This window comes from Sphingomonas sp. SAFR-052 (genome assembly GCF_051965015.1).
Lineage (GTDB): Bacteria > Pseudomonadota > Alphaproteobacteria > Sphingomonadales > Sphingomonadaceae > Sphingomonas.
In genome coordinates this window covers 115344-230686 of sequence record NZ_JBQCMO010000006.1, presented here as the reverse complement: position 1 = coordinate 230686, position 115343 = coordinate 115344, and the positions used below count along the sequence as shown (strand labels likewise).

Here is a 115343-nt window from a genome sequence, read left to right as displayed (position 1 = left end):
GGTGCTGCGCGACCAGACGCTGATCGCGATCCAGCGGCGCTCGGTCGATTCGTATCAGCGGCAGGTCGATCAGGCACAGGCGCGCGAACGCGCCGGCGACCTGACCCAGACCGACATCAATCAGGCACAGGCACAGCTTGGCCTTGTCCAAGCGCAGCTTGCGCAGGGCGAAGCGAATCTGCAGCGCAGCCGGGCGCGCTTCGCCGCCGCGGTCGGGCGCAATCCGGGCAACCTGACCCCGCCGCCGGTGCTGCCGGGCATCCCGACCTCGATCGACCTCGCTTATCGCGGGGCGGAACAGGAAAGCCCGGCGCTGTGGCAGGCGATCCTGAACGAGCGCGGCGCACGCGCCCGCGTTGCCGCCGAGCGCGCCGAGCGCAATCCGGTGCTGAGCGCCGATGCGTCGATCGGGCTGAACGATCCCAACGGCATCGGCTTCGACAATCTGCGGCGCGGGGCGAGTGCGTCAGCGACGCTGACCGTGCCGCTGCTGACCGGCGGCGTGGTCGATTCGCGCGTGCGCCAGGCACTGGCCAACCAGCAGGCGCAAGCATTTACCGTCGAGGCGACCCGCCGCGGCGTATCGTCGCAGGTGCAGCAGGCATGGAACCAGACGATCTCGTCGGGCGAGCAGCAGACCATCGGTCTGCGCAGCGTCGAGGCGGCGGCCCGCGCACTCGAAGGCGTGCGGCGCGGATTCCAGGAAGGGTTCCGCTCGAACTTCGAAGTGCTCGATTCGGAACAGCGGCTGCTCAACGCGCAGCAGCTGGTCGCGAATGCCGAATATCAGCGCTACAGCTCGCAGGCGACGCTGCTGACCTATATCGGCCGGCTGGAAACCGCGCTGCTCAATCCGACGGCCGCGACCTATGACATGGAGCGCAACCTGAAGAAGCAGAAGGCGATGCAGATCGATCCCTTCCAGCCCTTCGTCAGCGTACTAGACAAGCTGGCACGCGCGCCCGACGATCCCAAGCCCGCGCCGGAAGTGCCGGTCGCCGGCCCGCCCAACCTGCTGCCGCCGACCGCGCCGCTGCCCGGCCGTCCGCTCGGCACCGGGCTACCGATGCTCGGCGATCCGGGCGCGGTCGCACTGCCGCCCGAGGATGCGGCACCGCCCTCGACCCGGCGCAATCCGGCGGCGGCGCGCAAGGACGATTGATCTTTCGGCGACGTCCGAAACGCTGTCATCGGGCTCGCGTCGAACGCAACCACGCTTGATCGCCCTTACCCTTCCGAGGCTGCGCTGCTCCTCCTTCTCCTGCGGGAAAGGAAGGACGGCGAAGACAACGATAGGGTGAGGGCGGCCAGCGTCGTGATCTGATGTGACGAAAACACTTTCCTACAGACCGCCGTTCATGGAACGAACCATGAACGATCCAGCCGGATCGCCAGCGGGAGAAAGTGCATGTCCGATCCGTTCCAGTCCTTCACCGATTCGCCGGTCGGCCCGGCCCGCAGCGCCGTGGCGGTGACCCCCAGCGACAGCGTGCCGCTGCTCCGCCTGCCCAAGGCACTCTATATCGGTGGTGGCGGCGATGTGGCGCTGCGTTGTATCGACAGCAGCACCGACGTCGTGCTGAGCGCGGTGCCGGGGGGCAGCGTGTTGCCGGTGCGGGCGCAGTTCGTGCGGGCGACGGGGACCACCGCCACCGCGATCGTGGCGCTCGGCTGATGCTGGGCTTCGCAATCAACATTGCTGGGGTGCGCGGACGGCGGCGGGCAGCGCCGAGCTGGCGCCCACCGACCCGCGACCTGATCGCGCGGATGGACCCGCCGCCCTCGCCCGAACGCACGGCGCAGATCGACCGGCTGATCGGGACGCTGATCGATGCCGATATCTGGGGGCGGCTCGACACGCTGCTGCTGCTCGCCGCGCATGGACCAAAGGCGGCGCTGCTCAACTGGACCGGGCGGCGCGACGGGGCGATCGGTGGCGGGGCGCCGGTCTTCGTCGCCGATCGCGGCTATTGGTGCGACGGGCTCGACGACTGGATCGATACCGCGCTGGTGCCGCTGTCGGCCACGCAGTTCCAGCGCAACGCCGCGATGATCGGGGCGTGGGTGCGCAAGGACGCGCGCAACCCGCTGGCGCCGATCGGTACGATTACCGGCAGCACGCTGCTCATCAACCCGCGTAACGTCAGCCACGCCAGCACCGGCCGGCTGAACGGATCGACGCTGGTCAGTGGCGGGACGGTCGATAGCGGCTATGGCTTCACCGCCGTCGACCGCAGCAGTTCGACGCGGCTGCGCCAGATCATCAATGGCCGGGTGGCGGGTACCACCAATTCGGCGACGTCGACCACGCCGTCCTCGGTGACGGTCGGCATGGGATTGACCAACGACAGCTATGCCGAGGGTCAGTTCTGCGCCTTCGCCGCGGGCGGCACCTTGTCCGATGCCCAGCATCAGACGCTGGCGGCGGCGCTCGCCACCTATATGCGCGACGTCGGTGTCGCCCCCCTGCCCGCGGTTGCCAGCCGGACGCTGTCGCTGGCGCAGGCGACTGCCCTGCCCGACGGATCGGCGGCGGTCGCCGTCGGCAGCGGCATGGCGGTGACCGGGGTTACCCGCGACCTTGCCGGGCGCTGGTATCTGGGCAATGGGCGCGCGGCGCGAGGCACCATGCTGTTCACGCGGATGAAGCCCGACCTGTCGGCGATCGACGAGGAGTTCGACCTGACCCGACTCGGCCTGTCGACCGATTTCGCCGGGTCGGTACAGGGCATGACCTGCGACCGGACGACGGGGCGGATCTGGTTCCTGTTGAAACAGGCGGGCAGCAGCGGCGACCGGACCTATCTGGCGAGTTTCGATCCGGCGGGCGGCGCGCTGGCCGGGACGCCGATCCAGGTCCTGCCGGGCGACAACGGCATCGCCTATGACGCAAGGCGCGACGGTTTCTGGATCGTGCGCGATTCGAACGAGCTGGTGCTGTACGACCGGCAGGGCCGGCCGCGCACCGGCGCGATCGAATTGCCGGCGAACAGCGACCATGGCTTCGTCGTCGAATCGGCGCAGGGCGACTATGCCGCGGGCGACCTGCTGGTAAGTTTTGGCGCAAACGGCGCGAATGGATCGCTGCTGCGGCTGCGCACCGGTGATTATGGAGGGCCGAATCAGGTCGCCATCGACGTGCTGGGCGGGGCCGACTCGGTCGAAGGCGTTCATATCCATGGCAATTCGCTGTGGATCGGCAATGACGGCGCAACGAATTCGGCCAATCCGGCGCGAAATCGGTTGCTGTCCTACCCGCTGTAACGGGCCGGCCGGCGCGACCCTTCGCCGCTCGCGCCGGCCGGTCCCATGCCGGGACGCCCGTCCCGCGATCGGACAGTTTTCGTTACGCTAGCGGTCAGTCGTGTACTGGCATCGTCGAACGACATAACCGACTATAGTTTCCCGCCAAGGTAAACGCCCGGTCCACCATTTCCCGTTCCGACACGGGACGGCGGATAGACTTCGGATACCGATGATTTCGCGACCCGACGCCGAGGTTTCCGACAGTCATGCGTCGCTCTGCCGCCGGACGATCTTCGGTAAACATCCTTATAACCTAGTGTCTTAGAACATCGGAAAAGGGATTTGGTGTTTATGGTCCCTGGGTTTGCGAAGCAGACGAGCACTGCTCACCGCGAGTTCCGACGAGATTTTGCAGTTCTTTTCGGCGGGGAAAAACGATGACCATCAACAGCGCGATCGCCAACGGCGAACTTCATCTGCAGGGTACCTATCTGAGCATCGGCATCAATGCCGACGGCAATCTGGGCACGACCAAGAACGCGCCCAAGGGCTTTGCCACCGACGCCGACAGCGGCTTCCTGCGCGTCGGCATGTTCGCCGACCTCGACGGTTTCGGCCATGGCAAGGCAACCACCCTCGACGACGTGCTGCTGCAGGGTCGTTCGATCGAAGGCTTCAACGTCGGCTACACGATCGGTTCGAACAAGGTCGTCCAGAGCAACCAGCTGCTGACCGGCTATTACCAGATCAAGGGTACACTGAGCGACGCCAGCACCGCCGATGAAGGCAAGGCGGTTTGGAACGGCGCGACCAAGGACAATCTGGGCATCGCGCAGACCATTACGCTCGCCGATGACGCGAAGTACATCAAGATCGACGTCACGCTGACCAACAATTCGGCGACGACGATGAACGATGTCCGCTACATGCGGACCGCCGATCCCGATCAGGCCGGCAAGTTCGAAACCGCGAACAAGATCGAGAAGCAGGGCGACGGCGCGCTCGTAACGGCGATGGTGCAGAAGGACACGCCCTTCTTCCTCTATTCGCAGGATGATCGGGCAACCGCTTCCTTCTACGGCTTCGTCAACCTCGACCCCTATGCCGCGACGACGACTTCGCAGGCGAAGGGCTATGCCAAGACCGTCGACCAGACGCTGAACCTGACCTTCAGCCTCGGCACGCTGAAGGCCGGTGAATCGACCAAGATCACGCTGTACATGGGCGTCACCGACAATCTGAAGGCGACGATCGCCGAAATCGACGCCGGCAAGGCGCCGGTGGTCATCGCCCCGCCGGTCGTGAACCTCGCCCCGGAAGCGGTGGCCGACGCATTCGACGGTGACCAGGACAATGCGGTGACCGGCAACGTCCTGTCGAACGACAAGGACCCGGAAGGCAAGAAGCTGACCGCCAGCCTGGTCGACGGCCCGGATCACGGCACGATCAAGTTCTCGGACGATGGTTCGTTCATCTACACCCCGAACGCCGGCTGGAGCGGTGAAGATAGCTTCACCTATGCAGCGTCGGACGGCGTCCACAAGACCAACGCCACCGTCGACCTCTCGATCGAGGCCGCCCCGGTCGTCGAGGAACCGGTGATCGAGCTGCCGCCGGTCGTTGCCCCGGTCGTCGTCCCGCCGGTCACTGCCGACCCGTTCCTCGACCTGCTGCAGGCGGCGTCGGTGATCAACGGCAATGCCAGCGCCAACGAAATCCTGAAGGGCACCGCCGGGTCGGACGTCTTCTACTTCTCGAACGAAGCGCGCACCGGTCAGGACCGTATCGTCGGCTTCGACAAGACCGACCTCTTCGTCACCGATGCCAAGCTGTATGACGGCAACAATGACGGCATCATCGCCCTGTCGAAGAACAAGGTGTCGATCGACGGTGGCAAGGGCGGTGACACGGTCGTGATCGAAGGTGTGTCGAAGCTGCGCTTCCTCGGCACCGACGATGCGGGCCATGCGGTTTATGCCGATGCCAGCGCCCGTCCGAAGAGCGCGAAGGAAGGCACCACCGCCGACGACGCCTTCATGGGCGACGCCCGCAACAAGTCGAAGAACGTGTTCTTCTTCGACACCGCCCACGGTCTCGACCTCGGCAACGACACGATCGGCAATTTCGGCAAGCACGACCTGGTCGTGACCACCACCAAGCTGGCCGACGACAATAACGACGGCATCATCACCACCAGCGACGGCAAGTTCGCGCTGCCCGGCGATACCGGCTCGCTGCTGGTCAGCGATACCAAGGGCGCCGCGATCGACTCGCTCGAATTCGACGGATCGGTCGTCCGCGGCGGATTGACCTACTATGTCTACTCGCTGGTCGGCTCGGTCGGCACCGATGCGAGCGATCTGAGCTTCTGATCCAGCCTGTCGCCGAAAAACGAACGCCGGTCCCGACGGGGCCGGCGTTTCGCCGTCCGGGGACTGCTGCACGCGCGAAAAATTTTTCGAAACGCCCCGCCCCCGTTTGGCACATCCTTTCTTCATCTTTACAGGCTATCGTCGGGGAATCGGTGGGAGGTAAGCCATGCATCTCGATAATCTTTGCGCCATCATTGCAGAAGTCGAACTGATGGGCGGCGATCCGGTCAGCGAGATCCTCGCGCCCAGCGAAGTGCGCGCCATTGCGGAAGCGGTCCTGGCGCTCGGCACAATCGCCGCGGCCCCGCGTGGCGAGGCGGCGACCCCCGCGGCGAACCTGTGGATGCAGACGATTCCACCGTTCATGCACGACTGTTTCAGCGCGTAATTGTAGCCGCCGGGATCGACCCGGCGTTGCGATTGCGGAACGACAACGACCGGGTGCGCGATCGCGCGCCCGGTCGTTGTCGTTCCGGACCGATGCGACACGTGGCGAACGTACCGGTCGCCGGCATGGTACGATACCGACCGTCGGGCCATCGTCCGATATGGTTACGGGTAATTAATATGGCTGTCATGTAACCACCCTAGCGGACGATCAAACCGTGAAGGGGATGTAGCGTGGCAGTTACTGGGGATATCGCGTTGGTCGGCTATGGCGCCGATACCGGGGTCAAGTCGTTCGCATTCGTGCTGCTGGCCGACCTGGCCGGGCAGACCATCTATTTCACCGACAATGGCTGGCTGGCGGCGGGCGGGTTCCGCGCCAATGAAGGCACCGTCGCCTATACCGTTCCCGCCGATGCGAAGATCGGCGACGTGTTCGAGATCACCGGCCTGACCGGACAGTTCAATCCGTCGACCAGCGGCGACCAGATCCTTGCTTATACCGGCACCGCCGCCAACCCCACCTTTCTGTTCGCGCTGAATTTCGCCGACGGGAAGACCGCATTCGCGGGCGATGCGACCAATTCGAACACCAGCGCGGTGCCGACCGGCCTGACCGCCGGCAAGGATGCGCTGGCCTTTGCCGAGGACAACGGCGCCTATACCGGGCCGACCACCGGCACCCGGGCCGAGATTCTCGACGCGATCGCCAATCGCGCCAACTGGACCACCAACGATACTGCCGGCGTCGCCTATGCCAAAGGCTTCACCATCGATGGTGGCGGCAGCGCCGGCGCGTTCGGCGTCGATGACGTGACGGTGACCGAGGGCGATACCGGCACCACCGACCTGACCTTCATCATCACCCGCGACGGCGGCAGCACCGGCGAGGCGACCGTCGATTTCGCCGCGACCTTCGGCACCGCCGATGCCGGCGACATCGTCGGCACGCTGCCGAACGGCACGCTGACCTTTGCCGCGGGCGAGACCGAAAAGACCGTGACGATCACCGTCGCCGGCGACACCGTGCGCGAATCGGACGAGACGATCGCACTGACGCTGACCAACGCCACCGGCGGCGCGACCATCGCCGATGCGGACGCGACGGGCACGATCCTGAACGACGACGGCACCCCGCCATCGGTTTCGATCGGCGACGTGTCGGTGGTGGAAGGCGACTCGGGCCAGACGCTGGCGACCTTCACCATCACCCGCACCGGCGGCGACGGCGCCTTCTCGGTCGCCTATGAAACGATGAGCAATACCGCGACCGCCGGCAGCGATTTCGTCGGCGCCAGCGGCCGCGTGGAATTCGCATCGGGCCAGGAAAGCGCGACCGTCTCGATCGCGGTCAACGGCGATACCGTCCGCGAGGGCAACGAGAAATTCTATGTCGCGCTGTCCGACGCCACCAACGGCGCGACGCTGACCGATTCGCTGGGCGAGGCGACGATCGTCAACGACGACCTGTTCCGCATCCACGACGTGCAGGGCGCCGCCTTCTTCAGCCCGGTACTGGCAGCCGACGGCGTCAGCGGCTTCAACATCCGCTCGACCACCACCGTAACCGTGCAGGCGGTGGTCACCGCCCTCGACGGCAGCGGCGCGCGCCAGGGCTTCTACCTGACCGAGGAAACCGCCGACTGGGATTCGAGCGCGCTGACGTCCGAAGGCATCTTCGTGATGATCCGCGACGATCGCAACGCCGGCACGACGCTGGCCGCGCTCGCCCCCAATCTGCGCGTCGGGGACCTCGTGACCGTCACCGCGCAGGTGATGGAATATCAGGCGTTCACCAACATGCCGCGCACCGTGCTGACCGGGGTCAGCGGCATCACCATCGACGCCAGCAACCAGGACCTGCCGACACTGATTCTCGACGGCACGCCCGGCCGCGCGATCCCGAGCGCGATCCTGACCGACGAAGTGCCCAATTATTTCGATTCGGTCGGCGGCGCGGGCTTCGACCCGGCCAATGACGCACTCGATTTCTTCGAAACGATCGAGGGGATGCGCGTCACCGTACCCGACATGGTCGTTGCCGACGGTTTCGTCGGGGTGTCGGACGGCAAGCCCTATATGAAGGCCTATTCGACGGTCCATGCCGATGCCGACCAGGTCAACAGCCGCGGCGGTTATACGATCGGCGGCGATCCCAAGCTGTCGCCGCCCGACACCGCCGATACCCGCGACGATGTCCGCGCGGGCGGGCGTTATATCCATGACGGCGACACCAATCCCGACATTCTCGAGCTCGACTTCACCGATTTCGCGACCGCCGCACCGGCCGGCCTCGTCACCGCCGCTTCGGCGGGCGACAAGCTGGGCGACGTGACCGGCATCGTCGAATTCGACTTCACCGACCTGAAGCTGGTCGTGACCGATCCGGTAACGATCAAGGAAGACACGACCCCGGTACGCGAGGTGACCACGATCGTCGCCGATTCGCGCGCACTGACCGTCGGCACGTTCAACGTCGAAAATCTGGCGGCGACCGATCCGGCGGCGCGCTTCACCGCGATCGCCGATGCCATCGCCGTCAATCTGAAAGCGCCCGACATCCTGACGATCGAGGAAATCCAGGACAATAACGGCGCGGCCGCGGGCGACGGCGCTTCGGCAACCGGCACCGATGCCTCGCTGACGTGGCAGAAGCTGGTCGACGCGGTCAACGCCGCGACCGGGCAGCGCTACCAGTGGGTCGACGAACTGCCGGTCTATAATGCCGAGGGTGGGCAGCAGAGCGGCAATATCCGCGTCGGCTTCCTCTACAACACCAACCGGGTGCAGCTCGGCGATCTGGCCGCCGATGCGACGATCGAACAGCGCCGCGCCTTTACCGACCGGATCGGCGACGGCGTGCGCGATGCCGGCGACCGGATCGGCTTCGACGACAGCGCCATCGCGGCAGAGATCAATGCCGCCGACTGGACCAACACCCGCAAATCGCTGCTCGGACAGTTCAGCTTCAACGGCAACGACGTCTATGTCGCCGTCAACCACCTGCCCGCGAAATCCCAGTCGGGCCAATTCTGGCAGATCGACCAGGACATCGACAATGGCCAGCCGACCAACGCCCGGTGGGAGAAGCGCAACGCCATCGCTGACGACATCTGGCACATGCTCGACACGATTCAGAGCGGATCAGCCGGCAACCGGATCGTCGCGGCCGGCGATTGGAACGAATTCTACTTCAACCGGACGATGGAGGTCGCGACCGGCTATGTCGACGTGAACGGTGCGGCGCGCACCGGCGGCGCGCGGTTCGACAATCTGACCGTCACCAAGCTGACCGAGGCCGAACGCTACACCTATATGTTCGAGGGCCGGTCGCAGGCGATCGACCATGTCATCGTCGACCAGCAACTGGGTGCCGTCGCCAGCTACGACGTCGTCCATATCAACACGGGCTACAATACGGAGAGCACGACCAATCCGGCGCTGTCGGACCATGACCCCGCCCTCGCCCAGTTCGATTTCCGCGATTTCGGAGAGCGGCTGCGCGGTACTGCCGCGATCGACCGGATCGAGGGGCTGGGCGGCAACGACCGGATCGAGGGGCTGGCTGGCAACGACCAGCTGTTCGGCGGCAGCGGCAACGACCTGTTGTTCGGCGGTGCGGGTGCCGACACGCTGTGGGGCGGTTCCGGCAGCGACGTGTTCTTCTACGACGCGACGGGTGCGGGCGGAAAGGACCGGATCAACGACTTCTCGGCCGAGGATTTCCTCGTCACCACCGTCCGCCTGCGCGACAACAACAGGAACGGCCAGATCGGGGCCGGCTCCAACAAGGTGTTCGACCTGTCGGGTGGCGGGTCGATCGCGATCCAGTCGGATACGGGGGCGAGCATCCGGACGCTCGAATATGACGGCATGCTGATGAAGAACGGCGTCGCCTACTACATCTACAGCATGGTCGGCTCGGCGACCGATGCGGCCGAGGCGCTCACGCTGCTCTGACCGACGCCATCGCGTGATGAGGGGGCGGGACCGGATCGCCGGTTCCGCCCTTTTTTCGTCCGGTGCAGATCGGTGCCATTCCGCGACCTTCGTTCGCGCATGCGGAAACGCTACCCGTGCGCGCAAGCGGCGCCCGGATGCCGGACGATGGCCGAGCCGCCCCGCCCACATCCGCCGGCCGCTCCGCGGTCCGGTCATGCCCGACGGCACGCACAAAAAAGAGGCGCCGGCTTTCGCCAGCGCCTCCCTCACCCATCGCCGTAACGACGACGGTTTTTGTCAGCTTAGAGCGCCGGGGTAGCGGCGTCGGGAGCTTCGTAGACGTAGTAGGTCACGCCGCCGTGCACTTCTTCACCCACGAACTTGATCCGGGTCAGATCCGGAGCCGAGAAATCGAGCTGACCGCCCGGGCCCTTGCTGGGATCGTCGGAGCGCGGACCTTCCGCACCCGACACGTCGAGGACGAAGTTCTTGCCGAACCCGACGACGTTGTTCGTGGTGTTGTCGAACAGCTTGGCGGTGGTGACCAGCTTGTCGCCGGCGCCGAAGTTGGTCAGTACGTCCTGGCCCATGTTCAGGCCGAGCGCGTTGTCGACCAGCAGGGTCTTGTTGCCACCCGAGAAATCATAGGTCTCGTTGCCGACCTTGTTTTCCATGATGTTGGCGCGGCCACCGAACTTCTCGACGCTCCACAGGTTCTTCAGGGTCGCCGAGTTGGCATAGACGTGCATGCCGTTGACGCCTTCGCCACCCTTGGTGCCGAGATAGCGCAGTTCGTTGACCAGATAGCCTTCGCCGGTGACCTGGATCTGGTCCTGGCCGGCCTTCTTCTTGCTGGTACGATCGATATCCAGCACGCCATTGCTGCCGAACTGAATGAAGCCGTCGTCGTTACCGTCGAAGATCTTCTGATAGTTCAGGATCGAGTCGTTATACCCGAAATTCTGCAGCTGGTCGTCACCGACTTCGACGTTGTTGAAAACGAACGCCTTCGAAGCGCCCGCGCCGTCATAGATATCGCTACCCGAATTGGCGGCGATCTGCACTTCGGTGGCGCTCACGATCAGCTTTTCGTTGCTGCGGAACTTAGGAACCGTATCGGCCATGGTATTCCTCCCTCAAATTCTAAAAAAAACGTCCGGTCAGCACGCCCGCCATCTCAGGCGCACCATGCTTAAAGCGGCATTTACGTTCGATTTCTTGGACCGTCAAGGAATTCTCAACCATCCTTCATGAACAGACGTCCAACAATTCCAACTTTAGGACAGCCGTTAACCTTGGAAATCCGTTGACCGCAGAGCAGGGCGTGATCGGCAGTCGACCTTTTCTACGACGATTGGAGTATTCGCTCGACAGCCACGACGAACCGCCCGCGATAACGGACGGCCGGAGCCAGCCGACCGTCGGCGAGCGAACGAATATTATACCGTTACTTTGGAATCGAAGCACGAAGTCGCGTAGGGACGAACGACAATAACGGGCTTCCGTAAGGCACCCGACCGTCGTTCAACGCAGATGTTCGATCGATATCCGGCGGCGTCACGCCCCCGGTGGCATCAGCAGCGCACTACGCAGTACCGCCGAATGATCCTCTCGGACATAATCCCCTGCCTCTCCCCGCAATGCGCATCTACGATAAACACACATCAATGCAAGTTGGATCGCGGCATCGCACCATGAATTTCGTGCCGCAATTCCCGCTTCGGGACGGCCTGTGCCATTTTGATCACGCTTACGGCACGATAGTTAAAATTCGGTAATATTGTCTGGCGCTTTTTTACAACGGGCGCATCATCGCGGCAGTTGTTCAGGGAGCGTCGCGTTGCCCGATTTGCCGAGTACCCCGCCGCCCGCCCTGACCAGCTTTGCCGCCGCCATGTCGCAACGCACGATCGCCGCACCGCTGTGGCGCGGGGTGCGATCGGTGGGCCTGACCTGCATCGCCGCCACGCCCGACCAATGCGCGACGTTGCTCGCAACCGCGCAACGGGGTGCGCGGGTTCCGGTCGACGGCTCCGACGCCGTCGACTGGAACCGGGTGCAGATCACCGCCGATCTGACGCCGGCCGATGGCCGACCGGCGATCAGGTTGTCTGCGCGGCCATCGATCGTCATCGACGATGCGCAGGGGGAATGGATCGGTCCGGCGATCATCGCCGGCGAGGGCGAGGATTTCGCGACCCTCGCCGCACGCGCGCTGGACCGGGCGCTGCCATGGCGCGGCGCACGACCGGATAATCGACTTACAGGGGAGATGAACTAATGGAGAATAGCGCTCTGGTACCCGGCACGCCGGTGGAACGCGACTGGCCGCTGGGTGGGGCCGACGATATCGTCGAATCGCTGTCGCTCGATCCGTTCGCGGGACAGACCTATGCGAACAAGCCGATCGCTACGCCGACACAGGCCGGTAATATCCTGACCCGGTCGGGCTATAGCTGGAATATCAACAACTATGGCGAATTGAGCGACGGCGTCCTGAATTTCGGCTTCTGGAACAGTTATGCGGAGCTGGCCAACAGCTATTACGTCAACGCGACCGGCACGATCGCCCTCGACGAAGCCTTTTATGCCGACGCATTTTCGGCATTCAATGCCGACCAGCGGACGATGGCCCGCGCCGGGATCGCATTGTGGGACGACCTGATTGCGATCACGTTCAAGGAAACCAAGTCGTATAATGCTGACATCACTTTCGGCAACACGAATACCGGCGGGGCGCAGGCCTATGCCTATCTGCCCTTCGGCAACATCTTCGACGACTCGGCCTTCGCCAAATTCTACGATCTCGAGGATTATGGCCGGCTGAGCGGCGACGTGTGGATCGACGGCTTCGTCAGCTCCAACTTCTTTCCCGTCCGCGACAGCTTCTATGCGAAGACGACGATCATCCACGAACTCGGCCATTCGTTGGGGCTGAGCCATCCGGGCGATTACGATGCGCTCGACGACGATGACGGCGACGGCCAGCCTGATCCGATCACCTATGCCAACGACGCCGCTTATGCGCAGGATTCGGCGCAATATTCGATTATGAGCTATTTCGACGCGTACGAAACCGGTGCGCAGCATATCGACTGGGCCAATCTGCGCTTCGGCTATGCCGCCACGCCGATGATCCACGACATCGTCGCGGTCCAGAAACTCTACGGTGCCGACAAGACGACCCGTACCGGCGACACCGTCTATGGCTTCAATTCGACCGCCAACCGCGCAGAGCTGGACTTCACCAAGAACGCTGCACCGGTCGTCGCCATCTATGATGCGGGCGGCAACGACACGCTCGACTTCTCGGGATGGAACACGCCGTCGGTCATCGACCTCAACGCCGGCGCCTTCTCGTCCGGCGGCGGGATCGAGGAATTCCTGACGCTCGAACAGGTCAACGCCAATCGCGCGGCACAGGGGTTGGCACCGCGCAGCCAGGCGACGTTCGACGCCTATACCGCACTGCGCGAGGAACTGGGCGTGACCAACGGCCTCTACAAGGACAATATCTCGATCGCCTATGGCGTCACGATCGAGAACGCAATCGGCGGCGGCGACAACGACCGGCTGATCGGCAACCAGGTCGCCAACAAGCTGACCGGCGGTGCCGGGCGCGACGTCTTCGAACTGCGCACCTCGGGCGTCTCGGGCGTCGACACCGTCACCGACTGGCAGCGCGGCGACGTGCTGGCGGTCGACCGGGCGATTCGCGACAACAATAACGATGGCATCATCACCTGGCGCGGCAGCACGTTGGCCCTCGACACCAGCGACGGCGATGCGGTCGCGCTGACCGGTGCGAACGGCGCCGCCGGGCTGCGGCTGATGGGCAGCATCGATGGCGTCTTCTATTATGGCGACGCCCGCGTCCGCCCGGTCGCCGGCCGCAACCAGCAGGTCGCCGAAAGCGGCTTCGGCGATAATGTCCTCAAATCATCGAGCAACAAGAAGATCAGCGACATCTTCTTCTTCGACACCGCCAACCCAATTGCGGGCCTCGGCAACGATTCGCTGACTTTCACCTCGCGCGACATGATCGTCACCACGACGGCGCTGTTCGACGGCAATAACGACGGCATCATCCGCTTTAACGACGGCATCCTCGACCTGTCGGGCGCGGGCGGCACCGTCGCCATCACCGGCACGCGGGCGCTGGAATTCGACGGGATGATCGAACAGAACGGCATGCGCTTCTATATCTACAGCGCCATCGGATCGAGCGTCGGCCTGGGCAACGTCGACGTGTAACGGCCTTGGAAGGCACGGTCCGCCGCGCGAGTGGATCGTGCCTTCCCCCTTCGCAAACCGGCCAAGGCTCTGCTATTGGCGGGGCTTTGCTGGGGAAGGGATCGATCGCCGTGACGTTTGGCCATAAGCACGCGGCGACGCGGTGAACCGCGTCGCACTCCAGGCCGGCACCAGCCGCGACTCGGCGGCGCTGCGCTGGGTCATGACGCTGATCGCGCCCTTTGCGATCGCCTATAACGGCATCTTCGCCGCCGCCGCCGCCGCCGGCGCGCCGATGAACAACGGCATCGTCATTGTGGCCGAACTGACGATCATCCTCGGCGCGATCGGCCTGTCCTTCTTTCGCGACGGCCTGCGGCGTGAGGATATCGCACCGCTGCTGCTCGTCGCCGGCATCGCCGCCGTCGCGCTGATCGGGTCGCTGGTGTTCGAACGGCCGATGATCGAAGGGGTGCGCAACGCGCTCATCATCGCCGCCTTCACCATCCTCGGCATACGCTGCGACGAACGCATGGTGCGCATCGCCTTTGCGGTCAGCTGCGTCATCGCGCTCGGCGTGCTGCTGCTCGAGATCAGCAGCGTCGACACCTATGCCTCGATCTTCCAGCCGGCCAGCTACCTGACCAAGACGCGCGGCTTCGTCGCGAAGGAATTCATGGACGAGAATTCGCTGGCGATCGGGACGATCTCGTATAACGGGCGCTTCAGCTTCGGCCTGTATGACGGCCCGCGCACCTCGTCGATCTTCCTCGAACAGGTCGGCATCAACTGCTTCTCGATCGTCGTCATGGTGTATCTGTGCACCCTGTGGCAGCGGCTGACCATCGCCGAGCGAGTGCTGGCGCTGACGACCGTGTTCCTGATCGTCGTCACCAACAATGCGCGCATGTCGTCGCTGCTCGCCCCGCTGTTCCTGATTGGCTATTTCCTGTTCCCGCGCCTGCCGCGCTATTGGCAGGGGCTGCTACCGATCGTGTCGCTGGCGGCGACCTTCCTGCTGTTCGCCTTCATCCCGTGGCGGACCGGCGACGATCCGGTCGGGCGGCTGGGGACCACCTATCGTTATCTGACCGAATATGATGCCATGGGCTATCTGTTCGGCGTCCCCGCGCTGATCCCGCGCACCGGGGATACCGGCTATGGCTTCCTGATCGCGTCGATGGGTCTGGCCGGCGCGTTCATCTACTGGGCCTATTTCATCATTATCGTGCCGCAGAATTCGGACACGTCGCGGCGCGCGGCGTGGGCGGCGGCGCTCTATGTCTATGTCTGGCTGCTGGTCGGCGGCACCGGTACCTTCTCGATGAAGTCGGCGCCGCTGCTGTGGCTGCTGCTCGGCTATTGCCGCGCGACCTATATGCCGCCGCGGGCCGATCCCGCCCGCCGACAGGCTGAGGCCCATCGACTGACCCCGCGCGAGCGGATGGCCCGGCGACGGGCCACCGCCGGCTGAACGATCAGTGCGCGCGGAACAGATGGACCGCCGCCATGATCGCCAGCCACGGCGTCGCCGCATAGATCGCCAGCGTCAGCAACCGCTGGCGCGGCGACCATTTGAACGGCTGCGCCACGGGCGCCACGTCGAAGCTGACGACGTTGCCGCGCGTCGCGTCGGACACCGCGCCCGACCGCAGCGTGGTCATGAATTCGCAGCCATATTGGGTGCCTTCGCCCCACATCACGGTCGCCTCGACCGTGCCGACCCCGGCAAGGCCGAGCAGCACCGATTCGCCGACCGCCAGCGGATGGCCGGTCCGGATCCGGCAGCCATGCCGGGTCAGGTCGAGCAACGCGCTATGCACCGGCGGCCGCCCTGCGACGCGCAAGACGCACGCACGACCGACCGAAACACGGTCTTCGTCACGACGACCGACAAACTCTTCTTCAATTATGCGTGCCTGAAGACTCATGGCATCCTCCATCTGGCTACACACCAGATAGCGGATCAGGTCTTACCAAAGCTTTTCCGCAGATCACGGAATGATGGTTACTAAACGGTGGTTGGTAAACGCGCGGTAAATAATTGCGGCTCTATTGTTCACCAAACAACGTAACCATCAGATCGACCAGGTTACCGGGCGAATGTCGCGGGCCGGACTGCCGGCGACCAGCATGCCGGGCGCCACGTCGCGCACCACGATCGACCCGGCAGCGATCACCGCGCCCGATCCGATCGTCACGCCCTTCAGGATCATCACCCCCATGCCGATCCAGACATCGTCGCCGATCACCACCGGCGCGGTCCGGGCGCGGGCGCCGGTCAGGTCGTGATGGTCGGTGTCCATGATGACGGTGCGCGCGGCGATCGCCACGCGGTGGCCGATCGTCACCGCCTGATGACAATCGATGCGCACGTCGTCGGCCAGATAGCCGCTGCCCAGCGTCAGCCGCCCGCCCTTGCTCACCCGGATTTCGACGCCGCGATGCAGTGCGAAGATGCCGTCGACATGCATTGATCCGCCGGGCCGCACCGCCACCTCGGTCCCGCGCGACACCTGTCCGGGCCAGCATTTGCCGATCGCCAGCCGCCCCTTGCCGCTCAAGGGTCCGGCGATCGACAGGCGTGCACGCCGATAGAGGATGACCCGGAACGGCGTCCTGCAATTGGCGAACAGCGTCGCCAACGGCCGTAGTCGCAACAGCAACCGCAGCACCGGCTTCGCACGTGAAAGTAAACCCAAATCAGTTCCCTCGTCGAACCGCGACGAACGAATTTAGTCCGAAATGGTTCAATAAGTGTTCTTATGCACGACGACCTTGACCGTCATCGCCAGGATCGTGACGTCGCGCCAGAACGACCAGTTGGCGGCATATTCCAGATCGGCCTGCAACCGGCGGGTCAAATCCTCGACATGGTTGGTCGCCCCGCGATAGCCACGCACCTGCGCCAGGCCGGTGATGCCGGGCTTCAACGCATGGCGATGCCAGTACCGCGTGTCGACGTCCCAGAACAGGTGATTGCCGGCCAGCGAACCCAGCGCGTGCGGGCGCGGGCCGACGATGCTCATCTGTCCGAAGAACACGTTCAGCAGCTGCGGCAATTCGTCGATGCTGGTGCGGCGGATGAAATAGCCGACGCGGGTGATGCGGTCGTCGTCACGGCTGGTCGAAACATTGCCGTCGGCATCGCATTGCTCGACGCGCATGCTGCGGAACTTCAGGATGTCGAAGAATTCGTTGCCGCGGCCGACGCGACGCTGGCGGAACAGCACCGGTCCCGGGCTATCGAGCTTGATGAGCAGCGCGGTCAGCAACAGCGCCGGGGCAAGTGCGATCAGCGCCGGCACGCATACCGCGAGGTCGAACGCCCGCTTGGCAAAGGCATCGCGCAGCGACAGCGGCCCGACCGAGACGGTCAGCGTCGGGCGATCGCCGATATGCGACACCCCCAGCGCGCCGAAATGGGAGATGGTGTCGACGACCACGTCGCCGCGAACGTTCGCACCCTTGAGCAGCATCGCCCAGTCCTGGCAGCGCCCCTCCGAACAGGCGACCACCACCCGTTCGCATTCGCGGATCAGCGAGCCGAAGGCGTTGAGCATCGCCGGATCGCGCAGGTCGGGGACGAGGCCGATATCGCTGGCGCGCACCACGCGGAATCCTGGCGGCGGCGCCATGTCGGCCCCGTCGAGGATCAGCATCTGCACCAGCAGCCGGTCGCGCAGCCTCGATTCGACATAGATCGCGACGATCTGTCGGAACACGACCAGCGTCAGCGTGCCGACGACCATCGCGATACCGATCAGCAGGCGCGACAAATCGCGCTCCAGCTTCAGGAAATAGGACAGCAGGAACAGCACGCCATAGGTGAACAGCAGCGCGCGGACGGCTGGCGCGGTGTCGACCGACACGTCCTGCGTCGAACGCAGCGAGAAAGCACCGGAATTGAACGCGATGCCGGTATAGACGATCGCCGTCACCGTCAGCAGCTCGAACAATTTGAAGTCGGACTTCAGCAAATGGCTCGGCAGCAGGAAGCCGAACGCGATCGCGGTAATGTCGAGCGCGAGCAGCGTGGCGTAAAGCCGCAGGCGGAGCGCATGCGGGGTCAGCCAGAATCGCGAACTTCTGGCTGCGCCAGCAACATCCGTTCCGGAATCGGCTGGTATTCCTGTCACCCTGATCCCCGATGTCCGTTATATGCCGGTAACGGCTATAGTTGGTCTTGGTCTTGAAGCCCGTACGTGCGCCGCGCGTCCATGGATCAGTTGCGCTTGCGGCGCAAGTCCGTGGCAATGCGGTCGTTCGGGCGGCGATACGGTAAAAGCGTTACCATCTCTTTACTTCGCTGCAGCGCGATACAAGTCGTAAAACGCATCGACATGTCCGCGCCACCCGAAACGCGCGTCGAGCAGTGCATCCAGCGCGCCGGGATCGGGCCGGTCGACCGCCGGCCAGTCGCGCGCGAACGCCGCGCCCGACGTCGGATCGGTGAAGTCGACGATGCGGCCGAACCCCATCGTCTCGATCGTCCGTTCGAAGGCGGGAATGGCGTTGAGCACCGGATAGAGATGCGCCGACGCCCCCTCGATCGCCGCCAGACCGAAGCCCTCATAGCTCGATGCCGAGACATAGACCGACGAGCGCCGGACGATATCGGCGATCTCGGCATCGGTCGGGGTCACCACCACCTCGACCGCGTCGGCGACGCCAGCGGCGGCGGCACGGTCGCGCAATTCGCCTGCCTCCACCCCCATTGGCTTGCCCGCGATCACCAGCCGCCATGCCGGATCGACCGAACGCGCCTGCGCGAACCAGGGCAGCAGCTCGAACAGCCCCTTGTTCGGCGCCAGCCGGCCGAAATACAGCATCGTTTGCGCCGAGGGATCGGCTAGCCCGCGAAACTTGTCGAGGCTGACGCCATTCTCGATCAGCCGCAGGTTGCGCGGGCGGATCTGCTGGAACCGGTCATAATCCTGCGTGCTCGACGCCCCCGTCCCGGCATAGGCGTGCATTGCCGTGCGGGTGACCGTCGCGAAATAGCGCAGCTTCATCTTGCCGGCGAACTGGGTGTGGAAAAAGCCGCCATGCGTCGATAGCACCAGCGTGCGGCCATGGATCGGCTTGGTCAGCGCCAGATAGTCGAACAGGAAATCGACACCATGGACATGGACGATGTCCGCACCGTTCAGGTGGCGCAGCACGCCCGGCGCGACCGGATAGCGCTTCGACCCCTTCCACGCGACGCGGCGGATCTCGATGTCGTCGATCGCGTCGTGATGCGGCAGTTTCGTCGTCACATCCTCGTCGAAAATGGTGTCGAGCGTCACCACGCGCACACCATGTCCGTCGCGCTGTTGATAGCGCGCCAGTTGCAGCACGCATTCCTCCATGCCGCCGATCCCCGGATGGAACTGGCGGACGACATGGACGATCGATAGCGGCCGACCGGCGGTCATCGCCGCGGCTCCGCCCGGTCGGTGCGCGCGCCGGGGATGGGTCCGGGACCGGTCGAAAGGGCCGGGTTCAGCATCCGTTGATACTCCGATGGAGGACAGGTGAATCGATCGTCCTTGGGACATTCGATCTTGAAGAGATAGCGGTCGGGCCACATCCGCCCCCCGCCCCACCAGGTGATGCCTAGCAGCACGTCGCTGTTCGCGCGCAGTTGCGCGACGGCATCGGCCCCGACCGCCGTACAGCCGGGCGGGATCGCCGCATAGCTGCCGAACGCCGATTCGGTGATATAGCCGCGCAGGCCCCGCCGCCGCAGCTGCTTGGCAAATCGGTCGAAGCCGCTGTCGGTACGCGGTTCGCCCTTGTCGTTGGTGCAATCGCGCTTGGTGCCCGAACCGTCCGAATCGAAATAGCGATGGCCGTTCAGGAAGGTGCGGTCGATCGGATCAAGCGGCCCGGGCGTCCGGTCGAGCGCGCAGCCGGCGCTTTCGCAGTCGCGATCCGCCGGTTCGCGCTTGTCGAACCGCTGGATGCCTGACCAGCCCGGCCATTGCAGCAGGATCGGATGGCGGATGCCGTTTCGGCGCAGGCCGGCGATCACCGCCTTGGCCTCGCTGGCCCATTGCATCCACTGGACGTTGCCGGGTTCGTTGACCAGGTCGATCATCACCGACCCGTCATCGGGAAACTGCCGCGCAAGGTCGCTCCAGAACGCGACCTGCTCGCCGACCGGGTTCCAGCGCGAATTATGGTTGTCGAGGATCAGCGGCACCCCGCGCGACCGGGTGAAGGCGGCGATCGCCTTCATTTCCTCGACCCGGTCGGGGGTCATCCGGCTGGGGCGGAACGGATAACGGATCAAGCCGAAGCGCAGCCGGTCGACGGCGTTGCGCACATCGGCCAGCGTTGGGCGCGCCCCGTCATTCTCGCGACCCTCGGCCCCCGACAGGTTGACGCCGAATTTCGGCGGCGGCGCCGGGCGGCGTGGCGGGTCCTTGGGCTCGGCATCGCCCTGCCCGTTGCAACCCGCGACCAGCAGCAGACCGGCGGCCAGCAGCCATGGCGCGCGCCTCACGACACGGCCCCCCGCCGCCGGGCGAGCGACCGCACCGCATCGTCGATCAGCGACACCAGAAACGCCCCCAGCAACCAGCGCGGCCGCCGCCACAACAGGATCAGCGCCACGACCAGCAGCACCGCTCCCGACACGCTCAGCGTGACCAGCGCAGGTGCCGCCGCCCCCCGCAACATGCTAACCACGGGCAACACGACCGCGACGCTCAACGCCGCCAGCAGCACGCCATGCCCATGGCTGGCGACGAATGCGCGCAGATCGACGCCGGCGATGCGGCAGGCGTTGACGTTGATGATGATATAGGATGCGACCACAGCGATACTCCCTGCCAGCGCAACCGCTTCGATACCATAGGGATAGGCGATCAGCGCCCCGCCGACGACCATCGCCAGATACACGATCTGGTTCGAAACCATCGCCCCGGTCGCCGCCTTCGCCCGCTGCAACGATCCCCCGATCTTCGATCCCAGGCGGAAATAGCTGGCCGAGCACAGAATCGCGAACGGTCCGATCACTGCCGCCCAGCGCGATCCCAGAATGATATCGATCACTTCGGGCGCCAGTACCGCCAGCAGCGCCGACATCGGCATACCGATCGCCGCGGTCAGTTCGGTCCCGCGCAGGAAGGCAGCACGCAGCCGGACGGCATCGTCCTGCACCTGCGCCATTGCCGGAAACACCAGCCGTTCGGCGATGCGGGTATAGAGTTCGGACGGTACGCTCATCAGGTTGAATGCGCGCGAATAGATGCCGAGCGCCGCCGCATCCATCGTCCGCCCGACGACCAGATTGTTCGATCGCAGCGCAAAGAAATTGAGGATGCGCGCCAGCGAAAAGCCGGCGCCGCGCCCCATCAACCGCCGGGTGCCGGCCCACGTCAGCAGCGGTCGCATCGGCGGACGGACGATCGCGACCAGCCACCCCGCCTTGAACGCGGTTTCGACCAGTGCCGCCGCGACCAGCGCCCAATAGCCCCAGCCGAGCCACGCCAGGAGGATACCGACCCCGCCGGTGCCGACGATCCGGCCCAGCACCTGCGCGATCATCACCCGCCGCACGTCGAGCCGCCGCACCAGCAGGTTTTCGGACACGATGCCGAACGACTGGAGGACGAACACCAGCGCCAGCACCCGCAGCACGCCGGTCACGCCGTCGATCTGAAGGAAGTCGCCCGCCAGCGGTGCCAGCAGCTGCGCCAGCAGGAAATAACCGATGCCGGTCAGGAAGACGAGCGTGCCCGCGATGCGGATGTCGTCGCAGGTCAGCCCAGGCATCTGCACGATCGTCGCGCCGATCCCGACCTCGGCCAGCAACAGCGCCAGTTCGATGAAGATCGTGGCGCCGGCAATCACGCCGAAATCATGCGGAAACAGGATGCGGGCGAGTACGGCGGTGAAGCCCAGCTCGATCGCCTTCGACGCCAGTTGCAGCGCGGTGGTCCACCCTGCCCCGGCGGCCAGCGTGCGCTTCATCGACCCCGGCGGGCCGATGCGCGCAACGGGATCGCGATCGTCGATACGGCTGTCGTCGCTCATCGATCGCGCAGGCCGTGCCAACGGACCGGCGGACGCTCGCGCGGAACGTCCGCCGTCCCGATCAGAAGATGCGCTCGCGCACGAACAGCACGTCGTCGGGCAGGACCGGGGCGGCCAGTTCGGCCTCCAGCTCACGTCCGCCGCGATACAGCGTGACCTTGCGCTCCGACCCCGAGAGCGTCGGACCGCCGGCGCGAGCCAGCGCCTGGCGGATGGTCATGCCCGGCGCGATGGCGAAGGCGCCGGCATTGCCGATCTGGCCATAGACATAATATTGCGGCGCCGGGATCGCATAGACCGCGTCGCCCGGCTGCATCGCGACATCGGCCTGCTGGCCCCGCGCGATCTGCGTCAGGCTGTACGTCGTGACCTTGCCGCCGCGGCGCAGCTCGACGATGTCCGAACCGCCCTCGCGCAGGCCGCCCGCGCGCGCCGCCAGTTCGCTCAGCTGGGTCGGCCGGTCGAGCGGCACGATTCCCGGCCTGGCGAATTCGCCCAGCACGGTGACGGTGCGACTGGCATAGTCGAGGATCTCGACGTTGACGATCGGATCGTTGACGTAGCCACCGCGACGCAGCTGTTCCTGGATCGCGCTGGCCAGCGCCTGCGTCGTGCGATTCGCCGCCTCGACCCGGCCGACCAGCGGCAGGGTGATCGACCCGTCGGACTTGATGCGGGTCTTCGTCACCGAACCACCCTGACCATAGATCGACACCTCGATCTGGTCCTCGGCCCCCAGCCGATATCCATCCCACGTCGCCTGCGCCATCGCGGGCTGCACGAGGGCGCTTGGCATCGCGATCGCGATGGCCAGACTGACGAACGCCTTCATCCCCTTATCCTTTCCCATCATATGCGCAGCAACGCCCGTAATGTCGTGGCAAAGCTGTCATAATCGTAAAAATCATTCTCTGCGGTACGCTGGAAGTAGCGCGTCGTCAGTTCCAGCGTGATCGGCTGCGCCACGCGGTAGCGGACATCGGCCTGTGCGGTCACCTGCGTATCCGCGCCGCGCGGCTGCGGCAGGAACAACGGATCCTCGCCCTGGTAATCGCGCTGCGCCACGAGCACCCGCGCGCCGAAGGAGGTGCGCCGGCTGACGGTCAGCCGCGCGCCCAAATTGGCCTGTTCGCGGATCACATAGCTGGTGCCGAGATTGCCGCGTGCCGATACCGTCCGGTCGACGCCCGCCGACAGTACGAATCGCGAGATCGGGGTGTAGGCCGCATTCACCGCATAGGTGATGCCTTCGAACGCCGACGCCTGCGGCGATGCCGGGTCGGCGGAGGTATAGGCAATCTCGCCACCCGCCCGGATGCGGGTGCCGACGTCGCGCTCGACCCGCAGCCCGACCGAGCGGACCTTCGTCACATCGCGGATGAGGCCTTGCGGCGTCTGGATTCCCCGCTCGCGCCGGATCGTCGATATCGCACCGAATAATTGTGCCGTGCCCAGACTGGGCCGGCTGTATCCGATGCCGAACCGACCATCGACGATATCCTGGTTCCGTTCGACCCGACGTTCGTTGTCGACCTGGAAATACCCGGCCGATGCGACCGGAAAGAAGCCGGCCGGTCGCGGACAGCTGGCATCGATCGAATAATCCTGCGTGGTCGCGACGTTCCGGACCGGCGTGCTCAGGTCCTGCAAGTCCGACTGCGCCTGGAAAAAGCTGCCGGTCACGGTCGCGCGGCATTTCGGCCCGACGCGCAGGTCGGCGCCCCCGGTCAGCGCGACATCCTGCCGGTTCAGGAATTCGAACCGGTTGTTCCAGAAATAACCGGCATAGCCGTTGGCGAAGATACGTTGCCGCGACAGTCGCCGACTGTAATCCAGCGTCACCTGCGGCCCGATCTGCACATTATCGGTCGGCTGGTTCGTGCGCTGTTCGCCCAGGCGCAGCACGTTCGTGTCATAGGTTTCGACCACCGCCAGCGACAGGTCGAACTTGTTCTCCTGCGCCCGCGCGGGTGCGGCGGCCACGACAAGGCCGACTACGCCAGCGGTCGCGGCGATGGCGACTGGACCCTTCATTCCCCGAACTCCCTGTCGGATGCGGTGCATCCGGCCTTCCGCTCTATGACTTTCCGGCGATCCGGTCAAAACCCGGACGCCCCCGTTACGATCCCCGACTTTCCGGTGCGAAAGCGGCCGCTTCGCCTGCACGTGGAGGGGTAACTAATCGCGACGGTACGACAAGTATATCCCTATGCTGCATTGCGGCATCATTTCACCTGCGCACCATTGACCCCACGCGCGGGGCAAGCCATTGCGGGGCCGAACGCGCGGACCGAAGAACTGCGCAGCACGCTACAGGGAGCGCGACATGAGCAAGGGACGGGTCGTGTTCGTGTCCGCCTTCCACGACTATCGCACCGCCAAGCGGGCGAGCATCCATCCGATCGCGAAGGCGCTGGCCAATACCGGCTATGACGTCACCTTCCTGTCGACGCGGTTCAGCCGGCTGTCACGGCGCAAGGGCGATTCGCGGCTGTTCCTATGGGACCGCGCCAACCGGTTCGAAACGGTCGACAATATCCGCTGCTATCTGTGGCGCACCGCCTTCCACCCCTTCGCCACCGGCTCGAAGCTCGGCGACAAGCTGATGGGCACGCTGTTCCCGCTCTACGCCGAACTGCCCAATCGCGACGTCGACCGGATGTTCGCCGAGGCCGATTATCTGGTGGTCGAGGCGACGGTCGCGGCGGTCATGCTGCGGCGGATGCGCCGGCTCAATCCGACCGCACGCATCATCTATTACGCGACCGACCGGCTCGATACCGTCGGCGCGCATCCCTATGTCCGGCAAAGGCTGGAGGTCGACGGCGCGCTGGTGCACCACGTCAGCCTGCGCTCCAGCGTGATGGCCGAGGATTTCGGCTGGGCGACCGACCGGCTGACCCGGATCGGCTTCGGCATCGATCCCGACGATTTCGTCGACGACGGCACCAATCCCTATGCGCCGGGGACGGTCAACGCGGTGTCGGTCGGCGCGATGCTGTTCGACCAGAATTTCTTCCGCATCGCCGCCCCCGCCTTTCCCGACGTGCAGTTCCACGTGATCGGCAGCGGCGCGAAATTCGACGCGCCGTCCAACGTCATCCTGCATGACGAAATGCCGTTCCGCGCGACGCTGCCCTATCTGCGCCATGCGACGATCGGCCTCGCCCCCTATCACCGCGCGGCGGGGGTCGAATATCTGGCGGAATCGAGCCTGAAGCTCGCCCAGTACGAATATCTCGGCCTGCCGGCGGTCTGCCCCGATTTCGCCCGCGGCGATGTCGCGTCGCGTTTCGGATATCGTAACGATGATCCCGTATCGATCGAGGCGGCACTACGAGATGCGCTGGCGGCAGCGGGTAGCGTGGCACCGCGCGCCTTTCCGACATGGGACGGGATCGGCGAACGGCTGCTGCACCCCGAACGCTATCCGGACACCGCGCTGCCGGGCCACGCGCTACCGCATTCGAACCGATAGGCAATTGATGACGTTTATGCGATGCAAGCAGCGGGCAGGTACGCGCCGGCCCGTGGGGAAGGAGGCGGAATGTTCGATCGATTGATGACGCACGTCCGTCTGCTGCTGCGCAAGATCAACGGCGATACCGGCAGGATGCTGCCCAGCCCGCTGAAGGTCGCGGCACAGGCCTCGCGCCCGCCCGTCCCGCGCGCACCGACGACGCCGGCCCGGACCGCCGCCCCCGAATTGTCGCCCGAACGCCGGATCGAACGGACCCGCGCGCTGGCCGTCCGCCTGTTCGGCGCGAATCAGCCGGTCGACAATCCGCGCGACCTGTTCGGCCGTGAAGCCGAACTGACGACGCTACGCGAGGCGGTGCTCGAATCGGGGATGCACGCGGTCATCCACGGTCCGCGCGGCAGCGGCAAGACCTCGCTGGTCCGCGTGTTCGGCGACATGGCCGATGCGCGCGGCGCGACCATCATCTATCTGTCGTGCGCCGGCACCGGCGATTTCGGACAGGTCATCCTGCCCTATCTCCACGAACTCGGCCCCGCCGCCTTCGGGTTGCGCGCCGACGAATATACCAAGGCCGTCGACCTGTTGTCGGCCGCGCCCACCCCGCGCGCGGTCGCCGCGTTGCTGGCACGTGCCGACCGTGACGACGTCGTCTTCATCCTCGACGAATTCGACCGGCTCGACGATACCGAGACCAAGGCACAGCTGGCGCTGCTGCTCAAATTGCTGTCCGACATGCGCTCGCGCGTGCGGCTGTTGTTCGTCGGCATTTCGGGCGATGTCAGCGAGTTGATCGACGTCCATGCCTCGGTCCGCCGCCATCTGACCGCGGTCGGACTGAAGCCGATCGCCGATGCTGAAGTAAAGAACTTCATCCGTCTGACCAGCAACGCCATCGGCCTGACGATCGTGCCGAGCGCGCTGGAGGCGTTGCGCTGGGCCGCCTGCGGCTCGCCCTATCACATGCGGCTGTTCAGCCTGCAGGCGTGTCTGGTCGCGATCGACCGGGGGCAGCAGGAGGTCGACGACGCGGCGATGACCGAGGGGCTGCGGCGCGCGCAGGCGATCTGGCGCACCACCAATCCGCGCGACGACGAACTGTTCACGCGGCTCCTGGCCGAACGCCGCTATCCTATCGCGCTGCTCGAAAGCTTTGCGCGGGCCTGCGCCACCCATCTCGAATTTACCGTCGCCGACCTGACCGACGCGCTGATCCGCGACGGCCATGACCCGGCGCTGGTACCCGACCTGATCGAAAGCTTCGCGCCCGCGCTCGGGCGGATGCAGGAAGGGTCGCAGCGGCTGGCATTCGACGACGTGCTCGCGCCGCAATTGCTGCTGTCAATGTGCGTGACGACGCGGACGGGCGCCGGCCCCGCCCCGGCCGCCGACGAAGGAACCATGCAATGAACGTCTGGGACTATCTCGAGTCGCTGAAAAGCCGCTGGCGGCTGGTCGCGCTGGTCGCACTTGCGTGCATCCTCGCCGTCGCGATCTGGACGTGGCAGTCGCCGCGTACCTACACGGCGTCGGCGACCTTGCTGTTCGACCTCCAGCAATCCGACCCGGTCGCCGGTGGCAAGGGCGGCGGCGGCGACAAATCGGCGGCCTCGGTGCTCGGTACCCAGGCCGACATCATCCGGTCCGGCGTCGTTGCCCAGCGGGTGGCGCAACAGCTTGGCTATGATCGCGATCCCGACCTGATCCAGCGCTACCGCGAATCGGGCGAACAGCGCATCGGCTTGCGCGAATGGATCGGCCGGCGACTCGTCGCCCCGCTGGAAGTCGTGACGACGCGCTCGACCAACGTCCTGTCGCTCAATTACCAGAACGCCGATCCGGAAAAGGCCGCGCAGCTCGCGACCGCCTTTGCGCAAGCCTATGTCCAGACCCAGTTGCAACTGCGCATCGACCCGGCCCGTGTCTATTCGCAGTGGTTCCAGTCGCAGATCAACGAGGCGCGCGATCGCCTCGAACAGGCGCAGCGTCGCCTCAGCAGCTTCCAGCAGGCGCGCGGACTGGTCGGTGCCGGCCGGTTCGATATCGAGCAGGCGCAGCTGAGCGAATTGTCGCAACAGATGACCACCGCGCAGGCCGAAGCGGCGCAGGCGCGGGCGCGGGCCAATACCTCGGCCGGCTCGTCCTCCTCGGCACAACAGTCGGCGGTGGTGCAGGGTCTCGATACGCAGATCGCCGCCAAGTCGGGCGAGTTGCAGCAATTGCGTCAGTCGCTTGGCCCCAACCATCCGATGGTCGTCGCCGCACAGGCGCAGATCGCCGAACTTCGCGCCCGGCGTGGGCAGGCGGTCGGCACCGTGGTCGATGCGGTCCGCACCGACAGCGCGGCCGCCTCTGCCCGTGAGGCCAATCTGCGCGGTCTGGTCGCGGCGCAGCGCGAACGCGTGCTGCGGCTGGCGAGTGCGCAGGACGAGATGGCGGTGCTGCAACGCGACGTCGATTCGTCGCGCGCTGCCTATGATGCGGTCACGGCGCGGCTGAACGAAGTCCGCCTGCAGAGCGAAATCCCGCAGACCAATGTCAGCATTCTCGACCGGGCGACCGCGCCGACCCTGCCGTCCAGCCCGAATGTGCCGCTCCGGCTGCTGCTCGGCATCGTCGGCGGCGTGTTCGCCGGGGTGATGCTCGCGCTGTTCCTCGAATGGCGCCGGCCGCGCGTGCGCACCATCGACGGGTTCGAACGGGCGACCGGGTTGCCGGTGCTCGCCGATCTCAGCCGCGGTTCGGTCCATGTTGGTTTTGCCGGAAAGGAAGCATCGGCATGAGGTTGCGTTCCAGCACGTCGCGGGCAGCGGCGGATCGCTACAGCGAGGTCGAAAGCGCGCTGATCGACGCCAATCGGCTGGGTCGCGAGGAGCTCGACCGGATCGAGGCCTATCGCGCCCGCACCGGCGCCAGCTTTACCGAAGCGGTCGTCGATCTGGGCGTCGTCGCCCCCGAGCAGGTCCAGCGCACGCTCGCGACGCGGGCGGAGGCGGGCACGCTGATCGATCCCGACGCCACCGGGGTCAGCCGTGCGGTCGTCGCCGCCTATGATCCCGACAATGCGCTGACGGTGAAGCTGCGCGCGCTGCGCTCCAGCCTGTTCGCGATCGAGGATCTCGAACGCGGCGACCTGCGCGTGATCGTCGTCGCCGCGGTCGGTACCGACGACGCACCGGGCGTCGCCGCCAATCTGGCAACGCTCATCGCGCAGCTCGGCCAGCCGGGCCTGCTGGTCGATGCGAACTTCGCTGCGCCCACCCATCACACGCTGTTCGCGGTCGACCCGGCCGAGGGCGTCACCTCGCTGCTGTCGGGCGCAGAGGACCGCGAAGCGACCGTCGTCGAAACGCCGGTCCCCAACCTGTCGCTGATCGCCGCCGGGCCGGCGATCAACGCACTGCCTGAAACGGTCGAGCGCGTGTCGCTGGTCGAACAGATCCGGGCCATCCGTCTGGGCCATCGCTTCGCGATCATCGATGCCGGCCACCAGCCGCCCGAGATGGTCGCGGCGATCGCGCGCGGCGCCGACGGGCTGCTGCTGGTCGTCGAACGTACCCAGACGCCGTTCGCCGCGCTCGACGTGCTGCTGCCGCGACTCGAAGCCGCCGATGTGCCGGTGCTCGGCAGCATCCTGATTCGCTGAACCACGGGCGGGACGGTCGCGCACGGCCGTCCCGCCAGCCGGCTTACTCGTCCGACTGGCGGAAGAATGCCAGCCGCCGGGTCAGGATCGGCCGCCCGATCCGCTCCCACAGCATCGGCGATGCGTGCAGCCCCGCCAACGCGTGGATCATCCGCACCTGCCAGCTTCCCGCCTCGCTGCGCGCCTGTTCGACCACCGGCCAGCCCCGCGCAAAATCGCCGTTCACCATCAGCCGGGCGCCATACCAGGCGAGCTTGCGCGCCAACCTCTCCGAGCGCTGGCGCAGGAACGGGGCGGGATACCCATGCTGTTCGAGCGGATCGGCTTCCCCCCGGTCGACCGCCTTGGCGCATTGCACCGCAAAATCGGACAGATAGGCCTGCAGCACGAGTTTCTGCGGATCGGCGCTGACCCCGCCCGCCGGCTTGAAGCGCCGGTACAGGATTTCAGGCACGATCGCATATTCGGCATGGCGCGAAATGCGCAGCCACAGGTCGCGGTCCTGTGCGTAGCAGAAGAATTCGCGATAGCCGCCGACCTGATCGTACAGTGCGCGGCGGAACATCGTCTCGCCATGCGTGAACAGGTTGCGCGTCAGCAGCGCCTCATGAAACGGCAATCCGGCGGGCGGGCGGAACACCAGCGCCCCGTCGCCGACCGTCTCGTCATCCTCGACCCAGCATCCGACGACACCCATCGCCGGATCGTCGCGGAGCACCTGCGCCTGTCGCGCGACGCGTTCGGGAAAGGACAAATCGCCCGAGCCGTGAATGGCGACGAACGCGCCGCTGCTGGCGCGGATCGCTTCGTTGATCGAAGCGACGAAGCCGCGATTGCCGCGCGAGATGACCGTCAACCGGGGATCATCGATCGCGCGCAGCTCGGCCAGGGTATCGTCGGTCGAGCCGTCGTCGACGATCACCATTTCGAGGTTCGGATAGGTTTGCGCCAGCACGCTGCCGACCGATTCCCTTACCCGGCTACCGCGATTGAAGAAGGCACTCACCACCGACACACGGGGCAGGTCGGTCATTCGTTATCCTCTTTATCGTCCTACGGCGACCGTCCGGGCGTGTGGTAGGACATCGGCGCTGCGAAGTCTGCCCCCGAATGTCAGGGCAGCCGCACCACATTGTACGGAACACGGACAGCATGGGATGCCGGGTTTACCCGTGGGTTAACGGCACACACCGGGCCGGTCCACCGTTTCCGCTAAACCGGGTGCTACAGGCGCACCGACGCGGCGAGACCGCCCGCCCCTTGCCAGGACGGACGGTCTCACGAGGCCGTCGATATCGGCGGTTCAGAGGATGAAGTCGCTGGCCGCCAGCTTGTAGTGGAATTCTTCAAGCCGGATGCTGAAATCGGCCTTGGCATCGCCATTCACATCGGCCTCGATCAGCGTATAGTCGTCACGGAATTCATAGCGGAGCTGGCCCGCCTTCCGCGTGAATTCCCCCGTTCCAATGAAGGTCAGCGCTTGGTTGCCCGACGCGGAGCGATTGGCGTCGATCAAACTCAGATCGATGACGTCCTGACCCTTCGTGAAGTCGAGGATACGGTCCGCGTCGCCGCCCTTGGAGTCGCTGATCGCGGTATAGCGGAACGTGTCGCGGCCCGCCCCACCGGTAAGCGTGTCGCGATGACCGCCGCCGGTCAGGATGTCGTCGCCTGCACCACCGATCAGTTCGTCATTGCCTTCGCCGCCCTCCAGCCAGTCCTTGCCCGCGCCGCCGGTCAGGATGTCGTTGCCCTTCAATCCGTACAGGAAGTTGCCCGAATCATTGGCGGTCAGACGGTTGGCACCGCCATTGCCGGTGCCACGCAGGGCACCACCGGTCAGCGTCAGGTTCTCGACGTTCGAACCGAGCGTCCAATCGATCACCGAGATGACGGTGTCGTTGCCTTCCTTATAGTTCTCGATCACCTGATCGCCGGCATTGTCGACATAATAGGTGTCGTTGCCGGTCCCGCCGAGCATCCGGTCCGCACCGCCCTGCCCGTCGAGCTTGTCGTCGCCCCAGCCGCCGCTCAGAATGTTCGCCATCGCGTTGCCGATGATGACATTGTCCAGCTTGTTGCCGGTCCCGCTGATCGCGCTGCCGTCCAGCTTCAGGTCCTCGAACGAATTGCCCAGCACCCAGTCGACGGTGGCATGGACCACGTCATGTCCTTCGCCCACCCGCTCGGTCAGCACGTCCTTCAAATTGTCGACATAATAGACGTCGTCGCCCAGCCCGCCGGTCAGGATGTCGGCCCCGGCCCCGCCATCGAGCACGTCATTGCCCTTGCCGCCGATCAGCGTGTTGGCGGCGCTGTCGCCGATCAGCACGTCGTGGAAGGCGCTACCGACGACTTCCTCGATCGACACATATTTCACACCGTCGAGCTTGACGGTGACGGCGGCCGTCGCGGTCGAGAAATCCGCCTTGTCGTAATTGGCGGCGCTGCCGATCCGCGGTGCCGACGACGACGGATTGGCCGCCGTGCCGCTCGAAACCGGACTGGGCGCCCACAATTGCGCCAACCCGACATCCTCGCCATCGCCCAGGTTCTTCAGCAGCGTGTCGAGCGACGCCTTGCCGTTGCCGTTCTTGTCGAGCAGCCCGACATTGTAACCGTTGAACCATTTGCCGGCACCCCAATAGGTGCCCGACAGGCCGTAATCGTTCATCGCCTGCAGCATGTTGTCGAGCGCGACCTGCCAGCGCGGGTCGTCCGACGGCACGCCGAATTCGCCGATGAAGCCGCGCGCGCCCTTTTCCTCCAGCCACGCGACGAACGCCTGCAACCGCTTCACGCCGATATCGGCGGTGGCGCCTTCCTGGTCGTAGCTGCCGGCATAGGTGCCCGACTGGTTCTTATCGAGATAGAGATGCGCTTCGTAGACGATGTTGTCGGCCGGATCCTTGATGTCCAGATTGGGATTGTGCGATCCCCAATTGGTCGCATTGGCCCAGCTTTCGCCCTCGACGAAGATCGTCGTCTTGTCGCCCAGCGCACGGATCGCATCGACCGCCGCCTGCGCCGCCGCCGGCCATACCGTCTTGTTCGGCATGTTGTGCGGTTCGTTCATCAGGTCATAGCCGTAGACCGCCGGCTTGTCGCCGACCGCATCGGCCAGCTTCGACCAGAAATCGGCGAACTTCTCGACCGTGACGTCGCCGGTGCCGATCGCCTTGCCGTCGAAGCGCCCGTAATTATGGACGTCGATGATAACCTTCATGCCCAGGCTCTGGGCGTTGTCGAGGAACTTAAGCAACCGCCCCAGTTCCTGTTCGTCGAGCGCCCCGCCCAGCTTGTCCTGCAGACGTTCCCACTTCACGGGAAGACGGACGAGCTCGATCCCCTTTGCCGCATAAAAAGCCAGATCCTTCAGCGACGGGTAGATATAGTCATAGCCATAGCGGTCGCCCTTGCCGAACTCCGCACCGGACAGGTTGATACCAAGCATTACAGACCCCGCATCCGTCGCAATAGTGCGACCTTCCCGGGCTTTATGCTGTCTGGCCTGTCGATATTCGGTTGCGTGACGGGGCTAACGCACCGTTCATCATCATTTAATTGTTACGCTTGCGATCCTTTAGGATGCCGTACAGGAATCGCGGATTGCCCAGCACATAGCGGTTGAACATCCGCTTCGGCTCCAGCCCCAGCCGATACAGCCATTCCAGCCGTACCGCGCGCAGCCAATTGGGCGCGCGGGGAATCGCTCCCGACGTGAAGTCGAGGAACGCGCCGACGCTCATCGATGCCATGCCGATCCGGTCGGCATAGCGCGCGGCAAAGATTTCCTGGCGCGGTTGGCCCATGCCGATCACCAGCAGGTTCGCGCCCGATCGCGCAATCTCCTCGACCAGCGCCGGTTCGTCCTCGGGCGTGAAATAGCCGTCGCGCACGGCGACGACCTTGTGGCGGGGATAGCGCTCCGCGATGATCTTGGCTGCCTCCGCCGCGACGCCGGGGCGGCTGCCGAGCAGGAACAGCCGCAGTTCGTGGCGGGTGCGCTCGAAGAAGATCGGGATGAAGTCGCTGCCATTGACGTTCGCCGGAAACGGCGCGCCGTACAACAACTTGCGCGCCATATCGACGCCGATGCCGTCGTTTAGCACCAGGCTGCCGGCATAGGCCTCGACCAGTTGCCGATCGGTACGCGCCAGATTGACGCTGTGCGCGTTGCAGAAGGTGACGCTGGCCCCGTCGGCGGCGGCGATCCGGTCGTCGACCGCCGCCACGGCCTCGTCAAAGGTCAGGACCGCGATATCGACCGGGCCGATCCTGCTGGTTTGCTCGGTCATTCTCGCTCCGTCGGGTTGGCACTGTGCGCGCTATGGTGAACCCGGCGCTAAGCCTATCGCTCAACCGCCCCGCAACCGCGCTCGTAGCAATGGCGTCGACGGATAGTCAATCGAGGCGGGACGATGACCGATACTGCCGATCCCTATACGGTACTGGGTATCGATCGCGGGGCGGACGCGGACCAGATCAAGCGCGCCTTTCGCCGGATGATCGCGCGGTCGCATCCCGACCGCTCGCGCGATGCTGATGCGGCGGACCGGGCCGCGGCGATCATCAGCGCCTACCGCACCTTGTCCGATCCCGAACGGCGACGGATGGTCGACCGGCGCCGCGACCGGCGACCGGTTCCGCCGGGTGCCGAACGACGCCAGACCGTACGGCGGGCGGCGGATCGTGCGGCCCTGACGCGGCAACGAAACTTCGCGATGCTGGTGCGCGACACGGCAACAGCGGCGATCGCCGTCGTGCTGGTCGCCTATCTGTTGGCACCCGATTTCCGCGCCTATCAGCGCGATCACGGTGACGGCCGGGCGATCGCGGCGGTCACCGCGCGCCCTGAACAATAAAAAGCCCGACACTTTCGTGCCGGGCTTTTCATGATCGCGATGCGAACGCTTACACGCCCGGGGTCGGCTCGAAGGTCGAATCGGCGGTTCCGTAGTAATAATAGGTCACGCCGTTGATCGTGTTCGAACCGAGATAGGTGACCGAGGTCTGGCCGACGAAGTCGAGCTGACCGCCCGGGCCACCGTTCGGATCGTTCGACGACGGACCGGTCCAGCCCGAAATGTCGAGCACGTTGTTCTGACCGAAGGTCACCGTGTCGTTCAGGTCGCTGTCGAAGATCTTCGCCGTGGTGACGAGCAGATCGTCGCTGGTGAAGTTGGTGATCGTGTCGCCACCCAGGTTCAGACCCAGCGCGTTGTCATGGAACAGCACCTTCGCGCCGCCCGACATGTCGAACGTGTTGTCGCCGACGGTGCCTTCGATCACGTTGGCGCGGCCGAACGGATCCCACAGGTTCTTCAGCGTTGCCGAGTCGGCATATACATAGCCGTTATTCTTGCTGCCGAGGTAGCGCAGCTCGAGGATGTCGGCGTTGGCACCGGCGAGCTGGAACTGGTCCTGACCGGCGTTGCGGCGGCTGGTACGATCGATGTCGAGCACGCCGTTGCCGCCGAACTGGATGAAGCCATCGCCATTGCCGTCAAAGATCTGACGGTTGTTGATGATCGAATCGTCCGCGCCCCAGCCGATGAACAGTTCGTCGCCGACTTCCCCAACCGCAACGACATAGGCATTGGCGCCATTGCCGGCCTGATAGGTGTCGCTGATGCCGTTTGCTTCGATATCCGTCCGCGCCGCGGTGGTAATCAGCGCGCTGTTGTCACCAAATGCCATAAAACAATCCTCCTTGTTGCCCGGGAGGTGCGCGTCGACCGACGATCGGCCGCCTCGCACCATTCAGTCCCCCTTTTTCCGCGCAATGGCAGGAAACAGGTTTGTCGAATGCCTTCCCCCGGTTCAGCAACGTCTACCCGACGAGCACCGCATTTACTTTCGAGTAACCATTTCGTTCCCGGTCAGGCACATAGATTTACATACGTCCCGTTGCGGGACAGCACAAGCGTGGTAAAAATGTATCAAATTGGGACCAACCCGTTGAAACCGCAACTGGTTCCAAGTCCACGAATCTGGTTTGGTACGACGGCGTTACGATCCGCAGAAACCCTCGACTTCTACGGAAGGTTTGCCGCCGCTCCGGAGCGCGATTTCAGGCCCGGAAAACCGGTTCCTACGACGTTCGGTTGCGCCGCAAAATAAGGTAGAGCGCACCCCCGCCGCCATGGCGCGGATGGGCCCCGCGGACCGATGCGATGCGGTCAACATGCCGCCCTGCAGCAATCCAGTCACCGATCGCGGCGCGAATCGCCCCGCGTGCGTGCGGCCGTTCGGACTCGGGACGCGGCGGCCGTCCGGTCACGACCAGCAGCACCCGGTCGCCGCGTGCGATCGCCCGTCCAAGTTCCTGGTCGAGTCGCGCATGCGCGCTAGCCAGCGTATGGCCGTGCAGGTCGATCGTCGCATCGGGGCTGACCAGCCCGCGCGCCAGCCGCCGGTCCCAGCCGGCATCGAGCGTATCGCCCGGCGTCCGGGCAGAGCGGGCAGGTTTCGCCGCCGGCGCCGCGACAGGGCGCACCGGCTTGGGTTTCGGCGCACCATGCGGTTCGAGTGGCGCGAGCGGAGCGGCCGGGCGGGCGCCGTGCAGCGGCTTTACCGCCGCGACGACCCGCGCCCACAGCGCCGCCTCGGCCGGATCAAGGCGTCGGCCGGCCACTCGCGATCCGTGCGACGGTCCCGATCGGCAGCAACAGCCACGCCGTGCCGCGCGCGCTCATGCCGCCGGCAATCGCCCGCGCCTCGTCCCCTGCGCCCCAGAAGGTGTCGAAGCGATTGGCGCCCTTAATCGCGCCGCCGGTATCCTGCGCCACCCACAACCCCGACGCATCGGTGCGATCCATCGACAGGAAAACGGGCGCGCCTAGCGGCACGAAGCGGACATCGGCGGCAACGCTGGCATTGCCGGTCACCGGCAGGCCCATCGCGCCAAGCGGCCCCGGCCCGGTCAGTTCGCGAAAGAACACGAAGCTCTTATTCTCGCGCATCACCGCGCGCCCCTGTTCGGGATTGGCGCGCAGCCACGCCATCAGCCCCTGCATCGACGCCTGATCGGGGCCGATCAGCCCGCGGTCGCGCATCAGCTTGCCGATGCCGGTATAGTCGCGGCCATTCTGACCGGCATAGCCGATGCGCATGACCCCGCCATCAGGTAGCCGCAGCCGCGCCGACCCCTGAACCTGCAGGAAGAACATCTCGACCGGATCGGCCGCCCATGCGATTTCGAGGCCACGCCCGGCCAGCGCGCCTTCCTCGATCGCGGTCCGGTCGTAATAGGGCACGAACTTGCTGCCATCGACGCGACCGCGAATCCGCTTGCCCTTCAGATCGGTCGAAAACAGCCCGAGATCGGCCTCGACCAGATCGCTCGGCACGCCATAGATCGGCGTTTCATATCCCGGCTGGCGGGTGCGCGATCCATGGATTTCGGGTTCGTAATAGCCGGTCGCAAACGCCTTCCCATCACCGACCTGCGCCGTTTCAAACCACTGGCTGAAAAAGGTCCGCGCCTGCCCCGCCCCGACCCCGCGCGCGGCATCGCATGCGCCCTGCCAATCGGCACCGCGCGTCAGCCCGGTCGGATCGGTCCGGCGCACCAGCGATGGACAGGAAACACGAAACGCCGCCAGCGCCCGCGCAGCGGACTCCTCGGTCAGCGGCAGCGAGGCGACCGAAGGCCCGGCAACGACGCCCGCCGTTAGCGCGGTCGTCGCGCCATCGACGGCGACGCCCCCCGCAATTGGCGGCAACGGCACCGCCCCGGTCGATTGACGCACCGCCACCGGCCGTTGCGCGGGTGCCTGCGCACGCGTCGGCGGGCGCGAAGACGTTACCGTCTCCACGCCCCGCGGCACGATCGCATTCGAACAGCCAGCCAGCAGCAGCGCGGCAAGCGCCGCCAATCCCCCCTTGCGCATTACCGTCAGGCTTCGTCGGTATCGGCAAGCTTCCAGTTCGGGTCGTTGCTCTTCAGCACCCGCAGGAACGTCCAGACGTCATGCGTCTCGACCGCGTCGGACATCGACCCGGCAACGATATTGCCATCGGCATCGCGGGTGATCGCGGCGATATCGGCATCGAAGCGCACCGACACACGCGCCACGCCGCCTTCGACCGACGCCTCGGTCACCACCGCGCGCTCGATCGACACCAGCCGGTTGTCGAGCACATGGCCCGCCGCCTTGCGATCGGCGATCGCCTGGGCAAAGGCTTCGCGCACGTCGCGCTCGGTCAGCCATTCCAGCGTCGCCTCGTCGCCCTTCCAAAAGGCTTCGAGGATCATGCGATAGGCGGACTTCGCGCCTTCGATGAACTGCGCGACGTCGAACGAGGAATCGGCAGCGATCAGCGCACGCAGGCCGTTCTCGGCCCCGCTCTCGACATGCCGCGGGCCCAGAACGCGCGCTTCGGGCGTCACCTCGATCGGGCGCGCCACGGGCGGCGTCACGACCCGGTCGTCCGCAGTCCGCGGCAAGGGTTCATGACCGGTACGCTTTCCCAGCACGGCATAGAGCCGCATCGCCAGAAACGCAGCGACCATCGCGAGCAGGACGACAAAAACCACCATGCCTTCACTTCCTTCCATCGATCGGACATAGGACCGAACGAGCGCGGATACAAACGGCGTGACGGCCATAAGTTCGCCGGGGTGGTCGACCCGTTGAATCACGGTCGGGCCGCTGCTAGTCCGCGCCATCTTAACGCGGGAAGCGCCAAAGCTATCCGCCCGAGCCGACAGGGATCGACATGGACGAACAGAACGCCGCAGGCGGCATCGACGCCTTTGCCAACGGGGACGACAGCCAGCCGTCGGTCAACGTCATCACGCAGTACGTCAAGGATCTCTCGTTCGAGAATCCGAGCGCGCCGGGCGTCTATCAGATCGCCGGACAGCCCAAGCTCGACGTGCAGTTCAACATCGGCGCCAACCAGGTCGGCGACGATGTCCACGAAGTCGTGCTGAAGATCGAAGCGCGTGCCGAGGTCGAGAATCAGGTCATGTATCTGGTCGACCTGTCGTTCGCCGGCCTGTTCGGGCTGCGCAACATCCCGGCCGAGCATCTCCAGCCCTTTCTGCTGGGCGAAGCGCCGCGCATCCTGTTCCCCTTCGCCCGCCGGGTGCTGGCCGATGCGGTGCGCGACGGCGGCTTCCCGCCGCTGCTGCTCGAACCGATCGACTTCGCGCAGCTCTATCTGTCGCAGGCCGAACAGCAGGGCGCGCTCGGCGAAGTCGCCGGCCACGCCTGATTTGACCGGCGCGCGCGGACTTCGGTTCGATCGACATTCGAGGACGCCGATTGTCATGCCGCACGGTGATACGCTTTCCCCGCCACGCGTACCCCCGCGCAGGCGGGGGTCCAGGGTCATGAGCACCGTGCTTTCATTGCCTTGCCGCCCTGCCTGTGCGAGCGTTCTGCGAGAGTCTCATACCCACCTCAGAACCTCTCCGTACCCCCGCGCAGGCGGGGGTCCAGCGCCAAGCAGAACAACGGCTTGCGCCCGCGGCTCTGGATCCCCGCCTCCGCGGGGATACGGCGTAGTGGACTCTCACACAGGTCTCGCCTGCGCCGGGGTACGGCCTGCATCCGGATCGGCGCTGACCGCATGAAACTGGCGAAATCGCTGGGGTCGGTCGGCGGCCTGACCCTGGCCAGCCGCGTGCTGGCGCTGGGGCGCGACTCGCTGCAGGCGACGTTCGTCGGCGCAGGCTTCGCGTCGGACGCGTTCCTCGTCGCCTTCCGCCTGCCCAACATGTTCCGCGCGCTGTTTGCCGAGGGCGCGTTCAACGCCGCCTTCGTGCCGCTGTTCAACAAGCGGGTGGCCGAGGGCGACGCGGTGGCGGAGGGTCAGGGGCTGCCCGCCGGCCTGGCCTTTGCGCAGGCGGTGTTGTCGGTGCTGCTGCCCGTACTGATCGCCGCGACGGTCGTCATGCTGATCGGCGCATGGCCGCTGACCTATTTATTGTCGGGCGGGTTCAAGGATCCGACGCCCGATCAATTCGCCTATGCGGTCACGCTGTCGCGGATCACCATCCCCTATCTGCTGCTGATCTCGATCGTGTCGTTGCTCGGCGCGATCCTCAATTCGCTCGACAAATTCTGGGTCAATGCCGCCGCCCCGATCCTGCTGAACGTCGCGATGGTCGCCGGGCTGCTGTTCTTCCACGGCCCCGATCCCTATGCGACCGCGCGGGTACAGGCATGGGCGGTGACCATCGGCGGCGCGTTGCAGCTCGGCTGGGTGATGTTCGCCTGTCGACAGGCGGGCGTGTCGCTGCGCCCGCAGCGCCCACGCCTGACCCCCGAAGTACGCGAGATGCTGCGGCTGATCGTCCCCGCCGCGATCGGCGCAGGCGCGATGCAGATCAACCTGCTGATCTCGACAGCCTTGTCGGGGCGGCTGCTCGATCAGGGGTCAATCTCCTACATTTATTATGCCGACCGGCTGAACCAGTTGCCTTTGGGGCTGATCGGCATCGGGCTTGGCACCATCCTGCTCCCGACGATTTCCCGGCAACTGGCACGGAAAGAAGACGCGGCAGCAATGGATACGCAGAATCGCGGTATCGAACTGGCGCTTTTGCTGACGCTGCCCGCGACCATCGCCTTTCTGACCGTCGCCGAACCGATCCTGCGCGCGCTGTTCCAGCATGGCGCCTTCGGGCCGGAGGATACGCTGCGCAGCGCCCAGTCGCTCGCCGCTTTCTCGCTCGGCCTGCCCGCCTATGTCCTCATCAAAGTGATGACGCCCGGCTTCTATGCGCGCGAAGACACGCGGACGCCGGTGCGCTTCGCCATGATCGCGATTGCGATCAACATCGTCCTGAACCTCGCCTTCATCCCGACCATCGCCCATATCGGCCCGCCGCTCGCCACCGCGGTATCGGCATGGATCAACTTCGCGATGCTGTATGTGACGCTCCGCCGGCGCGGGCATTTCGCATTCGACCGGCAACTGGCCCACCGCCTGCCGCGCTTCGCCATCGCCGCGCTGCTGATGGGCGCGGCGCTGTTCTTCGCCGACCGGGTCGTCGCCCCTTGGACCACCGGTGCCGTCATGACCCGCATCATTGGCATGATCGCGCTCGTCGGCGCGGGCTCGCTCGTCTATGGCCTTGCTTGCCTTGCCACCGGAGCGTTCCGGCTGGCCGATCTTCGCGCGCTGCTGCGTCGGCGCGCCGCCTGATAGGATAAACCCATGCGTGTCGTCTCCGGCATCCAGACTACCGGCAATCTCCATCTCGGCAACTATCTGGGCGCGATCCGCAACTGGGTGCGGTTGCAGGACCGGATGGGCGCCGACGATGTCTGCCTGTTCTTCCTGGCGGACCTCCACGCGCTAACCGTGACGCAGGACCCGAAGGTGATGGCGTCGAACACCATCGAGATGGCGGCGACCCTGCTCGCTGCCGGCATCGATCCCGACCGCTCGATCCTGTTCAATCAGGCGCGGGTGCCCGCGCATAGCGAGCTTGCCTGGATTCTCGGCGGTACCGCGCGCGTCGGCTGGCTCAACCGCATGACCCAGTGGAAGGACAAGGCCGGCAAGAACCGCGAAGGTGCCAGCGTCGGGCTGTTCACCTATCCGGTGCTGCAGGCCGCCGATATCCTCGCCTACCGGGCGACGCATGTTCCGGTCGGCGAGGACCAGAAACAGCATCTGGAGCTTGCCCGCGATATCGCCACCAAGTTCAACCTCGATTTCGGGGTCGAGCTGTTCCCGCTGCCCGAACCGATGATCCCGGAGGATACGCCGCGCATCATGTCCCTGCGTGACGGCAACGCCAAGATGTCCAAGTCCGACCCCTCGGACATGAGCCGCATCAACCTGATCGATTCGGACGATCAGATCGCGACCAAGTTCCGCAAGGCCAAGACCGATCCCGAACCCCTCCCCTCCGAAGTCGCCGGGCTGGCGGAGCGGCCCGAGGCGCGCAACCTCGTCACCATCTATGCCGCGCTGTCGGGGGAGACGTCGCACGACGTGCTTGTCAACTTCGGCGGCCAAGGGTTCGGTGCCTTCAAGCCCGCACTCGCCGATCTGGCGGTCGCGAAGCTGGGTCCGATCCGCGACCGGCTGGTGGCGCTGCTCGACGACCGCGCCGCCGTCGGCGCAACGCTCGCCAAGGGCGCGGCAAAGGCCGACGCACTGGCCCGCCCGACCCTGCTCGAGGCCCAACAGGCACTGGGGCTGCAAGTTTGAATATTTGTTTTAGTTAATCGGGTGCCACGGCCAAATATATGTTGTCCGTGGCACCTTCGTCACCTTATGCGTTCGGCAAGGCCCACTACAGGGGAAGCCGTTCGTGACCAGCACCACCGTCGAAACCAAGCCCTTTACCGACCAGAAGCCCGGCACGTCGGGCCTGCGCAAGAAGGTGCGGGTGTTCCAGCAGCCGCACTACGCCGAAAACTTCATCCAGTCGGTGTTCGACGTGGTCGAGGGCAAGGACGGCGCGACGCTGGTGATCGGCGGCGACGGCCGCTATCTGAACCGCGAAGTCATCCAGACCGCGATCCGCATGGCCGCCGCCAACGGCTTCGCCCGCGCGATCGTCGGCCAAGGCGGCATCCTCTCCACCCCCGCCGCCTCCAACGTCATCCGCCAGCGCGGCGCGATCGGCGGCCTCGTCCTCTCGGCCAGCCATAACCCCGGCGGCCCCGACGAAGATTTCGGCATCAAATACAATGTCTCGAACGGCGGCCCCGCGCCTGAAAGCTTCACCGACGCGCTCTACGCCCGCACGCTGGAGATCGACCGCTACGTCATCAGCGACGTGACCGGCATCGACCTCGACACGCTCGGCGAACGCGAGGTCGACGGCCTGACCGTCGAGGTGATCGACTCGGTCGCCGCCTATGCCGCTCTGATGGAGACGCTGTTCGACTTCGCCGCGATCCGCGATCTCATCGCCGGCGGCTTCCGCCTGTCGTTCGACGCGATGAGCGCGGTGACCGGTCCCTATGCGACCGAAATCCTCGAACGCCGCCTCGGCGCCGCCACCGGTACCGTCGTCAACGGCACCCCCCTGCCCGATTTCGGCGGGCATCACCCCGACCCCAATCTGGTCCACGCCCACGAACTGCACGAACGCATGATGTCCGCCGACGCGCCCGATTTTGGCGCGGCCTCGGACGGTGACGGTGACCGCAACCTCATCATCGGTCGCGGCATCTTCGTGACCCCATCCGACTCGCTCGCGGTGCTCGCTGCCAATGCGCACCTCGCCCCGGCATATAAGGACGGTATCGCCGGCATCGCCCGCTCAATGCCGACTTCCGCCGCGGCCGACCGCGTGGCGCAGGCGCTGAACGTCCCGCTCTACGAAACGCCGACCGGGTGGAAGTTCTTCGGCAATCTGCTCGACGCCGGCCTCGTCACCATGTGTGGCGAGGAGAGCGCAGGCACCGGCTCCAACCATGTCCGCGAGAAGGATGGGCTCTGGGCGGTACTCCTGTGGCTTAACATCCTCGCCGCGCGCCGCCAGCCGGTCGCCGAGATCATGGCCGACCACTGGGCGCGCTATGGCCGCAACTATTATGCGCGCCACGATTATGAGGGCGTCGAACAGGCCGGCGCCGACGCGCTGATGGACTCGCTACGCGACCGGCTCGCTACCCTGCCCGGTACGACAATCGGCGACCTGACCGTCTCCGAAGCCGACGACTTCGCCTATCACGACAGCACCGACGGATCGGTCAGCCGCAAGCAGGGCATCCGCATCCTGTTCGCCGACGGATCGCGCATCGTGTTCCGCCTGTCGGGCACCGGCACCCAGGGCGCGACGCTGCGCGTCTATATCGAACGCTACGAACCGGCGGGCGGTGATCTGGCGCAGGAAACCGGCGACGCGCTGGCGCCGCTGATTGCAGCGGCCGAAACGCTCGCTTCGATCCGGGAGCATACCGGCCGCAACGAACCGGACGTCATTACGTAACATAAGCGGGATGGGAGGGTAGCGAGTCGCCTACCCCCCACCGTTCGGTTCGAGCAGCTTCGAGCTGTCGAGAAGCGTCTGTCGAGAACGCGGTCGTTTTGGGCACGCCCTTCTCGACTACGGTTCTCGACGAGCTCGAAGCGAACGGGGAAGATAGTTCCGCTCAGCCCTCGAGCGAGCGCAACAGGGTCCTGACCGCGCTATCGATCTCGCGATCCACCCCGCGCAGTTCCTCGATCCGCCGTACCGCATGGATCACCGTCGAGTGATCGCGATTGCCGAACTTGCGCCCGATCTCGGGCAGCGACCGCGTCGTCAGCTGCTTCGCCAGATACATCGCCACCTGCCGCGGCCGGGCGATCGCCTGCGCCCGCCGTGCCGAGATCAGGTCGAGCTGCTTCACCTCGAAATGGGCCGACACCGCGCGCTGGATATCGTCGATCGTCACGCGCTTGGCCGGCCCGGCAAGCATTTCGCCCAGCGTCGCATGGGCGAACGCCATGTCGATCGTGTCGCCGGTCAGCGATGCATAGGCGATCAGGCGGTTGAGCGCCCCTTCCAGTTCGCGCACGCTGCCGCGAATACGGCCGGCAAGCAGGTCGAGCACATCGCCGGGCACGACGATGCCGGGCACCTCGGCCAGCTTGGCAGCAAGGATCGCGTGGCGCAGGTCGGTCTCGGGCAGCTTGATATCGGCCACCAGCCCGCCGCCCAGCCGCGACAGCAGCCGCGGATCGATCCCTTCGAGCAACGCGGGCGATCGGTCGCAGGCGATCACCACCCGCTTGCCCGCGTCCATGAACGCGTTGATCGTGTGGAGGCATTCCTCCTGCGTCGCATCCTTGCCCGCCACGAACTGCAGGTCGTCGATCATCAGCAGGTCGACGCCGCGCAGCCGCGCCTTGAACCCGTGCGTGTCGCGCGCACGCATGGCCGCGACGAATTCGAACATGAACCGCTCGGCGGGCAGATAGACTGCGCTCGCCGCCGGATCGGCATCGAGAAACGCATGGCCGATCGCATGCATCAGATGGGTTTTGCCGAGGCCGGTGCCGCTGTGCAGGAACAACGGGCTGAACCGCGGCACGCCCGGTTCGGCCAGCGCCCTCGCCGCATTGAACGCGACTCGATTCGATGCCGAAACGACGAATCGGTCGAAACGATAGCGCGGATCGAACGTCGGCCGTTCGGCGGGTGCACGTTGCGGCACAGCGGCGGCGACGGCGATCGGCGCCGACGGCGCGACCACTGGCGCCGGCTTCGATTCGGGGAGGGCTGCGGGCGGTACGATTCGCGATTGCAGCGCGCTTGCCGTTTCCACCACCACGTCCTGCACCTGCGGCAGCTGCGCACGGAATTCGTGCGTCAATCGTTCGGCATAATGATTGCGGACCCAGTCGGTCATGAACGCCGATGGCAGGGTCAGGCGGACGATACCGTCGTCATCGGGGGCGACCAGTTCCATCGGTTTCAGCCACCGGTCGAACACGCGCTGTCCGGCGGATGCACGCAGGTTCTGGCGCACGCGGGCCCATGCCGCTGCGACCTCGACCTGTCCATGATCCACCGCCATCGTCACCCGGACACACCCCTCCCGCCCGGAGAATCAGCTTCTCCGCCACGGTTCATCCATCGTTTAAGAGCCCCCCTGACCGCGCCGAAGCAGCGGTCGCACACGAAGATTCGTGCGGGCCCCGACCACCGCGATCGGCGCCGGGAAGTGCTGTTTAGGAACCGCGACGGCGATCGATCAAGTCACGAAACCGAAATAAAGGCGGTTGACAGCCCCCCAGTGGCGGAAACCCGTTGGATTTATTTTTTCTCATTGTTTGTCAGTATCTTGCCGAATTTCAGCAGCCTCCGAATCTTCGAATCCGCAGATTTCCGCGGTTTTTGGACCGCTTGATTCGGGTCGGTTTCGCGGAACCATTTCAACGCGGGATGCGACCCTTTCCGGGCACGATGACCCCGTCGTCGGCCGACGCAAGAAACCCCGCCGGCCACGGGGCCGACGGGGTCAATCCTGTCCGACGATGCGAAGCGATCAGGCGAGTGCGCCGACCGCCTTCGTCAGGCGCGAGAACTTGCGGCTCGCGGTGTTCTTGTGCAGCACGCCCTTGGCGACGCCGCGGGCCAGTTCCGGCTGGACGTTCGCCAGCGCGGTGGTCGCCGCTTCACGGTCACCGGCGACGATCGCCGCTTCGACCTTCTTCACGAAGGTACGGATGCGGCCGACGCGCGCACCATTGATTTCCGCACGACGCGCATTGCGCCGGATACGCTTCTTCGCCTGTGGCGTATTCGCCATGCCGTCCTCGACTCTCGCAAATGATTGGTGCCGATCGGGCAATCCGACCGGAGAAGGTGCGCCCCTTAACGCCTCGGGGGCGTAAGGTCAACTATCGCTGGCAGGATCGGCACCAGAAGGTCGAACGTCCGCCATCGACGCGCCGCTCGACGACACCACCGCACGGGCACGCCTCGCCCTCGCGGCCATAGACCCTGAATTGTTTCGAGAAATAGCCCAGTTCGCCATCCGGCTGGGCATAGTCGCGCAGCGTCGATCCCCCCGCCTCGATCGCCGACAGCAGCACCGCACGGGTCGCGTCAACCAATGCCGCCAGCCGTTCGCGCGCAATCTGTCCGGCCGGGCGCGTCGGCGAAATGCCTGCGACGTTCAGCGCCTCGCACACATAGATATTGCCCAACCCCGCGACGATCCGCTGGTCGAGCAGCAGGATCTTCACCGGCGCGATCCGCCCGGCGAACCGCCGCTCGAGATGCTCGGCGGTAAAGTCCGGCCCCAACGGCTCGGGCCCTAGCGCCGCGAAGGGCGGCCATGCCGCGACCTCGGCGGTCGGCAGCAGGTCGACCGATCCGAAGCGGCGCGGATCGTTCAGCACCACCTGCCGCCCGGCATCGGTCGCCAGCAGCAGATGATCGTGCGCCAGCGGCTCGGCCGGATCGACCCGCCAGCGCCCCGACATGCCGAGGTGGAAGATGAAGGTATCGGCACGATCGGTTTCGATCAGCCCGTATTTGGCGCGGCGCGACAGGCCGGTGACCGTCGCACCCGTAAGCCGCTGCCCCAGATCGACCGGCATCGCCCGGCGCAGATCGGCACGATTGGCGACGACCCGCGCGAGCCGTTGCCCGGTCAGCACCGGCGCCAGACCGCGCACGGTCGTCTCGACTTCGGGAAGTTCGGGCATTCGGCGTTCTGATCCATTCTTCCCCGTTCGTGCTGAGTAGGGGCTTAGCTTGTCGAAGACCCGTATCGAAGCACCTGCCTCAAGCGGTCCTTCGATACGCCATTTCAACAGGCTCAATGGCTACTCAGGACGAACGGGCCTGGCGGGCTGGGTTATCACCGCACCTTCGTCGACAAACAGCTAGGTTCGGTTTGCCCCCGCCACAAGGCGCCGCTAGGGCAGACGAATGAACGACACGGTATCCTTCGGTTACGAAGACGTAGCCCCCGCCGAGAAGACCAAGCGCGTCGGCGATGTGTTCGCCAGCGTCGCCTCGCGCTACGACCTGATGAACGACGCCATGTCGGGGGGCATGCACCGGTTGTGGAAGGACCGCTTCGTCGCGCGGGTGAAACCCGGCAAGGGCGAATCGATCCTCGACATGGCCGGCGGCACCGGCGACATCGCGTTCCGCATGGCCAAGCACGGCGCGCAAATCACCGTCGCCGACATCAATCCAGCGATGCTGGGCGTCGGCATGGAACGTGCCGAAAAGCGCGGCATCGACGGCCTCGTTTGGTCCGAACAGAATGCCGAGACGCTCGATTTCGCCGATCGCAGCTTCGATGCCTATACGATCGCGTTCGGCATCCGCAACGTGACCGATATCCCGAAGGCGTTGCGCGAGGCACACCGGGTCCTGAAGCGCGGCGGGCGGTTCTTCTGCCTCGAATTCTCGACCGTCACATGGCCGGGCTTCGCCGATGTCTACGACCAATATTCGCACAAGCTGGTGCCCAAGCTCGGCAAGCTGCTGGCGAATGACGAGGACAGCTATCGCTATCTGATCGAATCGATCCGCCGCTTCCCGGACATGCCGACCTTCGAACGGATGATCGCGGACGCGGGCTTTATCCGCACGCGCGTCGAACCGATCATGGGCGGGCTGGTCGCGATCCATAGTGGGTGGAAGATTTGATGCGGCACGCATCAAACCCCCGCGCCGGCGGGGGTCCAGGGCAAATAGCCGCATGACCGCCACCCTCACCCATTATTGGCGCATCCTGAAATGGGGCCGCACGCTCGCCCGCCACGGCGCGTTGATCGAGCTGGAGCGCAACCCGCGCACCCCGCCGCGCCTGCGCCGGGTCGTCCGCCTCGCGCGCTTCGGGGCGCGCGTGCCGGCGACCCCGCGCTATGCCGAGGCATTCGCCGCGCTGGGCCCGGCCGCGATCAAGCTGGGGCAGACGCTTGCCACCCGCCCCGATCTGGTCGGCGAGGACGTCGCGCAGGACCTGTTGTCGCTGCAGGATGCGCTGCCGCCGCTGCCATGGGACGTCGTGTGCCCCGCGATCGAATCAGGGCTGGGCCAGCCGATCGAGCGCCTGTTCCAGTCGATCGAGGAGACGCCGGTCGGTGCCGCCTCGATCGCGCAGGTCCACCGCGCCATCACGACCGACGGTCGCCGGGTGGCGGTCAAGGTGTTGCGTCCAGGCGTCGAGACTCAGTTCTTCGACGCGATCGACACCTATGAATGGGCCGCCGCCCGCATGGAGACGATGGGCGGCGAGCTGAAGCGGCTGCGCCCCCGCCTCGTGATCGAGACGATGAAGCGCTGGACCGCGCGCGAGCTCGACCTGCGCCGCGAAGCCGCCTCCGCCTCCGAACTAGCGCAGGGGATGGAGGCCGAGCCCGACTTCGTCATCCCCGCGATCGACTGGCAGCGCACGACGTCGAAGATCCTGACCACCGAATGGATCGACGGCATCAAGCTGTCGAACCGCCCCGCGCTGATCGCGGCCGGACACGACCTGCACGCGATGGCGACGCGGCTGGTCCGCGCCTTCCTGCGACAGGCGATCGCGGAAGGGTTCTTCCACGCCGACATGCACCAGGGCAATTTGTTCGCCCTGTCCGACGGGCGTATCGCCGCGATCGATTTCGGCATCATGGGCCGGATCGACCGCCGCGCGCGGGTATGGCTGGCCGAAATCCTCTATGGCCTTATCACCGGGGACTATAAGCGCGTCGCCGAAATCCATTTCGAGGCGGGCTATGTCCCCGCCCATCACAATGTCGCCGAATTCGCGACGGCCCTGCGCGCAGTCGGCGAGCCGATGCGCGGGTTGGCGGTCAAGGACATGTCGGTCGGCATGATGCTCGATTCGCTGTTCAACATCACCCGCGATTTCGACATGGAGACGCAGCCGCATCTGCTGCTGCTGCAAAAGACGATGGTGATGGTCGAGGGGGTGGCAACCGCACTCGATCCCGACATCAACCTGTGGGAGACGGCGGCGCCGTTCGTGCGCGGCTGGATCCGCGACGAGCTGGGGCCGGAGGCGATGGTCGCCGATCGGATCATCACCGACCTGCGCACCCTTGCCCGGCTGCCCGACCTGATCCGCAATATCGAGGCGCGCTATCCCGCGCCCGGCGGCGCCCCGCCGTCGCCACCGCTGCCCGAGATCGCCGTCGTCCGCGTTGGCGGTGGCTGGCGCTATGCACTGGTCGGGATCGCCGGCGGGCTGGTCGGCGCGGCATCGGCGTTGCTGCTGGGATGATCCGCGCGCGGCCGCCGGTCTGGCTGTCGTGCTCCAGCCGGTTCGCGACGCTGCGACCCGGCGTGGCGCTGGCCATCGTACTGCTGGCGCTCGCGCTGCTGGCATCTTCATGGTTCCTGCCCGACGACGACGAACCGAGAGGCACGGCGCTCGGCATCGACGTCTATGCCGCGGTCGTCGAGGGGCTGCGCACCGGCGGCGATTATTATGCCGTCACCGCGCAGGAATTGCGCGCCAGCGGCGCCCCGCTCCACCCCTTCCCCGCCATCCGCCTGCCGACCTTGAGCGTGGTGCAGGCGGCATTGCCCGACCTCGCCTCCATCCTGTTGCTGATCGCGATCGCGGCCGCGACCGGTCTCGCCTGGACCCGGCGGATCGGCGGCTGGTTCGACCGCGGCCCGCCGCGCATCACGGCGCTGTTCCTGCTGGCGGGCGGCATGGTCGCCTTCGTCCAGCCGTCGCTGGTTGCGTTCCACGAGCTGTGGGCCGGGCTGCTGATCGCGTGGTCGCTGGCGATCCGGCGCGAGGATCGCTGGGTCGAGGCGGTCGCCCTGGCACTGTGCGCAATGGTGATTCGCGAGACGGCGGCGCTCTACGCGCTGGTGATGCTCATGGCGGCGCTGGTCGACGGACGCCGGCGCGAGGCGCTGGGCTGGGTCGCGGCGCTGCTGGTCTTCGTCGCGGTGCTGCTGCTCCATGCCCGCGCCGTCGCGATGATCGCCGGGCCGCTCGACGCGGTGTCGCCCGGCTGGGGCGGGCTGCACGGCCCCGGCCTGTTCGCCTCCGCCATGGCACGATCGACCGCGCTCACCATCCTGCCATGGTGGCTGGGCACGCCGCTGGCGATGCTGGCGATGCTCGGCTGGGCGGCGGCGCCGGGTCCGCTGGGCGGACGCGCGGCGCTGACCTTCGGCAGCTATGCGCTGGCCATCGCGTTGTTCGCACGCACCGACAACTTCTATTGGGCGCTCGCCGCCGCCCCTCCCTATCTGATCGGCATGGCGTTTCTTCCCGATGCGGTACGCGACCTTGCCCGACCTTTGCTCGACAGGCGGCGCGTTCGGGTGCAGAGGATCACCCGATGACACGCATATTGCTGATCGTCGGCGGCGGCATCGCCGCGTACAAGGCGTGCGAGCTGATCCGCCTGCTGCGCGGGCGCGGCCATAGCGTGCGCTGCGTGCTGACCGACGGCGGCGCGCAGTTCGTGACACCGATGACGTTGGCAGCGCTCAGCGAACAGCCGGTCCACACCAGCCTGTGGGACCTGAAGGACGAGGCGGAGATGGGTCATATCCAGCTCAGCCGCCAGGCCGATCTGGTCGTCGTCGCCCCCGCCACCGCCGATCTGCTGGCACGCATGGCGGCGGGCATGGCCGACGACCTCGCCACCACGCTGCTGCTCGCCACCGACAAGCCGGTGCTGGCCGTCCCGGCGATGAACGTGCGCATGTGGCAACATGCCGCGACAACTGCCAATGTCGCGACTTTGCGGGGGCGCGGCGTCACCGTGCTCGATCCCGACGAAGGCGCGATGGCATGCGGCGAATTCGGCCCCGGCCGGCTGCCCGAACCACCGGCGATCGTCGCCGCGATCGAGGCGATGACCGCGCCCGCGCCACGATCGCTGACCGGCCGCCATGTGCTGGTGACCGCCGGTCCCACGCATGAGGCGATCGATCCGGTCCGCTATCTCGCCAATCGCTCGTCGGGCAAACAGGGTTTCGCCATCGCCGCCGCCTGCGCCGCGCGTGGGGCACAGGTGACGCTGATCGCCGGGCCAGTAACGCTACCGACCCCGCCGGGCGTCACCCGCATCGACGTCGAATCGGCACGTGATATGGCCAACGCCGTGGCGCAGGCGCTGCCCGCCGACGCTGCCGTCATGGTCGCAGCCGTTGCCGACTGGCAGGTCGAGGCCGCGCCGTCCAAGCTGAAGAAGGGCGACGGTCCGCCGACCCTGACTCTCCTGCCCAATCCCGACATATTGGCGATGCTCGGCCGATCGCCGCGCCGCCCGCGGCTGCTGGTCGGCTTCGCAGCAGAGACCGACGACGTGCTCGCCCATGCGACCGCCAAGCGCAGCGCCAAGAATGCCGACTGGATCGTCGCCAACGACGTGTCGGGCGATGTGATGGGCGGCGACCGCAACGCCATTCACCTCGTCACCGCCGATGGCGTCGAACACTGGTCCGACGCCCCCAAGACCGATATCGCGGCCCGTCTGGCCGACCGGATTGCCGATGCGCTGCTTTAGTCCCCTGTTGCTTCTTGCCGCCGCCGGCTGCGCCACCACCGCCCCGCCGCCGGTGACGCTGGCCGGCGCGAGCTTCGGGCCGACCGCGTCGCGCGACGTGCGCACCCTCATCCTCGTGCTGCACGGCGATGGCGACGGCGTGGTGCCTGCCGAGTTCAACGCCGCTGCCCAGGCCATCGCCGACGCGATCCCCGGCGCGCGCGCGGTCGCGCTGCTGCGGCCGGGCTATGCCGATGCCGCGGGCAATGTCTCGCCCGGCACCCGCGGCGGGACCGATGGCGACAGCTATACCGCCGACCGGGTCGCGGCGGTCGCCGATGCCGTCGCCGGCTGGCGCGCCCGCTATCCCTTGGCGCGCGCGATCCTCGTCGGGCAATCGGGTGGCGCGGCGATGGCGGCGACGCTGGTGGGGGTGCGGCCGGGGCTGGTCGACGGGGTCGTACTGGCGGGCTGTCCGTGCATGTTGCCCGAATGGCGCAAATATCGCGCGAAGCAGGGCGCGACCGGCTTCCGCACCGCGGTCGACAGCTTCGATCCGTTGCAGACCGTCGGCGGCATCGCGCCGACCACCCGCGTCACCCTGCTGGTCGGGGCCGATGACAGGGAAACGCCGCTGCGCTTCTCGCGCGGCTATGCCGAGGCGCTGGCGCTGCGTGGCATCGCCACCGATTATCGCGTCCTGCCCGGCCGTGGCCACGATCTGCTGCGCGACGGCGACCTGATCGATGCGGTGCGCCGCATGGCCGCCGCGCCGCCGGCAACCCCGCAACGTAGCGCGATGGTGACCCCATGATTCCGATCCGTCTGCGCCGCCTGCCCCATGGCCATGGCCTGCCGCTGCCCGCCTATGCGACCGCCGGTGCCGCCGGCATGGACGTCGTCGCCGCGGAGGATATCGACCTTGCCCCCGGTGCGCGCCACGCCGTCGCCACCGGCTTCGCCATCGCGATCCCGGCGGGCTACGAAGTTCAGGTCCGCCCCCGCTCGGGCCTTGCCCTCAAACACGGCATCACCTGCCTCAACACCCCCGGCACGATCGACAGCGACTATCGCGGTGAGGTGAAGGTGATCCTCGCCAATCTCGGCGACGAACCGTTCCGCGTCGTTCGCGGCGAACGCATTGCACAGCTGGTCCCCGCCGCCGTCATCCGTGCCAAGATGACCGAGGTTGACACGCTCGACGATACCGCCCGCGGTGCCGGCGGATTCGGTTCGACCGGACGATGATCGCCATGGCCCTCCTGACGCTGGCACAGGCGGTGCCGCTGGTTCCGGCGCCCGAACCCGCCCCGGCCGCCCGCTCGCCGATCGACTGGACGGCGCTGCCGCCGCTCCCCTATCGCCGCATGCCGCAGCCGACCGCGTCGATGGTTGCCTTCGTATCGGCCGAAATCCACCGCAACGAATGTCCGCGGCCGCTGCCGGTCGATGGCCGCACCCGGTTGCAGGTCGATGTGGCGGTGCTGATCGGCGAGGACCATCTGGTCCGCGCCACCATCCCCCGCGCGATCGGCTGCCCGACCGTCGAGCAATATGCCGCCGGGCTGGTCGTCAGCTTCGCGCGCGGCAATCTGATGCCGCAGTTCGTCAGCGAGGGCGGCTGGTACCGCGCCTCGCTGCAGTTCGACTGGACCGAATGACCTTTTCCGATGCCGAGCTCGATCGCTACGCCCGCCACCTCGTCCTGCGCGAGGTCGGCGGCGCGGGACAGGCAGCGCTGAAGGCTGCGCGCGTCGTCGTGATCGGAGCGGGTGGCATCGGATCGCCCGCGCTGCAATATCTGGCAGCGGCCGGGGTCGGCACGCTGGTCGTGATCGACGACGACCATGTCGATGCCAGCAACCTCCAGCGGCAGACACTGTTCGGCGACGCCGATGTCGGTACTGCGAAAGTGACCGCCGCTGCCGAAGCGCTCGCCCGCATCAACCCGCATGTCGTCATCGAACCCGTCGCGACCCGGATCGACGCAACCAACGCCGCCGCACTTCTCGCCGGGGCGGACGTGGTGCTCGACGGCTGCGACAATTTCGCCACCCGCCTGACTGTCGCCGACGCGGCGCTGGCGGCGCGCATCCCGCTGGTGTCGGCGGCGGTGGGTCAGTTCGAGGGGCAATTGGGGGTGTTCCGCGGCTGGGAACCGCATCTGCCCTGCTATCGCTGCTTCGTCGGCAACGATCCTGCCCGCGCCGATGCCAGCTGCGCCGATCAGGGCGTGCTCGGCGCCTTGACCGGAGTGATAGGCAGCCTTGCCGCGCTGGAGACGCTGCGCGCGATCATCGGCTTCGGCGACGATCCGGCGGGTAGGCTGCTGGTCGCCGACCTGCTCGCCTTCCGCTTCCGCACGCTGGCGCTGCCAAAGGATCCGGGATGCCGATGCGCGGGCTGACGATCGTCGTCGTACAGCCCGATCCCGACCGCTGGCGCGCTGCGCTGACCATGGCCTGTGCCGCCGCCGCGCTCGGTGCGCGGACGCGCGTCTATCTGCACGAAGGGGCGGTGGCACTGCTGGCGACGGCGGCCGCCGCACCGCCCGGCTTGCCCGACGCGACTGAATTGCGCGTGATCGCGGGTGAGAGCGGGGTCGAGCTGATCGCCTGCCAGACCGGCCTCGCCCTTGCCGGACTGGCGGCGGATACGGAAAGGGTCGCGGCAGGCGGATGGATCGACCTGCTCGCGACCCTTGCCGACGACCGGCTGGTCACCCTGTAGAAGCGGGCGGAGACCGTAACCTCTGCCCTGTCGCTCAACCGTTGGCGAGCGCTTCCTCGGCAAATGCGCGCACCGCCGGACCGATATCGGCACGGGCCAGCGCCAGCGCGATGTTCGCCTGCACCCAGCCGGCCTTGTCGCCGCAGTCGTAGCGCTTGCCGTCGAAGGTGAAGCCATGGAACGGCTGGTTGCCGATCAGCTTCGCCATCGCGTCGGTCAGCTGAATTTCGCCACCGGCACCCGGCTCCTGCGAATCGAGGATTTGCATGACTTCGGGCTGCAGGATGTAACGGCCCGGAATCATCAGGTTCGACGGCGCCTTGCCCTTGGGCTTTTCGACCAGCGCGGTGACTTCGGTCAGGCGCCCGTCCTGCTTGCCCGGCGAGATGATGCCGTATTTGTCGGTCTCGCTGTCGGGCACTTCCAGCGCGCCGATGACGTTGCCGCCGACCTTTTCATAGGCATCGACCATCTGCTTGAGGAACCCGCCGACCATCAGCTCGTCGGGCAGCAGCACCGCGAACGGCTCGTCGCCGACGATCTCGCGCGCGCACCACACAGCATGGCCGAGGCCCAGCGGCTCCTGCTGGCGGACATAGACCGGGCTGCCCGGCTTCTGCCGAATACCCTCGATCAGCGCCATCGACTTGCCGCGCGCCTTCATCGTCGCTTCCAGTTCGTAGGAAACGTCGAAATGATCCTCCAGCGCGCCCTTGCCGCGGCCGGTGACGAAGATGATCTGTTCGATGCCGGCTTCCAGCGCCTCTTCGACGGCGTATTGGATCAGCGGCTTGTCGACGACCGTCAGCATTTCCTTCGGCATCGACTTGGTCGCGGGAAGAAACCGGGTGCCCAAACCGGCGACCGGAAAGACTGCCTTGCGAACCTTCTTGATCGTCATCGTCTCATCCCCAAAATTGCTGCGCCGCAATAGAGAGTCGTTTCGGCATTGGCAAACGACCTTTGTCCGCCCCGCGCCCGGTTATGAGGCGCTGCGGCGGTTCATTGATCGTACAGCCCCTTTCGCTTATGGGCGGCGCGCATCATGGTGTTCTCCAAGCTATTTCGCAGGCCCGCAACCCCCGCGCCGCGCATTCCCGACGATATCGTCGTCTATGCGATCGGCGACGTGCATGGGCGGCTCGATTGCCTCGACGATCTGCTCGCACAGATCGATGCCGATCCGGCGCGCGGGCATCGGCGGACGATGCTGGTGTTCCTCGGGGACCTGATCGATCGCGGTCCGGATTCACGCGGCGTCGTCGACCGGGTCATGGCGCTGTGCGCCGCGAGCGCCGACGTGCATTGTCTGTGTGGAAACCACGAGGAACTGCTGCTGACCGCGGCGGAGGGTGCCCGCCAGGCACTGGGCGTGTTCGCCCGCGTCGGCGGCCGAGAAACGCTGCTCAGCTACGGCGTCAGTGAAGAAGCCTATGAGCGCGAGGACCTGAAGGGCGTCCAACGCCTGATCGCCGAGCACGTCCCGGTTGAACATCTGCATTTCCTACGCAACCTTCCCGACCAGTTGATCGTCGGCGATTACGTGTTCGTGCATGCCGGAATCCGCCCCGGCGTGCCGCTCGATGCGCAGAAATCCTCGGACCTGCGCTGGATCCGCTCGCCGTTCCTCGACCATGGCGGCGCCTATGAACGCTTCGTCATTCACGGACATACCGTGACCGGCGATCCCGACATTCGCGCCAACCGGATCGGCATCGATACCGGTGCCTATCGCAGCGGCCGGCTGACCGCGCTGGTACTTGACGGAGAAACGCGACGCTTCCTGTCGACGGCCCTGCCTGCCGGAGGATACGCGGCGGCGGCATAAGTCCGACGGCGCTATCGATCGAACAGGGTCGTTCTCACCCTGCGCCGTCCTTCTCGCTCCGGCGGGAAAGGGAGGGAGCGGCGCAGCCGTGGAAAGGTGAGGACGATCAAAGCTGATCGAATTAGCTTTGAAGCGGTCGATCCGCTTTCTGCCGACCTTTTGTGCACAACGGAAACGTTGCCTCAGCGATGGCTGAGGCCTCAAAGAGCTCCGGCTGCGCCCCATCGACGCAAAAATGTCGACGGACTGGTATCTGCTCCACCGGCTCACGGTCTAAAACCGTCGGATGGCAGCCGGTTATCAAACAGCCGCGTCCCCCTGGTCCGCTCCGAAGCGCCCTTGCTCCAACGAAAAAGGGCGCCCTGAACGGAGCGCCCCTTCCCTAGACTGAAGCGCGGTTTCCCGCGCGAGCAATCAGTTGCTGTCCGAATCGCTGTCCGAGTCGGCGACGACAACGATGCCCGCAACGACAGCAGCCGCAGCGAGGATCGCGACGATCACGCCGCCGCCGGCCAGCTTTTCGCCCTTGGCGGCCGGAGCCGAAGCGCGAGCAACCGACAGCTTCGAAGCGTTGGCGGCGGTCGCAACCGTCGGAGCAACGGTCATCGACACGGCCGAGGCCGCGATCAGCATCTTCTTGGCAAAACCCATTTCAACACTCCCTTGTGTCACTACACGTCGAGCGGCCCTTCGCATACGGCCCGCCCCCCTGCAAGCCTTATCATACCAAACGCGGCCAACCGTTACCGGTAACAACGGGGTACGACACGCCCTGCGCACGGTTGTAACTCGCCGGGGCTCACCCGGTTTCGTTCGCAATCGCGGCAGTTCAATATGCAATGCGGTATGAATTGAGGCAAGCGCCGCCGCGACAACAGTGATCGCGTTATTCGAGCGGCTGATCGCGCGTCTTCAACACCGGCGGCAGATAAGGGATCGGCGCATTCGGCGGGATCGCGGCAATCTCCGCCGCGATATTTTCGGTGCGTTTTCCGGCGGATGAATGCGTCCGGCTGTGAAAAATGCCTCCATCGATCTGCGCGCCCGGCCCTTGCCAGAACGCCACCGCCGCTGCCGGGTCCCAGCCGGCATTGCGCAACAGATGGACTCCCAGCCGGTCGGCATCGTCCTCGGTCGCGCGAAAGATGCGTCCATTTCGGCCCAGCTCGCGGAACACGCCGCGGCTGACCTTCGCCGCTTCCAGCCTGACATGATGGCGCAGGATATTGTGCGACAATTCGTGCGCAACGACCACCGCCAACTGCGAGTCGTCGAATCGCTCGAGGAATCGGCTGGAAATCTGTACCAGCCTGCCATCGGCAACAGCGTCGAGCGACGGCCCGATTCGCAGTTCGAATAGCGTCCGGCAGCCCGGCGAAGCGGGGATGATGACTGGGCGCTCCCGCCCGGCGCGGCGCAACACCATCGCCAGCGGCCGGTCCGCCGGTTGCGCATCGAGCATCGCCGCAAAGGCGTCGCGGGTGACGACATGCCCGCCGCCCGCCGTCGCCGGGACCGGACGGCCATTGATGCCGATGATTGAGTCGTTAGCCTGCACACCGGCGCGCGCCGCCGGACTGTTGGGGACGACCGCCTCGACTGCGATCCCCGTTTCGAATCCGAAGATGCTCCGCGCGACCGCCTGTTCGGCTACATCATATTGGTCGATCGCATGCACGATCATGCCGGTAACTGGAGCGAGATCGCTGCACAGCGCGGCGTTGGCGCGCGCCAAACGATAGCCGATCGCGCCCAGCCGCAGATCGGCGGCGCGCAGTGCCTCGAGCGTTGTACGGTCCGTTCCAGCCGCCGCGGGCGGGTTCGGGGCGGCACCGATCGTCAACAATGCGCCGGCCAGCAGCGCGCTTCGAACCAGAGGGCACTGCGCGATAATCCGGTGGAAAGGAGAGGACATCGCCCGCCGATAGCATGATCGCCGCGCGCAAGGCGATGCCATGCAGCCCAGTCCGGCGGTCGCGGCGACACCAAAAAAAACGGCGCCGGGAACCCCCGACGCCGTTATCGATCCAATCCGTCGCGATCAACGTACGCCCGGCGGCAGTGCTCCGGGGGGCGGCGCGCCTGCACCACCGCCCTGCATCATCTGCTGCATCTGCATCTGCTGCAGCACCGCCTCAGGAATGAACTCGATCATGTCGACGTCGAACACCAGCACCTGCTTCGACAGCTTCTTGACCTCGGGCGACATCGGCGGGGCACCGTCGGGACGCGGCGCGCCATAGCCGAGCTGCGGCGGCAGCCAGAAGCGGTAGCGCGATCCCTTCGGCATTAGCTTCAGCGCCTCGCCAAACCCCGGAACGACCTGCTTGGGCGACATCGGGGTCGGGTTGCGACTCTGGTCGAAGATCGTGCCGTCGGTCAGCTTGCCGACATAGTTGATGAGCGTGACGTCGGCATCGGTCGGCGTCGGCCCACTGCCCTTGGTCAGCACCTCGTATTGCAGGCCGCTGGCGGTGGTGACCACGCCGGGGCGCGATGCGTTGCTGGCGAGGAACGATGCCGCTTCGCTGCGCGTCCCGATCCAGGCGAGCGCGGCCGCGACCAGCAAGGCCAGCGCGATCCCGATCCACACCCAGACGATATGACGCTGCTTGACGGGTTGCAGCGGAACGGCAGTGACCGACATCGACACCCCTTTCGGCGCGCCCAGCGCACCGTATCACAGGAAAGAGACGGCACCCCGACCTTCCTGTCGGCGGGCCGCGACCGGGATTTTACCGGGCGCTGTCGCGCTCGACGCGCTTGCGCTCCAGCTTGCGAGCGCGGCGCACAGCAGCGGCACGCTCGCGCGCACGCTTTTCCGACGGCTTTTCGTAATGACGACGCAGCTTCATCTCGCGATACACGCCCTCGCGCTGCAGCTTCTTCTTGAGCGCGCGCAGGGCCTGATCGACATTGTTTTCACGAACGATGATCTGCATGAGGTCGAAAAACTCCGGGTCTTTTATCGCAATAGAATAGGGTTCGCCGAAGCATGGCTGCGGCGTGACACGTCCCCCTAACAGGAGTGTCGTCTGCGGGCAAGTCCAACGGCCCGCACGGGGTCAGAACAGCAGGTCGCCCCCGGCGCGCTTGGCCAGGATCCGCCCGATCGCATCGAACAGCGCGTCCATCGCCACCGGCTTGAACAGCACCTCGTCCGCCCCGGCCGCCAGGCAGCGTTCGGTGAGGTCAATCGCGGTGTCGGCGGTGACGATGATGATCGGCAGCGTCCGCTTGGCATCATCGCGCGCGCGCACACGACGGATGACTTCGAACCCGTCCATGCCCGGCATGCGCAGGTCGAGCAGTACCAAGTCGAATTCGTCCTCGTCGATCCGGCGCAGCCCGGCCTCGGCCAGATCGGCCTCGACCATCGTCGCCCCGGCAACGTCGAGCATGTCGCGAACGACCCGGCGATTCATCGCATCATCCTCGACGAACAGGATCCTCATGCGTCGTCGACCCGGCCGATCGCCCTGATTTCAAAGCCTTGCATATCGAAATCCGCTATCGCTACGCCGCATTTGAAACAAGGGCTGTTGGCACTGCACCCCGATCATCCCGCACGACGAACAATGCGTCGATAAGTTGCTTAGCCGAAACCGGCTTGTTGAGCAATGTTATGGCGTCATAACCGATGCTTACGCCATAATCTTCCCGGTTGAGCATCAGAACTGCCGGTAATTGCGCCGAAGCGAGCATGGCCTCGATTTCGGCGAGGTCGCGCTCGGGGGCATCGGACGTCGCACACAGCGCTGCCATGTCCATCAGCAGTGCCAGCACGCCGCCCTCCTGCAACCGCGCCCGTACCGCGGCGACATCGTCGACGAACGCGATCGACGCGCTGTGATCGGCGAACAACGTCCGCATCATTCCCCGCGCGATCGGATTGCGCTCGAGGATCAGCAGCGTATTCCGTGCGGCATCTTCGCCGCTGTCCGACGCCGGCGGTACGGCCATCGTTACCGGCAGGTCGAGCGTGAAGGTCGAACCCTCACCGGCCACGCTCGCGACATGTATGTCGCCCCCCATTGCCCGCGCCAGATTGCGGCAAATGGTCAGCCCCAACCCGGTACCGCCGAAGCGGCGCGTCGTGCTGTTGTCCGCCTGCTGAAACGATTCGAACACCTCGTCGATACGATCGGCGGCGATCCCGATGCCGCTGTCGCTGACCGATATACGCACCCGCTGGGCGTCGCCCTCGGCACGCACGGCGATCGTGCCGACCTCGGTGAATTTTAGCGCGTTCGACAACAGGTTGAACAGAATCTGCCGCAACCGCACCGGATCCCCCTCGATCCAGCGCGGCACGTCGCCGATATCGAGGGTGAAGGCCAATCCGCGATCCTCCGCCTGCCGTCGCGACGCGCGGGTCAGGTCCTCGATCGTCGCGCTCAGGTCGGTCGGGATGCGTTCGACCGCCAGATTGCCCGACTGCATCTTGGCCACGTCGAGAATGTCGTCGACCAGTGCGCGCATCGTCACCCCGGCGTCATGGACGATGCTCAACCGGTCGCGCAGATCGGGGGTCAGCCGCGTATCGCGCAACATGACCTGCGCCATGCCGAGAATGCCGTTCAGCGGCGTGCGGATCTCGTGGCTGGTCGTCGCAAGGAAGTCGCCCTTGGCCTTCAACGCCTTTTCGAGTGCGACATTGGTCGCGGCGAGTTCGACGTTGGCGTGGCGCACCGCGTTGCGGCTGCGGCGCAGCGTCACGATGCCGAAGCTCAGCAGCGCGATAAGCACCGCGACTGCCGCCGCGATGCTGCCGAACAGGATACGCTGGAACCGCGCGCTGGCGCGTTCGAACGCGATGTTGCGGCGCAATTCCTCCTGCTTCAGCCGGGCGATGCGCAGTTCCTGGTTCTGGAAATCGAACCGCGCCGACATCAGCGCCGTCTTGGTCGACGTGGTCAGCTGCGTCGCCTGCTCGTTCAGCCGGTCGATCGCGGCCAGATGCGGCAGTGCCTCGGCCGCATCCCCGACCGCTAGATAGACGGCATAGGCGTTGCGATGATTGTCGCGCATCGCCAGCGACGTCCTGGTCAGATCGACGCCCGCAAACGCTTCGTCGACCAGCCGCGTCGCATCGCTCAGGTCGCCACGATCCGCCGCCAGCCGCCCGGCCAGCGCCTTCAACTGGTCGACGACACCACGCGACTGGATCGCCCGTGCGGTCCGCAACCCTTCCGCGATCGAACGATCCGCTGCTGCGAAATCACCGACCGCGCGCTGCGAACGCGCCAGATTGCGCAGGATCTGTGCTGCAAACGGTCGATTACCGATCTGACGCGCCTTCACCAGCGCCTTGCTATAATCGATCAGCGCGCTGCGGTGCCGCCCCATATCCGCCAATACGTTCCCACGATTGTTCAGCAGCGAAATAGACAGCGCAGGATCGTCGTCATAGATTTCGATCGCCTGCCCGTAATAGCGCAGCGCCGCTTCGAAATCGGCCCCCTGCCGGTACAAGGCGCCGATGCTGAGCAGCGCCATCGCCTGTCCACGGCGGTCGTCCACCGTGACATAGATGCGATAGGCGGTTTGATAATCGGCCAATGCACCGGCGACATTGTCGGCATCGGCGGCGATATCGCCGCGCGTGCGCAACACGTCCCCCTCGATCGCATATCTGCCCGGCAGGCGGTGGAGCAGCGCGAGCGCCTGCTCCACCTCGGCCGCTGCGGATTTGGGATCGCCCAGCCGGACATAGGCCTCGGCCTGCAACCATTTGCTGGCGGCGACCAACGTCGAGCGATCGCCATCGCGACGCTTTGCGGCATCTTCGAGTGCGCCACCGTCCCGCAGGACGCGTTGCGGATCGGTCAGGAGCAGGGTGCGCACCGCCTCGAACCGAACGTCGAGCGGCGTCGCCTGCCCCGTCGCGGGCACAGCGCTCGCTGCCGTGACAAGGGATAGGGCAAAGAGCGGGAACCGCAGGCGCATACAGGGACCCTAGGCCGCTTTGGTTAACGATTCGTAGTGGTTGGCTAGCCGGTCGAACCGCGCAAACGGCGCGCCGAACGATCGCTTACCCGGTCTTCCATTGGCCTTCGTTGCGTAGGAACGACAGGCGCGGGCTGGCCATCGCGGCGACATGGCGTTCCTCCTGCAGAAAGGTGCGGAACGCCGCGAATTCGACCGGGCGGCTGATGAGATAGCCCTGCACCATGTCGCATCCCATGACGCCGAGCAGCGCCAGCGCGGCGGGCGTCTCGACCCCTTCGGCGGTCACTTCCATGTCTAGCGCGTGCGCCAGATCGATGGTCGAGCGCACGATCAGCGGGTCGCGATTGCTGCTGGTCAACTGCGTCACGAACAGCTTGTCGATCTTCAGTTCGCTCGCAGGCAGACGCTTGAGATAGGCGAGCGACGACAAGCCGGCGCCATAATCGTCGATCGCCAGCGGCACGCCGATATCGGCAAAGGCGCGCAGATTAGCGATGGCGCTTTCGGGATCGCGGATGACCGCGGTCTCGGTAATTTCGAACCCGACCCGCGCATCGCCCTCGCGTACCAAGGCGCAGGCGTCGCGGACGAACCCCGCGTCGGACAGCAGCACGCCCGAGATATTGATGAAGATCGGAATGTCATATCCGGCGGCGGCGATGATCCGCTGATCCATGATCACCCGGCGGATGATCCACAGCGTCAGCGCGCCGATGGCATTCGATCGTTCGGCAGCCTCGATGAAGTCGCCCGGCAGGATCAGCCCGCGCGTCGGGTGCCGCCAGCGCACCAGCGCCTCGGCGCTCGCCACGCATTGCTGCCGCACCCGGACCTTGGGCTGATATTGCAGGAAGATCTGGCCGTTTTCGATCGCGCCGGGCAGTTCGCGCATCAGCTGGACCGGATCATGGCCGGCGACCGGATCGCTCAGATGGCGCAGCACGTCGGCACCCGCCTGCCGCGCATCCGACAATGCCTCTTCGGCGGCTTCGATCAGGCGGACATCGTCATGCTCGGCGGCTTCCGCACCGACGCCACCCACCCGCAGCGACAATCGATAGGTTTCGCCGTCGAGATCGAAGGCAGGCTCCATCGCCGCATGAACCCGCTCCAGCATCTTGCTGCCAGACGATGCCGATTCGCCGGCAAAATCCAGTTCGATGGCGCCGCGCCCGATCGGCACTACCCGTATCGCCGGAATGGCGGCGGTGATTCGCGCTGCGACGTCTTCGAGTACCGCCGCTGCCCGGGCGATGCCAATGCCGCGCCGTAACGTCGCAAAATCCTCGATTTCGGCAAGTAGCACGAAGCGATGCCATGTTGCCGGCACCGGAAGCGATGCCGCACCTCCACCGGATTCGCCGGGCGTGGGACACAGGCTTCCCCCTTGTCCCGAATGCCCGCCTAGCGGGAGATGATCCGAATCGGCGCGTGCCATGATGGACCCATCGCTACCGCCGCAACCCCAAAGCTTCGGTTAACGCTCCCGTCTGAAAGAGGCGCGTTTTCTTGCAATTAGAATTTGGCTTATGGTTAATTTTCGGTTAATACGGCGCTGCGCTTCGGCGTAACTGGGAGAATGAAAATGCAGGCGTTTTTCGCTCTGTTCCGTGACGGCTACGGCGAAGATCTTCGTCCGGTCTAACTGGAATACGCGCCCTGGGTCGGAACGGTTCGCCGCGACGACCCAGGCGTTTTTGTATCCGGCCCCCTGCCGCCGTTCGGTCCCCGTTCCCGACCCGCCCCGACAAAGCTGAACTGGCGGGTCTCGCAAGAATCCTTGTCTTGTCGCTTCGTCCTTGGTCGCTACCTGCGACAGGACCATGACCGATCCCAGCATCCGCCGCCTGACCCACCTCGAACGGCTCGAGGCGGAAAGCATTCATATCCTGCGCGAAGTCGTTGCCGAGGCCGAACGTCCGGTGATGCTGTATTCGGTCGGCAAGGATTCGGCGGTGATGCTGCACCTTGCCAAAAAGGCATTCTACCCCGCCCCGCCGCCCTTCCCGCTCCTCCATGTCGATACGACGTGGAAATTCCGCGCGATGTACGACCTGCGTGATAAGGCGGCGCGCGATGCCGGCATGGAATTGCTGGTCCACCACAATCCGGAGGCACAGGCGCGCGGCATCAACCCGTTCGACCATGGCAGCCTGCACACCGATCTGTGGAAGACCGAGGGGCTGAAGCAAGCGCTCGACCAATATGGGTTCGACGCCGCCTTCGGTGGTGCGCGGCGCGACGAGGAGAAGAGCCGCGCCAAGGAACGCGTCTTCTCCTTCCGCTCGGCCAATCATCGCTGGGACCCCAAGGCGCAGCGGCCCGAGCTGTGGCATCTGTATAACGCACGGAAGGCCAAGGGTGAATCGATCCGCGTCTTCCCGCTGTCCAACTGGACCGAACTCGACATCTGGCAATATATCCTGCGCGAGAAGATCGAGATCGTGCGCCTGTATTTTGCCGCGCCCCGCCCCACCGTCGAGCGCGACGGGATGCTGCTGATGGTCGATGACGACCGCTTCCGCCTGTTGCCCGGCGAAGTCCCGGTCGAACGCTCGATCCGGTTCCGCACGCTGGGCTGCTATCCGCTGACCGGCGCGGTCGAGAGCGAGGCGGCGACGCTAAGCGATGTGATCCAGGAAATGTTGCTGACCACCACCTCCGAACGATTGGGGCGCGCGATCGATCGCGACGCCGGATCGGCCAGCATGGAAAAGAAGAAGCAGGAAGGTTACTTTTGATGGCGACCTCCCCCGCCTATACGCCCGACGCGCTGATCGCGGCCGATATCGACGCCTATCTGGCGCAGCACCAATCCAAGTCGCTGCTGCGCTTCATCACCTGCGGATCGGTCGACGACGGCAAATCGACGCTGATCGGCCGCCTCCTCTATGATTCGAAAATGATCTTCGAGGATCAGCTGGCCGCGCTGGAGAGCGACTCGAAGCGGGTCGGCACCCAGGGCGGCGAGATCGACTTCGCGCTGCTGGTCGACGGCCTTGCCGCCGAACGCGAACAGGGCATTACCATCGATGTCGCCTATCGCTTTTTCGCGACCGAGAAGCGCAAGTTCATCGTCGCCGACACGCCCGGCCACGAACAATATACCCGCAACATGGTCACCGGCGCGTCGACCGCCGACCTCGCCGTGATCCTGATCGACGCGCGCAAGGGCGTGCTGACCCAGACGCGGCGGCACAGTTATCTCGCGCATCTGATCGGCATCCGTCACATCGTGCTGGCGGTGAACAAGATGGATCTGGTCGGCTACGATCAGGCAACGTTCGACGCCATTGTCGCCGACTATGCCGCCTTCGCCGAATCGATCGGCATCGCCGCCTTTACTGCGATTCCCTTGTCGGGCTTCAAGGGCGACAATATCGCCGCCGCGTCCGCCAATACGCCGTGGTACACCGGTCCGGCGCTGATCGAGCATCTCGAATCGGTCGAACTGGACAGCGAGGCGGCGGCTGCGCGGCCATTCCGACTGCCGGTGCAGTGGGTGAATCGCCCCGACCTCGACTTCCGCGGCTTTGCCGGGTTGATCGCCAGCGGCACCATCCGTCCGGGCGATGCCGTCCGCGTGCTGCCGTCGGGCAAGACGTCGCGTGTCGCTCGCATCGTGTCGATGGACGGCGATCTCGAACAGGCGGTTGCCGGCCAGTCGGTGACGCTGACGCTGACCGACGAGATCGATTGTTCGCGCGGCGACGTGATCGCCGCCGCCGATGCGCCGCCACAGGTCGCCGATCAGTTCCGCGCGACGATCGTGTGGATGGACGGCGAACCGCTGCTGCCCGGCCGCGCCTATTGGCTGAAGACCGGCGCGGGCACCGTCTCGGCCACGGTCCAGCCGCCGCGCCATGCGATCGACGTCAACACGCTGGCCGAATTGTCGGTGAAGACCCTGTCGCTGAACGATATCGGCGTGGCCGACGTGTTCACCGATCGCGGCATCGCTTTCGAACCCTATGCCGACAATCGCGACCTCGGCGGGTTCATCCTCATCGATAAGATCACCAACGCCACCGTCGCCGCCGGCCTGATCGACTATTGCCTGCGTCGCAGCCAGAATGTGCATTGGCAGTCGATCGACATCACCCGCGAAGCGCATGCCGCGCAGAAGAACCAGAGCCCCCGCGTGCTGTGGTTCACCGGCCTGTCGGGATCGGGCAAGTCGACCATCGCGAATCTGGTCGAGAAGAAGCTTCACGCGCTGGGCAAGCACAGCTTCCTGCTCGACGGTGACAATGTCCGCCACGGCCTCAACCACGATCTGGGCTTCACCGATGCCGACCGGGTCGAGAATGTCCGGCGTGTGGGGGAGGTCGCCAAGCTGATGGCCGATGCCGGCCTGATCGTGCTGACCGCCTTCATCTCACCCTTCCGGGCCGAGCGCGACCTTGCACGCTCGATGCTGCCCGCGGGCGAATTCGTCGAGGTGTTCGTCGATACGCCGCTGGCGGTCGCCGAAGCGCGCGATGTGAAGGGGCTGTATGCCAAGGCGCGCAGCGGTGCGCTCGCCAACTTCACCGGCATCGACAGCCCGTACGAACCGCCGCTTTCTCCCGAAATTCACGTCGATACCACGCGCGAGACGCCGGAGGCGGCCGCCGAACGCATCGTCGAGCATGTGCTCGGCATCTGGGCGCCGGTATTGTGACCGACGACGCACTGCTCGCGACCGCGATCGCCGCCGAGGCGGGCAAGCTGCTGCTCGCCATCCGGGCGGAGGGGCGCGAGACCGGCAAGGCGCTGGGCGATCGCGGCGACCGCGAAGCCAATGCGCTGATTCTCGACCGGCTGCGCACCGCCCGCCCGGACGCCTTCGTGCTGTCCGAAGAGTCCGCCGACGACAAGCTGCGCTGTGCTGCCGCCCAGACCTGGATCGTCGACCCGCTCGACGGTACGCGCGAATATGCCGAGGGGCGTGACGACTGGGCGGTGCATGTCGCGCTGGCGGTCGGGGGCCGGGCCGAGGCCGGGGCGGTGGCGCTACCCTCGCTCGGCGTCACCCTGTCGAGCAGCCCCGCTCCGGTCGTGCCGCCGGCCCCAACGCGCCCGCGCATGGTCGTCAGCCGCACCCGCCCCGCGCCTCAAGCACTGGCGGTGGCGGAGGCGATCGACGCCGAGTTGATCCCGATGGGGTCGGCAGGCGCCAAGGCGATGGCGGTGGTGCTTGGGCAAGCCGACATCTATCTGCACGCGGGCGGGCAATATGAATGGGATAGCTGCGCCCCGGTCGCGGTCGCGCTGGCAGCCGGACTACATGCGTCGCGGATCGACGGTTCGCCGCTTTATTATAATTGTCTGGATACGTGGTTGCCGGATCTGCTGATCTGTCGGCGTGACGATGCGGCGCGGATCCTGCCGATCATCGCCGGTCTGGCGGGCGATCGATAGGTCACCCGTTCGCCGACAGCCGGCCACCGGTGGCCAGCGCGACCGCATCCTCGGGTTCGAGCGGTCGGGCGAAATGATGGCCCTGCAGGTGCAAACAACCGGCCACGCGCAGCGCCTGCACCTGTGCCTCGGTCTCGACCCCTTCGGCCACCACCTCCAGCCGTAGCGCGCGGGCGAGGTGGATGATCGAATGCACGATCGCCGCACTTTCCCGCTCCCGGCCCATCCCGTCGATGAAGCTGCGATCGATCTTCAGGCAGTCGAGCGCGAAGGTGCGGATATTGTAGAGCGACGAATAGCCGGTGCCGAAATCGTCGAGCGCGATGCGGAAACCACGGTCGCGCAGTTCGAGCAGCGTCGCGGCGGCGCGTTCGGCATCGGCGAAGATCGCGGCTTCGGTAACCTCGATCTGCAACCGCTCGGGCGCGACCCCTGCGCGCCGTACCCGGTCGATCAGATACGACGCGAAATTCGGTCGCCGGAACTGGCGCGCGGAGATGTTGACCGAGACATATCGTCCCGGCAGGCGCGGCAGGATCGCCAGCACCTGATCCAGCACCCAGTCGCCCAGGTCGTGGATCAGGTTCGATTCCTCGGCGATGGCCACGAACATGGCTGGGCTGACATCGCGATAGTCGGGCTTGTCCCAGCGCAACAGCGCTTCGAACGCGACGATCTCGAGCGTGTCGCGGGCGACGATCGGCTGGTACAGCAGCGCCATCTCGCCCTGCTCGATCGCGCGGCTCAGCCCCTGTTCGATGCCGCGACGGAAACGGATCGATTCGTCCATGCTAGCGTCAAATCGGCGCACGACGCCGCGTCCGGCGCGTTTGGCCTCGTTGAGCGCCAGGTCGGCGCGCCGCATCACATCGACCGGATCGCCCCCGCCGTCGCTGTCCGCCATCACCACCCCGATCGATGCCGCACCGCGCACCGGATGGCCGAACACCAGCAGATCGGTCGAACAGGCGCGGACCAGCCGCTCGCAGCGCGCGATCGCATCGGCTTCGTCGGCGACGCGCAGCAGCACCCCGAATTCGTCGCCGCCCAGCCGCGCGACGAAGCCGTCGTTGCCGACCTGTTCGATCAAGATCGCGCAGACGATGCGGATCAGTTCGTCCCCGACCAGATGGCCGAGCGTGTCGTTGATGAGCTTGAACCGGTCGAGATCGAGCATCGCCATCGCGACGCGATCAGTCCCGCGCAGGCTGTCGGTCAGCACGCGCAGGAACGCCAGCCGGTTGGGTGCATCGGTCAGCGGATCGTGATGGGCCATGTGGATGGCCTTGCTTTCGTTGGCCGTTAGTTCGCGCGTCCGTTCCTCCAGTTCGGCGACCCGCGCCGCCAGCGCCGCGCCAGTCGCCGCCAGTTCGCGATCGGCCAGCCAGCGTTGGGCGAGCGACTGCGCCATCCGCTGCACCTCTCCGGCGGTCGACATGGTCAGACGAAAGACGCGATCGAGCGGCGCACACGCGGAAGCGACGTCGCCCTCACCGCCGACGATCACAATCCGCAGATCGGGATCGAGCGCGTGGAGCCGTGCCGCCGTCTGGAGCCCCGCGCTGCCGATCGCGACGATAGCGACGGCGAAGCGGGCATCATCGCGCAAGGCGTCGGCAACGGCCGCGACCGCATCCTCACCCCGCTGGACATGCGTTGCGGTCAGCCGCAGCCGGTCCGGTTCGTGCCCGTCCCCGTCGGCGGCAAGATCGGCGAGCGCAGCGTCACCGTCGACGATCAGGATGCGCGCCGATGGTCGTTCGTCGTCCATGTCCGTCAGCCGCTGCTCCAAAGGCGGTCACCGGACCGCATCATGTCGCCCGGTCAGCGCGTCGCATCCATTTTCGATCCAACTTACCGCTCGCTTAACCCTCTTTCCGCTGCACTGCGTCGCATCTGGTCACCGCGTGCCGCACCTGTCAGAAGCAGGGCATGGGCGCGCATCACCATGGCCATGGCCACGATCATCACTCGCACGGGCATCATGGGCATCACGGCCACAGCCACGCCCCCGCCGATTTCGGCCGCGCCTTTGCGATCGGTACGCTGCTCAACATCGGCTTCGTCGTGGTCGAGGGTAGCGCGGGCTTCTGGTTCGATTCGATGGCGTTGCTCGCCGACGCCGGTCACAATCTGTCGGACGTGCTCGGGCTGCTGATCGCATGGGGCGGGGTCGAACTCGCCAAGCGGCCGGCATCGAAGCGCTTCACCTATGGTCTGGGCGCCTCGACGATCCTCGCCGCGCTCGCCAATGCGCTGGTCCTGCTGATCGCGGTCGGCGCGATCCTGCTGGAGACGATTCAGCGGCTGGGCAGCCCCCGTCCGATCGACGGCCTACCGGTGGTGTGGGTCGCGCTGGCCGGGATCGTCGTCAACCTCGCCACGGCACTGCTATTCGCGCGCGGGCGGCATGGCGACGTCAACATCCGTGGCGCCTATCTGCACATGGCGGCCGATGCGGCGGTGTCGGCGGGGGTGGTGATTGCCGGACTTGCAATCCTGTGGACCGGGGCAGGCTGGATCGATCCGGTCGTCAGCCTGATCGTCGTCGCGATCATCCTGATCGGGACGTGGAGCCTGCTCAGCGAATCGCTGCTGCTGGCGCTACAGGCGGTGCCGCGCGGCATCGATGCCGCGGCGGTCGAGGCGATGCTGGCCGGACTGCCCGGCGTGGCGCGGGTGCACGACCTGCATATCTGGCCGATGAGCACGACCGAAACCGCGCTGACCGCGCATCTGGTGATACCCGATGGCCATCCCAGCGACGGGTTTTTGGTCGAGCTGTCGGAAGAACTGGAGCACCGTTTCGGCATCGGTCATGCGACGGTGCAGATTGAAACCGGCGACGATTGCGGGCTGACCCACGCGCACTGACCGTCCCTCGCTCTGCGTAAGCGTATCCCCGCGCAGGCGGGGATACGATTTTAGCTACGATCAGGTCAGCGCGCCACCGACACGCGGTACACCATACGGTGATGATAGGGCTTGCCCGGTTCGACCCGCGCCGATCCGAATGCCGGCTGGTTCGGCGTGTCCGGGAATTTCTGCGGTTCGAGCGCGATACCGTCGCCCATGCGATAGACGTGACGGTTCTTGCCGATCAGCGTGCCGTCGATGAAATTGCCCGAATAGAATTGCACCCCCGGTTCGGTGGTCAGCACTTCGAGCACACGGCCCGATGCCGGGTCCTCGAGCCGCGCGGCGAGCTTCGGCTCCTTGGTCATGCCCGCGTCGAGCACGAAATTATGGTCGTACCCGCGCCCGGCGACGATCTGCGGATCGCGGCCGTCGCGGACATCCTGTCCGACGATCCGCCCGCGGGTGAAGTCGAACACCGTGCCCGCGACCGGACGGCGTTCGCCGGTCGGGATGAGCAGGTCGTTGACCGGCGTGTAGCGGCTGGCCGGAATGGTCAGCTTGTGGTGCATCGTGCCGATCGCGCTGCCCTCGCCGCCCATGTCGAACAGCGCGTGGTTGGTCAGGTTGACGATGGTCGGCGCGTCGCTCTTCGCATCGAAATCGATGGTCAGCGCGCCCTTGTCGTCGAGCGCATAGGTCACGGTCACGTCGAGCGTGCCGGGATAGCCCTGATCGCCGTTCGCGCTGTTCAGCGCCATCGTCACCGACGCGCTCGGCCCGTCCTTGACCGACACGATCCGCCACACGCGCTTGTCGAAACCGACCGTGCCGCCGTGGAGCGAATTGGTCTTGTCGTTCTGGGTCAGTTGATACGCCTTGCCGTCGAGCGTGAACTTGCCGCCGGCGATGCGATTGGCATAGCGACCGATCGTCTGGCCCCAGTAGTTGGGAGCAGTGACGTAGCTGGCGGCATCGTCATAGCCGAGCGTAACGTCGGCGACCTTGCCGTTGCGGTCGGGCGCGTTGAACGCCTGCAGCGTCGCGCCGAGCGTCATGATCTTCGCGCTGACGCCGTTGCTGCCGGTCAGCGTGACCATTTCGATGGCAGTGCCGTCGGGCAATTTGCCGAAGCTCGACCGCTTGGCCGTCGCCGCACTGGCGACACCGCCGCACAGCACCGTTGCCATGGCCAACGCGCTGACCAGAAACGCCTTTTTCATCGTCACCCTCCCAATGCCACCGGCGGGCTATCGCGCCGCGTCCGGTTCGTCGGGAGGGGTATAGTCAGACAATAATCGCTTGTTCAAGCGCGGAGCGGCGCAAAGATCAGCCGTCGCCGAGCCGTTCGATATCGGCCCCGACCGCCTGCAGCTTTTCCTCCAGCCGTTCATAGCCGCGGTCGAGGTGATAGACGCGGCTGACGGACGTCTCTCCCTCTGCCGCCAATCCGGCGATGATGAGGCTCATCGATGCGCGCAGGTCGGTCGCCATCACCGGCGCGCCGACCAGGCCGGCGACACCACGCACCACCGCCGAACGGCCGGTGACGGTGATGTCCGCGCCCATCCGCGCCAGTTCGGGGACGTGCATGTAGCGGTTTTCGAAGATCGTCTCGGTCAGCACACTCGCGCCGTCGGCACGGGTCAGCAGCGCCATGAACTGCGCCTGCATGTCGGTGGCGAAGCCCGGATAGGGCGCGGTCGACAGGTTGACGGGGCGGATGTCGCCACCCGCCTCGACGAACAGCGACGTCGCTTCCTCACGCACCGCGACGCCGGCCTCGACCAGCGCGTCGATCGTCGCGCGCATGTCGGAGGGTACGACATTGGCCAATTCGACCGCGCCGCCGGTGATCGCCGCGGCACAGGCATAGCTGCCCGCCTCGATCCGGTCGGGCATCACCGCATAGGTCGCGCCGTGCAGCTTCTCGCGGCCCTCGATGGTCAGCGTGTCGCTGCCGATGCCGTCGATGCTGGCGCCCATCGCGACGAGGCAGCGGCACAGGTCGACGATCTCCGGCTCGCGCGCGGCGTTTTCGAGGACGCTGGTCCCCTTGGCCAGCACCGCCGCCATCACCGCATTCTCGGTCGCGCCGACCGAGACGACCGGGAAGCGATAGCGCCCGCCGGGCAAGCGTCCGCCGGGCGCAGTCGCCTTTACATAGCCCGCCGCCAGCTCGATCTCGGCGCCCAGCGCTTCGAGCGCCTTCAGGTGCAGGTCGATCGGGCGGTTGCCGATCGCGCAGCCGCCGGGCAGCGACACCGTCGCCTCGCCCGCACGTGCGACCAGCGGGCCGAGCACGAGGATCGACGCGCGCATCTTACGGACGATGTCATAGGGTGCGACCGTTGAGGTCAGCCGCTGGCCGCGCATCGTCATCACCCGGCCGAATTCGCTCGGGTGCGAACCCTCGACCGTGGTCGACACGCCGAACTGGTTGAGCAGGTGGCCGAAACTGTCGACGTCCGCCAGGCGTGGCAGGTTGCGCAGCGTCAGCGGCTCTTCAGTCAGCAGCGCACAGGGCAGCAGGGTAAGCGCGGCGTTCTTCGCGCCAGAAATGACGATGCGGCCGGACAGGCGATTGCCGCCGCGAATGACGATACGATCCATGGGGCAGCTTCTAGTGGGTACGCGGGGGTGTGCAAGAGGTGCACGTCAATCCTCCCCGTTCACGGGGAGGGGGACCGTCGCCGAAGGCGATGGTGGAGGGGGATCGCCGCAAACGTTACGGTTCCGACTGCGGCCCTCCCCCTCCACCAGCCTGCGGCTGGTCCCCCCCCCACCCTGTAGTGGGGATCGTTGTTGCGCTTCAGGCTTTCCCAAACCATGTTCGACGCAGCCAGGAGAACGCCATGACCCATATTGCCATCATGATCGTGACGCTCGCGATACTGGTCGTCATGTCGGTCCGCTACGACCAGCGACGTCGCCGGGTTGCACGCTTACCGATGCAATGGTCGCTGTCGGGCTAGGTCAACTGGACCGCACCCCGTCGGCTGGCGCTTGCCGTCACGCCCGTCCTCGCCGCCATCGTCCTGACCGTGATGACCACGTCTAGCCTTATCGCGCCGCGCGGGGGACAGGATCCCCTGCCAATCCTGCTGCTGGGATCACTGCTGTTCGTCGTCGCCCATGCCTTGCATCTCTATCTGAGCGACCGGACGCTCGACCGCGCGGGCTGACGACGGTTACGCCTTCTCCAGCGTGCATTGCAGCGGGTGCTGGTTCTGCCGCGCGAAGTCCATCACCTGCGCGACCTTGGTCTCGGCGACCTCGTAGGTGAAGACGCCGCAGACGCCGACGCCACGCTGGTGGACGTGCAGCATCACCCGCGTCGCTTCCTCCATGCTCATGCGGAAGAAGCGTTGCAGGCACAGCACGACGAATTCCATCGGCGTATAATCGTCGTTCAGCATCAGCACGCGGTACGGCGTGGGCTTCTTGACGCGGGTCTGGGTGGCGACGCCGAGACCGGTCGAGCGGTCGTCGTCATGGTCGCGGTCGTCACCGGCCATCTGGATGCAGGGCTGTCGAGACATGTCGCCGCAAAATATGGCATGGCCGTGCGGCAGGGCAAGGGGGTGCGTGTTCATATGCGCCGAATTGGAAATGGCAAAAGGGGCGACCGCTCGCGCGACCGCCCCTTCCTTAACCCGTAAAGGTTAGCCGACCGCTTACGCGGTGGTCTTCACCTTGTCGGCGGCAACCGCGACGCGGTTGCTGATCGGCTGCGCGGCGTCGCCGGCCAGCTTGATCATCATTTCGGTGGTCTTCGACGCTTCGGCGACGAACGAGTCGAACGACTGGCGGACGAAATCCGACTGCAGCTTCATGAACTCGGTCGGCGACTTGACGGTCGCGAGGGTCTTGGCGGTCGAGGTGGCGTGTTCGAACGACTTGCGGCCGTACTCGGCCATTTCCTGACCCAGGGTTTCGAGGCCCTTGGCAGCAATGCGACTGGCTTCGACCATCGCTTCGATGTTGCCCTTGGCCATCTCGTTCATTTCCTCGAAGCCCTTGGCGCCCTTTTCCATGGCGGCCTTGGCCTTCTCGTTCATGTCGGCCATCACATTCTGCGCCTTGTTGGTCGCGTCCTGCGCAAAGCTCTGCGCCTTGTTGGCGGCATTCTGGGCGGTGGCGGTCGCTTCGTTGGTGACGTCCATGGTCTTTTCCTCGACTTGAGCGGTTACGGTTTCGACCGCCTGTGCGGTTTCTTCAGCCGCGACCTCGGCGGTCTCGGCCACGGTTTCGGCGACTGCCACAACCGGTTCGATCGGCGGCGTCGGGATGACGACGGCGGCCGCTTCGGTCTTCAACGGCAATTCGACGGGAGCCGGCTTCGGCGCTGCCACGAACGGGACGGGCGGGATTTCCGCCTGTTCGGGTTCGACGGGCGGCACGACCGGTTCCGGTGCGGCAGATTCGACAGGCGCGGCGGCGGCGACCGGTCGAGCGGATCGGGACCCGGCAGGCTTGCGCGTGCCAGTCTTCGGACCTCTGGTAGCCACTCGGACATCCTCCATCTGTCTACTGCTGCGGCGCACCACCTAATCGATCGTCATGACGCTTTCAAGACGCTTTTTGTGCACCGCAACATAAATATGGAGATAGAAAAATCAAATGTTCTTATCGGGTTCGCACATATTCGCCCGGTGCATCGCAATATGCTGCTGCACCGCCGCCGCCGGGCTTGCGCGCACCGGTCGCCGGCACGGTGCGGCCGTCCGCCGCCGCGATCCATTGCCGCCAGTCCGGCCACCAGCTGCCCTTCGTTTCCTTCGCCCCGGCGATGAAGGCGTCGAGCGTGTCGGCGGGTTCGTCGTTGGTCCAGTACTGATATTTACCGGCGGAGGGCGGATTGACCACGCCGGCGATATGCCCCGACCCCGCCAGCACGAAGCGCAAGGGACCGGCGAAATGCTCGGTCACCTTCCACACGCTTTCCGCCGGGGCGATATGGTCCTCGCGCCCCGCCTGGATATAGGCCGGCGTCTTGACGGTGGTCAGGTCGATCGGCGTACCGTCGACGGTCATCGATCCCGCCTGCACCAACCGGTTGTCGCGGTAGAGATCGGTCAGATAGCCGAGATGCCAGTTCGCCGGCAGGTTGGTGACGTCGGCATTCCAGTGCAGCAGGTCGAACGGCGCATAGTCGTTGCCGAGCAGATAGTTGTTAGTGACATAGTTCCAGATCAGGTCGCGCCCCCGCAGCAGGTTGAACGTCGCGGCCATGTACCGGCCGTCCAGATACCCGTCCTTGCCGACCTGCCGGATCAGGTTCAGCTGGTCGTCGTCGACGAACAGCGACAATTCGCCCGCCTGGCTGAAATCTACCTGTGCGGTGAAGAAGGTCGCGGTCGCGACCTTCGCCGCCTCTCCGCGCGCCTCCAGCAACGCCAGCGTCGCCGCCAGCGTCGTCCCCGCCACGCAATAGCCGATGGTATGGACCGATTCGACGCCTAGCACCTCGCGCACCGTGTCGATCGCGTCGATCTGTCCGCGCACGACATAGTCGTCCCACGTCACGTCCTTCATCGACGCATCGGCCGACTTCCACGACACGACGAACACGCTCAGGCCCTGCTCCACCGCCCAGCGAATGAAGCTCTTCTCGGGCGTCAGGTCGAGGATGTAGAAGCGGTTGATCCACGGCGGAAAGATCAGCAACGGGATCGCGCCGACCTTCTTGGTCGTCGGCGTGTACTGGATCAGTTCGTAGAGCGGGGTACGCTTGATGACCTTGCCCGGCGTCATCGCGACGTTGCGGCCCAGCTCGAACGCGCTGGTGTCGCTCTGCGTCATCTGCCCCTTGGCCATGTCGGCCAGCATGTTCTGCAGACCTTTGAGCAGATTCTCGCCGCGCGTCTCGATGATCTTCTCGACCACCAGCGGGTTGGTCGCGGGGAAGTTGGTTGGGCTCATCGCGTCGATCAGCCCGCGGGTGGCGAAGCGCAGTTGCTCCTTCTGCTTCGGGTCCACGCCGTCCAGCGCCTCGACGCCCTTGAGCATATGGTCGGCGACCAGGAAATAGCTCTGGCGGATGAAGGCGAACAGCGGATCGTCATGCCATTGCTTGGCCTTGAACCGCTTGTCGCGTGCGCGTTCGGGCGACTCGTCGACCGGCTCGGCATTGGCGGGGTCGAGGAAGCGTTGCCACAGCTTCATCGTGTCGGTCCAGAAATCGGTCTGCACCTTCACCAGACCGGTCGGGTCGGGCAGGGCCGGCGCGCGTTCCATCAGGTCGATGCCCTGTTCGAGCATCATCTGCTGCGCACGGCCCAGCATCTGCGTCCAATGCTGCAATTCCTCGAGCGACATCGTGGCCGCGGGCGGCGTTTTGGTGTCGTCGGTCATTTTCCTCTCCTCTGGGCGCGCAGGCCTACCGGTTCATTGCTTCCTAGCGTAAGGACGCAGTCGAAAGGAACGAGAATGTCCGACGAATTCTACCGCATGAAGCGCCTGCCCCCCTATGTCATCGCCGAAGTGAACGCGATGCGGGCAGCGGCGCGTGCCGGTGGCGAGGACATTATCGACCTCGGCATGGGCAATCCCGACCTGCCGCCGCCCGACCATGTCATCGAAAAACTGGTAGAGGTCGCGCGCAAGCCCTCGGCGCACGGCTATTCGCAATCGCGCGGCATTCCGGGGCTGCGCCGCGCCCAGGCCAATTATTACGGCCGCCGCTTCGGCGTCGATATCGATCCCGACAGCGAAGTCGTGGTGACGATGGGGTCGAAGGAGGGGCTGGCCAGCCTCGCCACCGCGATCACCGCGCCGGGCGACGTGATTCTCGCCCCCAATCCCAGCTATCCGATCCATATGTTCGGCTTCATCATCGCCGGCGCGACGATCCGCGCGGTGCCGACCACGCCCGACGAACATTATTTCGAAAGCCTCGAACGCGCGATGGCGTTCACCGTGCCCAAGCCCAGCGTGCTGGTGATGGGCTATCCGTCGAACCCGACCGCCGAGGTCGTCGATCTCGCCTTCTACGAACGCGTCGTCGCCTTCGCGAAGGAGCATGGGCTGTGGGTCATCTCCGACCTCGCTTATTCCGAGCTGTATTATGACGGCTGCCCGACGCCTTCGATCCTGCAGGTCAAGGGGGCGAAGGATGTCGCGATCGAATTCACCTCGCTCAGCAAAACCTATTCGATGGCCGGCTGGCGCATGGGCTTCGGCGTCGGCAACAAGAAACTGATCGCGGCGATGACGCGGGTGAAGTCCTATCTCGATTACGGCGCCTTCACTCCGATCCAGGCGGCGGCCTGTGCCGCATTGAACGGTCCGCAGGATATCGTCGAGAAGAACCGCCAGCTCTATCACAAGCGTCGCGACGTGCTGGTCGAGAGTTTCGCCCGCGCCGGCTGGGACATCCCCTCCCCGCGCGCATCGATGTTCGCCTGGGCCCCGCTGCCGCCCGCGCTTGCGCATCTGGGGTCGCTCGAATTCGCCAAGCAGCTGCTAACCGAGGCGAAGGTCGCGGTCGCGCCGGGCGTCGGCTATGGCGAGAATGGCGAGGGCTATGTCCGGATCGCCATGGTCGAGAACGAACAGCGGCTGCGGCAGGCGGCGCGTAACGTGAAGAAATATCTGCAATCAATGGGTGTGAATACGCCGGGGCGGAGCGTCGGCTGACGCCCGGCGATGGCGGAACCCGGCTTCGGCTCGACTCTTTACCGCCCCGTCCCCCGATGGAGCGCACCGATGACCGACCTGCCGATCGAACTCACCCTGCTCGGCTGGTCGGTCGTGCTGCTGACCATCGCCATCCTGTTGCAGGGACATTTCGCCACCCGCGAGCGCGGCACGCAATGGAATGCCGGCCCGCGCGACGGCGACAATGCGCCCAAGGGGGTCATGGCTGGCCGTGCCCAGCGCGCGCTCGACAATTTCAAGGAAAGCTACCCCGCCTTCGTCGCGCTGGTACTGGCGCTGGCGGTCAGCGGACGGACCGGCGGGCTCGGCGCGACGGGGGCGATTCTGTGGTTCGTCGCGCGCATCGTCTATCACCCGCTCTATCTGTTCGGCGTGCCCTATGTCCGTAGCCTGGCGTGGGTCGCGTCGATGCTGGGGCTGCTGCTGATGCTGATCCAACTGCTGTAAAAAGCGCGGCTTCGTTCGCCAGAACATAAACTCGCTACACCGCTACAACCGATTGCCGCAGCTTCGCGCCACGCCGCAATTCCCGCGGCGGGAGGTTCGTCGGCATGTTCGTCTTCAAGGGTCTCGAAAGCCATCCGCGCAGCTTCGTCAAGGCGGTGTCGTGGCGGACGGTCGGATCGATCGACACCTTCGTGCTGGGGCTGCTCTTCTCCGGCTCGGCCAAGCTCGCAGGAGCGATCGCCGGGACCGAGGTACTGACCAAGATCACGCTGTTCTATTTCCACGAACGCGCCTGGTCGCTGGTCCGCTGGGGCCATCGCGCCGAACCTGCACCGATCGTCGAACCGGCAACGCTTCCCGCCAATTAACTTCATAATCCAAATCAGTTACGCCGATTACGCCGCGCCGTTTGCCTGCGACGCGCGTTGGGCTGCCATCGATGCTCCCCATGGAGAATATGATGCTACGCCTGACGATGATCGCTTCCGCCGCCGCCCTGCTCGCCGCCCCGCTCACAGCGCAGACGACCGATGCCACGACCTATGTGACCAAGGCTGGGGCCAGCGACCTGTACGAACGCACGTCGAGCCAGCTGGTGCTGCAATCGACGCGCGATCCGAAGATCCGCGAATTCGCGACGATGATGATCCGCGATCACCAGAAGAGCACCGCCGACGTGAAGCAGGCCGCGACCGCCGCGCGCGTCCGCGTGCCCGCGCCCAAGCTGGAGCCGATGCAGGCGCAGATGGTCGCCGAACTGCGCACCAAGACCGGCGCCGAGCGCGACCGCACTTATGTGACGCAGCAGCGCACCGCCCACCAGCAGGCGCTGGCACTGCATAGCGGCTATGCACAGAGCGGCACCGCTGCTCCGCTGAAGTCCGTCGCCGCCGCGACTGCCCCGGTGGTGCAGCACCATATCGAGATGCTGCAGGGCATGTAGGCACCGAAACCGGCCGGCGGGTGTGCCCGCCGGTCGGACCATCGCCTGATCCGCCCGTCGGACCGGACGTCATTCCAGCGAAGGCTGGAATCTCTCGATGATAGCACGCGGCAGGAACCGCTTGAGGCCCCAGCCTTCGCTGGGGCGACGTAATCGGTAGTCGTCGAGCCGGTCTAGCCGGCTACATCCTCGGGCAGCGACCATAGCAGATCACCCTTGCCCAGCACCCGTCCGTCATGGCTGCGCACCGCGACCGGCTGTACCGGGCGACGATCGCGCGCGTCGACCAGCACCGGCGTCGCCGCCACGCCCGTCTCCCACCGTTCGCCCCATTGGCGCAGCGCGACCATCGTCGGCAGCAGCGCATAGCCCTTTTCGGTCAGGCGATATTCGATCTTGCGCCGGTCGCTTTCGACCGCACGGCGTTCGAGGATGCCGTGCCCGACCAGTCGCGACAACCGGTTCGCCAGGATGTTGCGGGCGATGCCCAGCTCCGACTGGAATTCCTCGAAATGCGACAGCCCGTTGAACGATCCGCGCAGGATCAGGAACGACCAGCGCTCGCCCATCGCCTCCAGCGCGGCGGGCAGGCTGCATTGGTTGGCAAGGTCACGCAGCGGTTCTCGAAGGGCGGTCGTCATCCGCTGTGGGTCTAGCGCATGGGGCAGCGCAAAGGAATACCGGTTTTCTCGCGATTGCAGCAAAGATATCAACTTGCAACTTACACTGTTGTATATTAGCCAGCACGCCAGCAAGATTGATCTCAAGGAGCCCGTGTCGATGAAGATGTTCGCCCTGCTGACCGCCGCCGCGCTGACCCTGCCCTTCGCCGCCGCAGCACAGCCGGCCCGTGGCTATAGCGCGGTGCCGGCGACCGCCCCGGCCGTCGATACGCTGCTGACCCGCAGCACGTTGTGGAAATGCACCGCCGAGCGGTGCGCGACGCCGCGTGCCGAGGGCAGCCACCTGACCATGTGCCAGCTTGCCGCCGCACAGCTCGGGCCGCTCACCGCCTTCACCGCCAACGGTGCCGCATTCGCCCCCGAACAGCTCGCCAAGTGCAACATCCGCGCCAAAGGTGCGTGACCCCGCGCGAAAACGGTTGCAAAGCCCGACCCGCCCGCTCCATCTATAACCCATGCTGCGGCAGTATGAATTGGTGGAGCGGGTCAAGACCTACGACCCGGATGCGGACGAGGCGCTGCTCAATCGCGCCTATGTCTTTTCGATGCACGCGCATGGCAGCCAGAAACGGGCGTCGGGCGACCCCTATTTCAGCCACCCGATCGAGGTGGCCGGCATCCTGACCGACCTGCACCTCGACGACGAGACGATCGCGACCGCAATCCTGCACGATACGGTCGAGGACACCGTCGCCACCCATGAGGAAATCCAGGCCAAATTCGGGGTGAACGTCGCGCGGCTGGTCGAGGGGGTGACCAAGCTCAGCAAGATCGAGGCGCAGACCGAAAACGAGCGCGCGGCCGAGAACCTGCGCAAGTTCCTGCTGGCGATGTCCGACGACATTCGCGTGCTGCTGGTCAAGCTCGCCGACCGGCTGCACAATATGCGCACGCTCCATCACATCTCGAAGCCCGAGAAGCGCAAGCGGATCGCGCGCGAGACCATGGACATCTATGCCCCGCTCGCCGAGCGGATCGGCATGTACGAGTTCATGAACGAAATGCAGACGCTGGCATTTCGCGAAATCGAACCCGAAGCCTATGAATCGATTACCCGCCGCCTCGAACAATTGGAGGAAGGCGGCGGCGACCGCGTCGCCAAGATCGGCGGCGACCTGAAGACGATGCTCGACCGCCACGGCATTGCCGCCGAAGTGTCGGGCCGGCGCAAGCATCCCTATTCGATCTGGCGCAAGATGTCGGAGCGGCACGTCACGCTCGAACAGCTGTCGGACATCATCGCCTTTCGCGCGATCGTCGACAGCGAGGAGGAATGCTACCGCGCATTGGGCATCATTCACCGGCGCTGGCCGATGGTGCCGGGGCGGTTCAAGGATTACATCTCGACCCCCAAGCGCAACGGATACCGCTCGCTCCACACCAGCGTCATCCATGCCGAAAACATGCGGATCGAGGTGCAGATCCGCACCCGCGAAATGCATGCCCAGGCCGAATTCGGCTTGGCAGCGCACTGGGCGTACAAGCAGGATGCGGTCCGCCCCGATACGCAGGTCCGCTGGATCCGCGACCTTGTCGAAATCCTCGACAACGCCGAAAGTCCCGAGGAACTGCTCGAACATACCCGCATGGCGATGTATGCCGACCGCATCTTCGCCTTCACGCCCAAGGGGGAACTGCACCAGTTGCCGAAGGGCGCGACCCCGATCGATTTCGCCTATGCGGTGCACACCGATCTCGGCGATCAGGCGGTGGGCGCGAAGGTCAATGGCGGCGTCGTTCCCTTACGCACCGAACTCAAGAACGGCGATCAGGTCCAGATTCTGCGATCGAAGGCGCAGCGTCCGCAGGCCAATTGGCTGAACTTCGCGATCACCGGCAAGGCCCGCGCCGCCATTCGCCGTTACATCCGCCAGCGCGAGCGCGACGAGACGGTGGCGCTCGGCAAGCGTATGTATCAGGAACTGATCGCGCGCCTGCCGGTGCCGCCGGGCACCGATGCATTGGCCGAAGGGCTGAAGCGGCTGAAGATTGCCGACGAAGCGACGCTGTTCGAATGTCTGGCGCATGGCAAGCTGACCGACGAAGCGGTAATGGAGGCGGTAATGCCCGGCGCCGTCGCCGACCCGAAGGCGGAACCGATCCCGGCGCAACGCGCGCCGATCGAGATCAAGGGGCTGACCGCCGGCGTCGGCTACGACCTCGCCACCTGCTGCCATCCAGTGCCGGGCGACCGCATCATCGGCATCCGCCGCGGCGACGGCCGGTTCGAGGTCCATGAAATCGGCTGCGAGACGATCGAGGCGATCGATCCGCACCACTGGATCGACCTGACCTGGGGCGACAATGCGGAGGGCGCGACCGCACGGATCGCGGTGACGCTGAAGAATGAACCCGGCGCGTTGGGTGCGGTCGCGACGGTCATCGGCGGGCACAAGGCGAACATCCTCGGCCTCCGGCTCGACAACCGCGACACCACCTTCCACACCAACACCATCGATGTGGAGGTGCGCGACGCCGCGCATCTGATGAAGCTGCTCGCCGGCCTGCGCGCCGCCGACGCCGTGAACAAGGCCGAACGCCTCTAGCAAATCCTCCCCATACCGGGGAGGAGCTTCTCCCCTTGCCCTTGCGGCGAGCAATCCCCAAAGCACAGCCCATGGCACAGGAATCCCCGCTCGACCGGTTTCGTGACGTCCTGCGCGGCACGTCGCGCGCGATCGCCGACGAGCCCGAGGTCGAACTGGCGTTCACCGCCGACGCGCCCACCGCCTCTGGCAAGCATATCAAGGTGCCGATGCCCGCCCGCGCGCTGCCCGCCGATCAGGTCGCCGAAGCGCGCGGCCTCGCCGACGGTTTCGCGCTGCGCATGCGCCACCACAATGCCGCGCTCCACGCCCGCAGCGCGCCGGGCGAAGCGGTGGCGCGCGCGGTCTATGACGCGGTCGAACAGGCGCGCGTCGATGCGCTCGGGTCGGCGGGCTATGACGGCATCGCCGACAATCTCGACCATGCGTTGAACATGCGCATGCGCTCCGACCCCATCACCCGCGCCCGCACCCGCGCCGAAGTACCGTTGTCGACCGCCGTGCAGATGCTGGTGCGCGAACGGCTGACCGGCCGCGCCCCGCCCGCCGCCGCCGCACCGGGCATGGCGCTCATCACCGACTGGATCGAGGAGCGCGCCGGCGCACAGCTCGACACGCTGGCCGGGCTGGTCACCGATCAGGCGGCGTTCGGCCGCAGCATCACCCGCCTGCTCGAGGACCTCGACTTGGTCGAGGGCGAGATCGAACCCGAACAGGCCGATGACGGCGGCGACGATGCGGAAGGCGAGGACGAACAGACGCCCGAGGACGACGGCGACGATTCGGGCGAACAGCAGGGCGGCGAGGGTCAGGTCGAGGCGCGTGGCGAGGACCGCAGCGACGACCAGTCGGACGGCCAGTCCGACGACATGAGCGAGGACGTCGACGCCGAGGGCGACGACATGGCCGATGGCGAGGACGAGGGCGGGATGATGCCGGTCCGCCCCAACCGCCCCTTTGCCGACCTGCACCCGCAATTCGAATATCGCGCCTTCACCACCAAATATGACGAAGTGATCGCCGCCACCGAACTCTGCGAAGCCGACGAGCTCGAACGGCTGCGCGCCTATCTCGATCAGCAATTGGTACAGTTGCAGGGGGTGGTGACCAAGCTCGCCAACCGGCTGCAACGCCGGCTGATGGCGCAACAGTCGCGCTCATGGGATTTCGATCAGGAAGAAGGTCTGCTCGACGCCGCGCGGCTGGCGCGCGTGGTCATTAATCCGGCGCAGTCGCTCAGCTACAAGATCGAGCGCGACACCGAATTTCGCGATACCGTCGTCACGCTGCTGATCGACAATTCCGGATCGATGCGCGGCCGCCCGATCGGCATCGCCGCGATCAGCGCCGATATCCTTGCCCGCACCCTTGAGCGCGTCGGGGTAAAGGTCGAGATTCTCGGCTTCACCACCCGCGCGTGGAAGGGCGGCCAGTCCCGCGAATCGTGGCTCGCCGCCGGCCGTCCACCCCAGCCCGGCCGCCTCAACGACATCCGCCACATCGTCTACAAACAGGCCGACGAACCGTGGCGCCGCGCGAAAAAGTCGCTCGGGCTGATGATGCGCGAGGGGTTGCTCAAGGAAAATATCGACGGCGAGGCGCTGCTGTGGGCGCATGGCCGGCTGCTGGCGCGGCCCGAGGATCGCAAGGTGCTGATGGTCATTTCCGACGGCGCGCCGGTCGATGATTCGACGCTGTCGGTCAATTCGGGCAGCTATCTGGAACGGCACCTTCGACAGGTGATCGCGTGGATCGAGGGCAAGTCGCCGGTCGAGCTGGTCGCGATCGGCATCGGCCACGACGTCACCCGCTGGTATGCCCGCGCCGTCACGATCATGGATGCCGAGCAGCTGGCGGGCACGATGATCGAGCAATTAGCTTCCCTCTTCGACACGCCGTGAAGCCGACCGCCCCATCGGGCGGCTTTCGCGGGCCGGTCAAGCGATCGATCACCATCGCCGGCCATGCGACGTCGATCAGCCTCGAACCCGGCTTCTGGGAAGCGCTGGAGGCAGCGGCGGCACGCCGCTCGCTGCCGCTATCGGCACTGGTCGCGGCAATCGACGCGGTGCGGATCGAAGGCGAGGATCCGCCGAACCTCGCCAGCGCAATCCGGTCATGGTTGCTGGGCGAGGTGGCTGGCGATCAACCTGCCTGATCGGGCAACACCGGCGCGACCGTGACCTCGTTATGATCCCCCGCCCGATAGCCGAGGCTCGCCCGCCCCTTCACCGGCCCGGCGACGTCCGCGACCAGATACAATGGCCGCCGTTTCGATTCGACGTATAGCCGCCCCAGATATTCGCCGATCATTCCCAGCACGAACATCTGTACCGCGCCGAGGAACACGACGACCAGCATCGTCGACGTCCACCCCTGCACCGCGCTGCCCGACAGCCAGCCGATCGCGATATAGGCGAACAGCAGCAGCGACAGCGCAGTCAGCACCAGCCCCATATGGCTGGCGAGGCGCAGCGGCGCGGTCGAGAAACCGGTCACCGCGTCCAATGCGAAGCGGATCATCTTGCCCAGCGGATATTTGCTCTCGCCCGCCAGCCGCTCGTCGCGGTCATAGGGAAAGGGCACCTGCCGGAACCCGACCCACGCCACCATGCCGCGAATGAAGCGCGCCTGTTCGGGCAGGCTCAGGAACGCATCGAGCGCCCGCCGGGTCATCAACCGGAAATCGCCGGTGTCGAGCGGGATCGGCGTATCGGTCACCCGGTCGAGCACGCGGTAGAAGGCGGCGGCGGTCAGCTTCTTGAAGAAGGTCTCGCCCTCGCGCTTGCGCCGCACGGCATAGACCACGTCGGCGCTCTCAGCGGCCATCGTCTCCAGCATCGGCCCCAGCAGTTCGGGCGGGTCCTGCAGATCGGCGTCGATGATGAGGATGCGTTCGCCCGCGCACAGGTCCAGCCCGGCGGTCAGCGCCAGCTGATGCCCGTGATTGCGCGACAGGTTGATCGCGACCAGTTTCGGGTCCGACGCGGCCAGCCGCTCCATCACCGCCCAGCTTTGGTCGCGCGATCCGTCATTGACCAGCACGATCTCGTGATCGTCGCCGACCACCGCCCGCGCCGCCGCCGAGATGCGGGCATGAAGCGTGTCGAGACAGGCGGACTCGTTATAGCAGGGAACGACGACGGAGAGCGCGGGACGGATCATGGGCGGCTGCGTTACTCCATGCGACGCGGTTGGAAAAGGCGGATGGCGTAGCGTCGCCATCCCGGGCCGGATCAGGTGCCGACGGCATCCTGCCGATGCCAGGCGACCCCGCCGCGATGCGGTACAAGATGGAGCCCGGCCGAGCGGCGTTACCGATTCGTCAATTTCCCCGGCGTAGCGTCGCCAGCCATGTCGTCGCTCGCCCCGCCCCTGCTTTCGGGACATGCCGTACCCGGCATGACGACGTTGCGCCGCTTCGTGCTGGTCGCGGCGTTGGTGGCGGGCGGGGCGATGATCGGCTTGCTCAGCCGTCACGCCTTTTCGGTCGCCTTCTGGCCCGCCAATGCCGTGCTGGTCGGGGCGATGCTGCGCAAGCCGTTGCTGTTCCGGCCATCGGGCTGGGCGGGCGCCTTCGCCGGCTTCCTCACCACTGATCTGGTGTTCGACCGCAATGTCGAACTGTCCGCCTTCTTCGCGCTCGCCAATACCGCCGGCACGCTGACCGCCACGCTGGCGTTGCGCCGGCTCGATCCGGCCGACCTGCGGCTTGAACGCGTGCATTCGGTGCTGCGCATCCTTGCCGGCCTGATCCCCGGCTGCTGCGTCGCGGCGCTGATCGGCGCGGTACTGGTCGTCGTCGAATTCCACGGATCGGCCGCGCAGACGCTACTGACCTGGCCGGCCAGCGAGCTGGTCAACTACCTCGTCGTGCTGCCCGTCCTGCTGACGCTGCGCCATCCCGATGCCCAGCCGCCGCGTATTGCCGAACCGCCGCTCTGGCCCGCCGGCGCACTGGCGCTGTCGTGCGTCGCGGCGGTGCAGTTCGACGGGCCGGGCAGCATCATGTTCCCGATGCCCGCGCTGCTGCTGTGTGCGCTCACCTATCCGGTCGCGATCACCGCGGTGCTGACGATGCTGCTCGGCACCGGCTGCCTCGTCACCATCGGCCTCGGAATGGTCGCGATCGGGCAGGACATGGCGATCCCGCGACTGGTGCTGTCGGTGCGGATCGCCGTCGCCTTCCTCGTGCTCGTGCCGCTGACGATCAGCAGCGCGATGGCGGTGCAGGACGCGCTGCTGCGCCAGTTGCGCGACGCCGCCGATCATGACGGACTGACCGGGCTGCTCAACCGCCGCGCGTTCGAAACCCGGTTGCAGGAACGGCTCGCGCAGCACCTGCCCCCGGGCGGCGGCCTTGCGCTGCTCTGGCTCGACCTCGACCATTTCAAGGCGATCAACGACCGCCACGGCCATCCGGCGGGCGATGCGGTGCTGTGCGCGGTCGCCGATACCCTGCGCGGCGTGTGCGGCCCCGGCGAGTTGTGCGGACGGCTGGGCGGCGAGGAATTTGCGCTGCTCCTGTCCGCCCCCGATCGCGCCGCCGCGCATCGAGCCGCCGAACGCCTGCGCGCGGCGATCGGCGCGCAGCGGGTCGACTGGCACGGCACCACGATCCACGCGACCGCCAGCATCGGCGCCTGCCACCTGACCCGCCTGCCCGCCGACGCCGCCGCCCTACTCCGCCGTCTCGACGAGGCGATGTACCGGGCCAAGCGCGGTGGGCGAAACCGCATCGAATGGCTCGACGCGCCAGGGGCGGCGCGCGCGGCGTAGCTCAGCGAACTTCCCCGCCAAGCCGCGCCAGCGCCCATTGCGCCGCGTCGCGCACCACCGCATCGGGATCGGCACAGGCCGCCCGCACCGGCCCGACCAGCGCCGCATCGCCGCTGTTCCCCGCCGCGATCAGCGCGTTGCGCACCATGCGGTTGCGTCCGATCCGCTTGATCGGCGATCCGCGAAACACCTCGCGAAACCCGGCATCGTCGAGCGCGATCAGATCGGCCAGCCGCGGTGCCGCGAACTCCGCCCGCCCGGCAAAGGCGCGGTTGGCGGCGGCGGCATCGGCGAACTTGTTCCACGGACACACCGCCAGACAATCGTCGCAGCCATAGATGCGGTTGCCGATGCTCGGCCGGAACTCGACCGGGATCGGCCCGGCATGTTCGATCGTCAGGTACGAGATGCAGCGCCGCGCATCCAGCCGATAGGGCGCGGGAAAGGCATCGGTCGGGCACGCCCGCTGGCACGCATCGCACGACCCGCACCGGTCGCGCGCCGCCGCATCGGGCGGCAGGTCGAGCGTGGTATAGATCGCGCCGAGGAACAGCCAGCTGCCATGGTCGCGGCTGACCAGATTGGTATGCTTGCCCTGCCAGCCGAGGCCCGCCGCTTCGGACAGCGGCTTTTCCATCACCGGCGCGGTATCGACGAACACCTTCAGGTCGCAGCCCGATTCCTGCGCCAGCCAGCGGCCGAGCGTCTTCAGCGCCTTCTTGACCACATCGTGATAATCGCTGCCCTGCGCATAGACCGAGATGCGGCCCCGATCGCCCGCCCCGGCCAGCGCCAGCGGATCGACGGCGGGCGCGTAGCTCATGCCGAGTGCGATCACCGACCTGACCTCGCTCCACAAGGCAGCGGGCGATCCGCGCTGCTCGCTGCGCTCCTCCATCCAGATCATCGACCCGTGCCGCCCTTCGTCCAGCCACTGGCGCAGCCGCTCGGCGGTGCGCGGCGCGGCGTCGGCGCGGGCGATGCCGCACGCGACGAAACCGCATTCCGCCGCTTTCGCGCGAATGCGGGTCACGATATCGCTCGGCTGGCCCTTGTGTACGGTCACATCCCCCCGCTACCCTCTATCCGACGCGCGCTAAAGGGCGACGTGTGGGGGATGTTGGTTGCGGCAGGAAGATTGGGCGCTCAGCGCCAACGGACTGGTCAAGCGTTTCGGTGACCGGCGGGTCGTCGACGGCATCGACCTGCAGGTGCCGTACGGCGCGGTGTACGGCGTGCTCGGCCCCAATGGCGCGGGCAAGACGACGACGCTGCGCATGCTGCTCGGCATCATCGAACCCGACGAAGGCCATCGCCGCCTGCTCGGCCGATCGGCCCCGCGCGACGCATCCGACCGGGTCGGCTATCTGCCCGAGGAACGCGGGCTGTACCCCGGCATGAAGGCACGCGAGGCGATCGCGTTCATGGGTGCGCTGCGCGGCCTCGACTGGTCGGTCGGGCGCAAGCGTGCCGGCGTCATGCTCGAACAGGCGGGACTCGGCCACGCGATCGACAGCAAGATCCGCAAGCTGTCCAAGGGCATGGCGCAGTTCGTCCAGCTGCTGGGATCGGTCGTTCACCAACCCGAATTCCTCGTCCTCGACGAACCCTTTTCCGGGCTCGACCCGGTCAATCAGGAACGGCTGGAGGCGCTGATCCGCGCCGAACGCGACCGGGGGGCGACGATCCTGTTCTCGACCCATGTCATGGCCCATGCCGAGCGGCTGTGCGACCGGCTGTGCATCATCGCCGGCGGCAAGCGCCGGTTCGAAGGCACGGTCGACGATGCCCGCGCGCTGCTGCCGATGAAGGCGCATTATGTCCCGCGCGACCCCAGCCCCGGCATTGCCGCGCTGCTGCCGGGCGATGCGCAGGAGGAACGCGGCGGCTGGCGCTTCACGCTGCCGCCCGAGGGGATCGAGGGGATATTGGTGCGACTGATCGACGCCGGTTACGGCATATCGGGGCTATCGATCGAACGGCCGGGGCTGCACGATGCGTTCGTCCGCATCGTCGGCGAAGCCGATGCGGAGAAGGCCGCATGAGCCGCCTGATCCGTCAGACGCTGACCATCGCCCGTCGCGACTTCATCGCAACGGTGATGACGCCGATGTTCCTGCTGTTCCTGCTCGCGCCGCTGCTGTTCGGCAGTTTCGGCGCGGTCGGCAGCCTCGGCGCACAGAGCGTCGGGCAGAATGCGGAGGGCAAGGAACGGCTCTATGCCATCGTCGCGCCGGCCGATGCCGCGCGGCTGCGCGCCGCCGATGCGCTGATCCGCCCGGCAGTGTCACGCGAACGCGGCCTGCCGCCACTGGTCACCGTCGCCCCGGCGGGCGACCCGGCGGCGCAGGCCCGCGCGCTGCTGTCCGATGCCGACATGGACGTTCCGGCGGTGCTGTACGGTCCGCTCGACCGGCCGCAACTGATCCATGCCAACCCGACCTCGACCACCGCGCGCTATCTCGCCGCCATCGCCGAACAGGCGCTGCGCGACCAGCGCGCCAATCTCGGCGCCGATCGGCTGTCGCAGCCGACGTTCACCCGCGTCGAACGCAGCAGCACCTCGCTCGGCGGCAAGAGCGCGGCGGGCTTCTTCGCGGTCGTATCGCTGTTCGTCGTCACGCTGATGTTGGCAGGGCAAGCGGTCGGTACGATGGCGGAGGAACGCTCGAACAAGGTGATCGAGGTGCTGGCCGCCGCCGTGCCGCTCGAATCGGTGTTCCTCGGCAAGCTGCTCGGCATGTTCGGGGTGGCGGTGCTGTTCCTCGCCTTCTGGGCAGCGGTCGGTGCCAATATCGGTGCGTTGCTGCCGCCCGATTTCACCGCCGGCATGTCGGGCATCGCGCCTGCGATCGGCGTTCCGGGGTTCGCGGTCCTCTACATCCTCTATTTCACCATGGCCTATATGCTGCTGGGCGCGGTGTTCCTGACGGTCGGCGCACAGGCATCGACACCGCGCGAGATCCAGATGCTGTCGCTGCCGATCACCATCTTCCAGATGGCGATGTTCGGTTTCGCGCTGGCGGCGATCGGCCGACCGGGCAGTTGGGTCGCGCTCGCCGCGGAGATATTCCCGTTCAGCAGCCCGTTCGCCATGGCCGCCCGCGCTGCGACCAGCGGCGCATGGTGGCCGCATATCGCTGCGCTCGCGTGGCAATTGCTGTGGGTGGCGCTGACGATCGTGATCGGCGCACGGCTGTTCCGGCGCGGCGTGCTGCAATCCGCGGGCCCGAAGTTCCGGTGGTTCCGGCGGGGTTGAGGTCGGAACGGACGGCGTCGCCCCGGACTCGGTCCGAGGCGACGGATCCGCTCTACGCCTTCGCGACCACGCTTTCGGGCAGGTCCTTGCCGAACACCCGCTGATAATATTCGGCGACCAGTGCCCGCTCTGCCTCGTCGCACTTGTTCAAGAACGACAGGCGGAATGCGAAGCCGACATCGCCGAAGATCAGCGCGTTCTGTGCCCAGGTGATGACGGTACGCGGGCTCATGACCGTCGAGATATCGCCATTGACGAACCCCCGCCGCGTCATGTCGGCCACGCGTACCATCTTCTCGACCGTCTCCTTGCCGCCGACCTTGTCATATTCGCCCGACTTGGCGAGCACGATCCGCGCTTCGGTGGCGGCGGGCAGGTAGTTCAGGGTGACGACGATGTTCCACCGGTCCATCTGCCCCTGATTGATCTGCTGCGTACCGTGATACAGGCCCGACGTATCGCCCAGACCCACGGTATTCGCCGTCGCGAACAGCCGGAAATAGGGGTTGGGCCGGATCACGCGATTCTGGTCGAGGAGCGTCAGCTTGCCCTCGGTCTCCAGCACGCGCTGGATCACGAACATCACGTCGGGGCGTCCGGCATCATATTCGTCGAACACCAGCGCGGTCGGGGTCTGGAGCGCCCAGGGCAGCAGCCCTTCGCGGAACTCGGTTATCTGCTGCCCGTCCTTCAACACGATCGCGTCGCGCCCGATCAGGTCGATGCGGCTGATATGCGCGTCGAGGTTGATGCGGATGCACGGCCAGTTCAGCCGCGCCGCGACCTGTTCGATATGCGTCGACTTGCCGGTGCCGTGATATCCCTGCACCATCACCCGCCGATTATGCGCAAAGCCCGCCAGGATCGCCAGCGTCGTGTCGGGATCGAACACATAGGCCGGATCGGCATCGGGCACGCGTTCGTCGGCGACCGAGAAGGCGGGCACTTCGAGATCGCTGTCAATGCCGAACAGGTCGCGCACCTTCACCATCCGGTCGGGTGCGCTCAGGATCGTGGTCGCGGATGCTTCGGGCAGGGTATCGGTGGTCATGCGGGCCTTTCGCGTGGGCGCGGGGAAGCGCCCGCGGTCCTTTAGGACGAAGCGGGCCGCCTACTCAACCTTTGGCGGCAGGCGGAACAGCGTCGTGAACCGTTCGGCAATGGCGCGGTTCCCCTCGACCGTGATCGCCCCGGCCATCGCCAGCGGCAGTCCGCCATAGACGACCGGCAGGAACGCATTGGGCGTGCCCGACAGCGTCGCCTCGACCGGCCCCGCCCCCCGCCGGATGTGCAGCGCGCGCCCGGCCAGCGTCGCGACATAGCGCTCCTCGCCGAAGCGGAATCCGACCCTCGCCTGCCAGTCCCCCGCCCGCTCCGCCACCAGCAGCATTTTTAGCGACAGCATCAGCGACACGGTGGAGAAGGGCAGTGTCGGATCATGCGTCGGCGACCGCAACGCCCATTTCGCCAGCGCGAGCACCACCGGTTCGCTCTCATAGCCCCAAGGCGTCAGTTCATAGACCTGGACATTGGCTGGCGGCGGCAGGCGGTGGCGATGGACGATCCCCGCTGCCTCCAATCCCCCCAGCCGCTGCGTCAGCACATTGGCGCTGATCCCCGGCAGTCCGGAGCGCAATTCCCCGAAGCGGCGCGGCCCCAGCAGCAACTCGCGCATCAGCAGCAAGGCCCAGCGCTCGCCGACATATTCCATGCCCAGTGCCGCGCCGCACGCATCGTCATAGCGGCGCCGATCGGCCTTGGTTACTTTTTCTAACTCCATCGTTGCATTTTCTAACCCATGGGCGCACCCAAGACAAACAGCGATTCGAGATGTCCTGAGAGAGGGTGCCATGTCGAAGATGATTTTCGTGAACCTCGCGGTGGCCGATGTGCCTGCCGCCACGCGATTTTACGAAGCGATCGGCTTCGTGAAGGATGAGCGTTTCTCGAACGATCGCGGATCGGGCATGACTTGGTCGGAAAGCATTCACGTCATGCTGCTCGACCGCGAATTCTACGCGACCTTCACACCCAAACGGATCATCGATGCGAAGACCGAAAGCGGCGTGCTGCTGGCGCTGTCGTTCGACGATCGCGCCGCGGTCGACGCGATTACCGAAGCGGCGCTGGCGGCAGGCGGGCGCGAACTCCACGATCCCGAGGACCAAGGATTCATGTACAGCCGCGCGTTCGAGGATCTCGACGGCCATGGTTGGGGGCCGTTTCCCATGGACATGGCCGCGGCGCAAGCGGCGCATGCCGAAGGGACTGCGGCATGACTTATATCGACGGGTTCGTGACCCCGGTGCCGCGCGCCAATCGCGCCGCCTATGAACGCCATGTCGCAGCGGCGGCGCAGATCTTTGCCGATCTCGGCGCGACGCGGCTGGTCGAATGCTGGGGCGACGATGTGCCAGCCGGCAAGCATACCGACTTCGCGCGATCGGTCGCCCTGGCCGACGATGAGGAGGTGCTGTTCAGCTGGATCGAATATCCCGACCGTGCGACCCGCGATGCGGCTGGCGCGGCGATGATGGCCGATCCGCGCATGGCCGAACTGGACATGCCCTTCAACGGGAAACGCATGATCTATGGCGGGTTCGACGGCGTCATGGTCAGCGGCGACGACGCGACGCCCGGCTATGTCGATGGTTGCCTGACGCCGGTCCGCAGCGAGGATCGCGACGCCTATCTCACCTTCGCCGCCGAATCGGCACAGGTGTTTCGCGATCACGGCGCGTTGCGCGTCGTGGAGGGCTGGGGCGACGACGTGCCGCCGGGTAAGCACACAGATTACGCCCGCGCCGTCGATCTGCAGGATGGCGAGGTCACCTGCTATTCGTGGATCGAATGGCCGTCGAAGGATGCACGCAATACCGGTTGGCAGGCGGTGATGGCCGACCCGCGCATGGCCGACCGCGCCATGCCCTTCGACGGCAAACGCATGGTCTATGGCGGTTTCACGCCGATCTTCGACAAACGCATGGGAGCGGACGCATGAACCGGCAGGGCGACTTCATCTGGTATGAATTGCTGACCAGCGACATCGACGCGGCAGCCGCCTTCTACAGCGACGTTATCGGGTGGCGGGTGCAGGATTCGGGCATGCCCGGCATGGACTATCGCCTGTTCGTCGCGCCCGACGGCGCGATGATCGGCGGGCTGATGGCGATGCCGCCGGGCATGCCCGCGCCGGTCTGGCTCGGCTATGTCGCGGTCGACGATGTCGATGCCGCCGCCGCCGATTTCGTCGCGAACGGCGGCGCGCAGCACATGGCCCCGACCGACATTCCCGGCGTCGGCCGCATCGCGATGCTGACCGATCCGCAGGGCGCCGCGCTCTATCTGATGCGCAGCGAGAGCGACGAAACCAGCACCGTCTTCCAGCCCGCCGATCAGGCGACGCCCGGCCATTTCGTCTGGAACCAGTTGATGGCCCCCGACCCCGACGGCGCCATCGCCTTCTATGTCGACCGGTTCGGCTGGCGACAGGAAGGGTCGATGCCGATGGGATCGTTCGGCGACTACAAGTTCCTGTTAAACGGCGACGTCGCGATCGGCGCGGCGATGGGCATGGTGCCCGGCGGCCAGCCCGGCTGGCAATATTCGACCCATGTCGCCGATATCGACCATGCTGCCGACCGGATCAGGGGCGGCGGCGGTACGATCCTGCAGGGGCCGGACCAGATCCCCGGCGGCAGCTATTCGATAGTCGCAATCGACCCACAGGGCGCGCGCTTCGGGTTGGTCGGTCCGCGCACATGAGCAAGCTGCAACTATGCCTCGTCGTCAACGGCCGGGCGGAGGAAGCGGCACGCTTCTACGCCGCGACCTTTCCCGACAGCGCGCTCGGGGCGATCCACCCGGCCGCTGCCGACTTTCCCGGCGGCAAGGCGGGCGACACGCTGGTCGTCGAATTCACCCTGCTCGGCCAGCCCTGTTTCGCGCTAAATTACGGCCCGCCCACGCCCTTTTCCGACGCGATCTCGTTCCAGGTGCTGACCGACGATCAGGCAGAGACCGACCGCTACTGGAACGCGATCGTCGCCGATGGCGGACGCGCCCGCGACTGCGGCTGGTGCCAGGACCGTTTCGGCCTGTCGTGGCAGATCACGCCGCGCGCGCTGATGGCGGGCATGGCCGATCCCGATCCGGCGGCGGCCGCGCGGGTCATGCAGGCGATGATGACGATGCAGAAGATCGACATCGCCGCTATCGAGGCCGCCCGCAGCGGAGAAGCACAATGACCGAACACGAGCTGGCGATCGAACGCCGCATCGCCGCCCCTATCGACGCCGTCTGGCGGGCATGGACCGAGCATCTTCCCAAATGGTGGGCGCCGCGCCCCTGGACCACCGAACTCCTGGGACTGGACCTGACGCCGGGCGGCCGGTTCGCGACGACGATGCGCGGTCCGAATGGCGAGGAAATGACCGGCGAGGGCGTGATCCTCGACGTGGTGCCCCACGAACGCATCGTCTTCACCAACGCCTTCGCGCCGGGCTGGATACCGCAGCCGCAGCGGCTGGCGATCGTCGGCCTCTTCACCTTCGAGGCCGATGGCGACCACACCCGCTACCGCGCCGCCGCCCGCCATTGGGATGAGGAAACCGCTAAGATGCATGCCGAAATGGGCTTCGAGGGCGGCTGGGGCATGGTCGCGCAGCAACTGGAAGCGGTGGCGGTCAATTTCGCGTAACGGTGGCTACCGCTACCCTTCCCCCAAACCCTTCCCCCATCCCATTCGCTTCGAGCGTAGGTTCGAGCCTGTCGAGAACCGTAGTCGAGAAGGGGTTGCCCCCAAGCGATCGCGTTCTCGACGGACGCTTCTCGACAAGCTCGAAGCTGCTCGAACCGAACGGGTGCGGGCGGAAACGACACCCGCTCACGCAAACGCGGGCGCCCGCTTCAACTGCTGATAGGCCGCGATCACCTTCTGCAACGCCGCCTCATGCTGCCGGTCGCCACCGTTACGGTCGGGATGATAGCGCCGCACCAGTTCCGAATAACGCTGGCGCAACCCCGTCCGGTCGACATCGATCTCCAGCCCCATGACCTTCAGCGCCGATCGGTCGGCGGGGCTGAGCGGCCGGCCGTCCTTGCGCTCGGCCCGGTTCACCCGGGCGTCGCGGAACTTCGCGCCGATCGCGTCGAGGGGATCGGCGAAATCGGCCCAGGCCGGTCCCGGATCGCCGCCGGCGCGGGCAAAGGCACGCGTCTCGCGGTCCCATCCGGCATAGGGACGCTGCGCATCGTGAATTTCCTCGGCGGTCATCCCCGCAAAGTAATTATACCCGGCATTGAACGCGCGGATATGGTCGAGGCAGAACCAGCGATAGGCGCTCGGCCGTTCGCCCCCCTGCGGCGCACCCTCCAGCGGTGGCGCACGAAATTCGCCCGCTTCGTCGCATCCCGGCACTTCGCACGGCCGGCCATTCGCCTCGACCCGCCCGTGGAAGCGGGCATTGGGACGGTCCTTGCTGATCTTCTCGCGCGCCACGCGACTCCCTTTGGCAAAACCGGTTATATAGGTCGGATGACCGACACCACCACCATGCCGCTCGCCGATCTGATCGCCCAGCGGCTGCGCGACGCGCTCGCCCCCACCCATCTGGTCGTGACCAACGACAGCCACCACCATGCCGGCCATATGGGCGACGACGGTACGGGCGAGACTCATTTTTCCGTCGAGATCGTGGCGGATGGCTTTATCGGCCAGTCGCGCGTTGGGCGGCAGCGGATGGTCAACCGGGCGCTTGCCGACCTGCTGGCCACCCGCATCCACGCGCTGGCGATCCGCGCCCGCGCTCCGGGAGATGGCGATTGAGCTACGACCTCTGGTACTGGCCGACGATACAGGGCCGCGGCGAATTCGTGCGGCTGGCGATGGAGGGCGCGGGCATCGCCTATCGCGACCGCGCGCGTGAGGACGGGGTGGAGCCGATGCTGGCGATGCTCGAACAGCATCCGCGCCCGCCCTTCGCCCCGCCCTTCCTCTCGCTCGACGGCTTCGTCGTCGCGCAGGTAGCCAACATCCTGCAATATCTGGGCGAACGCCACGGCCTCAGCCTGTCGAGCATCCGCGACCGGCAATGGGCCAATCAATGGCAACTGACCATCGCCGACCTCGTCGCGGAGGTGCACGATGTCCATCACCCGGTCGGCACCGGCGACTATTATGACGACCAGAAGCCCGAGGCTGCCCGCGCCGCGGCGCAGTTCCTGGGCGAACGCCTGCCGAAATTCCTGACCTATTTCGAAGACCTGCTGAGCGAAAACAACGATCCGTGGGCCATCGACCATCGCTGGACCTATGTTGACACCTCGCTGTTCCAGTTGGTGGAGGGGCTGCGCTACGCCTTTCCCCGGCGGATGGCGACGCTCGAACCCGGCCTCCCGCGGCTGATCGCGATCCGTAATGCGGTGGCGACGCTGCCCGGCATCGCCGACTATCTTGCCAGCGACCGGCGTATCCCTTTCAATGAAGACGGAATTTTTCGCCACTATCCCGAACTGGACGCCGATTGATGGAAAACGACCGCTTCTTTCTGCAGACGATCCAGCCGATCACCCACGACCTTGGCGGGTTCAAGGTCCATCGCACCCTGCCGACGAAGACGCGGACGATGGTCGGCCCGTTCATCTTCTTCGACCAGATGGGCCCGGCCGAACTCGATCCGGGTCAGGGAATCGACGTGCGCCCGCATCCGCACATCAACCTGTCGACCGTCACCTATCTGTTCGGCGGGGCGATCGACCATCGCGATTCGCTCGGCACCTTTGCCCGGATCGAACCCGGCGCGGTCAATCTGATGACCGCCGGCCACGGCATCGTCCATTCCGAACGATCGCCGGACGACGAACGCGCCGGCGGGCCGCTGCTGTCGGGTATCCAGACGTGGCTGGCGATGCCCGAGGATCGCGAGGAGATCGATCCCGCATTCGAACATGTCGAGGCCGAGCGCCTGCCGATCGTCAGCGGCAGCGGCGCGACCGCGCGCGTCGTGATGGGCGACCTGTGGGGCGTCTCTGCGCCGACCACCCAATATGCCGCGACCATCTATGCCGACATCATTCTCGACGCGAACGGTGCGATCCCGATCGACGCCGGGGCCGACGAACGCGCCCTCTACCTGACGCATGGCGATGCGGGGCTGGACGGCGTCGCACTCGAACCGATGACGCTCTACGTCCTGCGCCCGGGCATCGCCGCCACGCTGCGCTCGTCGGGCGGTGCGCGCGTCATGCTGTGCGGTGGCGAAGCGTTCACGACCCCGCGCCACGTCTGGTGGAATTTTGTCTCGTCGCGCCGCGACCGCATCGATCAGGCGAAGGCCGACTGGAAAGCGGGCAACTTCCCCAAGGTGCCCGACGATGCCGAGGAATTCATTCCCATTCCCGAAGTTCCCAAGACGGTCAGCTATCCATGACGCCGCTGCGTCGGATCGCGCTGTCGACCGGCGTGTCGCTCGACGTGCGCGTAGCGGGCGATCCTGCCGCCCCGGCGATGGTCTTCCTCCACGGCTTTCCCGAATCGCACCGGACGTGGCGGCATCAACTGACCGAATTCGCGCGCGACCATCATGTCATCGCCCCCGACCAGCGCGGCTATGCCCGCTCCGACAAGCCGCCGGCAGTGGCCGACTATGCCGCCGACCGTATCGTCGCTGACCTGATCGCGCTCGCCGATGCGCTGGGCGTCAGCCGCTTCACGCTGGTCGGCCATGACTGGGGCGGCGCGATCGCATGGATGGCGGCGCTGCGTCATCTCGACCGGATCGAGCGCCTCATCATCCTCAACGCGCCGCACCCGCTGATCTTTCAACGTTCGCTGTTCGACGATCCCGAACAGCGCGCCGCCAGCCAGTACATCACGAGATTTCGCGACACGTCGATCGATCGCGGGCTGATCGGCGCCGGCCTCGAACATTTCTTCGCGACTGGCTTTGCCAAGCTGGTGACCCGCACCATCGCCGGCGCGGACAAGGCCGCCTATCTCGACGAATGGTCGCAGCCTGGCGCGATAACCGCAATGCTCAACTGGTACCGCGCCTCGGCGATCGTCGTCCCTGCGCCCGGCGAGACCCCCGAGCGCCCGGCATGGCTCGACGCCCCCTTCCCGCCCGTCACCCAGCCGACGCTGGTGATCTGGGGCGAGCGCGACCGGGCATTGCTGCCGGTACAGGTCGATGGGCTCGAGGCAGTGGTGCCCGACCTGACGGTGGCTAGGGTCGATGCCGGGCATTTCGTGCCGTGGGAAGCGCCCGATGCGGTCAACCGGACGATCCAGGAATGGCTGGCGGAGGACCGACTGATCCGCGCACGCTGACGCCGCCCGCGGTCGGGGACCTGCCGGTAACTGCGGGGCGCTGATTGCGCTGCGCCCCCGCCGACCCATCAGTTGCAATGACGCGCGCGCAAAAAAACGCCCCGACCTGCGCCGAGGCGTTTTTGAATCGTCGGACCGGCGGAAAACCCGCCGGTGCGCCATCAGTACATGTGCTGACCGCCGTTGATGCTGAGCGTCGATCCGGTCACGAACCCGCCCTCTTCCGAACACAGGAATGCGACGCCGCGCGCGATCTCGCTCGCCTGGCCCAGACGGCCGACCGGGATCTTCGCTACGATCTTTTCGAGCACGTCGGCCGGCACCGCCGCGACCATGTCGGTGTCGATATAGCCAGGGGCAATCGCGTTGACGGTCACGCCGAACCGCGCGCCTTCCTGTGCCAGCGCCTTGGTGAAACCATGGATGCCCGACTTGGCGGCGGCATAGTTGACCTGACCGTACTGGCCGGCCTGCCCGTTGATCGAACCGATATTGACGATGCGGCCCCATTTGCGGTCGCGCATGCCGGGGAAGGTCGCCTTGGCAAGGTTGAAGCAACCGCCGAGGTTGGTGCGGATCACGTCTTCCCACATGTCGTAGGTCATCTTCAGCAGCGTGCCGTCGCGGGTGATGCCGGCATTGTTGACGACGATATCGACCGGGCCGATCGCTTCCTCGACCTGCTTGACGCCGGCCTGGGTCGCTTCGAAATCGCCCACGTCCCATTTGAACGCCGCGATGCCGGTGCGTTCGGTGAACGCCTTCGCCTTCTCGTCATTGCCGGCATAGTTGGCGGCGACGGTGACGCCCATGTCCTTGAGCGCGAGGCTGATCGCCTCGCCGATACCGCGCGTGCCGCCGGTGACGATCGCTACCCGTGCCATGCATTCTCTCCCAGTGAATTTCCGTTACTGCTAGGCGGGGTCGATCCAGCCCGCAAGTTCGCGCGCGATAATGTTGCGCAACATTTTATTGCCTGTCGGCTCAGCATTCAGGCAGGGAAGATAGGCGAAATCGGTGCCGCCCGCTTCTTCGAAACTCTCGCGTCCGCGGATCGCCAGTTCCTCCAGCGTCTCCAGACAGTCGGCCGAGAAACCGGGCGCGAAGATCGCGACGCGGCGCTTGCCGGCCTTCGCCAGTTCGACCAACGTTTCGTCCGTGGCGGGGCCCAGCCATTTCGCCGGGCCGAAGCGCGACTGGAACGCGACGGTCAGCGGCCGGCCCAGCGCCTCCGCCACCAGCCGCGCGGTCTTCTGGCAATGGCAATGATAGGGGTCGCCCAGTTCCAGTGTCCGTTCGGGCATCCCGTGAAAGCTCGCGACGATCGCATCGGGTTCGAAGGTCAGCTTGGCCAGATCCTCGCGCAGCGTCGTCGCCAGCGCATCGATATAGAGCGGGTCGTCATAATAGGGCGGCAGGGTCCGGATCGCGGGCTGCCAGCGCAATTTGGCAAGGTGTGCGAACGCCTTGTCATTGGCCGTCGCGGTCGTTGCTGCGCAATATTGCGGGTAGAGCGGCGCCAGCAGGATGCGCTCGCACCCCTGTTGCCGAAGCGTTTCGATCCGGCTGGCGATCGATGGATTGCCGTACCGCATCGCCCAGTCGATCACGACCCCGTCTCCGAACGCGCCCTGCATCGCCTCCGACTGCGCACGGGTGATCGCGGCGAGCGGCGAGCCCTTCTCGCTCCACACTTGCTGATAGGCGTGCGCCGACTTCTTTGGACGTGTGTTCAGGATGATGCCGCGCAGGATTGGTTGCCAGGCGATCGGCGGAATTTCGACGACGCGGCGATCGGACAGGAATTCGGCGAGATAGCGCTTCACCGATCGCGGCGAGGGATCGTCGGGCGTCCCGAGGTTCATCAGCAATACGCCGACGCGGCGCTTAGGAATGGCGGGGTGATTCGGCGGCAGGTCCATGGCGCGGTGTAACGCGCGAGCCGGCCCAAGGTGGCAAGCGCTTTCCTATGTAAGAAGCGGCAGCGTGCGATAGCGCCGCCCGGTCGCGGCGTGCAACGCATTGGCGATGGCGGGGGCGACGACCGGCACCGCCAGTTCGCTGACCCCGCCCGGATCGGCATCCGATTCGATCAGTTCGATCATGATCTCGGGACTATCGGCCAGCCGCGGCAGGTCGAGGCCGCCGAACCCGCGCACCCCCGGCAGGTTCGCATCGAACCCGGTCGCGGCCCCCACCGCCTGCGCCATGCCGAAGATCAGCCCGCCCTCAACCTGTTGCCGGACCAGATCGGGGTTGATGATCCGCCCGCAATCGACCGCGACGACCAGCCGGTCGACCTTCACCCGCCCCCCGTCGAGCCGCGCCTCCGCCATGCAGGCGATCGCCGATCCGCGCATCCGGTGGCAGGCGATGCCCTGCGCGCTGCCGGGCACCCCGCCCTGCCACCCGCCCATCGTCGCGACGGTCGACAGGCAACGCGCGAGCGCGACGTCGCCGCCCAGCATCGCGATGCGGAACGAATGCGCCTCCATTCCCGCGAAGCCGGCCAGTTCGTCGAGGAAACATTCGGTGAAGAACGCCGTGTAGCTGTGCGCCCCCGACCGCCACCAGCCCGCCGGCAGACCCAGATCGGCGGGATGGTGATCGACCGCGACGTTCGGCACGCCATAGGCCGGCACCGCGCCTTCGGTCGCCAGCGCATCACTGCGATCCCCGGGCAGTGCCATACCGAGTGATGCCGCGACGTCACCGCCCAGCAGCAACCGAGCCAGATCGCGCCCGGTACGCGGCGCGGCGATCTGCGACCGCCAGCCAAGGATGCTGCCGCCCCGCCCCAGCCGCGCCGTCATCCGCGCGGCGGCGGGCGTGCGATAGCGATCGGCAAGGCAATCCTCACCGCGCGACCAGGTCAGCTGCACCGGCCGCTCCAGCCGGCGCGCCAGTACCGCGACCTGTTCGGCGGCGCGGTGGTCTAGGTTCGCACCGAACGATCCCCCGGCAATGGTCGGGTGCAGGATCACCCGATCCTCGTCGATGCCGATCGCGCGCGCAGCGGCAGCGCGCGCCAGCGTCGGCGCCTGTGTCGGCATCCACAGCGTCAGCGTGCCGTCATTCCATTCGGCGGTGGCGCTGGTCGGCTCGATCGCGGCATGGAGCGCGGCGCGCACGCGATAGGTCGCGGTCTGCGTCCGCCCGCCCGCAAAGGCCGCATCGACATCGCCCGCGTCATGGACCCGCGCCCCCTCCCCCGCCAGCGCGGCATCGAGCGCTGAGGCGATCGAGCGATCGTCGACCAACCCGTGCGTCTCGAAGCGCGGCGCCATCGCATCGACCGCGCGATTGGCCGCCCACCATGTCGTCGCGGCGGCCGCGACCCAGCGATCGGTCTGTACCACGCTTACCACCCCCGGCACCGCTTCGGCCGCCGCCTTGTCGATGCTCAGCAGCCGCGCATCACCGATCGGCCCCTGCCGGATCGAGGCGAAGACCATGCCGGGCCTGCGCACATCACCCGCAAAGGTCGCGCTGCCATCGACCTTGGCCGGCGCGTCGAGCCGGGGGGCGGGCGTGCCGATCAGCCGCTTGTCGTCGCCGGTCCTGAGCGGCAACTCCCCGCCGGGCAGGCTCTCGCGCACCGCGCGTTCGGCCAGCACCCCGAAGCGTTCGCGCCGCTCGCCCATCACCACGAACCCGTCGGCGGTGCCGCAACTGCGCCAATCGCCGCCCCAGCCGCGCGCCGCCGCCTTGCACAGCAATACCCGCGCCGCAGCGCCCGCCGCGCGCAGCGGTGCCTCGAACCGGCGGACCGAGGTCGACCCGGCGGTCAGCATGAGCGCGGTGCGCTCGGCATGGGTCGCGCGCGTCGCTTCCGGCAACAGCGCCAGCGCATCGCCGAACAGGATGCCGGCGGCCAGCGGATTGGCGTAAAGCGGGTTGATCGGCGCCGCCTCCACCGCGACCGTGCGCCAGTCGGCGCCCAGTTCGTCGGCCACGATCTGCGGCAGCGCGGTATAGACGCCCTGGCCATGTTCGGCCTGCGGCACCGCGACGGTGACCTGCCCGTCGCTGCCGATCTTCAGATAGGCGCCGAACACGCTCTCGCCCTCGGCGGCGGCGAGATTGACGCCGTAACGACGCGGCCACAGCCCCCATGCGACGATCAACCCGACCCCCGCCCCGCCGCCGATCAGCAGGTTGCGGCGGGTGATGCGGGGCGTGGAAGGTCCGGGCATTACCGTGCCGTATCACGCTCGCTCGCGTCGGGGGAAGGCGTAGCGTCACTCGCAATCCTCCCCACCACGTGGGGAGGGGGACCAGCCGCAGGCTGGTGGAGGGGAAGGCCACGGGCGCCACGTTTGCGGCCTTGCCCCTCCACCATCCGGCTCCGCCGGACGGTCCCCCTCCCCGCAAAGCGGGGAGGAGTTTCTGTTTCCCTATGCCGCCGAGCCCGATATTACCCGTCGCCACACAGCCGGAGCGTTCCCCCTTGATCCTTTCCACCCTCGCCACCGCCGCCGGCAATATCGGCATGGCCGCGGGCCATATCCGCTACAGCGATCTCGGGCTGGACCCGGTCGCGCTGAACCTCGGCTTCTTCCAGCTGAAGTGGTATTCGCTGGCCTATATCGCGGGCATCCTTGTCGGCTGGTGGTATCTCCTGAAGCTGCTCGACCAGCCGGGCGCACCGATGGCGCGGCGCCATGCCGACGACTTCGTCTTCTATGCGACGCTCGGCATCATTCTCGGCGGGCGGATCGGCTATGTCCTGTTCTACGCGCCCGAAATGATCCTCGATCCGATCAAGATATTGCGGCTGTGGGACGGCGGCATGTCGTTCCATGGTGGGGTGATCGGCACAGCGATCGGCATCATCCTGCTCGCGCGCAAGCATGGGCTCAACTGGCTGCGCGTCCACGATTATGTCGCGTGCTGCGCGCCGTTCGGGCTGTTCTTTGGCCGGCTGGCCAATTTCGTGAACGGCGAACTGTGGGGCCGGCCGAGCGACGTGCCATGGGCGGTCGTCTTCCCGCGCACCGTTCCCGGCGGGCTCGACCCGGCGCGTCATCCCAGCCAGTTGTACGAAGCCGGTCTCGAAGGGCTGCTGCTCGGCCTCGTCCTGTGGTTCCTGTTCTGGAAGACCGATGCCCGCTACCAGCCGGGCAAGCTGGTCGGCGCGTTCCTGCTCGGCTACGGCCTGTCGCGCTTCGTCGTCGAATTCTGGCGCGAACCCGATGCGCAGCTGGTCGAGTTCGCCCAAGCGACGGGCTTGCACATGGGCCAGTGGCTGACGCTGCCGATGATCGCCGGCGGCATCTACCTGATCGCGACCGCCAAGAAGCGCCGCGTGCGGGTGGAACCGATCGCCGGCACGGAGAGCGTGGCGTGAGTATCCTCCCCGGCACGGAGCACCGGGTCGGCCATGCCCCGCATGGCCGAGGATCGTCCGGGGGACGATCCGACCCGATGCTGGGGACCATGCGCAGCATGGTGGAGGGGGGTCGCCAACTCCATTCCGGCTGCACCTGCGGACACCCCCCTCCACCACCGCTTCGCGGCGGTCCCCCTCCCCGTGCCGGGGAGGATTTGTGACCGATCCCGCCCTTCCCGAACGGCTCGCCCGTGCGATCACGCTGGCCGGGCCGATCAGCCTCGCCCAGTTCATGGGCGCGGCCAATGCGCATTATTACGCGACGCGCGACCCGCTGGGCGCGAACGGCGATTTCACCACCGCGCCCGAAATCAGCCAGATGTTCGGCGAGCTGATCGGCCTGTCGCTGGCCGACCAATGGGATCGCGCCGGGCGTCCGGCGGCGCGCTATGTTGAATTCGGTCCCGGTCGCGGGACGCTCGCCGCTGATGCATTGCGCGCCATGGCTTCCGCCGGCTGCACCCCCAGCGTCCATTTCGTCGAAACCTCGCCGACGCTGCGCGCCGAACAGGCGAAGCGCGTGCCGCAGGCCGAATGGGCGATGGACAGTGTCGGCTTGCCCGACGACGGCCCGCTGCTGGTCGTCGCCAACGAATTCTTCGACGCACTGCCGATCCGGCAGCTGGTGAAGACCGCGGAGGGCTGGCGCGAGCGGCTGGTCGCGTGTCAGGACACTTTGTTCCTGCCGGTCGTGGGACAACGGGGTTTCGACCCGATCATTCCGCCACACCTGCGCGATGCGCCGGTCGGATCGGTCCTCGAAACCGCGCCAGCCTCCGTCGCCATCATGCGCCAGCTTGCCAAACGGCTAGTCGCGCAGGGCGGCTGCGCGATCGTGATCGACTATGGCTATAGCGGCCCGGCGATCGGCGACACGTTGCAGGCGGTGCGTGGTCACGGCTTCGTCAATCCCTATGACGTTCCGGGCGAACAGGACCTGACCGCGCATGTCGACTTCGCGACGCTCGCCGAAGCGGCGCGGGCGGAGGATGCCGTCGCCTACGGCCCGATCGAACAGGGGACGTTGCTAAAGGCGCTCGGCATCGACGCCCGCGTACAGGCGCTGTCGGCCAAATCGCCCGACCGCGCCGAAGGGCTGCGCGCCGATCGCGACCGTCTGGTCGAGGACGAACAGATGGGTAGTCTATTCAAGGCGATCGCGATTACCAGCCCCGGCTGGCCGGCCCCGGCGGGGTTCGCATGACCCCGCTGTTGCGCCCGGCCACGATCGCCGATGCCGCGCTGCTTGCTCGGATCGGCGCGGAAACCTTTACCGAGACGTTTGGCCATCTCTACGACCCCGCCGATCTCGCCGCCTTCCTCACCAACCACACGCCCGACAACTGGACGGCGGAATTGGCCGATCCGCGCTATCATATCGTGCTGACGATGGCGGACGACGAAGCGGCCGGCTACGCCAAGCTCGGCCCGCCCTCGCTGCCCTTCACGCCGCAGGGCAAGCCGATCGAACTGCGCCAATTCTATGTGCGCAGCGGCTGGCAGGGCAGCGGTCTCGCCGCGCGGATGATGGAACATATGCTGGAACAGGCGCGCGCGACCGGTGCCGACGAACTCTATCTGTCGGTGTTCGTCGACAATCATCGCGCGCGGCGTTTCTATGAACGCTATGGCTTTGAACGGGTCGGCAGCTACGACTTCATGGTCGGCAGTCATCGGGACGTGGATGACGTGATGCGGGTGGCCCTGTGACCGACAAGGATGTGAGCGCGGTCGAGGTCATCCGCGCCGCCGCGCTGAAAGGCGTGGCGCACGGCTTTCTCGGCCGGCGTGGCGGGGTGTCGACCGGTGTCGTCGCCGGGCTGAATGTCGGCCTGGGTTCTGCCGATGATCCGGCGGCGGTGGCGAAGAACCGCGCGCGTGCCGTCGCCGCGGTGCTGCCCGGCGCGGCGCTGTGCGGGCTGTACCAGACGCATAGCGCCTCGGTCGTGCGCGTGCTCACCGCCTTTCCCGACAGCGACCGGCCGCAGGGCGACGCGATGGTCACCGAACGGCCCGACATCCTGCTCGGCATCGTCACCGCCGATTGCGCGCCGGTGCTGCTCGCCGACCGCGACGCCGGGGTGATCGGTGCGGCGCATGCCGGGTGGAAGGGGGCGCTGGGGGGCATCACCGACGCGACCATCGCCCAGATGGAAAAGCTCGGCGCCCGCGCCGACCGCATCGCCGCCGCGATCGGCCCCTGCATCGCGCGGGCAAGCTATGAAGTCGATATGGGCTTTGTCGAACGCTTCTGCGCGACCGATCCGGCCAACGAACGCTTCTTCGCCGAAAACCGCCCCGGCCATGCGCGGTTCGATCTGGAGGCCTATGTCGTCCACCGGCTGGCGGCGGCGGGGGTGCGGCGGATCGAGGCGCTGGGCCTCGACACCTATGCGCAGGAAGACCGCTTCTACAGCTTCCGCCGCGCGACGCATCGCGGGGAACCGGATTACGGGCGGCAATTGTCGGTGATCGGGATCGCCCGCCCCTGAACGCCCGATTTGGTTTCTCCCGTAACTATCGCTACCCTCTCCGAAAAAGCAGGAGAGATTCGCAATGTCCGACGAAACCGAAGCCGATCTGACCGGCGTGCCGCCGCGCCGCCGTCCCAAACCGCCGGTCGACACCGTCGGCGGGCGGCGGCTGAAGCCGGCGACGCTGATGATGGGCCATGGCTATGACCCGGTGCTGTCCGAAGGATCGCTGAAACCGCCGATCTTCGCGACCTCGACCTATGTCTTTCCCAATGCCGCCGCGGGCAAGCGCCATTTCGAGGGCGTGACCGGCAAGCGTCCCGGCGGGGCCGAAGGGCTGGTCTATTCGCGCTTCAACGGTCCGAACCAGGAAATCCTCGAGGATCGGCTGGGCGTGTGGGAAGCTGCGGAGGACGCGCTGGTCTTTTCCAGCGGCATGTCGGCGATCGCGACGCTGTTCCTGTCGATGGTCCAGCCGGGCGACACGATCATCCATTCGGGGCCGCTCTATGCCGCGACCGAGACGCTGATCGGCCGCGTGCTCGGCCGCTTCGGGGTCAACTATCTCGACTTCCCCGCTGGTGCCACGCAGGACGAGATCGAAGCGGTACTCCGCAAGGCCGAAGGCCGCGTGCCGCTGATCTACCTCGAAAGCCCGGCCAACCCGACCAACGCGCTGGTCGATATCGAAGCGGTGGCGGTCGCGCGGGACACCGTGTTCGGCACTGGCGAGGACAAGCCGCCGATCGCGATCGACAACACGTTTCTGGGGCCACTTTGGCAGCAACCGCTCCAACACGGCGCCGACCTTGTCGTCTATTCGCTGACCAAATATGCCGGCGGACACAGTGACTTGGTCGCGGGCGGCGTGCTGGGACCGAAGGCACACATCAACACCATCCGCTCGATGCGCAACACCATCGGCACGATCTGCGACCCGAATACCGCGTGGATGCTGTTGCGGTCGCTGGAGACGCTCGAACTGCGGATGAGCCGGGCGGGCGAGAATGCGGCGAAGGTCTGCGCCTTCCTGCGCGATCATCCGAAGGTCGAGCGGGTCGGCTATCTCGGCTTCCTGAAGGACGCCAAGGGAATGGAGCGCCAGGCGGATATCTATCGCCGCCATTGCACCGGCGGCGGATCGACCTTTTCGCTGTATCTGAAGGGCGGCGAGCGCGAGGCGTTCGCATTCCTCGACGCGCTGACCATCGCCAAGCTGGCGGTCAGCCTCGGCGGGACCGAGACGCTGGCGAGCCATCCGGCGGGGATGACGCATCTGTCGGTGCCCGACGCGCGCAAGGCGGCGCTGGGGATCACCGACAATCTGGTGCGCATCTCGATCGGGGTCGAGGATGCCGACGATCTGATCGCCGATTTCGAACAGGCGCTAGCGGCGATCTAAAATTCCTCCCCGGCACGGGGAGGGGGACCGCCGCGAAGGGGTGGTGGAGGGGGGCTTCCTCAAACGTACCACTTGCGGACATCCCCCTCCACCAGCTTCGCTGGTCCCCCTCCCCGTGCCGGGGAGGATTTAGGCGCCGCCGATGCCTTCGATCACCTTGCCGGTGCCGCCGCAATTCTGGCACTCGCCGCCATCGATCGTGCCCTTGCCGCCGCAACGGGGGCAGATGTCCTCGCCGGTGCCGGACGTACCGGGGGCGGCGTCGTCGCCGGGATTGAGCGGTTCGGGCATGGCGTCTCTCCTATCGCGAAGCCGCAACAACGGTCGACAGCGCGGGTAAGGTCCGGCATGACGCGACCCCTTATGCCGCCCCGTTTCGCCTTTACCGTCACCGCCACCTCCGGCCGCGCCCGCACCGGGACCATCGCCATGCAACGTGGCGAGATCCGCACCCCCGCCTTCATGCCGGTCGGCACCGCCGCCACGGTTAAGGCGGTCAAGCCGCAGGACGTGCGCGCCGCCGGTGCCGATATCCTGCTCGGCAATACCTATCACCTGATGCTGCGTCCTAGCGCCGAGCGGGTCGCGCGGCTGGGCGGGTTGCATGCCTTCATGGGCTGGGACCGCCCGATCCTGACCGACAGCGGCGGCTATCAGGTGATGAGCCTGTCCGAGCTGACCAAGCGGTCCGAGGATGGCGTCGAGTTCAAGAGCCATCTCGACGGCACCCGCCATCTGATGAGCCCCGAACGGTCGATGGAAATCCAGCGGCTGCTGGGCAGCGACATCGTCATGGCGTTCGACGAGCTGGTGCCGACCACCTCGACCCGCGACGTGCAGGCGCGCGCGATGGAACGATCGATGCGCTGGGCGCGCCGCAGCCGGGCGGGCTTCGATTCGGGCGAGGACCATGCGTCGCGCGCCGCGCTGTTCGGCATCCAGCAGGGTGCGCTCGACGAAAAGTTGCGGAAGGCGTCCGCCGATGCGCTGATCGATATCGGCTTCGACGGCTATGCGGTCGGCGGTCTTGCGGTCGGCGAGGGGCAGGAGGCGATGTTCGGCGTGCTCGATTATGCGCCGCAGCAGTTGCCGGTCGACAAGCCGCGCTACCTGATGGGTGTCGGCAAGCCCGACGATATCGTTGGCGCGGTCGAACGCGGCATCGACATGTTCGATTGCGTGCTGCCGACGCGGTCGGGCCGCACCGGACAGGCGTTCACGCGGACCGGCCCGATCAACATCCGCAACGCCAAATTCGCGGAAGATTTGGGCCCGCTCGACCCCGACTGCGCCTGCCCGACCTGCGGCAATTTCAGCCGCGCCTATCTCCATCATCTGGTGCGCGCGGGGGAAATCCTCGGCGCGATGCTGATGACCGAGCATAATCTTTATTTCTATCAGGCGCTGATGGCCGATCTGCGCGCCGCGATCGCCAGCGATACGCTGACCGTTTTTGCCGACAATTTCCGGGCACGCTACCGCGCCGAGAAACGTTAGAGCATAAGAGAGGGAGAGGAATATGACCGAGAAGACTGAACTGAACGAGGTCGCCGCGGCCGCCAAGGAAGCCAAGCGCGTCGCCGAGGCGGCTGCCGACACGAAGCAGCCTTCCAAGGGGCAGCCATGGCCGCTGGTGCCGATCGGCGTGGGCATCGGCATCGGTTCGGCGGCCCTCGCCGCCGCGCTGCTCTATGCCAATGCGGGGCGCAAGAAGAGCTGATCGGTGACAGCGTCGCGCCGGCCGATCCGGTGTGACGCTGGTAACCGATGATACGTTGACACCTGCCGCTCCAGCGGCCCACATCTCCGGCACCAATCCTGCCGGAGTTTCCCGATGCGTCTCGGCCTTGCGCTGCTGCTTTCGACCGCCCTATTCGCCCCCGCTCATGCGCAGCAGCGCGCCGCGACGGCCGCGCAGGCGACGGTCCCGCCGATCGCCTATACCGAACGCACCCTGCCCAACGGCCTTCGCGTCTATGCCATTCGCGACACGTCGAGCGCGAACGTGTCGGTGCAGGTCTGGTACGATGTCGGGTCAAAGGACGATCCCGCAGGGCGGTCGGGGTTCGCGCATATGTTCGAGCATCTGATGTTCAAGGCGACGCGCAACCTCGTCCCCGAACAGCTCGACCGGCTGACCGAGGATGTCGGCGGCTACAACAACGCCTCCACCGCCGACGACTATACCAATTATTACGAGGTGGTGCCGGCCAACCACCTGCAACGGCTGTTGTTCGCCGAGGCGGACCGGATGGCGACCTTGGTCGTCGATCCCAAGACCTTCGCGTCGGAACGCGAGGTGGTGAAGGAGGAATTGCGCAGTCGCATCCTCGCCCAGCCCTATGGCAAGCTGTTCGGCCTCTACGCGCCGATGGTGTCGTACAGCCGCCATCCCTATGCCCGGCCCGGCATCGGGTCGATCGCCGATCTGGATGCGGCGACGATCGACGATATTCGCGCCTTCCACGCGACCTATTACCGGCCCGACAATGCGGTGCTGGTGGTCGCGGGTAATTTCGATCCCGCACATCTCAACCGCTGGGTCGACCAGTATTTCGGCCCCATCGCCAAGCCCGGCCGCCCGATCCCGCGCGTGACCACCGACGAACCCGTTCGACAGCAACCGGTGACGAAGACGGTGTACGAGGCGAACACGCCGTTGCCCGTCGTCCTGATCAGCTATCCGCTGCCGCCCGCCAACCATCCCGATCAGGCGGCGCTCGAGGTACTCGACGCGATCCTGTCGAGCGGCGACAATTCGCGCCTGCACCAGTTGCTGGTCTATCGCGATCAGATCGCGCAGGACGTCGGCGTGCAGCTCGACGCCAAGCAGGGGCCGGGCACCTTGGCGCTCTACGCGATCCTTGCCGGCGGCAAGTCGGTAGCGGAGGGCGAGGCGGCGCTGAAGCGCGAGGTCGCCCGCCTGATCGCGACCCCGCCCACGTCCGCCGAACTGGCCGAGGCCAAGAACGAGATCACCACCGCCGAACTGCTGTCGCGCGAAACGGCGGAGGGGAAAGCGTCGGCATTGGCGCAGGGCGTGATCGTCGAGCGCGATCCGCAGGCCGCCGACAAGGGCCTCGCCGCGATCGGCCGGGTCACCGCCGCCGATGTCCAGCGCGTCGCCCGCACCTGGCTGGCGGCCAACCGCGCCGCGACGATCCGCTATCTGCCCGACACCGCCAAGCCGGCGAACGCGGCGAGCGATACGATCGCCATCGCCGACAGCGTCGTCACCGCGCCGCTGGCGGTGCCGCCGGGCATCGCCATCCACACGCCCGCGCCCGAAGGGCAGCGCATCCTGCCCCCCGCCCCCGCCGCGCCGGTGCAGGTCGCGATTCCCGTGCCCGTAGAACGCCGCCTGCCCAACGGCATGCGGGTCGTGGTCGTCGAGAAGCGCGGACTGCCGGTCATCACCGCCGCGCTGGTCGGTGGCGGCGGCGCGGTCGCCGATCCCGAAGGACGCGCTGGCGTCGGCGAACTGACCGCCGGCCTGCTGACACAGGGTACGAAGACACGTTCGGCGACCGAGATCGCGCGCGCCGTCGAATCGCTCGGCGGCAGCATCGGCAGCGGCGCGGGCTGGGATTCGCAGAGCGTAACGCTGACCGTCGGGTCGGCGCAGGCCGCGCCCGCGCTTGCCATCCTCGCCGATGTCGCGCGCAACCCGGCCTTTGCACAGGAGGAAATCGACCGGCTGCGCACCCGCACGATCGACGGGGTCAGCGTCGCGCTGACCGATCCGGGGCAGTTGGCGGGCCTGGTCGCCGATCGCGCGGTGTTCGGCGCGTCGCCCTATGGCCATCCGGCAACCGGCACGCCGGCTTCGCTGAAGGCGATCACGCGCGACGACGTGGTGTCCGCCTATCGTCGCGCATGGCAATCGGACGAGGCGACGCTAATTTTGGTCGGCGATCTGACCGCCGATGCCGGAACGGCGCTGGCCACGCGTCTGTTCGGCGACTGGACGGCCGAGCGGGGTACGCCTGCCGCTCCCCCGCCGGTCTATGCCGCGCCCCGACCGCAGGTGATCGTCGTCGACATGCCGGGTGCCGGACAGGCGGGCGTGGTCGTTGCCCGTCCCGGCATCGCCCGCGACGACAAGGATTATTTCCCCGCCGCCGTCGCCAATGCGACGCTGGGCGTCGGCTTTTCCTCGCGGCTCAACCAGGAAATCCGCATCAAGCGCGGGTTGGCCTATGGCGCCCGATCCGAGCTCGATGCGCGCCGCGCCAATGGGCTGATCGGCGCGTCGACCCAGACCAAGAACCCGTCGGCACCCGAGGTCGTCAAGATCATCACCGACGAATTCCGCCGTCTGGGCAGCGAACCGGCACCGGAAGCCGAACTGGCGACGCGCAAAGCGGTGCTGACCGGCAATTTCGGGCGGACGATCGAACGGACCAGCGGCATTGCCGGCACCATCGCCACCTATGTCGCCGATGGCGTCCCGCTCGCCCGGATCGCGACCTTCCTCCCCTCGGTCGAAGCGGTCGGGCCGGCGGCGGTCCAGTCGGTCGCGGCGCGGGTGATGGACCCGAAGGCGGCGAGCATCGTCGTGGTCGGCGACGCCAAGCAGTTCCTCGAACCGCTGCGCGCGGCGTATCCGGGGTTGCTGGTCATCCCGGCGGCATCGGTCGATCTGGGGAGCGCGGATCTGCGGTAACCAAATCCTCCCCGCTCCGCGGGGAGGGGGACCGCCTTGCGACTGTCCAGTTCGGATTTCACCAAATCCTCCCCGGTACGGGGAGGGGGACCGCCGCGTAGCGGTGGTGGAGGGGGATCGCCGCCAGCGCAACGCCGATGGACACCCCCCTCCACCAGCCTGCGGCTGGTCCCCCTCCCCGTGCCGGGGAGGGTTTGGTTCACTATGTGGCTACATATTTCGGTTACAAGCCAGCACGATGGCAGCGTTTGCGACCCTTGACCGGAACCGGTGGATAGCGACCGCTATCGCCCTGTTCTTCGCTGGAATCGCACTCGCCCGGTTCCAACCAAATGAACCGCAACCGGCGCCCCCGCCGGCCCGCTTCGGCTACGAAGCCGACGACCATTTCCCCGGCGCGGCGCTGCTGTTGCTCGACGCCCCCGTCCGCCGGGGCGAGACCGGCACGACCGCCCTGCCCCCGCCGCCCGTCCCGAACGACACTACCGACACCTCGATCCGCGCCGCCCAACCCTTCGTCCTGCGCGGCACCCAGCTTGACCGTGCCCGCGCGCTGCAATGCCTGACCAGCGCAGTCTATTACGAAGCCGGCAACGAACCCGATGCCGGGCAGCGCGCGGTGGCGCAGGTCGTGCTCAACCGCGTGCGGCATCCCGCCTTTCCGGCGACGGTGTGCGGCGTGGTGTTTCAGGGGGCGGACCATCCGCGTTGCCAGTTCAGCTTTGCCTGCGACGGAGCGATGGCGCGGATGCCGGCACCTGCGGTCTGGCTGCGCGCCCGGCGGGTCGCGGCGCGCGCCTTGACCGGCGAAGTGTTCGCACCGGTCGGGCTGGCGACGCATTACCATACCTATGCGGTCACGCCGCCGTGGAACCGGGGGCTGGTGATGACCGGGGTGTTCGGCGCGCATTTCTTCCACCGGTGGAAGGGGTGGTGGGGCACCCCCGCCGCCTTTCGCGACCGCTATATGGGTGGCGAGCCGCTGCCTGGACCGTTGCAGCCCCCGCCGCTACCCGCCACCGCCATGCCGAGCGTGACGATACCGATCGCGGCGCCACCCCCGCCCGCGCCCGCCGCCTTGGCGACACCCGCGGCACCTGCGGCACCTGCGCTGCCGGCCGACTCGCAGATCCTCGATCGCTGGAAGGATTCGGGTCAGCCGCTACGCTGACGTGACATTCGCGGCCCCCGCGCCTACCTGAGCCGCGAACCATCGGAGATTCCTATGTCGCTGACCGTCGCCGTCCAGATGGACCCCATCGCGGGTATCAACATCGCTGGCGATTCGACCTTCGCGCTGATGCTGTCGGCGCAGGCGCGTGGCCACCGGCTCTTCCATTACGCGCCTGAGGACCTGAACCAGTCGGGCGACCGGGTGTGGACGCGGGCCCATCCGGTGACGGTGCAGCGGGTGGTCGGCGATCACTTCATGCTCGGCGATCCGGTGTCGCTCGATCTGGGCGAACAGGCCGATGTCGTGCTGATGCGGCAGGACCCGCCCTTCGACCTCGGCTATATCACCGCGACGCATCTGCTCGAGCGGATCAGCGACCGGACGCTGGTGGTCAACGATCCGGCATCGGTGCGCAACGCGCCCGAGAAGCTGTTCGTGCTCGATTATCAGCGCTTCATGCCGCCGACGCTCATCACCCGATCGGTCGACGAGGCGCGTGCGTTCCTCGCCGAGCATGGCTCGATCGTGGTCAAGCCGCTGCATGGCAATGGCGGCAAGGCGATCTTCAAGATCGACAGCGATGCGCAGAATCTGTCGTCGCTGATCGAAGTGTTCAACACCGCCTATCGTGAGCCGCATATGGTGCAGGCGTTCCTGCCGGCGGTGGCGCAGGGCGACAAGCGGATCGTGCTGGTCGATGGCGCGGTCGCGGGCGCGGTCAACCGCCTGCCCGGTGCCGGCGAAATCCGCTCCAACCTCGCGGTCGGCGGCACTGCGGCCAAGACCGAGTTGACGGAGCGCGAGCGCGAGATCTGCGCCGCGCTGGGGCCGGAATTGAAGCGGCGCGGACTGATCTTCGTCGGAATCGACGTGATCGGCGGCGAATGGCTGACCGAGATCAACGTCACCTCCCCCACCGGCATCGTCGCGATCGAGAAGTTCGACGGCACCGACGTCGCGGGCATGATCTGGAATGCGATCGAGGCACGGGTGGCGGCGAAGTAGCCACACGTTCCCCATTAACAAGCGTCACCCCAGCGCAGGCTGGCGTCTCTTGCGGCTCCTGTCTCGCGCCATCACCGCGAGACCCCAGCCTGCGCTGGGGTGACGTAGGTGGCGGGAAGCGGCGGCGGGCACGTACCCCCAACGGCACGAAAGCCGGCGCCGCACGTTCCGCACTCCCATGACGACCTTCATCCTCGATGCCATCGCGCGTGGCGGTTATCTCGGCATCTTCCTGCTGATGGCGCTGGAGAATGTCGTTCCGCCGATCCCGTCGGAGGTCATCATGGGCCTGGGCGGGATGGCGGTGGCGCGCGGCGACATGGCGATGGTGCCGCTACTGCTATGGGGTACCGCGGGCACGACCGCCGGCAATTATTTCTGGTACGCGATCGGCCGGCGCTTCGGCTATCACGGGCTGAAACCCTTCGTCGATCGCTGGGGCCGGTGGCTGACGGTCGAGTGGGAGGATGTCGAGAAGCTGCACCGCTTCTTCCGCAAACATGGCGGCAAGACGGTGTTCGTGTTCCGCTTCATGCCGACCTTTCGCACGATGATCTCGCTGCCCGCCGGCATGG

Annotated in this window: 107 protein-coding genes (2 of these 107 cut by a window edge); 64 read left to right on the top strand and 43 right to left on the bottom strand. The window is 66.4% G+C overall.

The features are described 5' to 3' along the window. From ACTHQV_RS12470 to ACTHQV_RS12445, 6 genes are all read left to right on the top strand, one after another. Positions 1-1162 carry the 3' portion of a TolC family outer membrane protein gene (locus tag ACTHQV_RS12470; RefSeq protein WP_440490672.1) on the top strand. It extends 536 nt beyond the left edge of the window, so 1162 of the gene's 1698 nt are visible here — the last part of the coding sequence; its start codon lies off the left edge, out of view; its stop codon occupies positions 1160-1162. Between the two features lie 246 nt (positions 1163-1408). Beyond that, on the top strand, positions 1409-1675 hold the full coding sequence (locus ACTHQV_RS12465; RefSeq protein ID WP_440490670.1) for a spike base protein, RCAP_Rcc01079 family: 267 nt from the start codon (positions 1409-1411) through the stop codon (positions 1673-1675). Next, positions 1675-3264, top strand: a complete 1590-nt coding sequence (locus tag ACTHQV_RS12460; RefSeq protein WP_440490669.1) for a hypothetical protein — start codon at positions 1675-1677, stop codon at positions 3262-3264. The genes ACTHQV_RS12465 and ACTHQV_RS12460 overlap by 1 nt, the downstream gene beginning before the upstream one ends. A gap of 419 nt (positions 3265-3683) precedes the next feature. Further along, complete coding sequence (locus ACTHQV_RS12455) at positions 3684-5618, top strand: Ig-like domain-containing protein (RefSeq protein WP_440490668.1); 1935 nt, start codon at positions 3684-3686, stop codon at positions 5616-5618. A gap of 166 nt (positions 5619-5784) precedes the next feature. Then, positions 5785-6006: a hypothetical protein gene (locus ACTHQV_RS12450; protein ID WP_440490666.1), complete on the top strand. Its 222-nt coding sequence runs from the start codon at positions 5785-5787 to the stop codon at positions 6004-6006. 233 nt (positions 6007-6239) lie between these two features. Further along, positions 6240-9965 carry a Calx-beta domain-containing protein gene (locus ACTHQV_RS12445; RefSeq protein ID WP_440490664.1) on the top strand — a complete coding sequence of 1242 codons (3726 nt, stop codon included), beginning with the start codon at positions 6240-6242 and terminating at the stop codon, positions 9963-9965. Positions 9966-10249: 284 nt separating this feature from the next. Here ACTHQV_RS12445 and ACTHQV_RS12440 read toward each other — a convergent pair whose 3' ends face one another. Continuing rightward, on the bottom strand, positions 10250-11071 hold the full coding sequence (locus ACTHQV_RS12440) for a hypothetical protein (protein WP_440490662.1): 822 nt from the start codon (positions 11069-11071) through the stop codon (positions 10250-10252). A gap of 716 nt (positions 11072-11787) precedes the next feature. On the opposite strand from ACTHQV_RS12440, the gene ACTHQV_RS12435 reads away from it, so the two are divergent. The 3 genes from ACTHQV_RS12435 to ACTHQV_RS12425 all read left to right on the top strand — a co-directional run bounded on the left by ACTHQV_RS12435 (position 11788) and on the right by ACTHQV_RS12425 (position 15654). Next, positions 11788-12228 carry a hypothetical protein gene (locus ACTHQV_RS12435; protein ID WP_440490660.1) on the top strand — a complete coding sequence of 147 codons (441 nt, stop codon included), beginning with the start codon at positions 11788-11790 and terminating at the stop codon, positions 12226-12228. Further along, complete coding sequence (locus tag ACTHQV_RS12430) at positions 12228-14201, top strand: M10 family metallopeptidase (RefSeq protein ID WP_440490659.1); 1974 nt, start codon at positions 12228-12230, stop codon at positions 14199-14201. The genes ACTHQV_RS12435 and ACTHQV_RS12430 overlap by 1 nt, the downstream gene beginning before the upstream one ends. Before the next feature lie 142 nt (positions 14202-14343). Next, positions 14344-15654 (top strand): hypothetical protein, encoded by a 1311-nt coding sequence (locus ACTHQV_RS12425; protein WP_440490657.1) that lies wholly within the window; start codon positions 14344-14346, stop codon positions 15652-15654. Between the two features lie 4 nt (positions 15655-15658). Here the strand turns inward: ACTHQV_RS12425 and ACTHQV_RS12420 are convergent, their stop codons facing one another. The 8 genes from ACTHQV_RS12420 to ACTHQV_RS12385 all read right to left on the bottom strand — a co-directional run bounded on the left by ACTHQV_RS12420 (position 15659) and on the right by ACTHQV_RS12385 (position 24242). Beyond that, the gene (locus ACTHQV_RS12420) at positions 15659-16111 is read right to left on the bottom strand and encodes a PilZ domain-containing protein (protein ID WP_440490655.1); all 453 of its coding nucleotides are present in this window, start codon (positions 16109-16111) and stop codon (positions 15659-15661) included. Positions 16112-16258: 147 nt separating this feature from the next. Then, positions 16259-16882 carry an acyltransferase gene (locus ACTHQV_RS12415; protein ID WP_440490653.1) on the bottom strand — a complete coding sequence of 208 codons (624 nt, stop codon included), beginning with the start codon at positions 16880-16882 and terminating at the stop codon, positions 16259-16261. Between the two features lie 48 nt (positions 16883-16930). Beyond that, the gene (locus tag ACTHQV_RS12410; RefSeq protein ID WP_440490651.1) at positions 16931-18319 is read right to left on the bottom strand and encodes an exopolysaccharide biosynthesis polyprenyl glycosylphosphotransferase; all 1389 of its coding nucleotides are present in this window, start codon (positions 18317-18319) and stop codon (positions 16931-16933) included. Positions 18320-18481: 162 nt separating this feature from the next. Beyond that, positions 18482-19600, bottom strand: a complete 1119-nt coding sequence (locus ACTHQV_RS12405) for a glycosyltransferase family 4 protein (RefSeq protein WP_440490649.1) — start codon at positions 19598-19600, stop codon at positions 18482-18484. Continuing rightward, positions 19597-20673: a glycoside hydrolase family 5 protein gene (locus ACTHQV_RS12400; protein ID WP_440490647.1), complete on the bottom strand. Its 1077-nt coding sequence runs from the start codon at positions 20671-20673 to the stop codon at positions 19597-19599. Before ACTHQV_RS12400 ends, ACTHQV_RS12405 begins: the two co-directional genes overlap by 4 nt. Next, complete coding sequence (locus ACTHQV_RS12395; protein WP_440490645.1) at positions 20670-22208, bottom strand: lipopolysaccharide biosynthesis protein; 1539 nt, start codon at positions 22206-22208, stop codon at positions 20670-20672. The genes ACTHQV_RS12400 and ACTHQV_RS12395 overlap by 4 nt, the downstream gene beginning before the upstream one ends. 61 nt (positions 22209-22269) lie before the next feature. Next, positions 22270-23040 (bottom strand): SLBB domain-containing protein, encoded by a 771-nt coding sequence (locus ACTHQV_RS12390; RefSeq protein WP_440490643.1) that lies wholly within the window; start codon positions 23038-23040, stop codon positions 22270-22272. A 17-nt stretch (positions 23041-23057) separates the two neighbouring features. Beyond that, on the bottom strand, positions 23058-24242 hold the full coding sequence (locus tag ACTHQV_RS12385; protein ID WP_440490642.1) for an outer membrane beta-barrel protein: 1185 nt from the start codon (positions 24240-24242) through the stop codon (positions 23058-23060). Between the two features lie 292 nt (positions 24243-24534). Here ACTHQV_RS12385 and ACTHQV_RS12380 point away from each other — a divergent pair, with 292 nt between their 5' ends. From ACTHQV_RS12380 to ACTHQV_RS12365, 4 genes are all read left to right on the top strand, one after another. Continuing rightward, a complete protein-coding gene (locus ACTHQV_RS12380; protein WP_440490640.1) occupies positions 24535-25686 on the top strand; it encodes a GumK N-terminal domain-containing glycosyltransferase in 1152 nt (383 codons plus the stop codon). Positions 25687-25755: 69 nt separating this feature from the next. Next, a complete protein-coding gene (locus ACTHQV_RS12375; protein ID WP_440490639.1) occupies positions 25756-27096 on the top strand; it encodes an AAA family ATPase in 1341 nt (446 codons plus the stop codon). Continuing rightward, positions 27093-28469 (top strand): GNVR domain-containing protein, encoded by a 1377-nt coding sequence (locus ACTHQV_RS12370; protein WP_440490638.1) that lies wholly within the window; start codon positions 27093-27095, stop codon positions 28467-28469. The genes ACTHQV_RS12375 and ACTHQV_RS12370 overlap by 4 nt, the downstream gene beginning before the upstream one ends. Next, the gene (locus ACTHQV_RS12365) at positions 28466-29332 is read left to right on the top strand and encodes a hypothetical protein (protein ID WP_440490637.1); all 867 of its coding nucleotides are present in this window, start codon (positions 28466-28468) and stop codon (positions 29330-29332) included. Before ACTHQV_RS12370 ends, ACTHQV_RS12365 begins: the two co-directional genes overlap by 4 nt. A 43-nt stretch (positions 29333-29375) precedes the next feature. Here the strand turns inward: ACTHQV_RS12365 and ACTHQV_RS12360 are convergent, their stop codons facing one another. The 3 genes from ACTHQV_RS12360 to ACTHQV_RS12350 all read right to left on the bottom strand — a co-directional run bounded on the left by ACTHQV_RS12360 (position 29376) and on the right by ACTHQV_RS12350 (position 33630). Next, positions 29376-30365, bottom strand: a complete 990-nt coding sequence (locus ACTHQV_RS12360; protein ID WP_440490635.1) for a glycosyltransferase — start codon at positions 30363-30365, stop codon at positions 29376-29378. Between the two features lie 270 nt (positions 30366-30635). Then, complete coding sequence (locus tag ACTHQV_RS12355) at positions 30636-32786, bottom strand: cellulase family glycosylhydrolase (protein ID WP_440490633.1); 2151 nt, start codon at positions 32784-32786, stop codon at positions 30636-30638. A 106-nt stretch (positions 32787-32892) separates the two neighbouring features. After that, complete coding sequence (locus ACTHQV_RS12350; protein WP_440490631.1) at positions 32893-33630, bottom strand: WecB/TagA/CpsF family glycosyltransferase; 738 nt, start codon at positions 33628-33630, stop codon at positions 32893-32895. Between the two features lie 123 nt (positions 33631-33753). Between ACTHQV_RS12350 and ACTHQV_RS12345 the strand changes: the two genes are divergently transcribed. After that, positions 33754-34197, top strand: coding sequence for a DnaJ domain-containing protein (locus ACTHQV_RS12345; protein ID WP_440490629.1), 444 nt, complete (start codon positions 33754-33756; stop codon positions 34195-34197). A 49-nt stretch (positions 34198-34246) separates the two neighbouring features. Here the strand turns inward: ACTHQV_RS12345 and ACTHQV_RS12340 are convergent, their stop codons facing one another. From ACTHQV_RS12340 to ACTHQV_RS12325, 4 genes are all read right to left on the bottom strand, one after another. Beyond that, complete coding sequence (locus ACTHQV_RS12340) at positions 34247-35032, bottom strand: hypothetical protein (protein WP_440490628.1); 786 nt, start codon at positions 35030-35032, stop codon at positions 34247-34249. A 394-nt stretch (positions 35033-35426) separates the two neighbouring features. Then, complete coding sequence (locus ACTHQV_RS12335) at positions 35427-35969, bottom strand: Smr/MutS family protein (protein WP_440490626.1); 543 nt, start codon at positions 35967-35969, stop codon at positions 35427-35429. Continuing rightward, positions 35950-37227 carry a murein transglycosylase A gene (mltA, locus tag ACTHQV_RS12330; protein ID WP_440490625.1) on the bottom strand — a complete coding sequence of 426 codons (1278 nt, stop codon included), beginning with the start codon at positions 37225-37227 and terminating at the stop codon, positions 35950-35952. The genes ACTHQV_RS12335 and mltA overlap by 20 nt, the downstream gene beginning before the upstream one ends. Before the next feature lie 5 nt (positions 37228-37232). Beyond that, the gene (locus ACTHQV_RS12325; protein ID WP_440490623.1) at positions 37233-37877 is read right to left on the bottom strand and encodes a Tim44/TimA family putative adaptor protein; all 645 of its coding nucleotides are present in this window, start codon (positions 37875-37877) and stop codon (positions 37233-37235) included. A gap of 179 nt (positions 37878-38056) precedes the next feature. On the opposite strand from ACTHQV_RS12325, the gene secB reads away from it, so the two are divergent. The 4 genes from secB to ACTHQV_RS12305 all read left to right on the top strand — a co-directional run bounded on the left by secB (position 38057) and on the right by ACTHQV_RS12305 (position 43247). Beyond that, positions 38057-38557: a protein-export chaperone SecB gene (gene secB, locus ACTHQV_RS12320; RefSeq protein ID WP_345878993.1), complete on the top strand. Its 501-nt coding sequence runs from the start codon at positions 38057-38059 to the stop codon at positions 38555-38557. A gap of 357 nt (positions 38558-38914) precedes the next feature. Next, the gene (gene murJ, locus ACTHQV_RS12315; protein ID WP_440490622.1) at positions 38915-40495 is read left to right on the top strand and encodes a murein biosynthesis integral membrane protein MurJ; all 1581 of its coding nucleotides are present in this window, start codon (positions 38915-38917) and stop codon (positions 40493-40495) included. Between the two features lie 12 nt (positions 40496-40507). Next, positions 40508-41512, top strand: a complete 1005-nt coding sequence (trpS, locus tag ACTHQV_RS12310; RefSeq protein WP_440490621.1) for a tryptophan--tRNA ligase — start codon at positions 40508-40510, stop codon at positions 41510-41512. A 103-nt stretch (positions 41513-41615) separates the two neighbouring features. Continuing rightward, positions 41616-43247 (top strand): alpha-D-glucose phosphate-specific phosphoglucomutase, encoded by a 1632-nt coding sequence (locus tag ACTHQV_RS12305; RefSeq protein WP_440490620.1) that lies wholly within the window; start codon positions 41616-41618, stop codon positions 43245-43247. Between the two features lie 163 nt (positions 43248-43410). Here the strand turns inward: ACTHQV_RS12305 and dnaA are convergent, their stop codons facing one another. The 3 genes from dnaA to mutM all read right to left on the bottom strand — a co-directional run bounded on the left by dnaA (position 43411) and on the right by mutM (position 46459). Next, on the bottom strand, positions 43411-44820 hold the full coding sequence (gene dnaA / locus ACTHQV_RS12300) for a chromosomal replication initiator protein DnaA (protein ID WP_440490784.1): 1410 nt from the start codon (positions 44818-44820) through the stop codon (positions 43411-43413). 471 nt (positions 44821-45291) lie between these two features. Continuing rightward, a complete protein-coding gene (gene rpsT / locus ACTHQV_RS12295) occupies positions 45292-45555 on the bottom strand; it encodes a 30S ribosomal protein S20 (protein ID WP_440490618.1) in 264 nt (87 codons plus the stop codon). A 91-nt stretch (positions 45556-45646) separates the two neighbouring features. After that, a complete protein-coding gene (gene mutM / locus ACTHQV_RS12290; protein ID WP_440490616.1) occupies positions 45647-46459 on the bottom strand; it encodes a bifunctional DNA-formamidopyrimidine glycosylase/DNA-(apurinic or apyrimidinic site) lyase in 813 nt (270 codons plus the stop codon). 226 nt (positions 46460-46685) lie between these two features. Between mutM and ACTHQV_RS12285 the strand changes: the two genes are divergently transcribed. From ACTHQV_RS12285 to ACTHQV_RS12245, 9 genes are read left to right on the top strand one after another with little or no spacing between them, the layout of a single operon-like run. Beyond that, positions 46686-47417, top strand: a complete 732-nt coding sequence (locus ACTHQV_RS12285; protein ID WP_440490615.1) for a class I SAM-dependent methyltransferase — start codon at positions 46686-46688, stop codon at positions 47415-47417. 52 nt (positions 47418-47469) lie between these two features. Continuing rightward, positions 47470-49002, top strand: a complete 1533-nt coding sequence (gene ubiB, locus ACTHQV_RS12280) for a 2-polyprenylphenol 6-hydroxylase (protein WP_440490613.1) — start codon at positions 47470-47472, stop codon at positions 49000-49002. Continuing rightward, positions 48999-50087, top strand: coding sequence for a hypothetical protein (locus tag ACTHQV_RS12275; protein WP_440490611.1), 1089 nt, complete (start codon positions 48999-49001; stop codon positions 50085-50087). Before ubiB ends, ACTHQV_RS12275 begins: the two co-directional genes overlap by 4 nt. Then, positions 50084-51259: a bifunctional phosphopantothenoylcysteine decarboxylase/phosphopantothenate--cysteine ligase CoaBC gene (coaBC, locus tag ACTHQV_RS12270; protein WP_440490609.1), complete on the top strand. Its 1176-nt coding sequence runs from the start codon at positions 50084-50086 to the stop codon at positions 51257-51259. The genes ACTHQV_RS12275 and coaBC overlap by 4 nt, the downstream gene beginning before the upstream one ends. Then, on the top strand, positions 51246-52052 hold the full coding sequence (locus ACTHQV_RS12265) for an alpha/beta hydrolase family protein (RefSeq protein ID WP_440490608.1): 807 nt from the start codon (positions 51246-51248) through the stop codon (positions 52050-52052). The genes coaBC and ACTHQV_RS12265 overlap by 14 nt, the downstream gene beginning before the upstream one ends. Beyond that, the gene (dut, locus tag ACTHQV_RS12260; RefSeq protein ID WP_440490607.1) at positions 52049-52486 is read left to right on the top strand and encodes a dUTP diphosphatase; all 438 of its coding nucleotides are present in this window, start codon (positions 52049-52051) and stop codon (positions 52484-52486) included. The genes ACTHQV_RS12265 and dut overlap by 4 nt, the downstream gene beginning before the upstream one ends. Further along, on the top strand, positions 52483-52899 hold the full coding sequence (locus ACTHQV_RS12255; protein WP_440490605.1) for a hypothetical protein: 417 nt from the start codon (positions 52483-52485) through the stop codon (positions 52897-52899). Before dut ends, ACTHQV_RS12255 begins: the two co-directional genes overlap by 4 nt. Beyond that, on the top strand, positions 52896-53645 hold the full coding sequence (locus ACTHQV_RS12250) for a HesA/MoeB/ThiF family protein (protein WP_440490604.1): 750 nt from the start codon (positions 52896-52898) through the stop codon (positions 53643-53645). The genes ACTHQV_RS12255 and ACTHQV_RS12250 overlap by 4 nt, the downstream gene beginning before the upstream one ends. Next, a complete protein-coding gene (locus ACTHQV_RS12245; RefSeq protein ID WP_440490603.1) occupies positions 53627-53968 on the top strand; it encodes a DsrE family protein in 342 nt (113 codons plus the stop codon). Before ACTHQV_RS12250 ends, ACTHQV_RS12245 begins: the two co-directional genes overlap by 19 nt. A 34-nt stretch (positions 53969-54002) precedes the next feature. Here ACTHQV_RS12245 and galU read toward each other — a convergent pair whose 3' ends face one another. Then, the gene (gene galU / locus ACTHQV_RS12240) at positions 54003-54869 is read right to left on the bottom strand and encodes a UTP--glucose-1-phosphate uridylyltransferase GalU (RefSeq protein ID WP_056459509.1); all 867 of its coding nucleotides are present in this window, start codon (positions 54867-54869) and stop codon (positions 54003-54005) included. Positions 54870-55013: 144 nt separating this feature from the next. Here galU and ACTHQV_RS12235 point away from each other — a divergent pair, with 144 nt between their 5' ends. After that, a complete protein-coding gene (locus ACTHQV_RS12235; RefSeq protein ID WP_440490601.1) occupies positions 55014-55796 on the top strand; it encodes a metallophosphoesterase family protein in 783 nt (260 codons plus the stop codon). 414 nt (positions 55797-56210) lie between these two features. Here the strand turns inward: ACTHQV_RS12235 and ACTHQV_RS12230 are convergent, their stop codons facing one another. The 7 genes from ACTHQV_RS12230 to ACTHQV_RS12200 form a co-directional block, all read right to left on the bottom strand. Further along, on the bottom strand, positions 56211-56429 hold the full coding sequence (locus tag ACTHQV_RS12230) for a hypothetical protein (RefSeq protein ID WP_440490599.1): 219 nt from the start codon (positions 56427-56429) through the stop codon (positions 56211-56213). Between the two features lie 253 nt (positions 56430-56682). Then, positions 56683-57711, bottom strand: coding sequence for a PDZ domain-containing protein (locus ACTHQV_RS12225; RefSeq protein WP_440490597.1), 1029 nt, complete (start codon positions 57709-57711; stop codon positions 56683-56685). A 126-nt stretch (positions 57712-57837) separates the two neighbouring features. After that, positions 57838-58443, bottom strand: a complete 606-nt coding sequence (locus ACTHQV_RS12220) for an FKBP-type peptidyl-prolyl cis-trans isomerase (RefSeq protein WP_440490596.1) — start codon at positions 58441-58443, stop codon at positions 57838-57840. Positions 58444-58531: 88 nt separating this feature from the next. Continuing rightward, positions 58532-58738 carry a 30S ribosomal protein S21 gene (gene rpsU / locus ACTHQV_RS12215; RefSeq protein ID WP_056459186.1) on the bottom strand — a complete coding sequence of 69 codons (207 nt, stop codon included), beginning with the start codon at positions 58736-58738 and terminating at the stop codon, positions 58532-58534. A 123-nt stretch (positions 58739-58861) separates the two neighbouring features. Further along, positions 58862-59251 (bottom strand): response regulator, encoded by a 390-nt coding sequence (locus ACTHQV_RS12210; RefSeq protein WP_440490594.1) that lies wholly within the window; start codon positions 59249-59251, stop codon positions 58862-58864. 61 nt (positions 59252-59312) lie between these two features. Continuing rightward, positions 59313-61745, bottom strand: coding sequence for an ATP-binding protein (locus ACTHQV_RS12205; RefSeq protein WP_440490593.1), 2433 nt, complete (start codon positions 61743-61745; stop codon positions 59313-59315). Positions 61746-61830: 85 nt separating this feature from the next. Continuing rightward, entirely contained in the window at positions 61831-63054 is a 1224-nt protein-coding gene (locus ACTHQV_RS12200) for an EAL domain-containing protein (RefSeq protein WP_440490591.1), read from the bottom strand. A 517-nt stretch (positions 63055-63571) separates the two neighbouring features. Between ACTHQV_RS12200 and cysD the strand changes: the two genes are divergently transcribed. Genes cysD through ACTHQV_RS12185 form a run of 3 tightly spaced genes read left to right on the top strand, consistent with a single transcriptional unit; the run spans position 63572 to position 67151 of the window. Further along, positions 63572-64489, top strand: a complete 918-nt coding sequence (gene cysD / locus ACTHQV_RS12195; RefSeq protein ID WP_440490589.1) for a sulfate adenylyltransferase subunit CysD — start codon at positions 63572-63574, stop codon at positions 64487-64489. Then, positions 64489-66411 (top strand): sulfate adenylyltransferase subunit CysN, encoded by a 1923-nt coding sequence (gene cysN, locus ACTHQV_RS12190; protein WP_440490587.1) that lies wholly within the window; start codon positions 64489-64491, stop codon positions 66409-66411. The genes cysD and cysN overlap by 1 nt, the downstream gene beginning before the upstream one ends. Beyond that, positions 66405-67151 carry a 3'(2'),5'-bisphosphate nucleotidase CysQ gene (locus ACTHQV_RS12185; protein ID WP_440490783.1) on the top strand — a complete coding sequence of 249 codons (747 nt, stop codon included), beginning with the start codon at positions 66405-66407 and terminating at the stop codon, positions 67149-67151. The genes cysN and ACTHQV_RS12185 overlap by 7 nt, the downstream gene beginning before the upstream one ends. A gap of 1 nt (position 67152) precedes the next feature. Here ACTHQV_RS12185 and ACTHQV_RS12180 read toward each other — a convergent pair whose 3' ends face one another. Then, the gene (locus ACTHQV_RS12180) at positions 67153-68922 is read right to left on the bottom strand and encodes a putative bifunctional diguanylate cyclase/phosphodiesterase (protein ID WP_440490586.1); all 1770 of its coding nucleotides are present in this window, start codon (positions 68920-68922) and stop codon (positions 67153-67155) included. A gap of 161 nt (positions 68923-69083) precedes the next feature. On the opposite strand from ACTHQV_RS12180, the gene ACTHQV_RS12175 reads away from it, so the two are divergent. Further along, complete coding sequence (locus ACTHQV_RS12175) at positions 69084-70025, top strand: cation diffusion facilitator family transporter (RefSeq protein ID WP_440490584.1); 942 nt, start codon at positions 69084-69086, stop codon at positions 70023-70025. A 65-nt stretch (positions 70026-70090) separates the two neighbouring features. Here the strand turns inward: ACTHQV_RS12175 and ACTHQV_RS12170 are convergent, their stop codons facing one another. Together ACTHQV_RS12170 and murA are read right to left on the bottom strand one after the other, a co-directional pair. Beyond that, complete coding sequence (locus ACTHQV_RS12170; protein ID WP_440490582.1) at positions 70091-71230, bottom strand: aldose epimerase family protein; 1140 nt, start codon at positions 71228-71230, stop codon at positions 70091-70093. A 106-nt stretch (positions 71231-71336) separates the two neighbouring features. Continuing rightward, positions 71337-72620 carry a UDP-N-acetylglucosamine 1-carboxyvinyltransferase gene (gene murA, locus ACTHQV_RS12165; RefSeq protein WP_242118274.1) on the bottom strand — a complete coding sequence of 428 codons (1284 nt, stop codon included), beginning with the start codon at positions 72618-72620 and terminating at the stop codon, positions 71337-71339. Positions 72621-73051: 431 nt separating this feature from the next. Here murA and ACTHQV_RS12160 point away from each other — a divergent pair, with 431 nt between their 5' ends. Beyond that, entirely contained in the window at positions 73052-73192 is a 141-nt protein-coding gene (locus tag ACTHQV_RS12160) for a hypothetical protein (protein WP_440490580.1), read from the top strand. Between the two features lie 6 nt (positions 73193-73198). Here the strand turns inward: ACTHQV_RS12160 and clpS are convergent, their stop codons facing one another. The 3 genes from clpS to ACTHQV_RS12145 all read right to left on the bottom strand — a co-directional run bounded on the left by clpS (position 73199) and on the right by ACTHQV_RS12145 (position 76364). After that, complete coding sequence (gene clpS, locus ACTHQV_RS12155) at positions 73199-73525, bottom strand: ATP-dependent Clp protease adapter ClpS (protein ID WP_066688376.1); 327 nt, start codon at positions 73523-73525, stop codon at positions 73199-73201. A 159-nt stretch (positions 73526-73684) separates the two neighbouring features. Continuing rightward, entirely contained in the window at positions 73685-74410 is a 726-nt protein-coding gene (locus ACTHQV_RS12150) for a phasin family protein (RefSeq protein WP_440490579.1), read from the bottom strand. Between the two features lie 226 nt (positions 74411-74636). Beyond that, positions 74637-76364, bottom strand: coding sequence for a PHA/PHB synthase family protein (locus tag ACTHQV_RS12145; protein WP_440490578.1), 1728 nt, complete (start codon positions 76362-76364; stop codon positions 74637-74639). A 75-nt stretch (positions 76365-76439) separates the two neighbouring features. On the opposite strand from ACTHQV_RS12145, the gene ACTHQV_RS12140 reads away from it, so the two are divergent. From ACTHQV_RS12140 to ACTHQV_RS12125, 4 genes are all read left to right on the top strand, one after another. Further along, the gene (locus ACTHQV_RS12140) at positions 76440-77648 is read left to right on the top strand and encodes an LL-diaminopimelate aminotransferase (protein WP_440490577.1); all 1209 of its coding nucleotides are present in this window, start codon (positions 76440-76442) and stop codon (positions 77646-77648) included. A 69-nt stretch (positions 77649-77717) separates the two neighbouring features. Continuing rightward, the gene (locus tag ACTHQV_RS12135) at positions 77718-78116 is read left to right on the top strand and encodes an MAPEG family protein (RefSeq protein WP_440490575.1); all 399 of its coding nucleotides are present in this window, start codon (positions 77718-77720) and stop codon (positions 78114-78116) included. 104 nt (positions 78117-78220) lie between these two features. Continuing rightward, a complete protein-coding gene (locus ACTHQV_RS12130; RefSeq protein WP_440490574.1) occupies positions 78221-78484 on the top strand; it encodes a DUF2061 domain-containing protein in 264 nt (87 codons plus the stop codon). 80 nt (positions 78485-78564) lie between these two features. After that, entirely contained in the window at positions 78565-79059 is a 495-nt protein-coding gene (locus ACTHQV_RS12125; protein ID WP_440490572.1) for a DUF4142 domain-containing protein, read from the top strand. 173 nt (positions 79060-79232) lie between these two features. Here the strand turns inward: ACTHQV_RS12125 and ACTHQV_RS12120 are convergent, their stop codons facing one another. Continuing rightward, the gene (locus ACTHQV_RS12120; RefSeq protein ID WP_440490571.1) at positions 79233-79700 is read right to left on the bottom strand and encodes a winged helix-turn-helix transcriptional regulator; all 468 of its coding nucleotides are present in this window, start codon (positions 79698-79700) and stop codon (positions 79233-79235) included. 139 nt (positions 79701-79839) lie between these two features. Between ACTHQV_RS12120 and ACTHQV_RS12115 the strand changes: the two genes are divergently transcribed. From ACTHQV_RS12115 to ACTHQV_RS12100, 4 genes are all read left to right on the top strand, one after another. Continuing rightward, positions 79840-80145 carry a CC_3452 family protein gene (locus ACTHQV_RS12115; RefSeq protein ID WP_440490569.1) on the top strand — a complete coding sequence of 102 codons (306 nt, stop codon included), beginning with the start codon at positions 79840-79842 and terminating at the stop codon, positions 80143-80145. A gap of 52 nt (positions 80146-80197) precedes the next feature. Then, positions 80198-82288 carry a RelA/SpoT family protein gene (locus ACTHQV_RS12110; RefSeq protein ID WP_440490568.1) on the top strand — a complete coding sequence of 697 codons (2091 nt, stop codon included), beginning with the start codon at positions 80198-80200 and terminating at the stop codon, positions 82286-82288. A gap of 71 nt (positions 82289-82359) precedes the next feature. Continuing rightward, a complete protein-coding gene (cobT, locus tag ACTHQV_RS12105) occupies positions 82360-84189 on the top strand; it encodes a cobaltochelatase subunit CobT (RefSeq protein WP_440490567.1) in 1830 nt (609 codons plus the stop codon). Beyond that, positions 84186-84446, top strand: coding sequence for a ribbon-helix-helix domain-containing protein (locus ACTHQV_RS12100; RefSeq protein WP_440490566.1), 261 nt, complete (start codon positions 84186-84188; stop codon positions 84444-84446). The genes cobT and ACTHQV_RS12100 overlap by 4 nt, the downstream gene beginning before the upstream one ends. Here ACTHQV_RS12100 and ACTHQV_RS12095 read toward each other — a convergent pair. Then, complete coding sequence (locus ACTHQV_RS12095) at positions 84434-85453, bottom strand: glycosyltransferase family 2 protein (protein WP_440490564.1); 1020 nt, start codon at positions 85451-85453, stop codon at positions 84434-84436. The genes ACTHQV_RS12100 and ACTHQV_RS12095 overlap by 13 nt on opposite strands. 189 nt (positions 85454-85642) lie before the next feature. Here ACTHQV_RS12095 and ACTHQV_RS12090 point away from each other — a divergent pair, with 189 nt between their 5' ends. Further along, positions 85643-87067 carry a diguanylate cyclase domain-containing protein gene (locus ACTHQV_RS12090; RefSeq protein WP_440490563.1) on the top strand — a complete coding sequence of 475 codons (1425 nt, stop codon included), beginning with the start codon at positions 85643-85645 and terminating at the stop codon, positions 87065-87067. 1 nt (position 87068) lies between these two features. Here ACTHQV_RS12090 and queG read toward each other — a convergent pair whose 3' ends face one another. Continuing rightward, on the bottom strand, positions 87069-88133 hold the full coding sequence (queG, locus tag ACTHQV_RS12085; protein ID WP_440490561.1) for a tRNA epoxyqueuosine(34) reductase QueG: 1065 nt from the start codon (positions 88131-88133) through the stop codon (positions 87069-87071). A gap of 58 nt (positions 88134-88191) precedes the next feature. Between queG and ACTHQV_RS12080 the strand changes: the two genes are divergently transcribed. Continuing rightward, positions 88192-89112 carry an ABC transporter ATP-binding protein gene (locus ACTHQV_RS12080; protein WP_440490560.1) on the top strand — a complete coding sequence of 307 codons (921 nt, stop codon included), beginning with the start codon at positions 88192-88194 and terminating at the stop codon, positions 89110-89112. Then, on the top strand, positions 89109-90326 hold the full coding sequence (locus ACTHQV_RS12075; RefSeq protein ID WP_440490559.1) for an ABC transporter permease: 1218 nt from the start codon (positions 89109-89111) through the stop codon (positions 90324-90326). The genes ACTHQV_RS12080 and ACTHQV_RS12075 overlap by 4 nt, the downstream gene beginning before the upstream one ends. A 52-nt stretch (positions 90327-90378) precedes the next feature. On the opposite strand, the gene cobS is transcribed toward ACTHQV_RS12075, so the two are convergent. Next, positions 90379-91377, bottom strand: coding sequence for a cobaltochelatase subunit CobS (gene cobS / locus ACTHQV_RS12070; RefSeq protein WP_440490557.1), 999 nt, complete (start codon positions 91375-91377; stop codon positions 90379-90381). Between the two features lie 60 nt (positions 91378-91437). Beyond that, positions 91438-92106, bottom strand: coding sequence for a winged helix-turn-helix transcriptional regulator (locus tag ACTHQV_RS12065; protein ID WP_440490555.1), 669 nt, complete (start codon positions 92104-92106; stop codon positions 91438-91440). 70 nt (positions 92107-92176) lie between these two features. On the opposite strand from ACTHQV_RS12065, the gene ACTHQV_RS12060 reads away from it, so the two are divergent. Genes ACTHQV_RS12060 through ACTHQV_RS12040 form a run of 5 tightly spaced genes read left to right on the top strand, consistent with a single transcriptional unit; the run spans position 92177 to position 95025 of the window. Then, positions 92177-92605 carry a VOC family protein gene (locus ACTHQV_RS12060; protein WP_440490554.1) on the top strand — a complete coding sequence of 143 codons (429 nt, stop codon included), beginning with the start codon at positions 92177-92179 and terminating at the stop codon, positions 92603-92605. Beyond that, positions 92602-93327, top strand: coding sequence for a DUF1428 domain-containing protein (locus ACTHQV_RS12055; protein WP_440490552.1), 726 nt, complete (start codon positions 92602-92604; stop codon positions 93325-93327). Before ACTHQV_RS12060 ends, ACTHQV_RS12055 begins: the two co-directional genes overlap by 4 nt. Continuing rightward, entirely contained in the window at positions 93324-94091 is a 768-nt protein-coding gene (locus ACTHQV_RS12050) for a VOC family protein (protein WP_440490551.1), read from the top strand. The genes ACTHQV_RS12055 and ACTHQV_RS12050 overlap by 4 nt, the downstream gene beginning before the upstream one ends. Beyond that, positions 94088-94573: a VOC family protein gene (locus ACTHQV_RS12045; RefSeq protein ID WP_440490550.1), complete on the top strand. Its 486-nt coding sequence runs from the start codon at positions 94088-94090 to the stop codon at positions 94571-94573. The genes ACTHQV_RS12050 and ACTHQV_RS12045 overlap by 4 nt, the downstream gene beginning before the upstream one ends. Continuing rightward, complete coding sequence (locus tag ACTHQV_RS12040) at positions 94570-95025, top strand: SRPBCC family protein (RefSeq protein ID WP_440490549.1); 456 nt, start codon at positions 94570-94572, stop codon at positions 95023-95025. The genes ACTHQV_RS12045 and ACTHQV_RS12040 overlap by 4 nt, the downstream gene beginning before the upstream one ends. A gap of 186 nt (positions 95026-95211) precedes the next feature. Here ACTHQV_RS12040 and ACTHQV_RS12035 read toward each other — a convergent pair whose 3' ends face one another. Next, positions 95212-95826, bottom strand: a complete 615-nt coding sequence (locus tag ACTHQV_RS12035; RefSeq protein ID WP_440490547.1) for a J domain-containing protein — start codon at positions 95824-95826, stop codon at positions 95212-95214. A gap of 36 nt (positions 95827-95862) precedes the next feature. On the opposite strand from ACTHQV_RS12035, the gene ACTHQV_RS12030 reads away from it, so the two are divergent. The 4 genes from ACTHQV_RS12030 to ACTHQV_RS12015 are packed head-to-tail and all read left to right on the top strand — an operon-like array spanning position 95863 to position 98655. Further along, positions 95863-96153, top strand: coding sequence for a BolA family protein (locus ACTHQV_RS12030; RefSeq protein WP_440490546.1), 291 nt, complete (start codon positions 95863-95865; stop codon positions 96151-96153). Continuing rightward, complete coding sequence (locus ACTHQV_RS12025) at positions 96150-96854, top strand: glutathione S-transferase (protein ID WP_440490544.1); 705 nt, start codon at positions 96150-96152, stop codon at positions 96852-96854. The genes ACTHQV_RS12030 and ACTHQV_RS12025 overlap by 4 nt, the downstream gene beginning before the upstream one ends. Beyond that, complete coding sequence (locus ACTHQV_RS12020; RefSeq protein WP_440490542.1) at positions 96854-97756, top strand: pirin family protein; 903 nt, start codon at positions 96854-96856, stop codon at positions 97754-97756. The genes ACTHQV_RS12025 and ACTHQV_RS12020 overlap by 1 nt, the downstream gene beginning before the upstream one ends. Further along, positions 97753-98655: an alpha/beta fold hydrolase gene (locus tag ACTHQV_RS12015; protein ID WP_440490541.1), complete on the top strand. Its 903-nt coding sequence runs from the start codon at positions 97753-97755 to the stop codon at positions 98653-98655. Before ACTHQV_RS12020 ends, ACTHQV_RS12015 begins: the two co-directional genes overlap by 4 nt. 161 nt (positions 98656-98816) lie before the next feature. On the opposite strand, the gene phbB is transcribed toward ACTHQV_RS12015, so the two are convergent. The 3 genes from phbB to ACTHQV_RS12000 are packed head-to-tail and all read right to left on the bottom strand — an operon-like array spanning position 98817 to position 102851. Continuing rightward, the gene (gene phbB / locus ACTHQV_RS12010) at positions 98817-99539 is read right to left on the bottom strand and encodes an acetoacetyl-CoA reductase (RefSeq protein WP_440490540.1); all 723 of its coding nucleotides are present in this window, start codon (positions 99537-99539) and stop codon (positions 98817-98819) included. 30 nt (positions 99540-99569) lie between these two features. Continuing rightward, positions 99570-100577 carry a ferrochelatase gene (gene hemH / locus ACTHQV_RS12005; RefSeq protein WP_440490538.1) on the bottom strand — a complete coding sequence of 336 codons (1008 nt, stop codon included), beginning with the start codon at positions 100575-100577 and terminating at the stop codon, positions 99570-99572. Between the two features lie 45 nt (positions 100578-100622). Beyond that, a complete protein-coding gene (locus ACTHQV_RS12000; RefSeq protein ID WP_440490537.1) occupies positions 100623-102851 on the bottom strand; it encodes a molybdopterin cofactor-binding domain-containing protein in 2229 nt (742 codons plus the stop codon). A gap of 254 nt (positions 102852-103105) precedes the next feature. Here ACTHQV_RS12000 and lgt point away from each other — a divergent pair, with 254 nt between their 5' ends. From lgt to ACTHQV_RS11975, 5 genes are all read left to right on the top strand, one after another. Beyond that, positions 103106-104005 (top strand): prolipoprotein diacylglyceryl transferase, encoded by a 900-nt coding sequence (lgt, locus tag ACTHQV_RS11995; RefSeq protein WP_440490536.1) that lies wholly within the window; start codon positions 103106-103108, stop codon positions 104003-104005. 199 nt (positions 104006-104204) lie between these two features. Next, positions 104205-105251, top strand: a complete 1047-nt coding sequence (locus tag ACTHQV_RS11990; protein WP_440490534.1) for a class I SAM-dependent methyltransferase — start codon at positions 104205-104207, stop codon at positions 105249-105251. Beyond that, entirely contained in the window at positions 105248-105757 is a 510-nt protein-coding gene (locus tag ACTHQV_RS11985) for an N-acetyltransferase family protein (protein WP_440490532.1), read from the top strand. The genes ACTHQV_RS11990 and ACTHQV_RS11985 overlap by 4 nt, the downstream gene beginning before the upstream one ends. An 11-nt stretch (positions 105758-105768) precedes the next feature. Continuing rightward, positions 105769-106539, top strand: a complete 771-nt coding sequence (pgeF, locus tag ACTHQV_RS11980; RefSeq protein ID WP_440490781.1) for a peptidoglycan editing factor PgeF — start codon at positions 105769-105771, stop codon at positions 106537-106539. A 64-nt stretch (positions 106540-106603) separates the two neighbouring features. After that, entirely contained in the window at positions 106604-107923 is a 1320-nt protein-coding gene (locus ACTHQV_RS11975) for a cystathionine gamma-synthase family protein (RefSeq protein WP_440490531.1), read from the top strand. A 129-nt stretch (positions 107924-108052) separates the two neighbouring features. On the opposite strand, the gene ACTHQV_RS11970 is transcribed toward ACTHQV_RS11975, so the two are convergent. Continuing rightward, entirely contained in the window at positions 108053-108214 is a 162-nt protein-coding gene (locus ACTHQV_RS11970) for a hypothetical protein (RefSeq protein WP_440490530.1), read from the bottom strand. A gap of 72 nt (positions 108215-108286) precedes the next feature. Here ACTHQV_RS11970 and tgt point away from each other — a divergent pair, with 72 nt between their 5' ends. The 6 genes from tgt to ACTHQV_RS11940 all read left to right on the top strand — a co-directional run. Next, the gene (tgt, locus tag ACTHQV_RS11965) at positions 108287-109420 is read left to right on the top strand and encodes a tRNA guanosine(34) transglycosylase Tgt (RefSeq protein WP_440490779.1); all 1134 of its coding nucleotides are present in this window, start codon (positions 108287-108289) and stop codon (positions 109418-109420) included. A gap of 22 nt (positions 109421-109442) precedes the next feature. Continuing rightward, positions 109443-109643 (top strand): hypothetical protein, encoded by a 201-nt coding sequence (locus tag ACTHQV_RS11960; protein ID WP_440490528.1) that lies wholly within the window; start codon positions 109443-109445, stop codon positions 109641-109643. 114 nt (positions 109644-109757) lie between these two features. Next, on the top strand, positions 109758-112589 hold the full coding sequence (locus tag ACTHQV_RS11955) for a M16 family metallopeptidase (protein WP_440490526.1): 2832 nt from the start codon (positions 109758-109760) through the stop codon (positions 112587-112589). Between the two features lie 238 nt (positions 112590-112827). Continuing rightward, complete coding sequence (locus ACTHQV_RS11950; protein WP_440490524.1) at positions 112828-113760, top strand: cell wall hydrolase; 933 nt, start codon at positions 112828-112830, stop codon at positions 113758-113760. Positions 113761-113814: 54 nt separating this feature from the next. Then, on the top strand, positions 113815-114768 hold the full coding sequence (gene gshB, locus ACTHQV_RS11945) for a glutathione synthase (RefSeq protein WP_440490523.1): 954 nt from the start codon (positions 113815-113817) through the stop codon (positions 114766-114768). 178 nt (positions 114769-114946) lie between these two features. Further along, positions 114947-115343, top strand: partial view of a DedA family protein gene (locus ACTHQV_RS11940; protein ID WP_242119234.1) — the 5' portion only. The gene runs 209 nt beyond the window's last position; 397 of the gene's 606 nt are visible here — the first part of the coding sequence; the start codon lies at positions 114947-114949; its stop codon lies beyond the right edge, outside the window.

Bases quoted from the DNA above. Each gene is read 5' to 3' on its own strand.
- mutM (WP_440490616.1), bottom strand. From the start codon at position 46,459: ATGCCCGAACTTCCCGAAGTCGAGACGACCGTGCGCGGTCTGGCGCCG.
- ACTHQV_RS12175 (WP_440490584.1), top strand. From the start codon at position 69,084: ATGGGCGCGCATCACCATGGCCATGGCCACGATCATCACTCGCACGGG.
- ACTHQV_RS12380 (WP_440490640.1), top strand. From the start codon at position 24,535: ATGAGCAAGGGACGGGTCGTGTTCGTGTCCGCCTTCCACGACTATCGC.
- ACTHQV_RS12030 (WP_440490546.1), top strand. From the start codon at position 95,863: ATGACCGACACCACCACCATGCCGCTCGCCGATCTGATCGCCCAGCGG.
- ACTHQV_RS12235 (WP_440490601.1), top strand. From the start codon at position 55,014: ATGGTGTTCTCCAAGCTATTTCGCAGGCCCGCAACCCCCGCGCCGCGC.
- clpS (WP_066688376.1), bottom strand. From the start codon at position 73,525: ATGGCCGGTGACGACCGCGACCATGACGACGACCGCTCGACCGGTCTC.
- secB (WP_345878993.1), top strand. From the start codon at position 38,057: ATGGACGAACAGAACGCCGCAGGCGGCATCGACGCCTTTGCCAACGGG.
- ACTHQV_RS12265 (WP_440490608.1), top strand. From the start codon at position 51,246: ATGCGCTGCTTTAGTCCCCTGTTGCTTCTTGCCGCCGCCGGCTGCGCC.
- coaBC (WP_440490609.1), top strand. From the start codon at position 50,084: ATGACACGCATATTGCTGATCGTCGGCGGCGGCATCGCCGCGTACAAG.
- mltA (WP_440490625.1), bottom strand. From the start codon at position 37,227: ATGCGCAAGGGGGGATTGGCGGCGCTTGCCGCGCTGCTGCTGGCTGGC.
- ACTHQV_RS12110 (WP_440490568.1), top strand. From the start codon at position 80,198: ATGCTGCGGCAGTATGAATTGGTGGAGCGGGTCAAGACCTACGACCCG.
- ACTHQV_RS12255 (WP_440490605.1), top strand. From the start codon at position 52,483: ATGATCGCCATGGCCCTCCTGACGCTGGCACAGGCGGTGCCGCTGGTT.
- ACTHQV_RS12465 (WP_440490670.1), top strand. From the start codon at position 1,409: ATGTCCGATCCGTTCCAGTCCTTCACCGATTCGCCGGTCGGCCCGGCC.
- hemH (WP_440490538.1), bottom strand. From the start codon at position 100,577: ATGGACCTGCCGCCGAATCACCCCGCCATTCCTAAGCGCCGCGTCGGC.
- ACTHQV_RS12115 (WP_440490569.1), top strand. From the start codon at position 79,840: ATGAAGATGTTCGCCCTGCTGACCGCCGCCGCGCTGACCCTGCCCTTC.
- ACTHQV_RS12345 (WP_440490629.1), top strand. From the start codon at position 33,754: ATGACCGATACTGCCGATCCCTATACGGTACTGGGTATCGATCGCGGG.
- ACTHQV_RS12285 (WP_440490615.1), top strand. From the start codon at position 46,686: ATGAACGACACGGTATCCTTCGGTTACGAAGACGTAGCCCCCGCCGAG.
- ACTHQV_RS12370 (WP_440490638.1), top strand. From the start codon at position 27,093: ATGAACGTCTGGGACTATCTCGAGTCGCTGAAAAGCCGCTGGCGGCTG.
- ACTHQV_RS11955 (WP_440490526.1), top strand. From the start codon at position 109,758: ATGCGTCTCGGCCTTGCGCTGCTGCTTTCGACCGCCCTATTCGCCCCC.
- ACTHQV_RS12460 (WP_440490669.1), top strand. From the start codon at position 1,675: ATGCTGGGCTTCGCAATCAACATTGCTGGGGTGCGCGGACGGCGGCGG.
- ACTHQV_RS12135 (WP_440490575.1), top strand. From the start codon at position 77,718: ATGACCGACCTGCCGATCGAACTCACCCTGCTCGGCTGGTCGGTCGTG.
- ACTHQV_RS12350 (WP_440490631.1), bottom strand. From the start codon at position 33,630: ATGACCGAGCAAACCAGCAGGATCGGCCCGGTCGATATCGCGGTCCTG.
- ACTHQV_RS12365 (WP_440490637.1), top strand. From the start codon at position 28,466: ATGAGGTTGCGTTCCAGCACGTCGCGGGCAGCGGCGGATCGCTACAGC.
- ACTHQV_RS12015 (WP_440490541.1), top strand. From the start codon at position 97,753: ATGACGCCGCTGCGTCGGATCGCGCTGTCGACCGGCGTGTCGCTCGAC.
- ACTHQV_RS12245 (WP_440490603.1), top strand. From the start codon at position 53,627: ATGCCGATGCGCGGGCTGACGATCGTCGTCGTACAGCCCGATCCCGAC.
- ACTHQV_RS12395 (WP_440490645.1), bottom strand. From the start codon at position 22,208: ATGAGCGACGACAGCCGTATCGACGATCGCGATCCCGTTGCGCGCATC.
- ACTHQV_RS12125 (WP_440490572.1), top strand. From the start codon at position 78,565: ATGGAGAATATGATGCTACGCCTGACGATGATCGCTTCCGCCGCCGCC.
- ACTHQV_RS12060 (WP_440490554.1), top strand. From the start codon at position 92,177: ATGTCGAAGATGATTTTCGTGAACCTCGCGGTGGCCGATGTGCCTGCC.
- tgt (WP_440490779.1), top strand. From the start codon at position 108,287: ATGCCGCCCCGTTTCGCCTTTACCGTCACCGCCACCTCCGGCCGCGCC.
- gshB (WP_440490523.1), top strand. From the start codon at position 113,815: ATGTCGCTGACCGTCGCCGTCCAGATGGACCCCATCGCGGGTATCAAC.
- ACTHQV_RS12360 (WP_440490635.1), bottom strand. From the start codon at position 30,365: ATGACCGACCTGCCCCGTGTGTCGGTGGTGAGTGCCTTCTTCAATCGC.
- ACTHQV_RS12385 (WP_440490642.1), bottom strand. From the start codon at position 24,242: ATGAAGGGTCCAGTCGCCATCGCCGCGACCGCTGGCGTAGTCGGCCTT.
- ubiB (WP_440490613.1), top strand. From the start codon at position 47,470: ATGACCGCCACCCTCACCCATTATTGGCGCATCCTGAAATGGGGCCGC.
- ACTHQV_RS12045 (WP_440490550.1), top strand. From the start codon at position 94,088: ATGAGCAAGCTGCAACTATGCCTCGTCGTCAACGGCCGGGCGGAGGAA.
- ACTHQV_RS12120 (WP_440490571.1), bottom strand. From the start codon at position 79,700: ATGACGACCGCCCTTCGAGAACCGCTGCGTGACCTTGCCAACCAATGC.
- ACTHQV_RS12440 (WP_440490662.1), bottom strand. From the start codon at position 11,071: ATGGCCGATACGGTTCCTAAGTTCCGCAGCAACGAAAAGCTGATCGTG.
- ACTHQV_RS12090 (WP_440490563.1), top strand. From the start codon at position 85,643: ATGTCGTCGCTCGCCCCGCCCCTGCTTTCGGGACATGCCGTACCCGGC.
- phbB (WP_440490540.1), bottom strand. From the start codon at position 99,539: ATGGCACGGGTAGCGATCGTCACCGGCGGCACGCGCGGTATCGGCGAG.
- ACTHQV_RS12275 (WP_440490611.1), top strand. From the start codon at position 48,999: ATGATCCGCGCGCGGCCGCCGGTCTGGCTGTCGTGCTCCAGCCGGTTC.
- ACTHQV_RS12405 (WP_440490649.1), bottom strand. From the start codon at position 19,600: ATGACCGCCGGTCGGCCGCTATCGATCGTCCATGTCGTCCGCCAGTTC.
- ACTHQV_RS12130 (WP_440490574.1), top strand. From the start codon at position 78,221: ATGTTCGTCTTCAAGGGTCTCGAAAGCCATCCGCGCAGCTTCGTCAAG.
- ACTHQV_RS12180 (WP_440490586.1), bottom strand. From the start codon at position 68,922: ATGGACGACGAACGACCATCGGCGCGCATCCTGATCGTCGACGGTGAC.
- ACTHQV_RS12455 (WP_440490668.1), top strand. From the start codon at position 3,684: ATGACCATCAACAGCGCGATCGCCAACGGCGAACTTCATCTGCAGGGT.
- ACTHQV_RS12355 (WP_440490633.1), bottom strand. From the start codon at position 32,786: ATGCTTGGTATCAACCTGTCCGGTGCGGAGTTCGGCAAGGGCGACCGC.
- ACTHQV_RS11985 (WP_440490532.1), top strand. From the start codon at position 105,248: ATGACCCCGCTGTTGCGCCCGGCCACGATCGCCGATGCCGCGCTGCTT.
- ACTHQV_RS12020 (WP_440490542.1), top strand. From the start codon at position 96,854: ATGGAAAACGACCGCTTCTTTCTGCAGACGATCCAGCCGATCACCCAC.
- ACTHQV_RS12205 (WP_440490593.1), bottom strand. From the start codon at position 61,745: ATGCGCCTGCGGTTCCCGCTCTTTGCCCTATCCCTTGTCACGGCAGCG.
- rpsT (WP_440490618.1), bottom strand. From the start codon at position 45,555: ATGGCGAATACGCCACAGGCGAAGAAGCGTATCCGGCGCAATGCGCGT.
- ACTHQV_RS11970 (WP_440490530.1), bottom strand. From the start codon at position 108,214: ATGCCCGAACCGCTCAATCCCGGCGACGACGCCGCCCCCGGTACGTCC.
- cysN (WP_440490587.1), top strand. From the start codon at position 64,489: ATGGCGACCTCCCCCGCCTATACGCCCGACGCGCTGATCGCGGCCGAT.
- ACTHQV_RS12065 (WP_440490555.1), bottom strand. From the start codon at position 92,106: ATGGAGTTAGAAAAAGTAACCAAGGCCGATCGGCGCCGCTATGACGAT.
- ACTHQV_RS12230 (WP_440490599.1), bottom strand. From the start codon at position 56,429: ATGCTGATCGCGGCCTCGGCCGTGTCGATGACCGTTGCTCCGACGGTT.
- ACTHQV_RS12250 (WP_440490604.1), top strand. From the start codon at position 52,896: ATGACCTTTTCCGATGCCGAGCTCGATCGCTACGCCCGCCACCTCGTC.
- trpS (WP_440490621.1), top strand. From the start codon at position 40,508: ATGCGTGTCGTCTCCGGCATCCAGACTACCGGCAATCTCCATCTCGGC.
- ACTHQV_RS12145 (WP_440490578.1), bottom strand. From the start codon at position 76,364: ATGACCGACGACACCAAAACGCCGCCCGCGGCCACGATGTCGCTCGAG.
- ACTHQV_RS12430 (WP_440490659.1), top strand. From the start codon at position 12,228: ATGGAGAATAGCGCTCTGGTACCCGGCACGCCGGTGGAACGCGACTGG.
- ACTHQV_RS12210 (WP_440490594.1), bottom strand. From the start codon at position 59,251: ATGAGGATCCTGTTCGTCGAGGATGATGCGATGAATCGCCGGGTCGTT.
- dnaA (WP_440490784.1), bottom strand. From the start codon at position 44,820: ATGGCGGTGGATCATGGACAGGTCGAGGTCGCAGCGGCATGGGCCCGC.
- ACTHQV_RS11975 (WP_440490531.1), top strand. From the start codon at position 106,604: ATGTCCGACGAAACCGAAGCCGATCTGACCGGCGTGCCGCCGCGCCGC.
- ACTHQV_RS12225 (WP_440490597.1), bottom strand. From the start codon at position 57,711: ATGTCCTCTCCTTTCCACCGGATTATCGCGCAGTGCCCTCTGGTTCGA.
- cobT (WP_440490567.1), top strand. From the start codon at position 82,360: ATGGCACAGGAATCCCCGCTCGACCGGTTTCGTGACGTCCTGCGCGGC.
- ACTHQV_RS12390 (WP_440490643.1), bottom strand. From the start codon at position 23,040: ATGAAGGCGTTCGTCAGTCTGGCCATCGCGATCGCGATGCCAAGCGCC.
- ACTHQV_RS12325 (WP_440490623.1), bottom strand. From the start codon at position 37,877: ATGGTGGTTTTTGTCGTCCTGCTCGCGATGGTCGCTGCGTTTCTGGCG.
- cysD (WP_440490589.1), top strand. From the start codon at position 63,572: ATGACCGATCCCAGCATCCGCCGCCTGACCCACCTCGAACGGCTCGAG.
- ACTHQV_RS12340 (WP_440490628.1), bottom strand. From the start codon at position 35,032: ATGGCATTTGGTGACAACAGCGCGCTGATTACCACCGCGGCGCGGACG.
- ACTHQV_RS12050 (WP_440490551.1), top strand. From the start codon at position 93,324: ATGAACCGGCAGGGCGACTTCATCTGGTATGAATTGCTGACCAGCGAC.
- ACTHQV_RS12055 (WP_440490552.1), top strand. From the start codon at position 92,602: ATGACTTATATCGACGGGTTCGTGACCCCGGTGCCGCGCGCCAATCGC.
- ACTHQV_RS12075 (WP_440490559.1), top strand. From the start codon at position 89,109: ATGAGCCGCCTGATCCGTCAGACGCTGACCATCGCCCGTCGCGACTTC.
- ACTHQV_RS12140 (WP_440490577.1), top strand. From the start codon at position 76,440: ATGTCCGACGAATTCTACCGCATGAAGCGCCTGCCCCCCTATGTCATC.
- ACTHQV_RS12170 (WP_440490582.1), bottom strand. From the start codon at position 71,230: ATGAAAAAGGCGTTTCTGGTCAGCGCGTTGGCCATGGCAACGGTGCTG.
- ACTHQV_RS11960 (WP_440490528.1), top strand. From the start codon at position 109,443: ATGACCGAGAAGACTGAACTGAACGAGGTCGCCGCGGCCGCCAAGGAA.
- ACTHQV_RS12220 (WP_440490596.1), bottom strand. From the start codon at position 58,443: ATGTCGGTCACTGCCGTTCCGCTGCAACCCGTCAAGCAGCGTCATATC.
- ACTHQV_RS12450 (WP_440490666.1), top strand. From the start codon at position 5,785: ATGCATCTCGATAATCTTTGCGCCATCATTGCAGAAGTCGAACTGATG.
- cobS (WP_440490557.1), bottom strand. From the start codon at position 91,377: ATGACCACCGATACCCTGCCCGAAGCATCCGCGACCACGATCCTGAGC.
- dut (WP_440490607.1), top strand. From the start codon at position 52,049: ATGATTCCGATCCGTCTGCGCCGCCTGCCCCATGGCCATGGCCTGCCG.
- ACTHQV_RS12375 (WP_440490639.1), top strand. From the start codon at position 25,756: ATGTTCGATCGATTGATGACGCACGTCCGTCTGCTGCTGCGCAAGATC.
- ACTHQV_RS12000 (WP_440490537.1), bottom strand. From the start codon at position 102,851: ATGCCCGGACCTTCCACGCCCCGCATCACCCGCCGCAACCTGCTGATC.
- murA (WP_242118274.1), bottom strand. From the start codon at position 72,620: ATGGATCGTATCGTCATTCGCGGCGGCAATCGCCTGTCCGGCCGCATC.
- galU (WP_056459509.1), bottom strand. From the start codon at position 54,869: ATGACGATCAAGAAGGTTCGCAAGGCAGTCTTTCCGGTCGCCGGTTTG.
- rpsU (WP_056459186.1), bottom strand. From the start codon at position 58,738: ATGCAGATCATCGTTCGTGAAAACAATGTCGATCAGGCCCTGCGCGCG.
- murJ (WP_440490622.1), top strand. From the start codon at position 38,915: ATGAAACTGGCGAAATCGCTGGGGTCGGTCGGCGGCCTGACCCTGGCC.
- ACTHQV_RS11950 (WP_440490524.1), top strand. From the start codon at position 112,828: ATGGCAGCGTTTGCGACCCTTGACCGGAACCGGTGGATAGCGACCGCT.
- ACTHQV_RS12040 (WP_440490549.1), top strand. From the start codon at position 94,570: ATGACCGAACACGAGCTGGCGATCGAACGCCGCATCGCCGCCCCTATC.
- ACTHQV_RS12420 (WP_440490655.1), bottom strand. From the start codon at position 16,111: ATGAGTCTTCAGGCACGCATAATTGAAGAAGAGTTTGTCGGTCGTCGT.
- ACTHQV_RS12095 (WP_440490564.1), bottom strand. From the start codon at position 85,453: ATGATCCGTCCCGCGCTCTCCGTCGTCGTTCCCTGCTATAACGAGTCC.